Source organism: Pseudomonas sp. NY15435, from assembly GCF_048068295.1.
GTDB lineage: Bacteria > Pseudomonadota > Gammaproteobacteria > Pseudomonadales > Pseudomonadaceae > Pseudomonas.
The window spans coordinates 1-110,684 of the sequence record NZ_JBLUQA010000009.1; the positions used below are offsets into that span (position 1 = coordinate 1).

Genomic DNA, 110,684 nt, shown 5'->3' on the forward strand with positions numbered 1-110,684 from the left:
AACCACGGAGGCGCATTCGGAGAGCCCGTAGCCTTCGAAGACCGGAAGCCCCACTGCTTCGGCGCGCTCCAGCAAGCTGCTCGCGACTTTGGCACCACCTACTGCGACGAATCGCAGGGGGCCGACTTTCATCATGCCTCGCTCGATGGCGGTGACCAGGCCAAGCAGGAGCTGTGGCACCAGAATCAGGCTCTCGGCACCGCTGAGCGCAATGGTGCCGAGGAAACGTTTCCAGTCGACCTGACTGGCGCCACCGATACCCATCTGCGCTTGCGGATAGAGCGTGATGCTGGCTCCCGCCAGTAGGGCAGCATAAATGCCGAGGTTCTCCAGCAGGACGGCCAGCGGAAGCACTGCGAGGTACTTCGTGGGCTCGGTTGGACGGCTCGCTGCTTCGAGCTCCTGTGCGACGCACAGCAGCGACGCGGCGCTCAGGCATACGCCCTTGGGCGACCCAGTGCTACCGGAGGTGTAGGTGATCTTGGCAGTGCCTGCAGGTAGATCGGCGTCGACAACGGCCGGCCGCTCCCAGAAACGCTCGCCTGGTGTGAAACCAGCTGCTCGCAGATCTTCTGCGAAGGAGTCGTTGGCAACGGCAAGCGTCGCCTGGGTCTGCATCAAGCAATACAGGCGCTGTGCGGCACTGAAGAAGGGCGGGAGGATGACGCAAGGGCGCTCAGCCAAGAGCGCGGCCAGATCCCAAAAGAGCGCTTCGGGGCCGTTCTCCAGTGCGAGGGCAAACGGCCCTTCGGGTTGCTCTCGCAGCCATGCTTCGCGACGTTCAACTTCAGCCAGAAGCTGCGCATAGGTGACGTTGCCAGTGATTCCGCGTACAGCCACTTTCGACGCATGCTCCGTGGCGTGCGCCTGCAGCACCTCACGAAAGGCATTCAGTTCATGCGGCATGGCCGGCCTCCTGCAGCAGCATCGGGAAACCCATGCGCTTGTACATACCCGTGCGCTCCAGCTCGTCATGGCCGTAACCGATGTTTCCTGCGTAGACCAGTGGATGCTGCGCGTAATAGCTGCCCCAGCTGGCCAGTTCGCCATTCAGACGACGCGGATCTGCTTCGGCGATGACGGTTGGTTCCAATCCCAATCGGTGGAAGCTGTTGACCAGGGTGGAGGCGCCGGTAAAGGCGACCCACTGCAGGTCGCGCGCAGCCAGCAGCCAGGTCACGGCAGTGATGATTACACGCGCACTGCCAGCACTCAGGGCAGCAAGGTTGCCTACCTCGACCAACTGCTCACGCCCGACGGCACGACCTGCAAGACGCGACACAACGCCCTCCAGTGGCTCATCCAGGTAGTGTTCAAGAAACAGCGGCCCGTGGCTGGCCGGACGAATGCCTGCGGCTGCGATCAAGCGCCCGTGGCTGTCCTGAAGCCCGATGAGCTCCGGTAGATAGTGGTGGACGTCAGCGTGGTGGATGGACTCGAAACGCGCGTGGATGAAGGTTTCAAGCTCCTCGCGGTCGGAGTCGCCCTCGCGGCGCAAGGTCAGTCGAGCTTGTCGCTCGGCGACGGAGCCAAAGTGGAATGGAAACAGGCTGCTCCATTCGTGCTGGGTCATGGTGATCCCCCCAGGGGTCGTTCGATGAGGGGAGTATCAGCGGTGAATCTGAAAGTAGTCTGAAGTCGCTGAGAGTCAGCGGCGGTGGAAGCGAAATATCCGACATGAGTGTTTTAAGAGCATCTCCGGCCATAGAGTCTGGTCGGAGAGCCACTGGGACTAGGCGCGATGCACCCTAGTCCTTCACTCATGTGGAGGACAAATCATGGCCACACCCACAAAGAAAGCTCACGAACCTTGGAACAAGGGCAAACTGGTCGGCCAGAAAGCACCGCTGAGACTCAGGGACATTTGGGCTATCAGAGTGCGACTGGAAATCGCAAACAAGGATCGTGATCTGGCGCTGTTCAATCTCGCCATCGACAGCAAGCTACGAGCCTGCGATTTAACGAAGCTGCGCGTCAGAGACATCGCTCACGGTGATCAAGTATCGACGCGCGCAATCGTCATGCAACAGAAGACCCAGCGGCCAGTGCAGTTCGAAATCACCGCCCAGACGAGAGCGTCAGTTGAAGCTTGGATCCTTGCCGCTCGCCGTCGCAACGACGATTTCCTTTTTCCCAGCCGTGTTCGACATTCAGCGCACCTATCCACGAGGCAGTACGCCCGTATAGTGAAAGCTTGGGTAACGACAATCGGTCTCGACCCCACGCTCTATGGAACCCATACGCTTCGTAGAACCAAAGCATCGCTGATCTATCGCAGAACGAAGAACCTGCGGGCAGTTCAACTGCTGCTAGGCCATACGAAACTGGAGAGCACTGTTCGATACCTCGGGATTGAGGTGGACGACGCTTTAGAAATGGCGGAGCAGACTGAGGTTTGACCTTTTCTAAGCGGTGGCGCCGGGCTTCGAGCCGGCGCCTCCTTTAGTCAGCTAGCGACCCATAGCGGACGTTCCAACGAAACCTAATTTGGACGATTGCTGCCTTCGGCCCAAACCACTACCGACCCAAAACAACGACTGCCGACGCGAAGGTTGCTCCACGCCGGCAGTCATTTTCTCAGTTGATGTGGTTGCCCAGTACTTCAACGATACGCCGAGCAATATGTTCGGCGTGAGTCTCCAGCGCAAAGTGTCCGGTATCCAGCAACTCGACCACTGCATTCGAATTGTCCCGCTTGTAGGCTTCGGCGCCTGGCGGAATAAAGAACGGGTCGCCCTTGCCCCAGATCGCCAGCGTTGGCACTTGGGTGTCTCGGAAGAACTGCTGAAACGCCGGGTAGAGCTTCAGGTTGTTCTGATAGTCGTAGAACAGATCAAGCTGAATGTCCTTATTGCCTAGACGCTCCAGCAGTAGCGCATCCAGGTAGTACGCCTCGGGCGCTATGAGATCCGGATTGCTTACACCTTCCACGTACTGCCACCGAGTGCCTTCCAGATGCAGGATGGCATCGTTGATCACTTGACGATTGGCTGGCGACGGATCGGCCCAGTACTGACGAATTGGCGCCCAAGCGTCCCCCAAGCCTTCGAGGTAGGCATTGCCGTTCTGCGAAATGATCGCGCTCACCCGCTCCGGATATGCCAGCGCCAACCGCAGCCCGGTGGGCGCGCCGTAGTCGAAGAAGTACATCGCGTAACGCTTCAGATCCAGCACATCGACAAACTGACGGATCGTCTCTCCGATTGCGTCGAAGGTGTAGCGGTAGTTGCGCTCGGACGGAACCTCGGTGAAGCCAAAACCGGGCAGATCCGGCGCGATCAGGCGGTACTTGTCCGCCAGTAGCGGCATCAGGTCACGGAACTGGTGGGAGGAGCTGGGAAAACCGTGCAGAAGCAAGAGTACCGGTGCGTCCGGAGCACCCGCCTCACGGTAGAACACCTTGATTCCATCAGCTTCGACGGACTTATAGGCAACTTGGATGTGCTGTGATGTGATCATGGCTGAATCCTCTTGTAACTGCTTAATGTTGGTTTTGCGGGTTACTTGAGATTCATTTTGCACAGATTTTGTAACTGGTCAAATAATTTTTATAGGTTACAATCTGGCAACTGACTCGCTGGAGAAATGTCATGACCGCCGCGCTTACAGAGCTGCCAATCCCTTTGGTGCTCGCCGATCACCGGGCATTGGACTTGCTGAATACTCAGATGATGGTCGACGGACAGCGGCGCGATCTGCTCAACAGCGACGCCGACGCGACGGAGTGGCTGGATCGAATCGGTATTGAGCTACCGGGGGAAGCCGCCATAGGCGACGGGCAATTGCTTGGCCAATTGCGAGCTCTGCGTGAATGCTTTGAAGTCTTACTGGTAGCCAGGCGTGAAAATCGTGTGGCAGATCCGGCGGCGCTCAACGCGTTTCTCCTGCGCGCAGTGCCACAGCTGGTTTGGGAGGAGGCGGGCGCACCGGTATTGGATCGCTTCTGTCAGTCTGATGCCGTCAGCCAGTGCTTGGCGCGACTGGCCTTTGCTGCTGCCGAGTTGCTGGCTGACGGTGATTTCAATCTCGTGCGCAAATGCGAGAGCGCTGATTGTTCGCTGATGTTCTATGACCGCACCAAGTCCCATAAACGCCGTTGGTGCAGCATGGCGCTGTGCGGAAATCGGCATAAGGTCGCCGAGTTTCGCAAGCGGCGTCAGAGCGTGGGCGACTAACACTGCTTCCGGCCGACGTGCGAGGCGGCGCTAATCTTGAGTCGGCGTCCGCTTCTGGCCGCTAGATGCCAGCAGGTGGAATTTCCGGATGGGTCAGCGCCCGACGTCAGTCAGGGCGTGGATTTCGCATCTAACCGGAGCCTGCAACGGCTGGTATGCAAAACCCAGGGCCGAACTACCGCACCGGTTTCACTTTCCTTGGCGCCCAGCCCTGGGTGGGGGCTTCATGCCCGTAGCCTCCTTTCAACGAATCCTCAACGTGCGATCCAGCGACCAGGCCCCCGCACCACGCCCAATAAGCAGTAACAGCAGTCCGGCCCAGGACAGGTGCGTGGGCCAGGCATCGGGGTAGACGAATACTTCGATCACCGTAGTCATGCCCAGCAATGCCAGGGCCGAGAGGCGGGTGAACAGCCCCAGTACCAGCAGGACCGGGAATGCATGCTCGGCGTAGGTGGCCAGGTGCGCCGCGACGTGGGGCGGCACCAGCGGCAGCACGTATTCGGTCTGGAACAGCTCGTAGGTGCTCGGGGTGATGGTCAGGATGCCCTCGACCTTGGTCCGCCCGGAGAGGAAGAAAATCGCAGCGATGCCCAGGCGCGCCACCAGGCACAGGAGCGAGTCGCTGAGCAGGTGCTGCAGGCGCTCGGCGAGAGTGTTCCAGTGATGGCGCAGGGTCGAGTGGGAGCGGTGGGAGATGTCCATGGTGGCGTCCTCAGGTGAGGTTCAGTGGGCGCAATACCGCGGCGTCGAGCAGAGTGCGCAGCAGCGCGGTGAAGTCGAGGTTCGGTTGCGCTTCGAGCGCCAGGGCCGATGCCTGGTCGAGGTTTTGCCCGCTGGCGCAGGCGTCGAGGAAGACGCAGCCACCCAAGTCCAGGGCCTGCCAGGCAACCCCTTCGGCGTGACCGACCAAGAGGGCGCCTTCCCCGTGCCAGGGCAGGGTTTCGGGCAGCGGCAGGGCTTCGCGGTTGTAGTGCCAGATGCTGTAGATCGGCTGCGAATCGAACCAGCGCCAGCGTGCGCTGGCGCATGGTTGCAGACGGCAGGTGGCAAGGTCCGAGGCGGTCATGCCGGCCAGGCTGGATAACTGCAGGGCAGCCTCCTGCGGCGCGGTGAAGGCTTCCAGCCATAACCGGTCCAGGCGCGCCACGTCGGCCAGGTAGGGCATCGCGCGGGCGGGTTCGAAGGCGTCGAGGAAGTCGGCGAAGTGTTTGCCGTAGAAGACCAGCCGGGCATCGCTCGGCGGCGTCTCGTGGGCGTGGATGGCCGCCGCCGCGCGCAGCCAGTCGGTGCCAACCAGGCGTTCGACGCTGGGGAAGTTGTCGCACAGGGCATCGATGCAACCCTTGAGCACGGTGTTGCGATAAACGCCGAATCCCGCCTGTTCGCTGACGGCTTGCAGCTCCACGGACGGGCGCTGGTAGAGCGCTTCGACGAAGGCATCCTGGAAGGCACCGAGCGTGGTTTTCATGCGGGCACCTCCGCCAGGTTGAGAATCGCCTGGGCGATATCGCGCTCGGCCAGCAGGTCGCTGAAGGCGGGGATGTGGTCATCGCGCTCGATCAGCGTGGGGCGTGGGCCGATGCGCTGGATCAGGTGCTGGTAGAGCGCCCAGACCGACTCGTCGATGGGCGCGTCATGGGAGTCGATCAGCAGGGCCCCGCTCTCGTCGTGGCTGTGTCCGGCCAGGTGGATTTCCAGGATGGCGGCGGCGGGGAAGCGGTCGAGGTAGCGCCGGGCATCGAAGCCCAGGTTGTGGGCGCTGACGTGCACGTTGTTGATGTCCAGCAGCAGGCCGCAACCGGTGCGCAGTGCAAGCTCGGTGAGGAAGTCGATTTCGTCCCAGTCGTGGCCGTCGAGATGCAGGTAATGGCTCGGGTTCTCGATGGCGATGCGTCGGCCGAGAGCCTGCTGGGTACGCTGGATGTTCTCGGTGATGCGCGCCAGGGCGGCGTGGCTGCGCGGGAAGGGCAGCAGGTCCGGCAGGTACTGTCCGCGCCAGGCGGACCAGGCCAGGTGCTCGGAAATCAGCATTGGTTGCACGCGCTCGACCAGCTCGCGCAGGCGCAGCAGGTGTGCCTCGTTTGGTGCTGTGTCGGCTGCCAGCGACAACGACACCCCGTGCAGCGACAGCGGATGCCGTTCAGCGATCCGCTCAAGCCAGGCCAGGCGAGGGCCACCGACCATGTAGTTCTCCGGATGCACTTCGAACCAGAGTCCTCGGGCGTCGCAGCTCAGGGCTTGGGCATAGTGTTCGGCCTTGAGCCCGAGCCCGGCGCCCAGTTGCGTCGATGTGTTCATGGTCGGCGGCCTGTGCTCAGGACTTCATCGGGGTCAGCGAGCCCATGCCATGGGGCGTCTTGATCGAGGTGCAGGTGCCGGCCGGGACGTTCTTCCAGTGCATGCCGTCGTAGTCTTTCTTGGCGCTGCCGGCACAGGTGGTGCCCGCGCCCGCTTTGCAGTCGTTCTTGCCGGCCATGGCCACGCCGTAGCATTTCTCCATGGCTGCGCCGTTAGCGGCTTTGGTGTTCATGTCGTCGGCCATGGCTGCACCGGTGATGGCGGCGAGAGCGATGGCGGCGCAAGCGTGGGTCAGGGTTTTCATGGTGCGGTCTCTCCAGTTCGGTTGAAGGCCGCGGAGGACTTTCCGGCGGCTTGATGGGTAGTTCGCCGGGAGGACTGATCCGGTTACAGCCGAGCGAAAAAATTTTGAGAATTTTTTCGCTCGGCCCTAACGTATTGAACGACGGCCTGTTTTTCCGCCCGGCCGGCGGCGCGTCTGCCAGCCCCTGTGGGGGCGAGCGAGCCTGAAGAAAAATCCAGCCGCGGTGTAACCAGGACGGTCGATGCAACGAACTACCAGCCAGGAACAGTTGATCGCGCGCGAGGCCCAGTTGCAGGCGTTGCTGCTGCGTGGCATGGACGGTGACGGTGTGGCGTACCGTGAGTTTCTCAGTGCTCTGGGCACGCATCTGCGGGCCTTCCTGCGCCGGCGCCTGAACGAGCGCTCCGGCGAGGTCGAAGACCTGCTGCAGGAGGTGCTGCTGGCGGTGCACAACGCCCGCCACACCTATCGTCCCGATCAGCCGTTGACGGTCTGGGTGCAGGCCATCGCGCGCTACAAGCTGGCCGACCACTTCCGGGCTTATGCGCGCCGAGAAGCGCTGCATGATCCGCTGGAAGATGATGCCGGGGAGCTGTTCGCCGTCGAGGACGGAGAACCCGCTCAGGCCAGCCGCGATCTCGGCAAACTGCTGCTGCAGCTACCGGACAAACAGCGTCTGCCGATTGTCCACGTGAAGCTGGAGGGCCTGTCGGTGGAGGAAACCGCCAGCCTGACCGGGCTTTCCAGCTCCGCCGTGAAGGTCGGCATCCACCGCGGGCTCAAGGCCCTGGCGAATATCATCCGAGGGTTGCGAAGCGATGAAGACCAATGAACTGATCGACTTGCTGAGCGCCGGCGAAGGCGTGGTGGACCGCCACGCCCTGGGCAAGCGCTTCGCCGTCGCCCTGGCAGCCGGCGCCTTGGGCGCGCTGCTGCTGATGGCAGCCCTCTTTGGTCTGCGGCCTGACCTGGGCGAGGTGGCCCGCACACCGTTGTTCTGGGCCAAAGTCGCCTTGCCCGGCAGTCTGGCGCCGCTGGCCCTGTGGTTGAGCAGCCGTCTGGCGCGCCCGGGGGTAAGGGGCGGTCCGGCCTGGGCGCTGCTGGCGCTGCCTGTGCTGCTGGTCTGGATCGGAGGGGCCGTGGAGCTGGCCGGCGTGCCGGCCGACGCACGCGCCGGCCTGATCCTGGGCAAGACCTGGCGTACCTGTCCGCTGAACATTGCGCTGCTCAGCGTACCGACCTTCATCGGGGTGTTCTGGGCGCTGCGCGGTCTTGCGCCGACCCGCCTGCGTATCGCCGGAGCTGCCGGAGGGCTATTGGCTGGCGCCACCGCTACTCTGGCGTACTGCCTGCACTGCCCCGAGATGGGCATTCCCTTCTGGGGTGTCTGGTACCTGCTCGGCATGCTGCTGCCGACTGCATTGGGCGCTGTGCTCGGGCCGCGGTTATTGCGCTGGTAGGCGGAAACGAGGGGCTTTGCGTGGCAGCTACCGAGCCACAGAGGGGATTCCGCCGGCAACGTCCGGGTATGGGAGAGGATCACAGGGCGAGTTACCCGGCGCACCGAGTTCCAGGCGCCAATAGCCCACGTCGTGCCATTGGCCCAGCTTGAAGCCGACCTGCGGGAAGGTGCCGATGTGCCGGAATCCCAGCCGCTCGTGCAGGCCAATGCTTGCGGCATTGGGCAGAGCGATCCCGGCATAAGCCGCGTTGAAGCCCTGCTTGGCCAGGATGGGAAGCAACTCGGCATAGAGGCTGCGGCCAACCCCGGAACGGCGCTCACCCTCCGCGATGTAGACGGTGACATCCACTGCCCATCGGTAGGCGGCCCGCGCCCGGTGCTGGCTCGCGTAGGCGTAGCCAACCAAGCGCCCATCACGTACCGCGACAAGGTACGGGTAAGTCTGCAGGGTCGTAACGATGCGCTGGCGCATCTCCTCGATGGAAGGCGGTACTTCCTCGAACGAGATTGCCGTGCTGGTCACGACCGGCGCATAAATGGCCTGGACCGCAGGGGCGTCCTCGGGGCGTGCTTGTCTGACTTCGATAGGCATGGTGACCTCAGATCGAACGTTGATTCACGCGGGCGGAGAGCTGCTCGGCGCTTTCCTTGCGCTCCGAATAGCGATCCACCAGGAACTCCTGGCGATCCCGCAGCAGCAGCGTGAACTTCACCAACTCTTCCATCACATCGACCACTCGGTCGTAGTACGCCGAGGGCTTCATGCGCCCGGCGTCGTCGAACTCCAGGTAGGCCTTGGGTACCGAGGACTGGTTGGGGATGGTGAACATACGCATCCAGCGGCCAAGCACGCGCAGCTGGTTGACCACGTTGAACGACTGCGAGCCGCCGCAGACCTGCATCACTGCCAGCGTCTTGCCCTGGGTGGGGCGGACAGCGCCGAGTGCCAGGGGAATCCAGTCGATCTGCGCCTTGAAGACGGCCGATAATGCGCCGTGACGTTCCGGTGAGCACCACACCTGACCTTCCGACCACTGCACCAGATCTCGCAGCTCCTGCACCTTGGGGTGCTCTACCGGCACGTCGTCAGGCAATGGCAGGCCGGATGGATGGAAGATGCGCGTCTCGGCGCCGAAGTGTTCCAGCAGGCGCGCGGCTTCTTCCACCAGCAGGCGGCTGAAGGAGCGTTCTCGGGTCGATCCGTACAGCAGCAGAATGCGCGGTTTGTGCTCGCTGTTAAGGGTTGCTGCTGGTGGCAGATCGAACAGCGAAAGGTCGAGGTTGGGGAGTTGCTCGGACATGATTCCTCCTGGTCAGAGCGCGCCGATGCGATCCAGCTCGCGCTTGAGTTCGTCGCGGCCGAGGGTATCGAAGGGAAGGTCGAAGAAGGCCCGGCAGCGCGACTCGATGCGGGCCAGCGTGGCGCGGAAAGCGGCATCAACAGCAGCCTCATCACCCACGACATCCGAAGGGTCTTCCAGCCCCCAGTGGGACTTCAGCGCCGGGCCGAAGTACACCGGGCAGGTCTCGCCAGCGGCCTTGTCGCAGACGGTAATGACGATGTCCGGCGGGTTGCCTTCGAACGCGTCATTGCCCTTGCTGCTCAAGCCCTCGATGGATATGCCGGCCTGCTGCAGGGTGGTGAGGCTGCGCGGCAGCACCTGGCCCCTGGGGAAGCTGCCGGAGCTGATCGCCTCGAAGCCTTCCGGCGCCAGATGGTTGAACAGCGCTTCAGAGAGGATGCTGCGGCAACTGTTGGCCGTGCACATGAACAGGACTCGCATGGAAGGCTCCTTCGCTACGTGGCGGATGTCAGAGGCTCAGGCGCAGCGCCAGGGCCGAAAGGGTGATCAGCAGGACAGGCAGGGTCAGCAGGATGCCGACCTTGAAGTAGTAACCCCAGGTGATGCGCATGCCCTTGCGCTCCAGCACATGCAGCCAGAGCAGCGTGGCGAGGCTGCCGATGGGGGTGATCTTCGGGCCGAGGTCACAGCCGATCACGTTGGCGTAGATCATCGCCTCGCGCACCAGTCCTTCCGCGCCGCTGGCCTGGATCGACAAGGCGCCGACCAGCACGCTGGGCATGTTGTTCATCACCGAGGACAGCAGTGCCGAGAGCAGACCGGTGCCGATGGCGGCGCTCCACAACCCCTGTGCGGCAAGACGGTCGAGCAGGTGGGTAAGGAAGTCTGTGAGGCCGGCATTCTTCAGGCCGTACACCACCAGGTACATGCCGAGGGAGAAGATCACCACCTGCCAGGGCGCTTCGCGCAGCACACGGCGGGTGGAGATACGGTGTCCGCGTGCGGCGACGGCGAAGAGGATTGCTGCGCAGATAGCAGCCACGGCGCTGACCGGAATGCCCAGTGGCTCAAGAGCAAAAAGTCCGACCAGCAGCACCAGCAGCGTCCACCAGCCAACGATGAAGGTGGCGCGGTCGTGGATGGCGGCCTTGGGCTCCTTCAGTGCATCGAGCGCGTACTGCCTGGGGATATCGCGGCGGAAGAACAGGAACAGCACCAGCAGCGTAGCGGCCACGCTGGCGAGGTTCACCGGTACCATCACCGAGGCGTACTCGGCGAAGCCCAGGCCGAAGTAGTCGGCCGAAACGATGTTCACCAGGTTGGAGACCACCAGTGGCAGGCTTGCAGTATCGGCGATGAAGCCGGCAGCCATGACAAAGGCCAGGGTGGCGGCGGGGGAGAAGCGCAGGGCGAGCAGCATCGACATGACGATGGGCGTGAGGATCAGTGCCGCACCATCATTGGCGAACAGCGCCGAAACGGCCGCGCCGAGCAGCACGCAGAAGGCGAACAGTCGGTAGCCGTTGCCCTTTGCCCAGCGGGCCACGTGCAGTGCTGCCCATTCGAAAAATCCCGCCTCATCCAGCAGCAAGCTGATGATGATGACGGCGATGAAGGTGGCGGTGGCGTTCCAGACGATGGCCCACACGGTCGGGATGTCGTGCAGCGAAACCGCGCCGGCGGCTAGGGCGATGATCGCACCCAGGGCGGCGCTCCAGCCGACCCCTAGGCCCTTGGGTTGCCAGATGACCAGAATGAGGGTGAAGACGAAGACAGCAATGGCGACCAGCATGGAGAACTCGCTCGGAATGGATCAGCAGCAGGCGGCGTCACGAACGGGGCGGCCGTCCATGTTCTGCAGGCGGAGGGTGTTGTCGGCCAGCCATTGCGCATTGGCCTGCAGGGTGACCTGCAGCATCTCGTGTACCCAGGCGGGCAGCTCGGGATTGAGGCGGTAGTACACCCACTGGCCCTGGCGCCGGTCCAGCAGCAGGCCACTACTGCGCAACTGCGCCAGGTGGCGGCTGATCTTTGGCTGGCTGTCGTCCAGAGCGCACATCAGCTCGCAGACGCAGAGCTCGCCCAGGCTGGCGATGAGCAGGGTGGCGCGAGCGCGAGTCTCGTCGGCCAGGCCCTTGAAGACTTCAGGCGGAGTGATCATGGGGTCACCAAATATATGGAAAATCGAATATACGAATTTCCATATGTTCAGTGCAAGCTATTTGAACGTGGGCGTCTGCTTATGGCTGCGGATTCAGCCGATCGACGCAACGGCAATACGCTGCCGGACAGGGCGAAGAGAACTGCCTGCAAACAGCAGTGATAGACTGGCTTTCTTCGACCCACCGTGCCTGCCCAGGAGATTTTCCATGTTCGGAGTGACCGATTACGGTGCCTTCCTGATTGCCTTCGTGGTACTCCTGGCCATTCCCGGCCCTGGCAATTTTGCGCTGATCACGGCGACCGGCAAGGGTGGTGTGCGGGCCGGGCTGGCGGCCACGTGCGGGGTGATTCTGGGGGACCAGGTTCTGCTGTGGATGGCGGTGGCAGGGGTGGCGACGCTGCTCGCCACTTACCCGGCGGCGTTCCATGCGGTGCAGTGGCTGGGCGCGGCCTATCTGGCCTGGCTCGGGCTGCGCATGCTGATGAGCAAGCCGGGCGAGGCGCCGCGGCAGAGCCGCATGGACAACGGCCACTATCTGCGCCAGACCATGCTGATCACCTTGCTCAACCCCAAGGCCATCGTGTTCTACATGGCCTTCCTGCCGCTGTTCGTCGACCCGGTGAAACACCAGGGGCTGGTGACCTTCGCCTTCATGGCGGCGACCGTGGCGGTGGTGACCTTCCTCTACGGGCTGGTGGCCGTGCTGCTGACCCACAAGCTGGCTGAGCGCATGCGCGCCAATCCGCGCGTCGCCAATCTGCTGGAGCGCCTGGCCGGCGCCTGCCTGCTGGGCTTTGGCATCAAGCTGGCGGCGATGCGTTAGGCGCGACGTGGCATCTGTTTTACCGAAGGGCCGGCTCGAATGACCGGCCCTTTGTTTTTCGCCGCCAGCGTTGTCACGCCGGTGAGCGAACTGCTTTGATAATCTCATCCTCCCCGATTCCGATGGCGGCGAATGGAAACCATGGTCAACGAATCCCCCGTACCCCAGGCAGTCGACAGCCCGATCACCCGCAGCGCGATCTTCCTGGTCGCGACACTGACGCCAGGCAAGGACTGGAGCCCGGTGCGCGCACTTTGCGAAGACGTGGCGGCGCTGGTGCGCTCGGTCGGCAAGCGCGTGCCGACGGGCAATCTGTCCTGTGTGCTGGGTTTTGGCTCGGCGGCTTGGGATGCGCTGTTCGGCGCTCCACGCCCGGCTTCCCTGCATGCCTTCCGGGAGATTGGCAGCGGCGAGCGGGTCGCGGTTTCCACGCCAGGCGATCTGCTGCTGCACATCCGCGCCGAACAGATGGACCTCTGCTTCGAACTGGCTTCGCAACTGGTCGCGCGCCTGGGCGATGCGGTGACGGTAGTCGACGAGGTACAGGGTTTCCGCTACTTCGACATGCGCAGCATCATCGGCTTCGTCGACGGCACCGAGAACCCGGAAGGCCGCGAGGTCCCTCACTTCACCCTGATTGGCGACGAGGACGCGGACTTCGCCGGCGGCAGTTATGTGCTGGTGCAGAAGTACCTGCATGACATGACCGGCTGGAACCAGCTCTCCACCGAAGCCCAGGAACGCATCATCGGGCGTACCAAGCTGGCCGACATCGAGCTGGGGGACGACGTGAAACCGAGTTGTTCGCACAGTTCGCTGACCACCCTGGAGAAGGACGGCCAGGAAGTGAAGATCCTGCGCGATAACATGCCGTTCGGCCGGCCCGGTGCAGGGGAGTTCGGTACCTACTTCATCGGCTATGCCCGCTCGCCGGCGCCGGTGGAGGAGATGCTGGAGAACATGTTCGTCGGCCGTCCGGCCGGCAACTACGACCGCCTGCTGGACTACAGCACGGCGGTGACCGGCAGCCTGTTCTTCGTGCCGTCGGCCGATCTGCTCGAGGCTTTGGCCGACAAGCAGCCCTGAGCGCTCAACCGGCGACCCGCGTCGGGAAGCATTCCACCAACCAGTCGATGAACACCCGCAGGCGGTGGGTGACATAGCGGTTGTGCGGATAGACGACGTGGAAAGGGTAGGTCGCGGGGCGCCAGTCCGCGAGGATCTCCACCAGGGTGCCGTCGCGCAGGGCTGCACCGGCAGCATAGGAAAAGGTCTGGATGATGCCCAGGCCGGCGACGCACGCGGCCAGATGGGCGTTGCTTTCGTTGACGCCGATACGGTGCTCGAGTTTCAGCTCGCTGCGTTGTCCGTCGCGCTCAAAGCGAAAAGGCACCGCCCGGCCATTCTGCGGTGACAGGTAGCTGACCAGTCGATGGCCATTGCGCAGCTCCTCCGGGTAGGCGGGGACGCCGTTGTGGCGCAGGTACTCGGCTGATGCGCAGGTGACCATGGTTGCCTGGCCGATGCCGCGCGCCACCAGCGACGAGGCGTCCAGCGCTCCGCCACGGATCACGCAGTCGACATTGTCGCTGATCAGGTCCACCGAGCGGTCGGAGACGCCCAGGTCAATGCGGATATCCGGATAGCGCGCGAGGAAGTCCGGCAGCAGCGGCAGCAACACGTCCCGCGCGGTCGAGCCGCCGACATCGATACGCAGGTGGCCGCGTGGCTTGCTGCGGGCGATGTTGAAGGATGAATCGATGTCCTCCAGGTCGCGCAGTACGCGGCTGGCCTTGGCGTAATAGTCCTGGCCTTCCGGCGTCACCGTGACGCGCCGCGTGGTGCGCTGCAGCAGCCGCACACCCAGGTGTGCTTCCAGCTCCTGCACCAGCTTGCTCAGCGTGGCGTTGGGCATGTCCAGCGAGTCGGCGGCGCGGGTGAAGTTGCCCGCTTCCACCACGCGGGCGAAGGCGCGGATGGCCTGGAGCTGATCCATGGGAACTCCTGTGACGGGATCGTTCGATTATCCATGTGCGTGGATAGTCATTCCATTGTATGCGCTTTTTCGGTTAATCGACGAGCCCTAGAGTAGCGCCATGCCTCACCGCAAAGCCGCGCCAGATGCCGGCCTGAGAGGCAGGACCCTCAACTCGGAAAGCTCAGGAGCTCATCATGAACAAGTCCCTCACTGGTAAAGTTGCGTTGGTCACCGGCGGCAGCACCGGAATCGGCCTCGGCGCCGCACAGGAGCTCGCTGCGCAAGGCGCTCGCGTGTTCATCACCGGCCGCCGCCAGGCCGAACTGGACGCCGCCGTCGAAGCCATCGGCCCGGCTGCCACGGCGATCCGTGCCGACGCTTCGGTGCTTGCCGATCTCGACGCGGTGTACTCGCGGATCGCCGAGACCGCAGGCCGCCTGGACATCCTCTTCGCCAACGCCGGCGGCGGTGACATGCTGCCGTTGGGCGCGATTACCGAAGAACACTTCGACCGCATCTTCGGCACCAACGTGCGCGGCGTGCTGTTCACCGTGCAGAAGGCGCTGCCGCTGCTGACCGATGGCGCGTCGGTGATCCTGACCTCGTCCACCACCTCGATCCAGGGCACCGCCAACTTCAGCGTGTACAGCGCGAGCAAGGCTGCCGTGCGCAACTTCGCCCGTTCCTGGGCGCTGGACCTGAAGGACCGTGGCATCCGCGTCAACGTCGTCAGCCCCGGCCCCGTCCGCACGCCTGGTCTTGGCGACCTGGTGCCCGAGGAAGCACGCCAGGGCCTGTTCGATGCGCTGGCCAGCCAGGTGCCGCTGGGCCGCCTGGGCGAGCCGCGGGAGATTGGCAAGGCGGTTGCCTTCCTGGCCTCGGAGTCCGCCAGCTTCATCAATGGCATCGAGCTGTTCGTCGATGGCGGCATGGCGCAGGTCTGATCGCGCAAAGGCCGGGCAAGCTGCAGGCCTTGCGCCGGCCTGCGGCGCTGGTCGGCGAGCCTGCTTGCCCGGTACATTCATGCCAGGCAACCGTCAGGACAGGAGCCGTCAGCCATGAATTCCCCCTCCACCGACCTGCGTAACTGGTTCGACCAAGGCGGCCAGGCTTATGCGCGCTTCCGCCCCGAGTACCCGGCGGAGCTCTCCGCCTACCTCGCCTCGATGGCGCCGGACCGCGCGCTCGCGGTCGACGTGGGTTGCGGTAGCGGACAACTGACCCGGCAACTGGCCGAGCATTTCAGCGCGGTTGTCGGCTTTGATCCCAGCGCGGACCAGATCGCCCATGCCGCCCTCCACGAACACTTGAACTACGCCTGCGCTCCGGCCGAGGGCCTGCCGCTGCAAAGCCGCAGCGCCAGCCTGATCACCGCCGCTCAGGCCGCGCACTGGTTCGATCTGCCAAAGTTCTATGCCGAAGTCCGGCGGATCGCTGAACCCAACGCGATCCTGGCGCTGATCAGCTATGGCGTGCTGCGCCTGGAGGGCGCTTTGGGTGAGCGCTTCGAGACGTTCTACTGGCAGGAAATCGGTCCTTACTGGCCCGCCGAGCGCAAGCTGGTGGACAGCGGCTACGCCACCATTGATTTCCCTTTCGGCGAATTTCCGGGGCCGGAGATAGCCATTCGCCTGGAGTGGAACCTCGAGGAGTTCCTCGGTTACGTCTCCACCTGGTCGGCGGTGCGCAGCGCCCGCGAGGCCGGCCGCGAAGACCTGTTGCAGTCCTTCGCCACCGACATGGCTGCGCGCTGGGGCGACCCCGTTGCTCGGCATCGGGTCAGTTGGCCGATCAATATGCGGATTGGGCGGGTGTGAAGCCCCGCTCAGTCACCGGTGTGCGCGTTGCCCTGCAGCGCTTCGTTCGACGCCCGCTGGATCGAAGTGCTCGCTCGTGTCCATGCGGACATTGCGCAATTTCAGCGTCTCCAGATGCGCTGCGTAAAGGGGTTCGGCCCGGTAGCTGATTAGGATCGTGCGACGGCGCGCACCCGTGATGTTCTGGCTACCGGCATGCACGAGGTCGACGTCGAACACCAGGATGTCGCCGGCCTGGCCGCTCAGATGCACGGAACGGGACTCGTCGTTGAAGTCGAAGTTCGCCTCTGCAGCAGAGGCTCGATGGCTGCCGGGGATGATCCGGGTGGCGCCATTTTCCGCCGAGAAGTCATCGAGGAAGGCGAGGGCGCTGACCATGTCCCCCGGACGCCGGGCCGACAGATCGCGATGCAGTTGTTGATGACCACCGTCCGGCAAGGGCTCGCGCCCTTCGGCCTGGGCGAGGAAGAAGCGCTCGCCGATCAGCGTGCCCGCAGCCATCAGCATTGACGGCAGACGACATACCGCCTGGACGGCGGGCTCCAGGTCCATCTGCGCGTGGAGCCAGTCCATGCCGCGGGGCACGGGCCAGCGATCCGAAGGCACGACGTTGGCATCGAAAGCCGCGCGCAGCTCTTCCAGCATGGGGAACGGGATTGCCCGGCGCAGCAGCGCGTAACCATCGGTGTGGAATCGCTGGTGATCGAACATGCCTGCGTCCATATGCCTGTCGTCCTTGAAGTCTGTCGATGGGCCCGGCCTAGAGCGGTTGCCGCGTTGAACCAGGTTTTCGCTGGTGCTGACCGGCAGCCAAGCCTACGGAGGATTTCTGCTGCGGCCAATATCCGCCGCTTGCGGAGTACCGTAGACTCCGCCGATCTGCAGGGAGAGCTGACAATGCATAAAGGGATCTGGCTGGGTTTTGGGGTGTCGCTGTGTGTGGCGGGAGCGGCCTATGCCGCAGACCCAGCTCAGGACGACCCACTGCTGTCGAGCCCGCCTTCCTCCAGTGGTTCGGGCGATGTTCGCGGCATCCTGCGGGCGCGCGACCAGGCGATGCTGTCCAGCGAACTGGCCGGGCGCATCCTGGAGATGCCCTTCACCGAGGGGCAATCCTTCCGCAAGGGCGATGTGCTGGTGCGCTTCGACTGCTCGGCCTATCAGGCCCAACTCAATGCCGCCCAGGCGGGCGCCAAAGCGGCCAGCGAGCAACTGGGGCACAACCGCCAACTGGCATCGCTCAACTCCGTGGGACGCTTCGAGGTCGCACTGGCCGAGGCCAAGCTCTCCGAAGCCCAGGCGCAAGCTCAGGTCTACAAGGTCCAGGTCGGCCGCTGTGCGGTGGTTGCGCCCTTTGACGGCCAAGTCGTGCAGCGCAAGGCGCAGCCCTTCGAGAGCGTTTCCGGTGGCGCACCGCTGCTGGAAATCGTCGATAACCGCAGCCTGGAAATCCGCCTGCTGGTGCCCTCGCGCTGGGTCGCAAGGCTGAAGGCGGGGCAGTCCTTTACCTTCGTTCCCGATGAAACCGGCGAGCCGCTGCAGGCCGAGGTGAAGCGCCTGGGGGCGCGGATCGACGAGGGCAGCCAGATGCTGCCGCTGATCGCCACGCTGCCGGCCGAGACCAAGGGCCTGCTGGCTGGTATGAGCGGGACGGCACGCTTCGCGGAGACGCCATGAACGCACCGCAGGTCGGCCTGGCCGAGCGGGTCTTCGCGCAGTTCCTCGAGCTGGAGCGCCAGGCGCGGGCCTGTCCGACGGTGGAGCAGCTGGCGTATCACATGGTCAACGACGCCCAGTCACTGTTCGGTTACCGCCATGCGGCGCTGCTGATCGCGGGCAAGGTCAGGGCGCTCACCGGTATCAGCGTGGTGGAACCCAACGCTCCCTTCGTGGCTTTCGTCGAGCAGGCTTGCGACCAGTTGCACCAGCTCGATGCGCTGGGCAAGGCGCAGCGCGTCGACTTCCAGCAGTTGGGTGCGCAGCAGCAGGCCGATTGGCAGGAACTCTCTGCCGGCGAGGTCTTCTGGTTGCCGCTGGCTGATCGTCAGGGCGCAGTCTTCGGTGGCCTCTGGCTGGCCCGCGAGCAGTCTTGGAGCGAGGCAGAGCAGGCGTTGCTGGTGCAGTTGGGCGATGCCTATGCGCATGCCTGGACTGCCCTGCAGCCGCGCAAGCCCTGGCGGCTGCGCTGGCCGAGGAAGAAGCTGCTGGCGATTGCCGCAGCGCTCTGCCTGCTGCTGCTCGCGCCAGTGCGCCAGTCCGTGCTGGCGCCGGCCGAAGTGGTGCCGCTGGATGGCCAGGTGATTGCTGCCCCGCTGGACGGCGTGATCCAGCAGGTGCTGGTCAAACCCAACCAGGCAGTGAAGTCCGGCGAGCTGCTGGTGCGCTTCGACGCCACCACGCTGCAAGCGCAGGCTGACGTCGCGGAGCGCTCCCTCGGCGTGGCCGAAGCCGAACTCAAGGCCAACTCGCAACGCGCCTTCTCCGACGCCGAATCTGGCGCCAGGGTCGATCTGCTGGCGGCGCGAGTGGAGCAGAAACGCGCCGAGCGCGACTACGCCCGCGACCTGCTGGCGCGCGCCGAGGTGCGGGCGCCACGCGACGGCATTGCGGTATTCGCCGATGCCGAGCGCTGGACCGGCAAGCCGGTGCAGACCGGCGAGCGTTTGATGGAACTGGCGGACCCGCACCAGGCGGAGCTGCGCATCGACCTGGCGGTAGCCAACGCCATCCGCCTGGCGCCGGAGGCAGAGGTGCAGCTGTTCCTCGACAGCGATCCGCTGAACCGTTATGCCGCCCGCATGTCTCGCAGCGCCTATGAGGCCCAGCCGGTCGCCGGCGGACAGTTGGCCTATCGGCTGGACGCGCGTTTCGACGCCGCGCCGCCGCGGATAGGTCTGCGCGGCACCGCCAAGCTCTATGGCGAGCGAGCACCCATCCTGCTCTATGTGCTGCGTCGTCCTCTGGCGGCACTGCGCCAGACGGTGGGCTTCTAGATGGCGCTACCGGCGCTGCGTTCCGATCTGCAACTGTCGCCAGGCGCCCCGGCGCTGGATGGCTCGCCGCAATGGACGCTGGCTGACCCACTGCGTGGGCGCTACTTCAAGCTTGGCGTGGCGGCGATGCGCCTGTTGCGGCACTGGGCGCTGGGTGATCCGCAACAGGTGCTGCAAGCGGCCAACGCCGAAGGTGGGGTTCTCCTGGGCGAAGAAGAGTTGCAGCAGTTGCTGATGTTTCTCCGCCAGCAGGACCTGATCAGCCCGGCCGACGGCGAGCAACGCGGTAGCTACCGGCAGAAGGCCGCGCTGCAGCGCCATGGGCTGTGGAAGTCCCTGCTGCACCAGTACCTGTTCTTCCGTATCCCGCTGTGGCGCCCGGATGCCTTCCTCAATCGCGCCTGGCCCTGGCTGGCCCGCCATGGCCGGCTGCTGCTGCGAGTCGGCCTGCCCTTGACCCTCGGCATGGGCCTGCTGCTGGTGGCGCGGGACTGGGACCGCTTCCTGGCGACCTTTCCGCACCTGTTCAGCTTCGGCGGTGCGCTGGCCTTTGGCGTCGCGCTGCTGTTCGCCAAGCTGTGCCACGAGTTCGGTCACGCCTTCATGGCCAAGCGCGCCGGATGTCGGGTGCAGAGCATGGGCGTGGCCTTCATGGTGATGTTGCCGTTGTTCTATACCGATGTCAGCGACGCCTGGCGCGTCAATGACCGACGCTCGCGCCTGCTGATCGGCGCCGGAGGCGTACTGGCGGAACTGACGCTGGCCTGCGTGGCGCTGCTGGCCTGGTCGCTGCTGCCGGACGGCCCGTTGCGCACCTCGGCCTTCATGCTGGCCAGTGCGACCTGGGTCACCACCTTGCTGGTCAACCTCAACCCCTTCATGCGTTTCGACGGCTATTTCCTGCTCAGTGATCTGCTGGGCGTCGAGAATCTCCAGGGGCGCGCCTTCGCCCTGTGCCGCTGGCGCTTGCGCGAGGCGTTGTTCGGCTACGGCGACCCGATGCCCGAGCCCTGGTCCGACGGGATGCGCCGGCGCCTGCTGCTGTGGGGTTATGGCTCCTGGCTGTGGCGTGCGGCGCTGTTCCTGGGGATCGCGCTGACGGTCTACCACCTGTTCTTCAAGGTCCTGGGCATCTTCCTGATGCTGGTGGAACTGGTGTGGTTCATCGGCCTGCCGATCTGGCGCGAGCTGCGCGAATGGTGGCAACGCCGCGACCAGGCGCAGCCCTCCCGGCTGGCCTTGCTTGGCGCCGGCCTTGCGCTGGTGTTGCTGGTGCTGTTGGTGCCCTGGCGCGGCAGCGTGGAAATCCCCGCCGTGCTGGAGGCCACCCGCGCCTCGGCGCTCCATGCCCCCGTGGCGGCGCGGCTCAAGCGGGTGGCGGTGAGCGATGGGCAGAGCGTCGCCGCTGGCGAACTGCTGCTGGAACTGGAATCGCCGGACCTCGACGCGCGGCTGCGCATCACCCGTCGGGAAATCGATATCACGCAATTGCAGTTGCGGCGCCAGGCCGGTCGCAGCGAGACCGCCGCCGACGTCGGCGTGCTGGAACAACGCCTGGCCGAAGCCGTGGCCGAGTACCGCGGCCTGGCCGCGCAGCGCGAACGCCTGGACATCCGCGCGCCCCACGGCGGGGTCGTGCGCGACCTGCTGCCGGAACTGGTTCCCGGCCTCTGGCTGTCGCCGCGTCAGGCACTGGCCCGGGTAGTGGAGCCGGGCGTGCGGCTGCGCGGCTATGTCGCCGAACAGGCGGTGTGGCGCGTCGAGCCCGGTGCTCAGGGGCGCTTCGTCGCCGATGACCCGGCGCGCCCGGCACTCCCGGTACGCCTGGAGTCGGTGGATGCCACCGGCACTGCGCACCTGGACCTGGAAGCCCTGGCTTCCGACCGCCAGGGCGCCATTGCCGTGCAGCGAGACAACGAGGGGAGGGCGCTGCCGGTGCAAGGCCAATATGCCGTGCGACTGAGCGCCGAGCAGCCCGTTGAACTGCTGCAACCGGTGCGCGGCGAAGTGGTGCTGGCAGCGCGCGGCGAGTCGCCGCTCAGCAGCATCTGGCGACGGCTGGCGGCGCTGGGGGTGCGCGAAAGTGGATTCTGACACCCGCCTGCCGGCCTGCGCCCGGCTGCCGCTACGCTTCGCGACACCAGCCCTGGAGGCCGCCGTGGCGGCATTGCCCGCCAGCGCCTGGGTCACTCATTTCAATACCGCCTACCATACCGGCGGCTGGAGCGGCGTCAGCCTGCTGGCTCCGGAGGCGGCGCCCCACGCGTTGTCGGCGGGACAGGGCAGCGACACGCTTCCGCCCAGCGCAACACGCTGGCACGGCCCGACCTGGCAGGAGCTGCTGCAGTCCATCGACATGCCCATCCGTTGTGCCCGGTTGCTGCGCCTGGAGGCGGGCAGCCGCATCCGTGAACACTGCGATCCCGACCTGGGCGACCCCGAGGGCGACGTGCGCCTGCATGTGCCCATCCTCAGCGGGCCGGGCGTCGAGTTCCTGCTCGAAGGGCATGTAGTGCCGATGGCGCCGGGGGAGTGCTGGTTCCTCGACCTGGCGCGACCGCATCGGGCGGAGAATGTCGGCGAGCAGGCACGGGTGCACCTGGTGATCGACGCCCGGCGCAACGACTGGCTGCGCCGCCAGATTGCCGCAGGGCTGGAGGACACTCCGGCGTCCCGCCCGGCCAGTTCGACCCTGGCCTTCGCCGAATTCTGCCGCCAGGTAGCGTGCCGCACGGACCTCGCCGCGGCGCTGCGCGATCTCCAGGATCCCCGCGATTTCTGTGAGCGCACCGTCGCCCTTGGCGCCGGCCTGGGGCTGCGTTTCCAGGACGATGATGTCCGTGCGGCCATGCGCCGGGGAAGGCAGGCGTGGCTGGAGCAACGGAGCTACTGATGGGTGCCGGCGATGGAAGCGATGATTGGCAAGGCTGGCTGCCCATCCGGGTGTTCGCCGCAGGGGATGATTGGCGCGTCGACTGGTGCTGGTTCGGCGACGCGCCGTTGAGCGAGCCGTTCTTCAGTGACAGTGTGCGCCGCGCGCTGCGTCTGCCGTTCAACCAGGCGATGCGCCGGGAAAGCTCGCTGGAGGCCCTGAGCCAATGGCGCGAGGCAAGCCCCGGGGTAGCGCCCAGCCTGTTCATCCACCATGCCTCGCGGTGCGGCTCGACTCTGCTGGCGCAGTTGCTCGCTAGCGACGGGCGCAACATCGTCGTCTCCGAGGCGCCGGCGCTGGATGCACTGCTACGCGCGGAACTGCCGGCTACGCTGCGCAACGAAGGGTTGCGCGGCCTACTCAGCGCCTATGGGCAGCGCCGCCTGGGGCCGGAACAGGCCCTGGTGGTGAAGCTCGATGCCTGGAATATCCACCAGGCATCCCTCCTGCATCGCTTGTATCCCGCCACGCCAAGCCTCTTCGTCTACCGCGATCCGCTGGAAATCCTCGTCTCGCACCTGCGCCAACCCGGCATGCATATGGTGCCGGGATTGCTGGGGTCGCCAGCGCCTGAGCCGCCCGGGGCGCTGAGCGGGCCGGAAAGAATGGCGCGGCAGATCGGCGAAATACTGCAAGGCGGCTTGAGCCTGTGCCGGGAGTGGGGAGCCCGGCCGGTGAACTACAGCGAATTGCCTGAAGCGGCCTGGCAGCGGCTGGCGCCTCTGTTGCAGGTGGAGGAAGCGGACCGACCGCGTCTGCAGGCAGTGGCCGGGACGGATGCCAAGCAGCCGGGCATGCCCTTCAGCCCTGACGGCGAGCGCAAACGCGCGTCGGCGGACGAGAGGGCGCGGGCAGCGGTTGAGCGCTGGGCCATGGCGCCTTATGAGTCCCTCGAGGCCCTGCGCCTAGGGTAGGGCAGGGACGCGGCACTCCGGGAATAAGCGGGCGGGGGCGCCTTTGAAGTCGCGCCTGCGCAAAGACTGATTATTGGCGCCGAAATCCAGTGGCGAATTGCCTTCAGCATCAGGTAGTCTTGCGGCACATTGCGTGCGCGATTCAATAACAAAAGGGTGTAGGCGGTCTCCCAGGCTGCCGTATGAAAGGACTCACAGCACCATGACTTCACTCGCGTTGAGGTTCCGTTCCGCCGTGGACGCCGATCTGGCGTTCCTGCGCGCCCTTTATGCGAGCACCCGTTCCGCCGAGTTGGCCCAGGTAGCCTGGGAGCCGGCCGCCATCGATGCCTTCCTCGTCCAGCAATTCGACGCTCAGCACCATTACTACCAGGCGCAGTTCCCCGACGCCGAGTTCCTGGTGATCGAGGCGGACGCCCAGTCCGTCGGTCGCGTCTACCTCCATTGGGGCTCCTCCCATTTGCAGATCATCGACCTTGCCCTGTTGCCCAGCCATTGCGGCCTGGGGATCGGTAGCCGGGTGCTCGGTCAGTTGCTCGAACGCGCCGATGCCCAGGGCCTGAGCGTTGGCCTGCATGTGGAGAACTACAACCCGGCCCAGCGACTGTACGCCCGCCTGGGTTTCGCCGTGGTCGGCGAAAACGGCGTGTATCTCAAACTGCGTCGGCTGCCCGGCGCCGTGCCGCAGGCCATCGCGCCCGCCGCCCTGTCGTGAAGGAAACCCTCATGTATCCGATGCCCACCCGGCAAGGCCTGCAGCAGGCACAAGGCTCCCGCTTCCAGTTGTGGATCGCCCCGGACCAGGCCCTGGATGTCGAGCTGATCGAGGTGCTCAGCGGCAATCCGATGAGCAGCGAGTACGAGAGCTTCAGCGCGGCGTTCGCCTTGCCCGAGCAGTGGGATCTGCCCCAGGCGCTGTACCGCCTGTCGCCACCGGACGAGGAGGGCTGGCTGCTGCTGCTGACCCCGGTGCAGCCCGCCGCCGACCGCCGTGCGGTGCTCCAGGCCGTCTTCCATTCTCGCAAGGCAGCGTAGCGACCCATTCCGGCGGCTGCGAACCTGGCCGCCATATCCAGCGATTGGCATCAAGGAGAGGCAATACGTGGAACCCTTTATCGGTGAGATCAAGATGTTCGGTGGCAACTTCGCGCCGCGCGGCTACGCATTCTGCCAGGGACAGATCATGGCGATCGCGCAGAACACCGCGCTGTTCTCCCTGCTGGGCACCACCTACGGCGGGAATGGCCAGAACACCTTCGCCTTGCCTGACCTGCGTGGGCGCGCCCCGGTCGGCCAGGGGCAGGGCCCCGGCCTGTCGCCGATTACCCTGGGTGAGGTCGCGGGTGTCGAGAACACCACGCTGACCATCAACCAGATGCCACAGCACACCCACACCGTGACATTCGGCTCGCCGCTGACCGCCACCGGCCAGGCCGCGATCCCGGCTGCCTCGGCCAGCACCGCGACCCAGGCAGCTCCTGGCGCGACCACCGTGCTCGGCCCGATCGCCGCTAGCGGCCGCCCGGGCACGCTGTACTCCACCACGGCGGCGGATACCACCTTGCAGCCTTTCACCATCACCTGCAGCGGTAGCGTGCCGAACGGGACTATCACCCCTGCCGGCGGCAGCCAGCCGTTCTCGCTGCGTACCCCTTACCTGGGCATCAACTTCATCATCGCGCTGGAAGGGGTCTTCCCGTCGCGCAACTGATCGCTCGGTTTCGACCGTAACAGCAGCAAACAGTGGAGCGGGGGATTCCCCGCTCCCGACCAAGAGCAGTGGAGGTGGGTCATGTGGTGGAACAAGGCAAAGCGTGCAGTACCGGTCAAGGCCGCGGTGAAACCGGCCCTGGCGATGGCGCTGGAACCGCGCATGCTGTTCGACGGCGCCGTGGCCGCCACCGTGGCCGAGGCGGCTGACGCCAAGCCGACCACCGACACCGCCGCGAAGGACGCCCAGGCCCACCCGGCACAGGACAACAGCGGTCACGAAGGCAGTCAGGACGCGCTTTCCGCCGTGCCCGCCGGCACCTCGGACCACCGCCAGGAAGTGGTGTTCGTCGACGCTCACGTGAAGAACTACCAGCAGTTGATCACTGGGTTGAAGCCAGGTACCGAGGTGGTGGTGTTGCAGAGCGGCAAGGACGGTCTGCAGCAGATCGCCGACTACCTGCAAGGGTGCAGCGACGTGGGCAGCATCCACATTCTCAGCCATGGGGACGTTGGCAAGATCGAGTTGGGCGGAGAGTGGCTCGATGCGTCTTCTTTGGCTTCTCACCGTGATGCGCTGACCCGAATCGGGCAGGCGCTGGGCGAGCAGGGCGATATCCTGCTCTACGGTTGCAGTGTCGGCGCCCAAGGGGCTGGCCGCGACTTCATTCAGTCGCTGGCTAGCGCGACCGGCGCTGATGTTGCTGCTTCCGACGACATGACCGGCGCCGCAAGTCAGGGTGGTGACTGGATGCTGGAGCAACACGTGGGGGGCATAGAGGCTTCGGTTCTGGTGTTGAGTGACTACGACGCGTTGCTGGCCGCCCCTTCCAGCGAAAACTTCGATGGAGTTGTCACCGATAACGGCGGGCGCAGCTTCGGCACGCCGGGGCAGTCGCGGATCATCAACAACTGGACCTTCACCCTGCTCAATGCCCAGGGTACCCAGGATACCGGCCAGGACAGCTACGTCGACGTGACCCAAATGGTCGAGGACTCCAGTCTCGCCAATGGCTCCAACGACCATGCTGTCTTTCTCAACGGCACCTACCAGGGCGGTAGCACTGGCACCCAGGCAGCCGCAGTGTTCAAGGCCACTTCGGGCGAGGAGTTCGCGCTCACTTCCCTGATGGTCGAGCGCGGCCTGTCCGACTCTGGCGCCTATCGTCTGGTGGGCTACCGCGATGGTGTTGCGGTTTCCGGTGCGACGCAGAATTTCATCGCTGGCGATTACGGCTCGGGCGGTACGCTGGTGACGGTTTCGGGCACGGCATGGAAGTTCATCGATGAAGTGCGCATCGTCCGTCAGGACGGCGCGGCTGATGTGTCGGTCTATCTGGATGACATTACCGTGGGTGTGGCTGTGCCGCCTAATGTGGCGCCTACGGTGAACAATCTCAACGGCGATTCCGTCACCTTCGTCGAGAAGGCAGGTGCCGTGCTGCTCGATGCTGGCGGCAATGCCCAGGTGACCGATGCCGACTCGGCCGACTTCGCCGGGGGGACGGTGGTCGCTTCCATCACGACCAACCGCGTGGCGGGCGAGGATTTGCTGTCCATCCGCAACCAGGGGACGGGGGCAGGGCTGATTGGTGTCAGTGGCAGCAATGTGACTTATGGCGGCATCGTCATTGGCACCTTCAGCGGCGGCAGCGGTACCACTGACCTGACTATAACGCTCAATTCGGCAGCCAATCCGGCAGCCGTGTCTGCGTTGTTGGCGAACCTCATCTACAGCAACAGCAGTAGCAATCCCAGCCTGCAAGCCCGGACCATCACCATCGGCGTGAACGATGGTGACAGCAGCAGTGTTACCAACAGCCAGGTGACCGTCGCCATATCCGCGGTCAACGATGCGCCGACGCTGAGCCCCGCCAACAATACGGCCAGCTACACCGAGGGCGGCAGCGCCGCGGTGCTGATGGGTGGCCTGGTGGTGGCCGATGTCGACAGCACAACCTTCCAGGGCGCCACGGTCAGCATCAGCGATTTTCGTGCGGGTGACGTGCTGTCAGTGGTTGCTTCCGGTGGCTTCTCGGGTAGTTACAATCCCGCCACCGGTGTGCTGCAGATCAGCGGCAGCGGCTCGCTGGCCTCGCTGCAGGCCGTGCTGCGTTCGGTGACCTATTCGTCTTCTTCGGACGACCCCACCGTCGGCGGCACCGACATGACCCGCCAGGTCAACTTCACCGTGATCGACGCCGAGGGCGCCACTTCCAACCTGGCCACCGCGCAGGTAACGGTGACCGCCGTGAACGACGCTCCGACATTGTCCGGTGGGCCCTACGCATGGGCCGGCACCAGCGAAGACGCCACGTCGAGCGAGGTCAGCGTATCCTCGCTGTTGTCTGGCGTGAGCTACGCCGATGGCGATGGCCCGAACAGCGGCATTGCCATCATCGCCAGCACCGGCAACGGTATCTGGCAGTACTCCACCGATGGGGTGACCTGGACTGAGGTGGGCAGCGTCAGCGGCACCAGCGCCCTGATGCTGTCGGCCACCACCCAGTTGCGCTATGTGCCCAACGGGCAGAATGGTGAGACGGCGACGCTGTCGTTCCGGGCCTGGGACCGGAGTGTCGGCATCGCTTCCACCAACGGTGTGCGCAGCACGAGCGACACCAGCACCAATGGCGGCAGTACCGCGTTTTCCAGCGGCACAGCCCAGGCGGTGATTATCGTCAGCAGCGAAAACGATGCGCCCGTGCTGACACCGACGGCGCCCACGCTCAACGGACTGACTGACTCGGACGTCAACAACGTCGGCCAGGCCGTCTCCAGCTTCCTCGGCGGCGTCAGCGACGTCGACAACGGGGCATTGACGGGCATTGCCATCACCGGCATGGACTCGGGTGTTGGCGGTACCTGGCAATTCAGCGTGAATGGAGGCGCCAGCTGGCAGAACGTCGGAGCGGTTTCCTTCAATTCGGCGCTGCTGCTGCGCAGCAGCGACCGCGTGCGCTTCGTGCCGGACGGCGTCAATGGCACCAGCGCAAGCATCACCTACCGAGCCTGGGACCAGACTGACATCACAGCCGGCCTGCAAGGCACCAAGGCCAATGCATCCGGTGCTGGTGGCGGCTCGCCGTACTCCATCGGCAGCGACACCGCCTCCATCACCGTCACAGCGATCAACGATGCGCCGCTGGTCACCGCCAGCGGTGGCAGCGCCGCGTTCGTCGAAGGCGATGGCGTCGCTTCGACTCCAGTGGTGATCGATAGCGGCATCACGGTGACGGACGCCGACTCGCCGTTGCTGCAGAGTGCCTCAGTGCAGATCACCGGCAATTTCCAAATGATTGAGGATGCGCTGGGTTTCACCAGCAATCCGTCGACCATGGGCGACATCGTCGGCATCTACGACAGCAGCACCGGCACCCTGCACCTGACTTCCGCCGCCGGCGCCACCGCCGCGCAATGGCAGGCGGCCCTGCGCAGCGTGACCTACTCCAACAGCTCGGACACCCCGGTCACCAGTAATCGCACCGTCACGTTCGTGGTCAGCGATGGATCTGCGTACAGCAGCGCGGCCAGCCGCTCGGTGACCATCACGGCGACCAACGACGCGCCTGTGGTCACGGTGCCGGGCGGGCTGACGGTGGTCGAAGATACGCCCACCGCCATTACCGGGATCAGCTTCTCGGACGTGGACGCCGGCTCCGGCACCGTCACCGTTACGCTCTCGGTCGGCAGCGGCAGCCTGAGCGCGACCTCCGGTATCGGCGTCACCATCGGCGGCACTTCCAGCGCGATGACGCTGACCGGCGCGATCGATAACATTAACCTCTTCATTGCCAGCGCCCGGGTCACCTTCCTGACTGCTGCCAACGCCACGGCCGACGTCATCCTGACCGCCAGCATCAACGACAACGGCCAGTCCGGCGGCGCCCCCCGCAGCGACAGCGACACGCTGCTGCTCAGCGTGACGGCGGTGAACGATGCACCGAACATCAGCGCACCGGGCAGCATCGCCGTGACCGAGGATGTCTCGCAGGCGCTGACCGGCATCAGCTTCAGCGATATCGACGCCGGCTCCGGCACTGTCAACGTGGAGTTCAGCGTGCCGCCCGGTGCCGGTTCCCTCAGCGCCCTCAGTGCCTCCGGGGTCACCGTGTCGGGCTCGGGCAGCGGCACCCTTGGCCTGTCCGGGACGCTTGCCGATATCAATGCCTTCGTTGCCAGCGGCATGGTGCGCTACACCACTGCCGCCAACGCGACCAGCAACGTGGTGCTGTCGCTGCGGATCGATGACGGCGGGCATAGCGGTAGCGGAGGCAACCAGACCGCCAGCACGACCGTTACCCTGTCCGTCAGCGCCGTCAACGATGCGCCGGTGAACCAGGTGCCGGGCAACCAGAGCGTGCTTCAGGACGGCACGCTGGTGTTCGGTGTCGGCAACAGCAATGCGATATCCATCAGCGATGTAGACGCCGGTGGCGGCGCCCTGCAGGTAACCCTGACCGTGACCAACGGGCTGGTGAGCCTGGGCAGCCTCTCGGGGCTGAGCTTCCTGGTCGGCAACGGCACCGGCGATGCCACCATGACCTTCGTGGGTAACCAGGCTGACATCAACAACGCGCTGGCGGGCATGACGTTCAGCCCTACCTCCGGCTATTACGGTGCGGCCTCGCTGCAGATCACCACCAATGACCAGGGGCTCAGCGGTTCCGGCGGTGCCAGGACCGATACCGATTTCATCAGCATCGACGTTCGCCAGCCCAACCCGACCATTGTCGGCGTCAACAGTGCCACCCCCGATGGCGGCTACAAGGTCGGCGACAGCATCAGCATAACCGTGACCTTCGATCAGGCGGTGGTGGTCAGTGGCGGGACGCCGACCCTGCGGCTGGAGACCGGACTCATCGACCGCGATGCCGTCTATGTGAGTGGCAGCGGAACTTCCACCCTGGTCTTCTCCTATGTGGTGCAGGCCGGGGACCGGAGCGCCGACCTCGACTATGTCAGCAGCAGCGCGCTGTCGCTCAACGGCTCCTCGATCAGCGCTGCCAGCCTGGGCCTTCAAGCTGTTCTCACGCTGCCGGCGGCGGGAACGGCGAACAGCCTGGGCGCCAATGCCGCGCTGGTGATCGATGGCGTGGCACCGGTGATCAACTCGGTCAGCGTGCCCGCCAACGGCACCTACGTGGCGGGGCAGTACCTCGACTTCACCGTCAATTTCAGTGAGAACGTCACGGTCGACGCCACCGGCGGCATACCGCGCATCGCGGTGACCCTGGACACCGGCGGCACTGCTTTCGCCCAGTACCTGAGTGGCAGTGGCGGCAGCGCCCTCGTGTTCCGCCTGGTGGTGGCAAGCGGTCAACTGGACGCCAACGGAATCACCCTGGGCTCGTCCATCCAGGCGAATGGCGGCGCCCTGCGTGATGCGGCCGGCAACAACATCATTACCGGCCTCAACAACGTGGCGAGCACCAGTGGCGTACTGGTCGATGCCAGGGTGCCCACGGTCAGCAGCGTCAGCGTACCGGTCGGCGTTGCCTATAACGCTGGCGATACCTTGACCTTCGTGGTCAACGCCAGCGAGGCAGTTGTGGTCAACGGCGTCCCGCGCCTGGCCCTGGATATCGGCGGCCACACGGCGTTCGCCAACTACGTCGCCGGTTCCGGCACCTCGACGCTGGTGTTCCAGTACACCGTCCAGGCCGGCGACAACGACGCCGATGGCATCAGCATCGGTGCCCTCAGCGCCAACGGTGCCACGCTGCGCGATGGCGCCGGCAACGACATGAACCTGACGCTCAACAATGTTGGCGGCACCAGTGCCGTCATCGTCGACACCGTCGCACCGACCCCCAGCGCCATCGTCACCCTCGACCCGTCGCCGACCAACGCCGGCAGCGTGCGCTACACCGTGACCTTCAGCGAAGGCGTCAGCGGCGTCGACCTGAGCGACTTCACCCTGGTGGGCACCGGCACCGCCGCGGGTAGCCTGAGCGACCTGCAGCAGATCGACGCGCACACCTACCAGATCACCGTCAGCGGCGTGTCCGGCACCGGCACCCTGGGGCTGAATCTCAACGGCAGCGCCACCGGTATCGTCGACGCGGCGGGCAACGCTCTCAGCGGCGGCCTGACCGGCGCGGTTTACAGCGTCGACCGGGATGCGCCAACCGTTACCGCAGTCAGCGTGCCTTCGGGTGGCCTCAACAACGCGGGCGATACACTCGACTTCGTGGTGCAGACCAGCGAGGCCGTGCTGGTGGACGGTTCGCCGAAACTGGCGATCGACATGGGCGGACGTACCGTCTACGCCGACTACGTCAGGGGCTCGGGCAGCAACAGCCTGGTGTTCCGCTACACCGTCCAGGCCGGCGACAACGACGCTGACGGCATCCAGGTTACTGGGCTTTCCACCAATGGCGGCTCCCTGCGCGACGCCACCGGTAATGCCCTGAACCCGTCCCTGAATGGCCTCGGCGATAGTCGCGACGTGCTGGTGGACACCCGCGCGCCGACTGCAACCGGAGTCGTGCGTCTGGACCCGTCGCCCACCGGCGCAAGCACGGTGAACTTCCTGGTGACCTTCGACGAGGACGTCAGCGGCGTCGATGCCAGCGACTTCTCCCTGGTGACCAGCAACTCCGCCAGCGGCAGCATTCTCTCCGTAGTCCAGCTGGATGCGCGGATTTACCAAGTAACCGTCGGCAACGTGAGCGGGCAGGGCAGCCTGGGCCTGGCGGTCAATGCCGGTGGCATCAGTGACGCAGCGGGCAACGCGCTGGCCAACGCACTGCGTGGCGACAGCTATGTTATCGGATCTCTGTCCGATGGCGACCCGGAGTTCCGTATCACGACGCCGAGCGTACCGCCGGTCTCGTCGCAGGTTTCCTTGCAGCCCAATGTGCCGGTGGTCGTCACGCCGCAGGGCACCTCGCCGGTGCTGCCGCCGTCGCTGTTCCCGAGCGAAGGAGCGGGCGGCCTGCCGCCGCTGGGCAATATCTTCATCCAGAACGGCGCGCCGTCGCAGAGCTTCATCGCCCAGGTGTTCGGCGATTCGGCCTTCGGTGACGGCAGTGGCCACGGCTTCCTCGGCTTCGGCGGCGGTGATGGCGGGGTGTTCGGCAGCAGCACGCTGTCGAGCGTTTTCAGCCGTGACGGCTCCGATCAGAGCCAGCCGTTGAAGGCTTTCGACCGCCGCAGCGGTGATATCGACCAGGGCATCCGCGGCATCTTCGGCGCGCCGAGCCTGGCGCAGCAGCTGCAGCAGATCCACGAATCCGAACAACTACCCGTGCGTGAGCTGGCCTGGGCGCTGGGGCAAGTTGCCCAGGGCCGCGACGCATCCTGATCAGCACATTACCAAGTAGAACAAACACAAGAACGAAGCCGTAACGAGGGGGACGGCCAGGGATGAAAAAACACACGACCTTGCTAGGGATCAGCTTGTTGGCGCTTGCCGTGTCCGGCTGCGCTGTTACCACGCAACCCATCGACCGCAGCGTCAGCGAGCAACGCGCCCGCGACGACCTGCAGTCGATGTTCAAGGATCAGGAACCGCTCAGCGGCCCGCTGACCCTGCACGAGGCCATGGCCCGCGCCGTGAAGTACAACCTCGAGTCGCGCCTGAAGGTGATGGAGGAGGCGCTGTCACGCCGCCAGCTCGATCTCGCCACCTTCGACATGCTGCCGCGCATGGCGCTCGAGGCGGGTTACGCCGGGCGTAACAACCAGAGCGCCTCCAGCAGCCAGAGCGTGCTGACCAATACCCAGTCGCTGGAACCTTCCACCTCGCAGGACCGTGACCGCGACGTCGCCGACCTGACCATGGTGTGGAACGTGCTGGACTTCGGTGTCAGCTACGTCAGCGCCAAACAGCAGGCAGACCAGCGTCTGATCGTCCAGGAACGTCGGCGCAAGGTGGTGCAGACCATCATCCAGGACGTGCGCTCGGCCTACTGGCGCGCGGTCGCCGCGCAACGCCTTCTCGACCGCATCGACGCCCTGATGGCGCGGGTCGACGGCGCGCGCAAGGACAGCCAGCAGATGAGCCAGCAGCGCATCGGCGACCCGGTCCAGGCACTGGGCTACCAGCGTGCTCTGATCGAGGCCAGCCGCCAGCTGGAAGAACAGCGCCGCGCGCTGTCGCTGGCCAAGACCGAACTGGCCACGCTGATCAACCTGCCGCTGGGCACCGAGCTGACCCTGGCCGCGCCGGAGGGTTACGACGTGCCGGAGCTGAAGGTGGGTATCGAGCAACTGGAGCAGCAGGCCCTGGCCTCCCGCCCGGAACTGCGCGAGCAGGACTACCAGGCGCGTATCAGTGCCGCGGAAACCCGCAAGGCCATGCTGCGCCTGCTGCCGGGCCTGGAATTCTCCGCCGGCGGGCATTACGACTCCAACAGCTTCCTGGTCAACAACCGCTGGGCCGACTACGGCGTGAAGGTCACCTGGAACCTGTTCAACGTCCTTTCCGCACCGGCGGCCATCGACGTGGCCAAGGCTGGCGAGAACGTCAACGTGGCGCGTCGCCAGGCCATGTCGATGGCAGTCCTGGCGCAGCTCTATGTGGCCAACGCCAACTACAACGAGGCGCGCCGCCAGTTCGTCACCACCCAGGAACTGGCCAGCTTGGACAACCAGATCGTGGGACAGCTGCGCAACCGTCATCAGGCGCAGGGCATCGGGGAGCTGGACCTGATCCAGGGTGAACTCAATGCCCTGCAGGCTGACCTGCGCCGCGACCTGGCCTATGCCGAACTGCGCAACAGCTACGGCCAGGTGTTCGCCTCGGCCGGCGTCGACCCGCTGCCCAGCAATGCTCCGGACACGAAGCTGAGCACGCTGGCCAATGGTCTGGCTGAGAAGGAACGCCAGCTCGACAGCGGTAACGTGCAGTAGCCGCCGGTGCACCAGTGCCGGAGCGGCACTGGCGCACCCTTCGAGTGACAGTCTTCAGCCAGCAGTCTTGCAATCCTCGGCCTGCTCCTTCGGCGCAGCCCGCGCCGCCGCAGGCTTGGCGCCGGACAGTCGCGATACCCCGAACAACACCAGCGCCAGGCCGGCCACCTGGTAGATCGAGATCGCCTCGCCCAGCAGCGCCCACGAGGCGAACACGGTGAGCACTGGGCCCAGATTGCCGAACGCCGCTGCATGGGTGGCGCCCATGCGTTGTATGGCCAGCGCCATCCAGTAGATCGGTAGCACGGTGGAGATCAGTGCCATCAAGGCGCCGTAGGTCCACACCGAACCGGGCAGGCTCGCCAGTTGTTGCGCATCGCCGGTTACCGCGTAGTGCATCAGCACCATTACCGATGAGGCGAGACCGGCCAGCGCGGCCAGGCGCATCGAGCCGACGCGCTGGATCACCGCGGCGGTGCCGATGTAATACACCGCGTAGGTCACGGCGCTGGCGAAGACCCAGATGGCGCCCAGCAGGATCTGCCCGTCGCTGCCTTCCACCTTGATGTCATGGACCAGCGCGATGCCCAGGCCCAGGTAGCACAGCGCCATGGCCGCGAGGGTGCGCGAGCTCGGCCGTTCGTGGGTGATGGCCATCTGCAGGAGCAGGACCAGGGTCGGGTAGGTGAACAGGATCAGCCGTTCCAGGCCTGCGCTGATGTACTCCAGGCCGTAGAAGTCGAACAGGCTCGACAGGTAATAGCCGACCAGACCGAGCATCAGGATGCGCATGCCATCGGCCAACGAAAGCCGTTCCTGCTGCGGCCCCTTGCTGAACCATAGCAGCCAGAGGAACAGCGGCAGTGCCAGGCCCATGCGGATGGCCAGCACGGTCACCGCATCCACGGAGGCGGCCGCGTAGGACAGTTTCACGAAAACGGCCTTGAGGCTGAAACCGGTGGCGGATAACACGGCGTAGAACACGCCATTGTTCAGGCTGCGCTGGTACAGGGAGCTCAGATTGTTCATGTCGGCAGGAAGGCAGGGCCAGAAATGGCCTTATTCTAAGGCGAAGGCTGTGGCGCTAGAATCTCATCTTGGCGAACATTGCTTTCACTTCTGGAGAATGCTGCGTGCATTTCGATCTTGCCGATCTGCGCCTGATTGCCGCTATTGCCAGCACCGGCAGCCTGAGCAAGGCGGCGGCCTCGATACCGGTGGCGGTTTCGGCGGCGAGCAATCGCCTGCGCCTGTTCGAGGAGCGCTGCGGCCTGGCCCTGTTCGCCCGCCACAGCGACGGCATGTCGCTGACGCCCACCGGCCGCCTGGTGCTGGAGGCCAGCCAGCGCGTGCTCAAGGAAGCGCGGCAGCTCAGGGACACCCTGCAGGAACTGCGCGGCGAGCGGCGTATCACCTTGCGCCTCGCGGCGTCCACCGTTGCCAATAGCACCTTCCTGCCGACTGCGCTGGGTCCATTCCTGGCCGACTATCCGGAAGTGGACTTGCAACTGATCGAGCAGAACAGCAAGGACGTGCTGCGCGCCGTACAGGATGGCGCAATCGACATTGGCGTCTACGACGGCAACCTGCCCACCGCCGGGCTGCTGTCGCTGCCGTTCCGCAACGACAAGCTGGTGCTGCTGGTGCCGCAGGATCACCCGCTGGCGAGCCAGCATCTACCGAGCCTGCGCGACGCACTGAGCTACCCCTTCGTCTGCCTGCCCGCCGAGCGCGCCATGCAGCGCTTCGTCGAGGCGATGGCGGTACGCAATGCGATGCCGCTCAAGGTGCGGGTACGCGCGCCGAGCTTCGATGCCATCGCCCAGTTGGTCGCCCAGCGGGTGGGCGTGGCCATGCTCCCGGAGGCCGCCGCCACGCGCCTGGCGCAGGAGCTGCCGGCGACCGTGGTGGCGCTGGATGACGCCTGGGCCACCCGTGAACTGCGCCTCTGCGTGGCGGACTGGGATGCTCTGTCGTCCCATGCGCGACAGTTGGTGACCTACCTGATGAACGAGGGGGCAACCGCGCGTTAGATCGGAGCAGTGATGACCGATTGCGCCGCAGCCCCTTGCGAAACTGCACGGTGACATTGCCTGGCCGCCAATATCCCCGGCCAGTGCGCTGGCGTATAGTCGCGCCCCCCAGCGAAACCGCCAGGGCTGGCCAGGCCTGCCCTTGGCGACGCAACCACGAGGCGCGAGGAGCACGCCAGCAATGAAAACAGAACAGGGTATCCTGTGGCTTTCCATCATCGTGACTGTGCTATTGGCCGGTTTCGGTATTGTCGTCGGCCTGCTTTCGGGATCCTTTTCCATCGTCTTCGATGGTGTCTACTCGCTGGCCGATGCCAGCATGAGCGGCCTGGCGCTGGTGGTGGCGACACTGATCCGCCGCCACACCACCGAAGGCGACGCCAGCCGACGTCTGGCCGAGCGCTTCAACATGGGCTTCTGGCACCTGGAGCCGATGGTGCTGGCACTCAATGGCACGCTGCTCTGCGGCGTGACGCTCTACGCGCTGATCAACGCCATCGGCCGGCTGCTCAGCGGCGGCCACGCGCTGGAGTTCGGCTTCGCCATTCTTTACGCGGCGGTCGCCACGCTGGTCTGCTTCGCCCTGGCGGCGGTGCAGTTCCGTGCCAACCGGCGCATCGGCTCGGACTTCGTCGCCCTCGACGCCAAGTCCTGGGTGATGTCCGGCAGCATTTCCCTGGCGCTGTTGATCGCCTTCCTGGTCGGCGACCTGGCCACCGTGAGCGGCTATGCGCAGATCGGCCCGTACGTCGACCCGGCGGTACTGGCGCTGATCTGCCTGGTGATCCTGCCGATTCCGTTCCTTACCATTCGCCAGGCGCTCAAGGACATCCTGCTGGTCACCCCGCCGGAGCTGAAGCAGCACGTCGACGAAGTGGCCGCGCAGATTGTCGCGCAGCACGGCTTCCTGGCGTTCCAGGCCTACGTCGCCAAGGTTGGCCGGGCCCAGCAGATCGAGCTGTACTTCATCGTCCCGCCGGCCTGGCCGGCGCAGACTCTGGACGAGTGGGACCGCCTGCGTGACGAGATCGGCGAGGCCATTGGTGGCGAAGGCCCCAACCGCTGGCTGACCATCGCTTTCACCACCGATCCGCTCTGGACCCGCTGAGCCTGCCCGGCGCGCACTAGCGTGCCGGCTTCTCAGACCGTGGTGTTCACCGAGGTGCCGCTGGTGCTGCTGCCGGAGTCGGTCAGCGCTTCGGAATAGGCGGCGGTAGCAGCCGCTACCGCTGCGGACGCCGCCGAGACCCGTGCCTGCGCCGATTGCGCGGCGATCTGCCTGGCCTGCTGGTCCTCCTCAGTCTGGCCGCTGCCCTGGTTGGCCTTGGCCAATTCCTGTTCGGCCTCTTCCAGTTCCTTCTGCGCCTGTTCCATGGCCTGCTTGAGCTTGTCCAGCGTGGTATCGGAGCTGCTGTCCGAACTGCCGCTCGCGCCAGCAGCGCCGCCACCCGCTGCTCCGTTCGCCGACTGCGCCGACGAGCTGGCCGTGGTCTGAGAGGTGCCGGTGGCATCGCCGGTGGTGCTGTCTTCGCTGCTCACGGAGGCGGTGGAGGTGGCCGAAGTCGAGGCGGCGGTATAGCGAACGTTGGTGGCGCTGACGGCGCTGATGGTAGTCATGGGCAGGCTTCCGTTGAGGATGGGTATCCGCAATGGCGGCTGCCGGGGAGCGAAATTTAGAGCGGCTTGTTATCGACTTGGTATCGGGCTTGGTACTTCGGGTGCTCGGCCTCAGTTCTGCTCCACCAGCCGGGGCGTCTGCGAACCTTCCAGGGCCAGGTGGATCACCCCGGCGCGGCTGGGGAAGTTCGGCGAATCGTCGTCGGTGTTCTCCATTACCGGGATGTCGATCAGGGTCCGCTTGCCGGAAGGATCGGTAACCAGCCGGGCGTCCAGCTTCTCGACCGAGCGCCAGCCACCGCCGCCGATCTGCATCGCATCCAGCAGGCTGTAGTGCTCCTGGCCTTCCTCATTGGGTGTGGAGGTGAAGACCGCGAGGTACTGGCTGTAGTTGTTGCCCATGTCGAAGCCTTCGATGGTGAACACCGCCAGGGTGATCTCGCTGTTCTGGCCGGTCTTCAAAGTCTGCACACGGGTGGCTTCGGGGTAGCCGGTGGCGAAGCTGTCCTTGTACAGCTCCACCAGGCGGCCGACCTGTTCCTCCAGAGGCTTGGGAACGGGCGGCTGGTCGGCGGCGTGGGCGAGGGTGCAGGCCAACAGCAGGCTGGCGGCCAGCAGGGGCAGTTTCATAAAAGGTCGTCCTTGACGGTATTGAGCGAGCGGCCCGGTCAGCACCCTGGATGCTGATCGTCGCCGTGATCAGTGCCCGTAGGCAGGAGTCGCTCAGTTCTTTGGCACCCAGTCCCCGACCTGCGAGCAGGAGTAGGTATTGGAGTAGTCGTAATAGCGCTGCAGCGGCGCGCCGCTTTCGTAGGTCCCGCACTGGTAGACCGACGTGCTTTTCTGCAGGATCAGGAAGTGGATCTGGGTGACTCGTCCTGGCGCCACGTAGGCGGCCTTCACTTCATAGCCGCTGCGCAGCAGTTCCGTCACCTTGACCTCTTCGGCTAAGGCTTGCGAACTGATGGCCGCGAGGCCGAGCAACGGGAATACGGCTTTCGCCAGGTAGCTCATGTTTGCCATGGTTACGTCTCCTCCTTGATGAGGAAGCCTGTGCTCAGGCTTCCGGCTTCAGCGAGATGCCGCCGCAATTGCCGCGGGTCAGCAGATAGTCCACCTGCCGGGCGCGGTTGATGGCGACGCGGATTTCGCAGCTCGCCGAGTGGACCACATCGCCCCAGTACTCGGTATGCACCAACTGGCCGTTCTGCGGGCCGGTGTAGGTCCCGAGCGCTTCACGCGAGACATAGGAAGTGTCGCGGCGGTAGATCAGCACGACCCAGTCGTTCTCCGGCGCCAGGGCGATATCGCTGGGCGCGCCGAAGTGGTCGATCGCGTCGCCCGCCGGGTGGCCTTTCCAGTAGCTGCGGGCCTGCGCCTCGGGCAGGGTGGGAATGGCGGAACAGCCGCCGAGCAGGATGGCGATCATTCCGAGTGCGAATAGGCCTCTCATTGTACGCCCTCCTTGGCAGGTGCGTTCTTGGCGGGCATCTGCTCGAAGCCCTTGTCGACCATCTGCAGGATCAGGTCCTTGGCGTGCTCGCGGTTGCGCAACTGGAACAGGCCTGGGGCGGCGGAGACCAGCTGCGTCATGGGCATCTTGCCCAGCGGGTACATCTTCTGCTCGACGTGTGCATCCGGCTTGCAGAGGAAGTCGCGGCTCTGGGCGATCCACGCCTCAGGCTTCTTCTGCCACTCCTTGGAGACCTTCTTCGGACGGATGTCGTTGTAGAACTTGTCGTAGTTCTGCGCGCCGTTGAGGCGCACGCGGTTCTTCGCGCAGTCGACCTCGACGTCATAGGCGGTGAAGGTCGGCTTGGCGCCTTCCTCGTAGAATTGATAGACGCCCAGCGAGCGCACGCCGTTCTTGCGGTCGTAGATGTTGGCGGGGTCGCCATCGACGACGAAGATTTCGTTCTTGTAGAGGCTGCCCTGCTGGTGAATCAGCCAGAAATCGCCAGAGGGGCCTTCCGCTTGCGCGTCGAACGGGCTGCAAAGCAGCAGGGTAGGCAGCCAGGGCCTGAGGGGCTTGAGCATGACGGACATTCCTTTGCCGTTGTGATCGCCAGGGCACAGCGCACCCCGGAGAAAGAAGGGTAGGAATCTAGTGGTGCAGTAGGGGAGGGTCAACCTTGCTATCGGATTTCTGTGACGAGCGGCAGCGAACTTTCTTTGTTGACCATACGCTGATGGAGAGGGCGTCGGGCCGCTGAAACGTCCGGCATCAGGCGCCTGATGCCGGCCCCTTCACCGCATGGAGTTCAACGCGAGATGAATTTTCGAATCGCCTGGATCGTCTGCGCCGGTGCCTCTTCCATCAGCCAGTGCCCAGCCCCTGGCACCACCACTTCGGTGACGTTGTCGGCGGCATTGCGCATGACGATGGCTTCGTTGGCGCCGAAGGACTTCTCACCGCCAACGGCGAGCACCGGCATGGTCAGGCGAGTCTTGTTCGATGCCTCGTTGTCCACGGCATCCTGGCGAATGCTGCGGAACTGGGAGAAGGCGGCGTGCATGGCGCCGGGGCGGGCGTACAGCTTCGCGTAGTGTTCGCGGGTGGCCTCGTCGACCTTGTGCGGATCGCCGGCGAAGTCGTTCCAGAAGCGGTCCAGGTAGATGCGCTCGCGCCCGGCCACCAGCCGCTCCATGTCGGCGCCGCCGAAATCGAAGTGCCAGAGCAGCGGCGAGCGGACGATGTCATTCCACGGCGCGATACCGGGAACCGGAGCGTCCATGACCACCAGGCGCTCGGTCTGCTGCGGATATCGCGCCGCATAGGCGTAGGCCACCATGGTGCCGATGTCATGGCCGATGACCACCGAATGTTCGATACCCAGCGAGGCCAGTACCGCTCGCACGTCGCCTGCCTGGGTCTTCTTGTCGTAACCGCCGGCCGGAATCGATGACAAGCCCATGCCGCGCAGGTCCGGCACCACCACGGTGTGATCCTTGGCCAGGTCTGCGGCCAGCGGCGCCCACATGTCGCCGGTATCGCCGAACCCGTGCAACAGCACCACCGCCGGCCCGTTTCCACCGACGCGCACATGGATGCTCGCACCCTCTACGGCGACCTCCTGGGTGCGAAAGGAGGAGGGGAAGGCGACGACTCCGGCCTCGGCCGAAACGCTCAGGCTCAACAGCAGGGACGCGGTCAGCAGGGTGCGGATCATCGTGATCTCTCCAGGAGTGTCGACTGGAGGAGCGTAGTTCGGTTTGCGATTGCCACACGGGCCAGCGATGTTGCCGCCCGGCAGATCGACGGCATCTGTGTGCCCAAGACCGGCGTCGATCTGCAGGGTGCCTAGGCCGCCGCTGAGCTGCCGAGTGCCCTGCAGGAACTGGAGAAATGCACTCAGGACGATAGTGACCTTACAACTCGGAAGCGCTGCAGCCAGGCAGCTATCGGCGAGAAGCGGACGTTCAACTCAACAATATTGCCGACAGAAAAGGGCTGCGCGTCTGAGCGGCTGTTGTGGAGATTGCGGGTTGCCGATCACTTAAAATCCATCTTGTTGATGCTGGCAATGTACGCACCCTGCTTGAAAAGCCGAGCATCGCCGAGTTCCATCACGCGCGACGCCAAGGTGACGTACTCGTGAAACAGCTCAGGTTTGCTCTGGGCAAGTTTGTCGCACTGCTCCGAGCGCAGATTTCTCAGAAGGCCACCTTGGGTTCTTATCTTCACGACCAGGCTCGAAGCGACGCTACGCGCCTTGGAAGGCGGCATTCGCGCCAGCGAACCCTCGTGATAACGGAGCAAGCTCGACTCCAAGCCGATAGGGCAAGCCCGTATCTTGTCCAGGCGATCCGGAACGCTCGATAGCAAGTTCAGAGCCGAATCCAGTTCGCCGCTATCGACCAATAGATTGGCAATCGACAGATCATTCAAAACACAGCGCGCCTCCGCGCTGCTGCATTTTTGTGCGCCCACATATTCCAAAAGCCCTTCCTTACGGTAGGCCCCTTTTTTCAGGCTCATGATGTTGATCGCCTCGTCCTCACTCACTCTGCCTTTGGATCGATTGAAGTAGTCTGCTCTCCACATCTCCTCGACGATCCAACGAGACTCGGTTCGTGCGCTATCTCCAACTTTGTAGCCGATCACCGCCCCTGCCACGGCGAGGCAGAGAGTGAAAAGTACAAATACAGTCAGCCATTTCGCCGCATTGCTCACCTAGATCTCCTTTCCCTGGTGGCCCTGTCGACCGTCATGGCTCAGCGCCAATGAAGCCAACGTCAAACTCTCGGGTGCGGAACAGATAACCTATTAGTGATGAGTGACGCCAGAAGTGCAGAGCGGCTGAGCGACAGCTGTCTCATCCTGCGGGCAGGGTGGGTGTAACAGATCAATTCCGCCGCTGCACTGACCAGCATCCGGCGTCCGCTATGGGGCGGTAGTTGCCCCACGTCACAGGCAGAAATCGGCCAGAAGCGGAAGTTTGGGCGAAAGAGGCTCAGTTCCCTCGACAGTGCCGCATTATTCTTTTCAGCTCGCTTAGCGCATCGCTGAAGTCGCTCACAGCGAAACTTACTGGCTTGCTGTCGGCGATCCAGTATGTTGATACCCCTACCTCCAAACCGCCCGACGCGCTCCAGCCAAAGCGGCGCCAGTGAAGTATTCCTCCCTCGATAACCTGCTCTGTCATCAGCACAGTGCAATCAAAATCCATATCGTCGCTGCATACCAGCAGCGGTACTAAGGTGGATGTACCATCCTCGCCTGGGGCAAAACGGCGCTCAGCGAGGGCGTCCTCCTCTTCGTCCAGTAGCCACATTAGCGACAATCCGAGCTTCGAGACCTCTGGGTCATCGATATGGCTCGCCATCCATTGCTCGATTGGTACCTCATCGATAGCAAGCCAGGCGCAAGGGCCTTTGGAAAAGCCTGCTTTGTGGCAGATGGCCCGAATTTGATGAAGCATTGAACACTCCCTGGTTCTGTCCTGATCACACGGCAGGATTTAACACTACTCGCGATGTCTAAACACTGTTTTGAGAATGTCCGCTATGGGTCGGTAGCTGCCGCTATCAGAAACGAGCGAATCGCTGTCGATATTCAGTCGGAGTGAGCCCGGTCAATTCCCGGAACATGCGCCGGAGATTGGAGTCACTGCTGAAACCCAACTCTTCGCAGATGGATTTGATCGACGCGGACGTCAGCGTCAGTCGTTCGCCTACCTGGCTAAGTTTGATGCGGCGCACGTAGGTTGCTGTGGCCAACCCTGTTTCAGCCCTTACCTTTCGCGCGAGCGTCCTTTGCGACATGCACAGGGCATCCGCAAGTTTCTGCACGGTGATCTGTTCGGCAGGTAGCGAATGCACAAGCGTATGCACCCGCCGCAAAAACTCGCCGGGCTGCTCGATCAGGCTCACCGACTGAAACACATCATGGGTCTGTGTGGGGCGCGGTAGCACCATCAGCCGTATCAAGTCGTGCAATGCTGTCTGGCTGACATGCGTCTCCAGCAATGCCTGGGCAATTGGCAGGTAGCCATTGACGCCGCTGGCCGTCGCGGTGCGCTCGTTGAAGACGCAGTGCTTTTCCATCTGCCACCGAGTGTCGGAGTACCGCTTGATCAGCGTGTCGGCGAGCCACCAGGTTGCCGTTGCCTCTTCGCCAGTCAATCGCCCCGAAGCGGCTGCAAGCAAGACGCCCGTGCAGTAGCTCCAGACTCTGCAGCGCCTGCCAATCCGGGCGAGGGCGCCAATCAGCTCTGTATTGGCAGCCAGGGCGGCCTCCGCCTCGCTGACTGACTCGGCCCAAAAGCCAGGGATCAGGATTGCGTCGAGTGTCAACTCGGAAATGGAGTGGCTAGCCGTGAGTTGCAAGCCATGAGCGCACTCGACTCCCCCCTTTCGAGTGCCGACGTATTGCGTCTCGAATAGCGCCGCTCCTGAGCGCCGGTTGGCAGCATGAAGCAGGTCATTGAAAGCCAGAAGGCCTGCGGGCATGCAGTTGGGAAACAGGGCAAGACCGATTCGAAGGGTTCTGGGCATGGCAGAAAATGAATGAATTGTGGCTGAAGCTGCCATTATGGACACTTCATCTGGCGAGCACCATGAACCCATCCTTTGGAAGAGGTGCACGATGAAGATTCAGCAGATACGCAACGCAACCATCATTCTGGAACTGGACGAAAAGCGAATCCTGGTCGATCCGATGCTCGCTGGCAAAGGTAGCCTTCCGTCGTTGAGGCTGTTTTCTTCCCGGCAGAGGAACCCGACCGTCGAGTTGCCGGATTCGGCGGAACAGGCTCTGAACTCGGTCACACACTGCCTGATCACCCACTGCCAGAAGGGCCACTTTGACCATCTTGACCGGGCAGCCATCAACTGGTTGGTTTCACGAAATATCCCGGTTATCTGCACGCCCCATGACGCTGCCTACCTGGCCAGGCGAAAGCTGAACGTTCAGCCGTTGGCGGAGGGCCACAGTGACCCTGTCGCGTTTCTGGGCGGCCTGATTCGCACCGTGCGTTGCACCCATGGCGGTGGGTTGGTCGGGCGCATGATGGAGCACGGAGTTGGCTATCTGATCGAGTATCCGGGCGAACCCAGCATCTATCTGGCCGGGGATACTGTACTGACGCAAACCGTTCGGGAGTTCGTAATCCAGCATCAACCGCAGGTCTGCGTCATTCCAGCCGGAGGCGCGCGCTTCGATGTTGGCGGAGACATCATCATGGGGCTGGAGGATGTCCTGGAATTCGCCTCCCTCAGCGAAGGCACTGTCGTTGCAAACCACCTGGAAGCTATCAACCATTGCCCTGTCACTCGACAGGAGCTCAGGCAGGCAGCCATCGAGACGGGGGTGGCCCACAGGTTGCTCATTCCCGCCGATGGCCAGCTCCTGGAGATTGGGTAGTCCAGAGGATGTCCACTTCCGGGCAGAAGCAGTCGCTCGTGGAGGAGGATTCCGTGCTTACGAATCGCGGGCGGTGATGGCCTTCTGGCGCAATGCAGGGTTCTGAACTGCCAGAGCTGCCTAGCGCTGACACGGCCCGTTCCCGTGCAAGGAAGCAATAGCCGGGCGCGGGGGCATTTGTATAATCCCTTTCCACAAGAGGCAGGCCAGGCTCGATGTCGCGCGAGCGCACCTGCCAACAAGAATTCGCAAAGGTACGCAGCAGTGGAAAGAAGGCAGTTCAGCGAGTCGATGCAGGGGCAGAACCTGCGCTTTGTCGATGACCGCAAAGGCGAGCCGCAGCGTCAACGCAAAGTCGGTTTCGTGCTGCTGGAGAACTTCTCGCTGCCGGCCTTCACCCAGGCGCTGGACACCCTGGTCACCGCCAACCTGATCCGTGAAGGCGCCTTCGCCACGCGCACCTACAGCCTCGATGGCGAGTCGGTGACCAGCGACCTTGGATTGGTGATCTGTCCGGCGGCCGCGCTGGAAGGCAGGTACCTGGATATGGACCTGCTGGTAGTCTGCGGCGGCCTGCGCACGCCGCTCAAGGAAATGCCCGGCCTCAGCCGCCTGCTGCAGCTTGCCGATGAGCGCGGCATTGCGCTGGCGGGTTTGTGGAATGGTGCCTGGTTCCTCGGCAAGGCCGGCCTGCTGGATGGCCACAAATGCGCTGTGCATCCGGAGAATCGCGCTTCGCTGGCGGAGGTGGCGCGCAACTGCGTGGTGACTGCCGAGAGCTACATCCTCGATCGCAACCGCCTGACCGCCGGCAGCCCCACGGGCGCCTTCAACCTGGTGCTGGAGTGGATTCACAACCTGCACGGCCGCGAACTGGTGGAGGGCATCGTCGACATCCTCGCCTTCGAGGAATCGCGCTACCGCCGCACCCGCCCGGCGCTGCACGAGAAGATGACGCAGCCGCTGCGCGATGTGCTCAACCTGATGAGCGCGAACATCGAGGAGCCGCTGAGCACCGATCAGCTGTCGGAGTGCGTGGGGCGCTCCAAGCGCCAGCTGGAGCGGCTGTTCCAGGAGCAATTGGGCACCTCGCCGGTGCGCTATTACCTGGAGCTGCGCATCACCGAAAGCCGGCGCCTGCTGCAGCATTCCGAGCTGTCGCTGGTGGAGGTGGCGCTGGCCTGTGGTTTCGTTTCGCCCAGCCATTTCAGCAAGTGCTACACCTCGTTCTTCGGCCACTCGCCGTCGAAGGAAGTGCGCCTGGGCTGCGTGCGCTCGGCCAAGTAGCCGAGGCCGGCCTGGGCGAGTCGGTCTGCGGGCCCGCAGTTTCTCGCCGGAGGTGTTCCTCGCATTGAGCGGCTGGTTAACTGGCCGGACGTGCGAAGAACAAGAGCGAGGAACAGGACGTGATCTTTCTTTACAACGCCGAACCCGAACACGCGGACCAGTGGCGAACCCTGCTGGCCGCCCAGGTGCCGGACCTGGAGTTCGTCGAAGGCTTCGAGGCGGTCGATCCGGCGCGCGTTACCTATCTGCTGACCTGGAAGGCCGTCGCCGATATCCAGCGCTATACCGGCCTGCGCGTACTGTTCGCGGCCGGGGCCGGGGTGGATCAGTTCGACCTGTCGAAGATCCCCGAATCGGTAGCGCTGGTGCGCATGGTCGATGACTCCCTGGCGGACATCATGGCCGAGTTCGTGGTGATGTCCGCGCTGGCGTTGCACCGCGAAATGCCGGCTTACCGCGTGGCCCAGGCTGCCCAGGTGTGGGAGCCGCTGAGCATTCTGCCGGCTTCGACCAGCCGCGTCGGCGTGATGGGCCTTGGCCAACTGGGCCAGGCGTGCCTCGCGCAGCTACGCCATCTGAAATTCCAGCTGCTGGGCTGGAACCGCTCCGAACGGCATATCGACGGAGTGAAGACCTACACCGGTCCCGAGGAACTGGCGAGCTTCCTGTCCCAGTGCGACATCCTGGTCAACCTGCTGCCGCTCACCGACAGCACCCGCGCCATCCTCAACCGCGAGACGCTGGCGCAACTGCCTAGAGGCGCGGGGCTGATCAACGTCGGCCGTGGCGAGCACGTGGTGGAAGCCGAGCTGGTCGCTGCGCTGGATGCCGGGCAGGTCGGCGCGGCGATCCTCGATGTGTTCCACGAAGAACCGCTGCCCGAGGGCCATCCGCTGTGGTCGCATCCGCAGGTCTGGGTCACTCCGCACATTGCCAGCACCATGCAGGTGGAAGGCGGCGCGGCGGTGGTGGCGAAGAATATCCTGCGTGACCTGGATGGCGCCGAGCTGCTGCATACGGTGAATCGCCAGACCGGTTACTGATGCGTTTCGCTTATCACTGAAATAGCCGGCGCAAGCTGTTTGTCCGGAGCGGCACTTTCGATACTGGCGGCTACCAACCACCGCTCAGGAAGTGCCGTTCATGGACCACGAACCGATCGAAGCCCGCGACTTCGCCTTCATCCACTTTGCCGCTGTCGCCTTGTGCGGCACGCTGATCGGCGCGCTGGCGTTGTTCCTGGCGCGCCTGGGCGTGCTCCTGCACTGAGGCTCAGGCGGCGATGGCCTGGCTCAGCGTGCTGATCAGGGCGCGGGTCTGGGCGTCGCGATGGGCGCTGTAGAGCACCACGTCGCGGGGCGGAAGCTCGGGTAGATCGAAGCGTTCGCGCACATCCGTGCAGCCCGCCGGCGCCATGCGTTCGACCATGGCGCCAATGCCGATACCGGCCGACACCGCTGCGCCGATAGCCAGGATTCCCGAGCCGACGAAGGCTTCGCTCCAGCTGCGGTTCTGCGTCTGCAGCGCGCTGGCGACCATGCTGCGCATGCCGCACGGTGCCGGCTGGATCGCCAGTGGCAGCGGCGCGCCATCTTCCAGCTCGAAGGACTCGGCGGCCATCCAGCCGAAGCGCTCGCGGCCGATCACCTCGCCGTCCTGGCGACGGTTGTCGTGGCGCAGAATCAGCGCGATATCCAGCGCACCTCCCTCGTAGCTCTCCAGCATGTCCCGCGAAGTGCCGAGGCTGAAGGCGACTATCACTTGCGGATCGGCCTGCGCCAGGCGCCTGAGCCAGTGGCTCAGGTCCGCACCGAGGATGTGGTGGCTCACGCCAATACGCAGGGTGCGGCGGGGCGCGTCGAAGCAGCGCAACGTTTCGTCGTAGCTCTGCAGCAGGCGGCGGGCGCTGGCGAGGAAGACTGAACCTTGTGCTGACAGGGTGACGCGGCGCGGCGTGCGTTCCAGCAGCGGGCGGCCCAGGGATTCCTCCAGGCGTTTGATCTTCAGGCTGATGGCCGCCTGGGTGGTGCCGGTGACCTCGGCAGCGCGAGTGAAACTCTTCAGGTCGGCGACCAGCAGGAAGGCGCGGATGGCTTCGATATCGGGGTTTTTCATGGCAGCGAATCGTCCTTGGGGCTGTCGCCAGTCTGGCAGCTGGGACGGCGCAACCCAAGTGCCGGATGCGCTACAGTGCCGCTTTCGCCATCAATGGTCGCCAAGAAGGAATTGCGATGCTGACCCAGGCCTTCGCCTATAAATGCTGGTCGGACCGCCGCGCGCTGGATGCCATCGCCCAGATCGACGCCGAGCGCTTTCCCGAGCAGCACGCTTTCGCGCTCCAGCAACTCAACCACATGGCCATCGTCGAGGACCTGTTCCGCGCGCGCCTGAGCGGCGAGGCGGACCCGCATCCGGCGACCAATACCCAGGCAGTTCCCGGTTACGACGAGCTGCGCGAACGTCTGCTGACTTCCGGCCAGTGGTACGTCGAGCGGCTCGCCGCGTTGACTCCGGCGCAGGCGTGTGAAGTCATTCGCTTCCGCTTCACCGACGGCCGCAGCGGCAGCCTGACTCGCGGGGAGATGTTCTTCCACATCCTCAACCACGCGACCTACCACCGCGGCTCCATCGCCCGCGCGCTGGACCAGGCCGGCGTGGCCCACCCGGCCGATACCTACACGGTGTTCGTGCACGCCACCGAGCCGCAGCGCCGCGAAGGCTGAAGGCTCAGCAGGCCACTTCGTCGATGATGATCTGTAGTGTCTGCCGCGAGCAGCGTTCCACCCGAGCCTGCACGCCATAGACGTCGCCGAACAGCTGCGGCGTGAGGATGCTTTCGGCGTCGCCGGCGGCCACCAGCCGACCCTGGTGCAGCACCGCCAACTGATCGGCGTACCGCGCGGCGAGGCCAATGTCGTGCAGCACGGCGATGGCGATCAGATCGTGGCGGCGCACTTCTTCCTGCACGCACTGCATGACCCGCAGCTGGTAGTTCAGATCCAGCGCGCTGGTGGGTTCGTCCAGCAGCAGTACCTGCGGGCGTTGCGCCAGCAACTGGGCCAGGCTGACCATCTGCCGCTGGCCGCCGGAGAGACGGTCCAGGCGCTGGTCGCGCAGGTGCAGGATGCCGACCCGGTGCAACGCTTCGAGGGCGGCGGCCAGCGGGTCGGCGCGGCGCAATTCGCTGTCGAACGGGTTGACCCGCAGGCTGGCGAGCAGGGCGTCGAGTACGCTCAGGGCGATGCCGCCTGGCAAGTGCTGCGGCATGTAGGCGATGCGCCGGCTACGTTCGCCGGCCGCCAGCGAGGCGAGCGGCTGGGCGTCCAGGCTCAAGTCGCCACGCACGCGCTCAAGGCCCGCCAGACCGCGCAGCAGGGTGGACTTGCCCGCGCCGTTGGGGCCGATCAACGCGGTGAGGGTGCCACGTTTGAGTTCCGGCAGCGTCACGTCGTGGACCACGGCGTGGCGGCGATAGGCGACCGTCAGATTCTGCGCAAGCAGGCTCATGCGTGGCGTCCTCCCCGGCAGACCAGCACGACGAATACTGGTACGCCGACCAGCGCCGTGACGATGCCCACCGGCACGATCAGCCCTGGCATCAGCAACTTGCTGGCCACCGATGACATCGACAGCAGCAGTGCGCCGACCAGGGCACTGGCGGGCAGGTAGAAGCGCTGGTCCTCGCCGATCAGCAGCCGCGCGATGTGCGGGCCGACCAGGCCGATGAAGCCGATAGTGCCGACAAAGGCTACCGCACACGCCGACAGCAGGCAGATGCGCAGCAGGGCGAAGCGGCGCAGGCGGCGCACGTCCACGCCCAGGCTGCGGGCGCGGTCCTCGCCCATGCGCAGCACGGTGAGCTTCGAGGCCGCGGCCTGGGAGAAGGGCAGGCAGAGCGCAAGTACCAGCGCCAGCGCGCCGGCCTTGTGCCAGTCGGCGCGGGCGAGGCTGCCGAGGGTCCAGAACACCAGCTGTTGCAGCACGTCCTCGCTGGCCATCATCTGCAGCAGCGCCACCGCCGCGTTGCAACTGAACACCAGGGCGATGCCGAACAGCACCAGGCTTTCCACGCCGCCGCCGCGCAGGCGCGAGAGCAGTTGCAGCAGTACCAGCGACAGGCAGGCGAAGAGGAAGGCCGCCAGCGACACGGCTGCGTTGGCCGAGAGCCAGGCGTTGCCCAGGTGGAAGAAGATCGCCAGGGAGGCGCCGAGGGCGGCCGACGACGACACACCGAGGGTGAAAGGACTGGCCAGCGGGTTGTCGAGGATGGTCTGCATCTCCGCGCCGGCCAGCGCCAGCGCGCCGCCCACCAGCAGCGCCATCACCGCGTAGGGCAGGCGTACGTTCCAGATGATCACCCGCTGGCTCGGCTCCAGCTCGCCTGGATGAAGCAGGCCGTGGAGCAAGGCGGAAGGCGTCAGCCCGGACGGCCCGCTGAGCAGGTCCCAGGCCAAGGAGCCCAGCAGCAGGGCCAGCAGGACGATCAGCACCGCACCGCGGCGGCGCAGCTGCAGCCGGCGCTCACGACGCGCCAGCTGCAGGTCGAAGTTTTCAGTGGCGGCGTTCATTGCTGTTTGTCGGCATCGATCCAATAGGTGCCGTCCAGGCCGATGCGCAGAAAGTTCTGGTTGATCTGCGCCTGCGTCTGCGCCGGGTCGAGACCGGCGAAGCGTTCCGGATGGACCCAGCGGGCCATGGCCTCGACGGCGAGGATGTTGAACGGCGAGTTGTAGAAGTCATGCCAGAGACCGTGGGCCTTGCCGTTGCGGATGGCGTCGAGGCTGGCGAACTCCGGGCGTTGCAGGACTTTGCCCAGGCTCTCGCGGGCCTGCTGCTGGCTGACGCCGGCGCCCAGGATCAGCCCCGGCTGGCGGTTGCCGGTGGCGATGTAGATATCCGGTTTTGCCGACAGCGCGTACTCCACGCTGATGTCACCCAGCGCTCCGGGCACCACGCCGGTCGCGATGTTGCGCCCACCCACCGCCTCGATCACGCTGCCCAGCCCGCTCTTGCCGGTGGTGTGGCCCGGCGCCTGCCAGACGCCGGCCAGCAGTTCGAGGAACGCGCTCGGCTTGTGCGCGTCATCCAGGCCGGCTACGCCATCGCGAATGCGCTGCAGGTGGGCGTCGTAGAACTTCAAGTACTGGTCTGCCTCGGCCTGTCGACCGAGCGCCGCGCCCAGTGCGGTGAGGCTGGTGCGCACGCCCTCGATGGGATGCACGCGGAAGTCGACGAATACCACCGGCACGCCGGCGGCGGCGAGGATATCGGCGACCGGGCTGTGCTGGGTCGGGCCTTCGCCGGCGATGCTGAACACGGCGAGGTCCGGCTTCAGCGCGAGTATCTGTTCGGCGCTCACGCTCTGCTCCGAAGCCTGGCCGATCAGCGGGATCTGCTTCACCTGGGGGAAGCGCTGGGCGTAGACGTCGAAGGTGTGCGGGTCGAGCAGGCGTACGTCGTTCTGCCAGCCAACCACACGCTGGAACGGGTTGTCGCGGTCGAGCAGGGCCAGGGCGAAGAACAGCCGGCCTTCGCCCAGCACCACGCGCTGGGCGTTGCCGTTGACCTCGACCTTGCGCCCGAGCACGTCGGTGACGGTGAGCGCCTGGGCGGGCAGAGCGAGGCCGAACCAGCCGAGGCAGAGCAGGGCGAGGGTGGCGAGGGAATGGCTCAGACGGGAGCGGGAAGCGCGGAACGACAGGAAGGGCATGCGGAACGACCTGGGCATGAAGTAGAATTAATCGCATTTGCAAAACCACTCTACCGCTGCCGCTGCGGGCGATCTGGACGGCTTTGTATTGGATCGGCGTGAAATCCCGCGCCACAACATTCCATTACATTTGCGCCATGCAGCCCGCGTCGACAGCCGGAACGATAGCGACCCGCCGCGAGTTTCCCGATGTCCAGGCCAGACCACATCCTCGTCGTCGACGACGACCCCGAGATCCGCCAGCTGCTGGCCGATTACCTCAAGGGCATGGGCTACCAGGTGTCCGCCGCCGCCGATGGCCGCGAGATGCAGCGCCAGCTGGAAGTCCAGCCGGTGGACCTGGTGGTGCTCGACCTGATGCTCCCCGGCGAGGACGGCCTGACCCTGTGCCGCGACCTGCGCGCGCGCAGCGACGTGCCGGTGATCATGCTCACCGCGCGCGGCACGCTGATCGACCGCATCATCGGCCTGGAGATGGGCGCCGACGACTACCTGCCCAAGCCCTTCGACCCGCGCGAGCTGCTGGCGCGGATCAAGGTGGTGCTGCGCCGGGTGCAGAGCTTCCCGCAGCGCGCCCAGGTGGACGAAGCGGCGACCCTGCGCTTCGCCGGCTGGGAGCTGGATACCCGCGCCCGTCACCTGCGCTCGCCGGCCGGCTTGAGCATTGCGCTGGCTGGATCGGATTTCCGCCTGCTGCGCCTGCTGCTGCAGCATCCCAATCGGCCGCTCGGTCGGGACTTTCTGTTGCGTCAGGTGTTCGACAAGGAGCGCCTGCCCTTCGACCGCGCCATCGACGTCTGTGTGAGCCGCCTGCGCCAGCACCTGGAAGATGATCCGAAGTCGCCGAGGCTGATCCGCACCGTGCGCAACCAGGGCTACATGCTCACCGCCGAAGACGTGGTCAGCGCCTGATGCGCCTGTGGCCGCGCACGCTGTTCGGGCGGCTGGTGGTGATCCTGGTAGGCGGGATGATCGCCGCCCAGGTGCTCACCGGCAGCATCTGGTACGACGTGCGCCACACCCAGGCGCTGGAGATTCCCCTGCGCCTGGCGGCGGCGCGACTGACCGATCTGCAGCATCTGCACCAGCGTCAGCCGGCGGATTTTGCGCAGGCGCTGGGTGCGCTTGACCGGCCGGGGTTCGAGGCGCGCCTGGTGGATTCGATGGAGGAGTCGGAGGGAGCTTTCGACCCCGCGGCTGAGCGCCTGCTGCGTCGCGCCGTGCATGACCAGGGCGGCGATGCCCAGGGCTTGCGCTTGTTGAGCGTAGAGTTGCGCGATGGTGCCGGCGAGCGCAGCGGGCTGGCAGGGCTGTTCACCGGCAGTGGCAGCAAGGCGCACTTGTTGCTGGAAGCGCCGCTGGGCGATGGTCAATGGCTACGCCTGGAGATGCTCGAAGGGCAGGGCTGGAGCAGCCAGTCGACCCTCGATGTAGCCCTGGACTATCTGCTGCGCCTGTACCTGCTGCGCATCATCGTCGTCGTGCTCCTGGCGTTGCTGGCGGTACGTCTGGCCATCGGCCCGCTGGACAAGTTGGCGCGCGCGGCCGAAGCCCTGGGCCAGGACATCCAGCGCCCGCCGCTGGCCGAAGAAGGTCCGCTGGAAGTGCGCCGCGCCGCCCGCGCCTTCAATGCCATGCAGCAGCGCCTGATCCATAACCTCGGCGAGCGCATGCGCTTCCTCGCCGCCGTCTCCCATGACCTGCGCTCGCCGATCACCCGGCTGCGCCTGCGCACGGAAATGCTCGACGACGAGACTGCGCGGCAGAAGCTGCGCAAGGACCTCGACGACATGGAAGGCATGGTCACCGCGACCCTGGACTTCATCAGCGGCAGCGATCTCGACGAGGCGCGACAGAACCTCGACGTGAACGCGCTGCTGCAGAGCCTGCAGGCGGATTTCGAGGAGCAGGGCGAGCGGGTTTCACTGTCCGGGCGCGCGCTGCAACCGCTTCCGGGGTATCCACTGAGCCTGCAGCGGGCGTTGCTCAATCTGCTGGAGAACGCCATCCGTTATGCCGGTGGCGCCGAAGTCGAGGTCGAAGACAGCGCCCAGGCGCTGTGCATCCGTGTGCTGGATCGCGGGCCGGGGATTGCGCCAGAGCAGCTGGAGCGGGTGACCGAACCGTTCTATCGCCTGGAACAATCGCGCAACCGCTCCACCGGCGGCTACGGATTGGGCCTGAGCATCGCCCAGACCATTGCCGCGGCGCACCATGGCCGGCTGGAGCTGCGTAACCGCGAGGGTGGCGGTCTTCAAGCAACACTGCTGTTCGACCGCGACGCCTGAGCGCCAGGTCTCCGTGTAGGAGCGAGCTTGCTCGCGAAGCGCTTGGCTCCGTGCCGTACCGGTTCGCGAGCAAGCTCGCTCCTACAAGGAAACAGTGCAGCGGGGATCGGGTCGCGAGCCTGCCCACCCGGTTTCCGGGGAGGGAGTCCTGTTGGTGGACAGGTTCGCGGTTGAACGTGTCGCGCCACCGCTCGGAAGCATGCAGCGCCTGTAGGAGCGAGCTTGCTCGCGAAGCGCTTGGCTCCGTGCCGTACCGGTTCGCGAGCAAGCTCGCTCCTACAAGGAAACAGTGCAGCGGGGATTGGGTCGCGAACCTGCCCACCCGGTTTCCGGGGAGGGAGTCCAGTTGGTGGACAGGTTCGCGGTTGAAGTGAGCAGCGGAGCAGATTGACCTGCGTAGGAGCGGACTCTGTCCGCGATGCTGTCCGGCGCGATGCGGGCCTATCGCGGACGGAGTCCGCTCCTACGAAAAACGGATCGGTGCGTCGTCAGCCGCGCTGATCAATGCTCAGAACGAATAATCCGCACTCAGCACCGCACCGCGGCTTGCGCCCGGCACGCCGTAGCCGCGGCCGTTGTACTGGCTCCAGTAGTGCTTGTCGAACAGGTTGTTGACGTTCAACCGAAGTTGCACGTCCTGGGTCGCCTGCCAACTGAGCATGGCGTCGTGCACCACGTAGCCGGGCACGGTGCTCTGGCCCGCGCGGGTCATGGTCGAGCCGAGGCCCGGATAGATCTTCACGTCGTCCACATATTGCACGCCGTAGCTCAGGGCCAGATCGTCCGGCACCTGCCAGGTGCTCCACAGGCTCAGGGCGTTCTGCGGGGTGTTGGCCAGTTGCACGCCCTTGTCCGAGCCGTTGTAGGGCTTCACCAGCCTGCTGTGCTGGTGCACGTAGGCGGCGTACAGCGACCAGTTGCGCGTGATGTTGCCGCTGGCGGACAGCTCGATGCCGCGCACCCGCTCCTCGCCGCCGGTGTAGGCGGAAAGCTCCTCGTCGTCGATGTAGGTCAACTGGCGTTTGGTCTCGAACACGTCGCCGTTGAGTGCCAGTTGGCCGTCGAGGAATTCCCACTTGCTGCCCACTTCGTAGGTCTTGCCGCGGTCGCCCTTGGTCGAGGCAATGCTGCCGGTCTGCGCTACGGCCAGCACGCCCGAAGGTTGCCTGGCGTTGGCGTAGCTGACGTAGAGGCTGCCGTTCTCCACCGGCTTGTAGGTCAGTGCGGTGTGCACGCTGGTGAGCTTCTCGTTCTGCGAGGAGCTGCCCTTGTCGACCCAGGCGGCGCTCTGGCTGGCGCGGGTCTCGCTGTCCAGCACGCGGGTGTCGAAGTGGTCCTGGCGGGCGGCCAGGTGGAGTTGCCAGTGCTCGTCGAACTTCAGGGTGTCGAGCAGGTAGAATGCCTTGTCGAGCTGCTCCACCGACTGCTTGGCGGAGGTGTAGGTGTCCAGCGCATAGGGGTATTTCGACCAGTCGTTGCTGGCTACCGGCAGGTTGCCCATGGTGGTCCGGCTGGCGGCGGTGAGCGCGCCGGTCTTCGAGTCCAGCGTCTGCTTGCTCAGGTCGAAGCCGCCGACCAGGGTATGGCCGATGCCGAAGGTGTCGACGCGCCAGGTCAGGTTGGTCTGGTTGCTGTAGGTCTCGTTGGTCTGCTCGCGCAGCGGCGTGTTGATGTTGCGCCGGTAGATGCCCTTGCCGGCCTGGATGCCCGGCGCGCCGGCGTTCGCATCGCCACCGGGGGTGGTGACGAAGAAGTCGTGGTCCAGGTGGAACCAGGTGAAGCGGCTGTCCAGGCTCAGGTCATCGTTGAAGTCATGGGCGAACTTCAGGTTCACGCGGTGCGATTCGTTGTTCTCGTAGTCGAGGTTGCGCCAGCCCCAGTAGCTGCTCCAGCTGGCGCCGCCAGCGCGGTGCGGCGAGCTGCCGTTGCTGCCGTTGACGGTCGGGATGCCGTAGTCCGGCGTGGCGTTGTCATGCAGGTATTCGTAGGCCAGGGTGACACGGGTGTCGGTGCCCAGGCCCAGTGCCAGGGAGGGGGCGAAGCCGTAGCGTTCGTCGCCGACCCAGTCGCGGCCGTCGGTGCCGGTGTTGGCGCCCATCACGTTGACGCGGAAGGCCGCGCCTTCGCCGAGGCCGTCGATGCGGTGGTTCACGTCCAGCGTGCCGCGCTTGAAGTTGGCCGTACCGACGCCGCCGCTGAGCAGGTTGAAGTCATCCAGTTGCGGGGTCTTGGTCACCAGGTTGACCGCGCCGCCAACGGCGCCGACGCCCCAGGCCGCAGTGCTGGAGCCCTTGAAGACCTCCACGCCCTCGGTATTGAAGAAGTCGTCGCGGGAGTACTTGGCGGGGTCGCGAACGCCATCGCGGTAGATGTTGCCGTCGGCGTTGAAGCCGCGGATGGTCAGGCTGTCGCCCACGCCACCGCCGCCCTCGCCGGAGTTGAAGGTGATGCCCGGCACGTTGCGCAGGGCGTCCTTCAGGCTCTGGGCATTCTGCTCCTTGAGCAGTGTCTCGGAGAGAACCGTGACGCTCTGTGGGGTATCGCGCAGCGGTTCGCTGTACTTCGCCGAGCTGGCGTGGTCGACCTTGTAGGGCGACTCCCGGGTGGCCTGCACGGTACTGTCGGGCAGGGCCAGGGCGTCCTGATCATCGGCGGTGGGAGGTTGATCGGCCCAGGCGCTCAGCGGGATCGCCATGAAGGTGGCGAGGCCGACGATGGGGGCAAGGGTGAGAGGTGCATCGGAACGGGTAACGGGAGTGAGGTTCAAGCGGGACGACATGGACGGAAAGCTCTCCGGCAAATGCGAGTTATTTGCATTGCGGAAAGGCTAGCAGTGATGGCCCGAGGCCCAGGCAGCGCAAATGTATCGCCGGCGACGCTCAGGGCGCTTTACAACAATCCATTACATTTGCCCGCGCACGAATGGCCGGGCGAAGGGTCTGCCGCCGGCTCGGGGCCGGCGGCAGGGGGGTTACGCTTTCTTCTTCGTGGACGGCAGCAGAATCGTCAGGCAGCCCAGCAGCGGCAGGTAGGAGCACAGCGTGTAGACGTACTCGATGCCATGGATGTCGGCCAGGTGGCCGAGGAAGGCCGCGCCGATGCCGCCGAAGCCGAACATCAGGCCGAAGAACACCCCGGCGATCATGCCGACGTTACCGGGCACCAGTTCCTGGGCGTAGACCACGATGGCGGAGAAGGCCGAGGCGAGGATGAAGCCGATCACCAGGCTCAGCACGCTGGTCCAGAACAGGTCGACGTAGGGCAGCGCCAGGGTGAAGGGCGTGACACCGAGGATGGAGAACCAGATCACCGCCTTGCGCCCGATACGGTCGCCCACCGGGCCGCCGAAGAAGGTGCCGGCCGCTACCGCACCGAGGAAGCCGAAGAGGTAGAGCTGCGAGCTGGCCACCGAGAGGTCGAACTTCTCGATCAGGTAGAAGGTGTAGTAGCTGGTGAAGCTCGCCATGTAGAAGTACTTGGAGAACACCAGCAGCGCCAGCACCACCAGGGACGCCGTCACCCGGCCCTTGGACAGCCCGTGGGTGGCCACGCCGCCGGCCTTGAGCTTGAACAGGTTGAGGTGGTGGCTGTACCAGCGGCTCAGGCCCCAGAGCACGCCGACGAGGAACACCGCGAACAGGCCGAAGTACGCCACGTTGCCTTGGCCGTACGGAATGATGATGGCTGCCGCCAATAGCGGGCCGAAGGCGCTGCCGGCGTTGCCGCCGACCTGGAAGGTGGACTGCGCCAGCCCATAGCGCCCGCCGGAGGCCAGCCGCGCGATGCGCGAGGTTTCCGGGTGGAAGGTCGAGGAGCCGATGCCCACCAGCGCCGAGGCCAGCAGGATGGCGTGGAAGCTGCCGACGAAGGCCAGCATGAGGATGCCGATCAGCGTGCAGACGCTGCCCAGCGGCGCCAGCCAGGGTTTGGGATGGCGGTCGGTGTGATAGCCCACCCAGGGCTGCAGCAGCGAGGCGGTCAGCTGGAAGGTCAGGGTGATCAGGCCGACCTGGGTGAAGCTCAGGCCATAGTTGGCCTTGAGTACCGGATAGATCGACGGCAGCACGGCCTGGATCAGGTCGTTGGTCAGGTGGGCGAGGGCGCACGCGCCGATCACGCGCATGACCAGCGGGCTGGCCTGGCTGGCCACGGACGGCGTGGCCAGGGAAGAAGCGGTGGTAGACATGGGACTCCGGGGCAGCAAGGTGTGGCGCGCGGGCAGGGCGCGCCGGGGTTTTTCGTATTTGGGTGGCCTATGCTAGGCGCGGCCAAGGCGGCTGTCTCACGCGATCCGGACGACGAATATCGCGAAACGGCCAAATCGGCCTCCCACCTTGCGGATCAGCTATGCTCGCAGGCCTTCAAGAAGCCCATCCCGCCAGGTCTACCGCATGTCGTCCGCTGTCACTTTCCGCGTGCCTTTCGATGGGCGCGAACTCCACGCCGACACCCTGAAGGGCGACTCGTCGCTGCACCTGTTCGGCATTCATGGTGGCGGTGCCAGCAATCGCTCGGTGTGGGATGGCTTGCGTCGGTCGTTGTGGCAGCGCGGCGTGGGGTCGACGGCTTTGGACTGCATCGGCCACGGCCAGACTGGCGGCGTGTTCGCTGATTCCTCGCTGCAGCGCCGCAGCCAGCAGGCGCAGTCGGTGATCGAGCAGGTGGGCGTGCGTCCGACCGCGCTGGCCGGTATCAGCATGGGCGCCTACAACGCGCTGCGGTTGAGCGAAGAACTGGAGGCGCAGGCGCTGATCCTTATCGTGCCCGGCATCTATACCCCCGAAGCCCACGAGGTGCCGTTCGGGCCGGACTTCTCGGCGATCATCCGTCGTCCGCGCAGCTGGGCCGACAGCGACGCCTGGGACATCCTCGGGCGCTTCCGTGGCCGCTTGCTGGTGGTGGCCGGCGAGCAGGACAGCGTGATCCCGCTGGAAATCCCCGAGCGCCTGCATGCCGCCGCGACCCGCGCGAGCCAGCGTGAGTTGCTGGTGGTGCCCGGTGCCGGCCACAAGGGGTTGCTGCCACGGCTGCTGGACAACCCGCAATGGCATGCCGCCGTACTGGCCTGCGTCGGTCTGGAAGACTGAACATCGACAGACCGGGCGGGTCATCATCACTCCTGCCCAATGAAGAGGTGCAACATGGACAAGGTCACCGGCAGCTGCCTGTGCGGCAGCCTGCGCATCGAAGCCACCGGCCAGCCGTACCGGGTCGGTATCTGCCATTGCCTGGATTGCCGCAAGCACCATGGCGCGCTGTTCAATTCATCGGCGATCTTCCCCGAGAGCGCCGTGCAGATCGAGGGTGAGTCCCACGAGTACAAGGGGAGAAGCTTCTGCCCGCGCTGCGGTTCCTCGGTGTTCGGCCGCAGCCCCGGCGAGATCGAGGTGGCGCTCGGTGCGCTGGATGCGCCGGACCAGTTCCAGCCCACCTATGAGCTGTGGACCTGTCGCCGCGAAGCGTGGCTGCCGGCGTTTCCGATGCGCCACCGTTACGAGCGCGACCGCGAGTCCAGCGGGCACCGCGACGATTAGCTTCACGGACAGAAAACGCACCCCACGGACAGATCGCGCCGGCATTTCCCGATGCCGCGCGATTGTCATATTCGCGCCTGAAAACCCTGCCGATAGTAGCCACGCCAACAAGCTCAAAGAGGCTACATCGTGTTTCATCGTGCTCTGCTTTCCGCTTCCACCGTCGGCCTGTCCCTGCTCAGCTTGTCCATCGCCTGCGCCAACGCAGCCGAGACCTACGCCCTGGACACGCCGCACCTGGCCGGTATCGACAACTTCCGCGACATCGCCGGAACCACCACTGCCTACACGACCAGCAACGACGGCGTGATGCGCTCCGGGGTGTTCTACCGCTCCAACGCGCTGACGCCCAAGGGCACGGACCTCGCGGTGCTGGGCAGCCTGGGCATCAGCGACGTGTTCGACCTGCGCACGCCCAGCGAGATCGCCGGCACGCCTGACACCCTGCCGGCCGGGGCGGCCTACCACAACATCGACATCATCGGCAGCACCACCTCCGGCGCCAACATCACCAACATCTCCTTCACCAGCGCGGCCCAGGCCGTGCAGATGATGGAAGAGACCAACCGCGCCTTCGTCAACGACGCCGGCATGCGCGGCCAGTTCACCACGCTGTTCAACGAACTGGCTGCCGCCGACGGCGCTGCCTTGTTCCACTGCACCGCCGGCAAGGACCGCACCGGTTGGACCGCCGCCGTGTTGCTGAGCATCGCCGGGGTAGACAGCCAGACCATCATGGACAACTACCTGGCCACCAACGACTACACCGCCGCGCGGATCAAGGCGACCCTGGCGATGATGCCGGCGAGCATGGCGGCGATCTACGAGCCGCTGATCGGCGTGCAGGCCAGCTACCTGCAGGCCGGCCTGGACGAGGTGACTGCCGAGTACGGCACGATGGACAACTACCTGAAGGAAGGTCTCGGCCTGTCCCAGGAGACCATCTACGTGCTGCGCGGCAAGATGGTTTACTACGGCACCCTGCCGGGTACCGCCGGGCTTTCCGGCAACGCTGCCGCCGGTGCTCAGTTGCTGACCCAGCTGCAGAACAGCAGCCTCTCCGGTGCCTACACCGCATACAACTACTACCTGCAGTCGGCCATCGACGCCGGCACCCTTGGCGGCGTCGAATCCACCGTCGGCGGGCAGGTGCATGCCGACGCGGCCAGCTACCTGCTGCGCCAGGATGCGCTGATCGATCGCGCTGCCGCGCCCTATGCCAGCGGCGTCGATCTGAAGACCGGGCAGACCCGCCTGTGGACCACCGCGCTGGCCGGCTACCAGGGCAACTCCGCCACCTCTGATGCGCAAAGCAGCAACGAACACACCCAGGGCATGATGGTCGGTGTGACCCAGCGCTTCTCCGAACAGCTCAGCGGCAACGCCGGTTTCGGCTACAGCAAGGGCAGCGTCGGCGGTGCCGGCGGCGAAGTGGATACCGACCTGACCTTCGTCCGTGGCGGTGCGCGCTTGGCCCTCGACAACCTGGAGCAGGGCCTGTTCGTCGATGCCGACCTCAGCTACGGCTGGCTCGACTACGACAGCAAGCGCGAAATCGGCGGCGGCCTGGGCAAGGCCAAGGGCGACACCAGCGGCAACCTGAGTGGCGCCAGTGTCGCCCTGGGTTACCGCGCGGCGGTCTCCACCGTGACCCTGGAGCCGAGCATCGGCCTGCGCTACAGCCACCTGGATCTGGACGGCTTCCAGGAGAAGGGCAGCGAACTGGCGCTGGACGTCGACGACATCAGCGAAAACCGCCGTAGCGCCTACGCCAACCTGAAGGCGTCCTTCGCTCCAGTGGTACTGGGCAGCGGATGGCAGATGGTGCCGGGCCTGGAAGTAGGCTACGACCACGCGCTGGGCGACTACAAAGTCGACAGCGAAGGCCAGCTGCTGGGCCTGGATGTCTCCCAGCGCGCCGCCTTCGACAACCGCGACCAGTTCAGCGGTGCGTTCAGCCTGACCGCCAGCCAGGGCGACTTCAGCGTCGGCGCCGAAGTCGGTGCCCTGGGCGGCAGCGGCAGCCACGGTGCCAGTGGCAGCCTGAAGGCCAGCTACCAGTTCTGATCGCATCGCGCTGTCCAAGCGGCCCGTCGCGTCATACGCGGCGGGCCGCCTTGCTTTCCAGCGAGTAGGACGGGTAATTCGTTCCGGGTTATGCGCCCTAGGCGGCTGATCTACATTGCCACGTTGATGGCGATGTTCGCGAGCAAGCTCGCTCCTACGAAGAGCTCGAAACCCTGTAGGAGCGAGCTTGCTCGCGAACCGAGCTGGCTGGAGCCTAGCCGGCGAGCGTTGAGAGCAGGGTGAGGTTGCTTCCCTGGGCAGGCGTCGACAGATTCCTGCGCAGGTCTGCCGGGCTCATGCCGTAGGCGTTCTGGAAGTACTGGCAGAAGCGCCCGACGTTGCTGAAGCCCAGGGCCAGGGATATCTCGCTGACCGACTGCGTGCTGTCCTGTTGCAGCGCAGCATAGGCGCGCTGCAGGCGCACCTCGCGCTGATAGGCGACGATAGAGCTGCCGACGAAGCGACGGAAGCCTTCCTGCAACGCGCGCAGGCTGACGTTGGTCAGTTCGGCCAGGTCGCTGCCGCTGACCATGGCGTCGGGATGCTCCTGGATATAGTCCATGGCCAGCTTCACATGGCGCGGAGCGATCTGCGGGGCGGGGCGCTTGAGCGCATCGCTGTAGTTGTGCGGCCAGATTTCCAGCACCGAATCCACCAGCATTTCCTGCAGGCGCGCCGGCATCAGCGCGCTGGAGTTGATCAGCAGGTCGAACTCGTTGCCGGTAGCCATCGCGACGATGGCCTTGATGCCCTGGAAAGCGTCGTTGCTCAGGTCCACCCGCGGCTGGAAGCGCACCTTGTGGGTGATCGGCCGGCCGAGCAGGGTGGCCAGGCGGCGGGCGAACAGCGAGCGGCGCACCGACAGCCCATGGTGCGCGTGGCCGTCGATGAAACCGACCGAACGCACCGAAGCCTTCTCCATGGCCAGCCCGACGCTGGGCAGGCCGACGCTGTCGCTGCACTGGTTGAAGACGACGCGGCCGGCGCTGGGGAAGATGAAGGTGATCTCGTCGTCGAGGTCCGGCATCTCGGCCAGCAGGTCGCCGCGAAAGCTCAGGCGGCGGAAGCTCACTCCCTCGTAGCGGCCGTAGACCCCGCCGATGGCGATGGGCTTTTCCGGCCTGGGCATCCCCGAATAGAGGTTGCCGAACATTTGCGTGTAGAGCTCGCCGAAATCGTCGGCGGTCATGTTCTCGGAACGGATCAGGAACTGCTTGCGCGAGGTGCTCGTGTCTACCGTCATGGTCCGTCTTCTGGCAGCGCCGGGGGGGCCGCGCCGACCATGGGGGGCGGCGTGCGGAATGTGGGCGAGCACGTTAGCGGCCGAGGGTTACAAATCCGTGATGGCCGTAGGGCGTATGACCGTTCGCGGTCATACGCCGCTTCTGTGTGCCGGCCGCCTGCGCCTTGCTCAATCCGGGCGCATTCATCACGGCACTGCCCGCAAGCAGCTCCCCAGGTCGCACGGCGCCGGCAGCGAGCGCTGGGCGGCCAGGCGCACCTGTTGTGCCGAGCGTTCGTGGATATCCAGCATCAGGTGGGCGGTGAACAGGCAGCTGCAGAAGATCAGCGCCACGAACAGCGGAATCAGTCTGGACATGCTGGCGACCTCGTCGACCAACTGGGGGTGTCCCACGTTAGTCGCCGAGGCCGGCGGGCAAATCGTCCGCTCGGACTAGCCCAGGGTCGCCACACTGCGCAGGATCAGGCGCACCAGCATGGTCTGGCGGGTCACCCCGGTCTTGGAGAAGGTCGAGCGCAGGTGGGCGCGCGCGGTGTTGCGGCTGATGTTCAATTCTTCCGAGGCCTCGTCCAGGGTCAGGCCGTTGGCCAGCAGCATGGCCAACTGCGCTTCGGCCGGGGTCAGGTCGAACAGCGCCTTGACGATTTCCTGCGGCGCGCGGGACTCCTGTTCCGGGTCGCTGACGAAGATCACCACCGACGGGCAGTGCTTGCCCTCGTTCCATTCGCTCAGCGGCACCGAGCGCACGATGATGCCCAGGTCCGCGCGGCCGGACGGGCGCTGCACGCGCATGGCCTCCACCACCGAGGGTTGCGCGCCTTTCTGCGACTGCAGCGCCTGTTTCACCAACCGGCGAAACTCCTGGCAGTCGCGCGGAGTGCCGACCTGCAGGCTGTCGGCGCTGATCTTCAGGCCATCCTTCTCGCGCAGCAGGTTTTCCGCCACCTGGTTGGTCTGCAGGATCTTGCCGGCTTCGTCGAGGATGATGGTGCCGACGGCGAACTGGTCCACCGCGCCGGCGTAGAGATTGCGTTCGGTCTCGATGCGGTTGATCTGCGTGTGCAGCGCCACCGAGCGCTCCAGGTGCGGGACGAAATAGGCCAGCAGGGCCTTGTCGTTGTCGGTGAAGCCGGGCGATTCCACGCCGCGGCTGACGCGGATGCGGCACAGGGCGCCGTCGCTGGTGCGGATGTCGGCGCCGAGGATGTGGAATACCCCGACCGGCTCGAGGAAGTTGCGGTAGAACTCCGACGCCAGCCACTGTTCCTTGGAGACGAACTCCTCGAGGATCACCACCTGGCCGCTGGGCAGGTCGACGAAGGGGTCGAGGTTGAAATAGTACTGGTTGTACGACGCCACGACCTCGGCCGAGCTGCCGTTGGTGTTGACCATCAGGCCTTCGCTCTGGTCACTGGGCGGACGCAGGATGAAGGTGACGTACTTGGCCTCGAGGAACTGGTTGAGCTGGTTGAGGAAGGATTGCCACGGCGTGGGCTCCAGGGGGCCCTGGTAGAGATTGCCGAGCATCCCGCTGAACTGGTCGAGATCGAGCGACTGTGCCATCGGTAGAACCATTTTTTATTGTTGTTGTAGGAAAGCGCCGACGAGATTAATCGGCGCATTCCGCAAAAGGCAATCGGTCCCGCAAGGCAGGGGACCGGTGGCTCAGGCCGGTTCCGCCTGTGCTGCCCGCACCACGAAGCTCTTGCGTTCGGCGAGGCCCGTCGGCAGCTCGGCGATGTTGGTGTAGAACTGCTCGTACCACTTGCGCAGCTGGTACACCGGGCCGTCGCCGTCGCACAGCAGCGGGTTGTCGACGCGGGTCTTGCTGTGCCAGATGGCTACGTCCTCGTAGAAGGCGGCGCGCGCCTGCTCCACGTAGGCCAGGGCCATGGCGCGGTTGTCCTCGGCGGACAGGCCCGGCACCTTTTTCACCAGTACGCCGTAGCGCAGGGTGAAGCTGTTCTGGTCGATGGGCACGTGGCAGTTGAGCAGGATCGACTCGATCGGCTGGCCGCCCATGGCGCCGGTCATCCAGGTGATCTGGTAGGCCGGGCCGTAGTAGGTGGCTACGGTGCGCAGCTCGCTGTCGCCGGACAGTCGCGCGCTGCGGCCGCGCATCACCTGGGTGGCCATGTGGCTTTCGAAGTGGTTGCTGAATTCGTCGATGGGCGCTTTGTGCACGCTGTCGAAATGCGCCATGTCGGAGACGTTGTCCACCAGCTCGCGGCAGTTGGTATCGATCTTCAGTTCCGCCACTTCCCACTCGGCCCACTCGGCGTCGTAACAGGCGTCGATGCGTGGGATGGCCTGCTCGGCGATGGGCGGGTTGCCTTCGGGATCGTTCCAGACGAACAGCAGGTGGTTCTGCTCCATGACCGGCCAGGACTTGATTTTCGCCCTTGGCGGGATGCGCTTGGCATAGGGGATGTCATCGCACACGCCGTCGGCGCCCCAGCGCCATTCGTGGAAGGGGCAGCGCAGGCTGTTGCCTTCCACGCAGCCGTCGCTGAGGTCCGCGCCCATGTGCGGGCAGTAGCCGTCAAGAATGTGCAGTTGGCCATCCTCGCCCTGGAAGGCCACCAGGCGGGTGCCGAATACATCCAGGCGATGGGCCTTGCCGTCGCGATACTGGCTGGCCAGACCCAGGCAGTGCCAGCCGCGCGCGTAGCGCTCTTCTACCGGGCGCGCTTCGATACGGTGCAGCGTACTCATCTTGTTGTTCTCCCATCAGGTTGCCGCAGGCAGAAGGGCGGCACGAGCCTGGTTGGGATTCTGCAAGCCAGAGCGTCCGCGGCATCGTCTGAACGGACGAGGGCGCGCCCTAGTCCGGGTGGACGATGCCGCCAGCCCCCTGGCCGGCGATAACACCGCCATCGACCGACAACAACGACAAACGGTGGAAAGATGAGCGAGCAGCAAGCTGGCCGCGTGGCCGTCATCACTGGCGCCGCCAGCGGCATTGGCCGTGGCCTGGCGCAGCACGCGGCAGGGTTGGGGATGCGCCTGGCCCTGGCCGACCGCGACCGCGCGGGGCTGGACGAACTGGCCAGCGAGTTGGCCGCGACCGGCTGCGAGGTGCTAGCGCAGGTTACGGATGTGAGCTGCGAGCTGGACCTTTTCGCCCTGCGCGATGCCACCCTGGCGCGCTTCGGCGGCGTCGACCTGCTGTTCAACAATGCCGGTGTCATGCAGACCGGCGCCAGTTGGGAGCTGAGCGAAGCGCAGTGGCGGCGCATGCTCGACATCAACCTGCTGGGCGTCACCCACGGCCTGCGCGCCTTCGTGCCGGTGCTGCTGGCGCAGGGCAGACCTGCGCACATCATCAACACTGCGTCCCTGGCCGGGCTGCTCGCCAGCCCATTCCTGGCTGCCTACACGGTCACCAAGCAGGCGCTGGTGGCGCTCTCCGAAGTGCTGCACCACGAGCTGGTGGCCATCGGCGCCCCGGTCGGCGTCTCGGTACTCTGCCCGGGGCCGGTGGCCAGTCGCATCATGGCCTCGGATCAGGTCGGCCAAGGCGCCGGTCCCGCACTCGGTGCGCAACTGGAGCAGAGCATCCGCGAAGGCATGCCGGCCGATCTCCTGGCCGCCCAGGTGTTCGCCGCCATCCACCAGAAGCGCTTCTGGATTCTCCCGCACCCTGATTTCAAGCCCGCGCTGCAGGCGCGTACGCAAAGCATCCTCGACGAGACTAACCCGGTCTTCCTGATGGCCGACGTATAAGGAGTGAACATGGCCCTCGATCCTCACATGCAGGCCCTGCTGGAACAGTTCGCCGGGGCCTTTGCCCTGGACTTCCAGCAACTCGACGCCGTGACCTACCGCAGCTTCGCCGACCAGGGGCTGGCCGCCGGCGAGCAGCCGACGCTGGCAGAGGTACGCGAGCTGCGCGTGGTCGGCGAACTGCCGGCGCGCCTCTATCGCCCGAGCGACGAGTCCGGTCTGCCGCTGCTGGTGTTCTTCCACGGCGGCGGCTTCGTCGCCGGCACCCTCGACACCCACGATGACCTCTGCCGGCGTATCGCGCTGGGCAGCGGCGCAGTGGTGGTGTCGGTGGGCTATCGGCTGGCGCCGGAAGCACCGTTCCCGGCCGCACCCAATGACTGCTGCCAGGCCGTGGCGGAACTCGTGGCGCGCGCCGCCGAACTGGATGTGGACGCCACCCGCCTGGCCCTGGCCGGCGACAGTGCCGGTGGTAACCTGGCCATCGCCGCCGCGCGCCTGCTCAACCTGCGCGGCGGGCCGCTGCCCAGTGCGTTGTGCCTGCTCTACCCGGTGACCGATCAGAGCTGCGGCAGCGCCTCGTACCGCGAGTTCGCCAGCGGCTACTTCCTCGAAGCGTCGATGATGCACTGGTTCTGGCGCCAGTACCTGGGTAGCTGGCCGGCGCCGCTGGATGTGCTGGCCTCGCCGTTGCACGCCGCCGACCTTGGCGCGCTGCCGCGCACATTGCTGGTGAGCGCCGAATGCGACCCGCTGCGCGACGAAGGCGAAGCCTTTGCCGAGCGCGCGCGCGCAGTCGGTGCCGATGTCGAATTGGTACGCGCCGAAGGCATGCTGCACGGCTTTGCCAGCTTCGCGCCCTTCGTGCCGCGCGCGCAGGCCTATCTCGACGACGCTGCGGCCTGGCTGCGCGACGTGTTGCGCTGAGGAGCCGGACATGACGCTGGACAGTCCGTTGCACCTGATCGAAGCGCTGCGCCAGGGCCGGCCGGTCATCCTGGTCGATGGCGAGGAAGAGGGCGGTGACGGCATGCTGGTGCAGGCCGCCGAATTCATCGATGACGCGGCGCTGAACTTTTTCGCGGTGCAAGCGCGCGGGCTGGTCTGCCTGGCGCTGACCGACGAACGCTGCACGACCCTTGGCCTGCGGCCGATGACGGACAACCCGCGTGGCGACAGCCTCGGCTTCATGGTCTCCATCGAGGCCGCGCAGGGCATCAGCACTGGCATTTCCGCAGCCGACCGCGCGCGCACCGTGCAGGTAGCCGTTGACCCCGCCAGCAAGCCTGCCGACCTGGTCAGCCCCGGCCATATCTTCCCGCTGCGCGCATTGCCCGGCGGTGTGATGAGCCGTGCCGGACATGCCGAAGCGGCCTGCGACCTGGCGCGGCTGGCCGGCTTGCAACCGGCCGCGCTGGTCGCCGGCATCCTCGACGAGGAAGGCGAGAACGCGCGTGGCGAGGTCCTGCATGCTTTCGCTCAGCGCCACGGCCTGGCCATCGGTGGCATCGCCGAGCTGATCCATCACCGCATCCTTCATGAAGGCACCATCGCCCGTGGCACGGAACATCGCATCGATACCCGCCACGGGCCGTTCCGCGTGTGCACCTACCACGATGCCTTCAAGGACGTGGTGCACCTCGCCCTGGTGCGTGGCCAGGTCGATTCGGCCCAGCCAGTGCTGGTGCGTGTGCAGGCGGTGGAAACCCTGCGTGATCTCCTCGCCGGCGAACCGCCGCGTGGGCCGCAGCAGTGGAACCTTGACCGCTCCCTGGCGCGTATCGCCGCTGAGGGCAGCGGCGTGCTGGTGTTATTGGCCCAGCAGGAAAGCGCTGGCACTATCCTCGATCAACTCGCGCGCGGGCCGGGGTTGCAGGCACCAAAGTTTCCCCAGCGCACGCTGGGTGTTGGCGCGCAGATCCTGCGTGACCAGGGCGTGCGCAAGATGCGCCTGATGAGCTTCCCGGTGCCGTACAAGGCGGTCTCGGGTTTCGAGCTGGAAGTCGCCGAATTCGTCCCCTTCACCCAGCCCGAGGAGGCTTGAGATGACCCCGCAGGAAGCATTGGACAAGGTCCTGGCTCCCACTCGCCTGGCCGGCCTCGCGCTGCGCAACCGGGTGATCAAGACCGCCACCTTCGAGAGCATGTGCCCCGGTGGAGTGCCTGGCGCCGATCTGGCCGCGCACCATGCGCGGATGGCGCGCGGTGGCGTTGGCCTGACTACCGTGGCTTACTGCGGCGTGTCGCCGGACGGCCTGACCTTTGCCGACCAGATGTGGATGCACGAAGGTATTTTCGATCAGTTGCGCGCGCTCGCCGAGGCAGTGCACCGCGAGGGCGGCGCCATCTCCGCTCAGCTCGCGCACTGCGGCTTCTTCAGCCGTACGCGGCCGCAGAACATTCCGCGCCCGCGTGGGCCCAGTGCCGGCATCAACCAGTACGGGCTGTTCAGCGGCGTACCGTTCGCCGGGGCAATGGGCCCGGCGGACATCCGCAAGACCTTGGCCGAGTACCGCGATGCGGCGGCGCTGGTGAAGCGCGCCGGCTTCGACGCCGTGGAAATCCACATGGGCCACGGCTACCTGCTCAGCCAGTTCCTTTCGCCGGCCACCAACCGCCGCAGCGATGCCTATGGCGGCAGCCTGGACAACCGCCTGCGCCTGCCCCTGGAAGTCCTGGCGGCGGTGCGCGCAGCGGTGGGGGAGGACTTCCCGATCCTCGCCAAGCTGAACCTCAGCGATGGCTTTGCCGGTGGGCTGGAGATCGACGATTCCTGCCATATCGCCACGCGCCTGGCCGAACACGGGCTGAATGCGCTGGTGATGAGCGGCGGCTTCACCAGCCGTTCACCGATGTACCTGTTCCGCGGCGAGAGCCCGCTGGCGCAGATGATCCCGCTGGAACCCAACCCACTGCAGCGCACGGCGATGAAATGGTTTGGCGGGCGGCTGTTCGCCAGCCTGCCGTACGCCGAGATGTACTTCCTCGACCAGGCCCGGCGGGTGCGCCAGGCCACCGACATGCCGCTGGTGTACCTGGGCGGCGTCAGCCAGCGCGACAGCCTGCAGCGCGCCATGGCCGAGGGCTTCGATTTCGTCGCCCTGGGCCGTGCGCTGTTGCGCGATCCGGACCTAGTCAAGCAGGTGCGCAGCCAGGGCGAGGCTTACGAAAACGGCTGCAATCACTGCAACCAGTGTGTGGCGAGCATGGCCCTGCCGGGCGGCATCCGTTGCGTGCTGAACCAGCCCGATAGCTTCGCCCGCCTGTAGGTGTGCGCTGACGCGCAAACTGACGCAGCGCGGGGTCCCTTGTTCGCGAGCAAGCTCGCTCCTACAGGAATCGAGGCGGTGCGGACCACCATCACATAGGTCGCCCGCTGGTGTAGGAGCGAGCTTGCTCGCGAACCCGCCTGCCCCGGGCGCGCAGCCCACTAATCGGACGGAGCCCGCTCCCACGCCGTCTTCAGGGTTTCATCCCCCTACGAAGGTCCGCCGACAGATGTAGGAGCGAGCTTGCTCGCGAACCCGCCTGCCCCGGTCGCGCAGCCTACTAATCGGACGGAGCGTGCTCCCACGCCGTCTTCAGGGTTTCATCCCCCTACAAAGGTCCGCCGACAGATGTAGGAGCGAGCTTGCTCGCGAACCCGCCTGCCCCGGACGTGCAGCCTACTAATCGGACGAAGCCTGCTCCCACGCCGTCTACAGGGTTTCATCCCCCTACGAAGGTCCGCCGACAGATGTAGGAGCGAGCTTGCTCGCGAACCCGCCTGCCCCGGTCGCGCAGCCTACTAATCGGACGAAGCCTGCTCCCACGCCGTGTTCAGGGTTTTATCCCCCTACAAAGGTCCGTCGGCAGATGTAGGAGCGAGCTTGCTCGCGAACCCGTCTGCCCAGGACGTGCAGCCCACTAATCGTACGAAGCCTGCTCCCACGCCGTCTTCAGGGCTTCATTCCCTTCAACAATTCCCGCGCCCGCCGCTCGCCCTCGTGGTCTCCATTGAGGTCCGTCCCGACCACGCTGAGCACCGCATACCCCTGGGTCAGGAGGTAGGCATCCTCCCGGCGCTGTCGTTCGTTCGGTGCTTTCGCTGCGCCGAGATTCACGCGCGCGCCACCGTCCGCGTCCGCTTGCACGGCGAAGACGATGGGCGACCAGTCACTCACCGGCGCATACACCAGCCCGCGCACCTGTGCCGCCTGGCGTGCCGGGTAGTTGAGGTTCAGGCCCTGGCCGACGGGCAGGCCGAGCAGGTTGAATGCGCATTCGCCTTGGCTTTTCCCGCATGCCTTCTGCGCCGACCGGCCGGCCACGAGCGCTCGATCGAGCACGCGCACGGCGAGGCGCGCGCTGTCGCCCAGGGCGTCACGGGTCAGTTGCATTCCGGCTTGCGGATTGCGCTGCACCAGCGGCAGGTCGATGGCGGTGGATACGGCCATCGCCGGCACGCCGCGGCGCATGGCCCAGAGCGCGGCGTTGAGGGTGCCGGACATCTGGATCAAGGGACCTGCGTTGTCGCCGAAGTTGCTGCCGGAAACTACCAGGTCCGGCGGGCTGTCCCTGAGCAACAGGTCGAGGCCAGTATTCACCGCATCCACCGGCGTGCCGACAGCCATGTTCTTGCCCGCAGGCAGGGTGAACCCGGCGGGTGCACCGACGCAGTATTGCTGATCGGCGAGGCGGGTAATGGTCAGCGCCTGGCCGGGAGCGACCACGCTGGCGGCGCCGATGCCGCTGTTGTCGGTATCCGGCGCCACCAGCGTCACGCGATGTCCGGCGGCACTCAGCTCGCGGTACAGCGCCTGGATGCCCGGCGCGCGGCAGCCGTCGTCGTTGGTGAGCAGGATGGTCAGCGCGCTGGCCTGGGTGGCGAGGCTCAAGCCGGCAGTGGCGATGGCAGCGCGGAGGAGGTTGTGCATGGGGCATTCCTTGGTCGGCGAAACAAAACACAAAGCCCGCGCGGTATCCCGCGCGGGCTTTCGAAGGGGGCCTTACTGGCCGAGTTTGCGCATGTTGGCGGCGGTGAAGTAGTTGGCGTCGTAGTCGGCGCTGTTCAGCTTGGGCGCCGGTTGTTCGTTGGCCATGCGGTCGGCCAGGTAGGAGCCGGCGATGAGGTCATGGAACAGCGCCACGCGGGCCTGGTTCACCTGGATGTCGTAGGCGTACACGGTGGTCTGCATGTTGGTGCGCCACAGCTGGCCGCGCGAATCGTAGTTGTCGGCCAGGGCGGCGGACCAGCTGTCCTCGTCGAGGTACAGGGTGCGCTTGCCGTAGATGTGTCTGGCGCTCGGCTTCAGCGTGGCTTCCACTACCCACACGCGGTGCAGCTCGTAGCGCATGAAGTCCGGGTTGACGTGGTTGGGCGTGAGGATCTGCGAGTATTTCAGCGCCGGGTCGTCGAGCTTGTAGTTGTTGTAGGGGATGTAGATTTCGCGCTTGCCGAGCATCTTCCAGTCGTAGCGATCCGGCGCGCCGTTGAACAGGCGGTCTTCGTCGATGGTGCGGAAGCCGCCGGCTCCGGTGGGCGTGTCATAGCCGACGGTGGGCGCGCGCCGCACGCGGCGGGTGCCGGGCAGGTACTGCCAGCTCTGCCGCGGGCTGGCGACCGGGTCGAAGAACTCATTGCCGCCGATGATTTCGCCCTTGGAGCGCACGGGCTTGAGGGTGGTGATCATGAAGTGGCTCATCACGCCGCCGTCATAGTTCTGCAGCGAGCCGGTCGGCGAGCACCAGGGTGCGAGAATCTGGTAGTGCACGGTCTGCAGCGCCTGGTTGCCGTTGGAGTAGATCACCGCCTGGTCATAGACGGCTTCCTCGCTGTTGGCGCGGGCCTGCAGGGCGTGGTTCCACATCAGCTCGTAGCCATCCTTGGGGATGGGGAAGGGCGAGGCGCCGAAGGCGTTGCGTACGGCGTTGCCGCCATCCACCAGTTCCGCGCTGGTGGCGTTGGCCTTGATGTTGGCTTCGATCTTCTCGCTGAAACGGAAGTCGCGGTGCGAGGGGTAGATCGGCATCTTGAAGGTGTCAGGGTAGCGCTTGAACAGGGCGCGCTGGCCGTCGGTGAGGTGCTTGGAGTACTGATCCATGTTCTGCGCGGTGATGACGAACAGCGGCTTCTCGTCGGCGTACGGATCGGCGTAGCGGCTGCCGGGGCCGTCGTATTTCACCTGGGGCGGCGCGCCGCGCCACTTGCCGGTCCACGCGGGGATCGTCCCTTCGGCATTGCCGGCTTTCTCGGCGCCCATGGGCGTGAGCTCCTGGCCGAGGCGCGCGGCCTCTTCGGGGCTGACCTTGGCCTGGGCCTGGCCGATCAGGCAGGTGAGTGTCGCGGACAGCAGCAGGGCGGGCAGGTTGGGTTTGCGATTCATGATCTGGCTCCTTGGGCTGGGTCAGAAGCTGTATTTCGCGGTGAGCGAAAGGTTGTCGCGGTCCGCCAGGGTGGTTTCGCTCGGGTTGCCGAGGAACATGTTGTAGCGGGCTTCGATACTGAAGTTGTTCAGGTAGCGCCAGGTGGTGCCGACGGCGAAGCGGTCGTCGCCTTCGCCCAGGCCGAAGCTGCCCGGCATGGAGGAATTACCGTTGACCGCCTGGCTGTAGATGATGGGTACGCTCAGGTCCCAGCCGTTGAACACGTTGTTGTAGTCCAGCGTCAGGTTGACGGTGTAACCCCAGGCGGAACGGTCGTAGTAGAGCTTGTCGGTGTTGGGCGTGCGGATCTGCGCGTAGCCGGCGCCGGTGGGAACGAAGACGTCGAAGCTGGGCGCCTTGTCGTTGTTCATCACGCGGTTGTAGCCGACCTCGCCGGTCAGCGTGGTGTTGTCGGCAAAGGGCAGGGCGCCGTACGAGTGGATGAAGGACACCAGCGCCTGGGCGACGTCGGCGCGCACCGGTTGCGGCGTCAGCCCGGTATCGACCAGCACCGGCTGGCCATCGCGGTAGCTGATCTCGCCGCTGACGTTGGTCTCGCCGAGCATGCTGGAGAAGCTCGCGCCATAGAGCTTGATGTCGTCGTAGAAGATCGCCCGGTAGTTGCCGGTGTTCCAGTCGCTGAGGAAGTCCAGCTGCGGGCTGTGGTCGCTGAAACGCAGGTAGTACAGGCCGAACTCGGTGTTGTTGAGCTGCTCCACCGTGTAGGTCAGCGCTGCGCCGTACTGGCCGCTGTTGCCCGGCGTATCGTCGCCCAGGCGGCGCTGCTGGCCGGTGGAGTCGTTGAAGCCGCCTTCGTCGATGTAGTCGGTGGTGGAGAAGAAGTGCCCGACCGGGGTCAGCTCGTTGCGCTTCCACTGGTACTGGTAATACAGCTGCACGCCCAGGTTGTCGGTCAGGCTGTACTGGGTGAACACCTGGCCCACCGGCAGGAACAGCTCCTTGATCTCGATGCCGGGCGTGTTGGCCTTGGTGGCGTCCACCGGGCTCATCGCACCGGAAATGCCGAAGCCGTTGAACAGGCTCTCGCCCCAGGCCACCACCTGGTTGCCGGCGCGGGCGTTGAGGGTGTGGCCGTTCAGATCCCAGGTGCCGTAGGCGTAGGTGTCGAGCAGGCGCAGGTCGTCGCCGGCCTGGTCCTCGGTCTCGCCGGAGAAGTGGTCCGGCTTGGAGCAACGGCCGCCGGCGAAGCAGTTCGAGGTGCCGAAGTCGTTGTCGTTGCCGCGCTGGTAAACGTCGTCGTAGAAGCCGGTGGCGCGGACGAACAGGCCGTAGTCCTGGCGGAACTTGAAGTCCGCCTCGGTGAGGAAGCTGGCGCGGTTGTTGATCAGCGCGCCGCGGTCGAAGGCGTTGTCGCCGTCGTCGCCGTTGGCAATGGCGGGATTGCTGCCGCCGTTGGACAGCGCATGGGCACGCTTCTCGGTGCGCCAGGCGAGGCTGTAGCTCAGGGTGGTATCCCAGTTGACCTGCAGGTCGTCGTTGAACTGGTAGGACAGCGCCTGCGCCTGGCTGGCGAGGAACAGGCTGCTGGCGCTGATCGCAAGGGCAAGGGGCAACGGCGGGAAGGCGATTCTTATTCTTGTCATCTCGTCCTCTGCTCGGGCGGCGCTGTCGGCCAGACCCGGAAACGGTGTTGGCGGGAAGGTGGCGGGGCTGACTATGTGGTCACCCGAGTGCGCCAACATCGTCCAAAAAGACTAAGCCGGCGGGACGGGGACGGGCCGCTCTGGCGCTAGTCCCATCGGACGATGCCGGGGCTTTGCGCGGGCGCGAACAATCGCCGGGCGAGCGTGGTTTTCCGCCACGCCAGATCCCGGAGAACAAGCGCATGAACGCAAGGGCGAGCGGCCAGCGAAGCCGTGAGTGGGACATGGAATGTGACGTCCTGGTGGTGGGCAGCGGTGCGGGTGGCATGACCGCCGCGCTGCGCGCCCGTGACCTCGGCCTGGACGTCCTGCTGGTGGAAAAGAGTGACCGCTACGGCGGCACCACGGCAGTGTCCGGCGGCGGCATCTGGATACCCTGCAACCATCGGATCGCCGCCCTCGGCGGCCAGGATTCGGCGCAGGAAGCGATCCGCTACATCCGCACGGTCAGCGACAACCTCGTGGATGACGGCCGCGTCGAGGCCTACGTCGAGCACGGCCGGCGCATGGTCGAGTACCTGGAAGGCAATAGCCGCGTGCGCTTCGAAGCCCAGGCCGAATACGCCGACTATTACCCGGAAGTCCCCGGCGGCAAACCGGGTTACCGCTCCATGGACCCGCTGCCCTTCGATGCCCGCGAACTGGGCGAGGAGTTCTCGCGGATGCGCGAGCCGTCCCCCGGCACCCTGATGATGGGGCGTGTGGCCATGACCATGAAGGAAGCCCGCGTGCTGCTCTGTCGTGGCACCGGCTGGGTCGGGCTGACGCTGCGCATTCTGTGGCGCTACTGGCGCGACCTGCCCGCGCGTCTGCGCTCGCCGCGCGACCGCTTCCTGACCCTGGGCAACGCGCTGATCGCCGCGCTACGTCGCTCGCTGCTGGACCGCCAGGTACCGCTGTGGCTGAACACCTCGCTGCAGGAACTGATCGAGGAGCAGGGGCGTGTCATCGGCGCCGTGCTGCAGCGCGACGGCCAGACACTGAGGCTTCACGCGCGGCGCGGCGTGGTCATCGCTGCCGGCGGCTTCGAGCGCAACCAGGCCATGCGCAGTCAGTATCATCCGCAGCCTTCCAGCACCCAGTGGACTGCCACGCCACCGTACAACACCGGCGACGGCATCCGCGCCGGACAGCAGCTGGGTGCGGCCACCGCGCTGATGGAGCACAGCTGGTGGGCACCCAGCGCCCACGTGGCCGGAGAGGAAAAAGCGCGTGTGCTGTTCGTCGAGCGCAACCTGCCCGGCTGCGTGCTGGTGGACTCCGCGGGCCAGCGGTTCGTCAACGAAGGCGCGCCCTACACTGACATCGTCTACGCCATGTACGCCCACGACAGCGAGCAGGCGCGCAGCGTGCCCTGCTGGATGATCTTCGACGCCGAGTTCCGCCGCAAATACCCCTGCGGCGCCTTGCTGCCGGGCTACGCCCAGCCGGACAGTCGCCTGCCCAAGCACCTGCAGGGTTTCTACCACAAGGCTGACAGCATCCAGGCGCTGGCCGGTGAGATCGGAGTCGACGGCGCCGGGCTCGCGCGCACGCTGGAGCGCTTCAACCGCTATGCCGTGCTCGGCCAGGACCCGGACTTCCACAAGGGCGAGTCGCTGTTCGACCGCTACTACGGCGATCCGCACGTGCAGCCCAACCCGTGCCTGGCGCCGCTACTGAAAGCGCCGTTCTACGCCGTGAAGATCGACGCCGGCGACATTGGCACCAAGGGCGGCCTGCTCACCGATGTGCATGCCCGCGTGCTGCGCGAGGATGGCAACGCCATCGAGGGTCTCTACGCCATCGGCAACTCCGCCGCCTCGATGATGGGCGCGACCTACCCCGGCGCCGGCTCGACCATCGGCCCGGCGATGACCTTCGGCTTCCTCGCTGCTGAGCACATCCAGCAGCAGGCCGTTCCCGCCCGCGCCCATCCGGAGGTACCGCAGAATGCCTGAATCCACTTCCCGCATCGCCCTGGTCACCGGCGCCAGCCGTGGCGTCGGCAAGGGCATCGCCGAGGCGCTGGGCGCCGCCGGCATGACCGTCTACCTCACCGGGCGCTCCGTCGAATCAGGCAACGCCAGGCTGCGCGGCCAGGTGATGCATGGCAGCATCCACGAAACCGCCGCGGCCATCGATGCCGCCGGCGGTCGTGGCATTGCCGTGCAGTGCGACCACGCTGATGACGAGCAGGTGCGCGCGTTGTTCCAGCGCATCGAGGCCGAGCATGGCCGGCTGGATCTACTGGTGAACAACGTTGCCTTCATCCACGAGCAACTGATCGATCCCGGCCCGTTCTGGGAGAAACCGCTGGAGCTGGTGGACATCCTCGACATCGGCCTGCGCTCGGCCTATGTCGCCAGCTACCACGCCGCCCCCTTGCTGCTGCGCGCACCCAGGGCGCTGGTGGCGTTCACCTCGTCCTTCGGTGCCGGGTGCTACATGCATGGTCCGGCTTACGGTGCGCAGAAGGCCGGCGTGGACAAGCTGGCGGCGGACATGGCCATCGACTTCGAAGGCACGGGCGTGGCGGCGCTGTCCCTCTGGCTCGGCCCGCAGCTCACCGAGCGCACCGCCATTGCCGGCCAGGCCCGCGCCGAGCAGTACGAAGCCTTCCTCGCCATGGCCGAGACGCCGCAGTTCAACGGGCGGATCATTCATGCGCTGCTGGATGATCCAGAACTGCCGCAGCTCTCCGGGCAGACGCTGGTCAGCGCCGAACTGGCGCTGCGCTACGGCATCCAGGAAGCCGACGGCCGCCAGCCACCGTCCTGGCGCGAGCAACTGGGTGCACCGCGGGTGCAGCATCCGGCGCGGGTGATCTGAGCCGAGTGGCTGCGCGGCGGTAGAACACGCGCAGGAGTAGTGCGCCCCACGCCGGGATCCGGCGTGGGGCGTTTGCGTTCAGCGGTGGGTACATGCGTTCGCGAGCAAGCTCGCTCCTACAGTGACCACTTGCATCAGGCGCTGCTCTTTGTAGGAGCGAGCTTGCCCGCGAACAGAACCCGCTCGATGCCGATCCCAGGTGGGGATTCGCTGCTTGAGGCGGCGTACAACCGCGAGCGGTTGTACGCCCCACGCCGGGATCCGGTGTGGGGCGTTTGCGTTCAGCGGTGGGTACATGCGTTCGCGAGCAAGCTCGCTCCTACAGTGGCCACTTGCATCAGGAGCTGCTCTTTGTAGGAGCGAGCTTGCTCGCGAACAGAACCCGCTCGATGCCAATCCCAGGTGCGGATTCGCTGCTTGAGGCGGCGTACAACCGCGAACGGTTGTACGCCCTACGCCGGGATCCGGTGTGGGGCGTTTGCGTTCGGTGGGTACGTGCGTTCGCGAGCAAGCTCGCTCCTACAGTGGCCATTTGCATCAGGCGCTGCTCTTTGTAGGAGCGAGCTTGCTCGCGAACAGAACCTGCTCGATGCCGATCCCAGGTGCGGATTCGCTGCTTGAGGCGGCGTACAACCGCTCGACGTTGTACACCGCCTATCCGCTGCTGATTCCGGCGATGATTTGCCTGCCTGATTCTGCACGAGAAAACAGAACGGGCCCCGAAGGGCCCGTCCTGGTGGTTCAGCGTTCGTTTCAGGCGATCTGCAGCTTGTCGCGGAAGTAGGGGATGACCTTCTCGCCGATGTTCTTCAGCGTCTCGATCTGCGCCCACTGCGGCACGGTGCCCATCTGGCAGATGAAGAGGATTTCATCGGCGCCGGCGTCGATCAGGCGCTGCACGTAGCCGATGCAGTCATTCACCGTGCCGTAGGCGTGGTTGGGGTTCATCATCGCCATGGTCGGGTCGGAGAAGTCCACCGTCACTTCCTCGGAGGCGAAGCGCGAGCGGATCACCGCCTGGCCGTTGCCGTCGACGAAGGTGTCGTCCTGCCATTTGGCCGGGTCCGGGCGCTCGCCGCCGGCGTACCAGTAGGCCAGGGATTCCATGAAGTAGCGCTGGCCGCGCACACCGATGGCGCGGGCCTTCTCGTTGTCGTCCAGGACGATGGCCGGGCACAGCGCGGCGATGTGGCGGTTCGGCCGGAAACCAACCTGGTTGGCCTCGTCACGGTTGTCCCAGGCCTCGTGGTAGACGGCGACCTTCTTGGCGATTTCCTCCGGGCCGCCGAAGCCCAGCACCAGCGCGCCCATGCCGCGGCCACCGGCGTTCTTCAGCGACTCGGTATTGGTGCAGGCCAGGTACATCGGCGGGTGCGGGTCCTGGTAGGGCTTGGGATGAATGGGACGCTTGGGAATCTTCACGTATACGCCGTCGTGCTCGATCTCGTCCTGCACGAACATCTTCGGGATCAGGTACATGGCCTCGTCGATCTGCGGCTGCAGGGTCGCCAGGTCATAGCCGAAGGTGCCGGCCTCCTGCTGGGTGCCGCCCTTGCCCACGCCAAAGTGCACGCGGCCGCCGGACAGCAGGTCGAGAGTGGCGATGCGCTCGGCGACCTTCACCGGGTGGTTCATCGCCGGCGGCAGGCAGACCACGCCGTGGCCGATGCCGATACGCTGGGTCTTGCCGGCGACGAAGGCCAGCATGGTCTCCGGCGCGGACATGTGCGAGTAGTTGGTCAGCGCGGTGTGCTCCACGCACCAGAAGGTGTCGAAGCCGAGCTGGTCGGCCAGCACGGCCTGTTCGACGGTTTCCTCGAAGATACGGCGGTCGCCTTCGCGGGTGCTGTCCAGCGTCTGCGCTTCGTAGATCAGAGAGAATTTCATGGGATGCGTCCCTTGTTGTAGTGGCGGCCGACGGGCTCAGCCTCATGGGCCATGTTCTGTGTTCGCCGGCGCCTCGGAATCGCCCGAACGGACTACGCCGAAGTGCCGGGGTGGCAGGTGCTGCGGCTTAGAGGAAGAAGTCCGTGGAGTCCGCGCCCATGTTCACGCCGCCGAGGTTACAGGCGTACTTCGCCGGGCTGTTGGCGACGTGCGCGCGACCGGTGTGGATGTCGCGGAAGGCCCGGTTGATCGGGTGTTCGCGGAAGATGGTGGAGGCGCCGCTGTTGAACATCAGGGTGCCGGCGGCGCGCGCACACTTGTCCGCCACCAGGGCCGAGTCGTAGCGCATCTTCACCCGCTCGGGCATGCTCAGCGGCTCGCCGTCGCGGGCGCGCTGCATCATCAGCTCGAAGTTGCGCAGCAGCACGGTGCGGCATTCGTCGGCCGCCACCATGGCATCGGCCAGCGCCTGCTGGGCGGCAGGGTCCTGGCCCATCTTGCGGCCGTCATTGACGCCAACGCGGGCGCGGTTGTGCTCGATGAACAGGTTCACCGCGCCCTGCAGCGCACCAATGGCCGCCGAGGACACCGCGCGCACGAAAATCTGCCCGAACGGCAGGCGGAACAACGGCGCACTGTTCACCGCGTTGCCCGGGCTGTTCTGCATGAAACCGTCGAGGGCGCGGTGGGTGCGGTATTCGGGGACGAAGGCGTCTTCCACCAGCACATCGTGGGAGCCTGTGGCCTCCAGGCCCATGACGTTCCAGTTGTCGAGCACCTGGTAGTCGCTGCGCGGCACCAGGAAGGTGCGGTAGTCCGGCATGCCGCCCGGTTCGCTCGGCGGCACCAGGGCGCCAAGGAACGCCCACTGACAGTGCTTGCTGCCGCTGGAGAAGCCCCAGCGCCCGGACAGGCGGAAGCCGCCGTCCACCGGCGTCACCTTGCCTACCGGCATGTAGGAGGAGGAGATCAGTACGCTGGAGTCCTCGCCCCATACATCCTGCGCGGCGCGGTCGTCGAACAACGCCAGCTGCCAGTTGTGGATGGCCACCACGCCCAGCACCCAGGCCGACGACATGCAGCCTTCGGCGAGGGTCATCTGCACTTCGAAGAAGTCCTTGGGCTCCAGCTCGTAGCCTTCCCAGCGGGCCGGCTGGAGAATGCGGAAGAAGCCGGCTTCGTGGAAATCACGGAGGGTTTCCTCCGGCAGCCGGCCTTCACGGGCAGCGTCGGCGGCGCGTTCGCGCAGCACCGGCACCAGCTCGCGGGCGCGCTGGCGCAGGCGCTGACGGATCAGGTCGTGGTCGAGCATCTTGTTGTTCTCCTGTGGTCGCCCCGTGGGGCGGTGCTCGGTCTCCCGCGTCGGATCGCAGGGGCCTTTGCGGGCATTTGAACAACGCGTGGAAATGCCCACATCCCACAAACGGACCATATGCGCGCAGCGCTTCGAGAGCGGGCACGACTAGTCCCCTCGGACGATGTTGCACACCCGCCGCGACCACAGAATCCATCGCACTACACCTCAGCCCAACACGCCCAGCGAGGCCCGTGCGATGAACCAGGACACTCTGAAAGCCGACATGCTCCAGGCCATGCGCCGGCTCGCCAAATCGGTGACCATCATCACCACCAGCGATGGCCGCGAGCGTTACGCCATGTCCGCCACGGCGGTGGACTCGCTGTCCACCGAGCCGCCGTCGCTGCTGATCTGCGTGAACCAGACTGCCTCGCTGCACCGCGTGCTGGACGCCGGCGCGGACTTCTGCGTGAACATCCTCGGCCAGGACCAGGAGCATCTGTCGCACCTGTGCAGCGGCCCGGTGAAAGGCGAGGGGCGTTTTGCCAGCGGCGACTGGCGTGCCACCGAGTGCGGCGTGCCGTACCTGGCAGACGCCCAGTCGAGCGTGGTCTGCGAGCAGGACGGGCGCTTCACCTACGGCACCCACACGGTGTTCATCGGGCGCATCCGCGAGATTCGCAACACCCCGCGCATCACTCCGCTGATCTACGTGAACGGCACCTACACCACCGCCGTCGCCGTGCAGGCGCCGAGCGTGGCAGCGGCGGGCTGACTGCCATGGCCGGTGCACTGCCGATCCCGCCGCTGCGCCTGGGCGCAGGCGAGCGACTGAACTGGCAAGCAACGACCGACCTGCTGGTGGTCGGCTTCGGCGGTGCCGGTGCCTGCGCTGCCCTGGAAGCCCGCGAGCGTGGCCTCGAAGTGCTGGCGCTGGATCGCTTCGCCGGCGGTGGAGCGACCGCGCGCAGCGGCGGCGTCGTGTATGCCGGCGGCGGTACGCCGTACCAGCGTCAGGCCGGTTACAGCGACAATGCCGAGGCAATGTTCCGCTACCTGCAGGGTGAGGTCGGCGACGCGGTTCGGGGCGAAACCCTGCGTGACTTCTGCGAGCGCAGCGTGGACCAGCTGGCCTGGCTAGAGCGCCAGGGCGCACGTTATGAAGCCAGCGTGCCGCCGCACAAGACGTCCTACCCCAGCGACCGTTTCTACCTCTACTACTCGGGCAACGAAGCCGTGCCGGCCTACGCCAGCCTGGCGCAGCCTGCGCCGCGCGGGCACCGCACCAAGGGAAGTGGTATGTCCGGTGCGGCGTTGTTCGCCGCGCTGCGCGCCTCGGCGCGGGAGAACGGCGTACAGCTCTACAGCCAGTGCGAAGTACGCCGGCTGGTGCAGGATGCCAACGGCGCGGTGATCGGCGTCGAGGCCTGGCGCCTGCCGCCGGGCAGCTTTGCCGCGCGTCGCCACGCCTGGCTGAGCCGCACCGCTACCGCGCTGCATCCCTATGCGCCGCCCCTGGCCGAGCGCCTGATCGCGGCCTTGCGTCGAATCGAACAACGACACGCGCGGCCCTTGCTGATCCGTGCGCGCAAGGGTGTGCTGCTCAGTGCCGGCGGCTTCATCTTCAATCGCGAGATGCTTGCCGAGCACGCGCCGCAGTACTTGCCGGGCCTGCCACTGGGCACGCCGGGCTGCGATGGCAGCGGTATCCGCCTTGGCCTTGGCGTGGGTGCCGCTGCCCAGCGCCTGGACAAGGTCAGTGCCTGGCGCTTCATCAATCCACCGCTGGCCTGGGCTCGCGGCGTGATCGTCAATGCCCGCGGCGAGCGCTACTGCAACGAAGAGGTCTACGGCGCCACCCTCGGCCACGCCATGGTGGAAGAGCAGGGCGGCCGCGCCATCCTCATCCTCGATCGCGCGCTGCTCAGGGAATCCCTGCGCCAGGTCGGGCCGGGCAAGGTCTGGTCGTTCCAGCGCCTGCCGGTGCTGCTCAACCTGCTGTTCAATCGCCGCCGGGGCGATACCCCCGAAGCGCTGGCCCGTGCCATCGGCGTACCGCCGCAGAACCTGCAGCACACCCTGGAGGAGTACAGCCGGGCCGCGCGGGGCGAGCACACCGACGCCTTCGGCAAGTCGCCGGCGATGCTCGCCGATCTCGACGATGGTCCCTGGTACGCCCTGGACCTGTCCTTCGACAGCAAGCTGTTCCCCTGCCCGGCGATCACCCTCGGCGGGCTGCGCGTCTGCGAGCGCAGCGGCCGCGTGCTGGATGCCGGCGGAGAACCCATCGCCGGGCTCTACAGCGCCGGTCGCAATGCCGTGGGTGTCGCTTCCAATCTCTACGTATCCGGCCTGTCCATCGCCGACTGCGTGTATTCCGGTCGCCGCGCCGCCGCCCACGCGGCGTCCCGCGCGGCAGCCGTCATCCCCGAAACCGCCTGAAGGAAAACAAGCATGAATCGAGTACAAGGCAAGGTCTGCATCGTCACCGGCGCCGCCAGCGGTATTGGCCGCGAGGACGCGCTGCTGCTGGCCGGCGAGGGCGCCCGCGTGGTCCTCACCGACCTCAACGAGGAAGCCGGCCGTGCGCTGGCGGAGCAGATCGGCGGCGATGCGCTGTTCATCCGCCACGACATTGCCAGCGAGAGCGACTGGCAGCACGTGGTGAAAACCACCCTGGAGCGTTTCGGTCGCCTCGATGTGCTGGTCAACAACGCCGCCATCCTCGCCCTGGGCAGCATCGAGGACACCAGCCTGGAGCTGTGGCGCAAGGTGCAGACCATCAACGGCGAGGGCTACTTCCTCGGTTGCAAGTACGCCATCGCGGCGATGAAGGAAAGCGGCGGCGGCTCCATCGTCAATATGTCCTCGGTGGCGGCGCTGGGCGGCATGCCGGCGTTCTGCGCCTACTCGGCGTCCAAGGGCGCGGTGGCCGCCATGACCCGTTCCATCGCGCTGCACTGCAAGCAGCAGGGCTATCGCATCCGCTGCAACAGCGTGCACCCCGACGGCGTCAACACGCCGATGACCCAGGCCCTGGCGGGCGGCCAGCCGATTCCGCAGGAGGCGCTGGATGCCGACCCGATGAACCGCATGTGCGCGCCGCAGGATATTGCCAACGTGGTGCTGTTCCTCGCTTCGGACGAATCGCGCTTCATCAACGGCGCCGAGATCCGCGTGGACAACGCCCAACTGATCAGCGGGATCTGATATGGGCAGCGCGCAGTCCCTGGCGCCCCAGGCGCCGAGCGTGGCCGGCAGCTTCCAGCTGGAGGTGGCGCAGGTCATCGAGGAAACCGCCGACGCCCGCTCGCTGGTGCTGCGCGTACCGCAGGAGCTGGCCGCACGCTTCGCCTACCAGGCCGGGCAGTTCCTCGGTTTCCGCGTCAGCGTGGCGGGCAAGCGCCTGCTGCGCTGCTACTCGATGTCCAGCGCACCGGGGCTGGATACGCAGCTGCGGGTGACGATCAAGCGCGTCGAAGGTGGACGCGTATCGAACTGGATGAATGACAGCGTACGCGCCGGCGACCACCTGGAGGTGCTGCCGCCGGCCGGGCACTTCCACCTGGGCGCCGAGACCCGTGACCTGCTGCTGTTCGGCGGCGGTTCGGGCATCACGCCGGTGTTTTCCATCCTGCGCGAGGCGCTGGCGAGTCGCGATTGCCGCATCCGCCTGGTGTATGCCAACCGTGACGCCGAGTCGGTGATCTTCCGCGACGAGCTGCGCAGCCTGCTGCGTGAACACGGTGAGCGCCTGCAGGTGATCCATGTGCTGGACAGTGTGCAGGGCTTTCTCGCTGGCAGCGATGTGCGTCATCTGCTGCGCGGCTGGGAGGAGGCGGAATGCTTCATCTGTGGCCCCGGGCCGTTCATGGATACCGTGGAGGCCGGCCTGCTGGCGGCGGGCGTGCCGCCAGCGCGGGTTCACGTCGAACGCTTCGTCTCGCCGGCCGATCCGGACGAGCTGGAAGCGGCCGATGAGCAGGCTCGCCAAGCTGTCGCCGGCATCGAGGTGGAACGCCTGAGCGTGACTCTCGACGGTGCCGAGCATGAGGTTGCCTGCGTACCCGGCGAAACCCTGCTGGAAAGCTGCCGCCGCGCCGGGCTGGCGCCGCCCGCGTCCTGCGAAGAAGGCTTCTGCGGCGCCTGCATGTGCCAGGTGGAGCAGGGCGAGGTGCTGTTGCCGCGCAACGACGTGCTCAGTGCGGCCGAGCTGGCCGACGGCTGGACCCTGGCCTGCCAGGGCCGCGCCGGCAGCCGCGAGGTACGCGTTCGCTTTCCTGATTGAAGCTGGACAGAAGTCCGGACCGAAAGATTGCTCTCGAGTGAGGGGCGGTGCCTGCCCCCTTTTTCGCCCGGCCTAGTGCCGGGCTTTTTTATCTTGCTGTAGGAGCGAGCTTGCTCGCGAACGCACTCTGCCGCTTGCCCCTATGTGTGCGGGGTTCGCGAGCAAGCTCGCTCCTACAAAAAACGGTACTGGCTGAATCTCGTATGCACGCCAGCGTCATCTGCTGTGCCGGTGCCGGCGGATCACCTATTCCGGCCTATGCGCTCTGCGGCGCCGTAGGAGCGAGCTTGCTCGCGAACGCACTCTGCCGCTTGCCCCGGTGTGTGCGGGGGTCGCGAGCAAGCTCGCTCCTACACAAATCGGTGCTTGCGCAGCGGCTAGTCCCAATGGACGATTTGCCACCGCCGCCGGCTCGCTAGTCTGCGGCGCAGAGCAAACCGACAACAACAAACAGAGGTGTGCGAATGAATCGACTGCAAGGCAAGGTTGCCGTGGTCACGGGTGCTGCATCGGGTATCGGGCTGGCCTGCGCCCGCTGTTTCGCCGAAGAGGGCGCCCAGGTCGTCGGCCTGGACGTGGGTAATGCGCCGGCGGATTTCCCTGGCCTGTTCATGGCCCTGGACGTGCGCGACGAGAACAACGTGCAGCAGGTGATGGGCGAGGTGGTCTCGCGCCACGGCCGCATCGATGTGCTGGTCAACGCTGCCGGCGTCGCCAGCCAGGGCAACGTCACCAGTTCGCCAACCAGCGAATGGCAGCGCGTGCTGGACATCAACCTCACCGGCAGCATGCTCACCAGCAAGCACGCGGTGGCGCAGATGGTGCAGCAGCGCAGCGGCTCGATCATCAACATCGGCTCGATCTTCGGCCTGCAGGGCTGCGACGGCAACACCGCGTACAACGTCGCCAAGGGTGGTATCAACCAGCTGACGCGCTCCATGGCCATCGACTACGGTCACGCCAACGTGCGGGTCAACGGCCTCTGCCCGGGCCTGATCGAAACCCCGATGACGCAGATGGTCCGCGAGCAGGAGGCCTTCCACGCCTTCTTCGCCTCGCAGCACATGCTGTGCCGCGCCGGGCAGCCGGAAGAGGTGGCCAAGGCCGCGCTGTTCCTCGCTTCCGACGATGCCTCCTTCGTCAGCGGGCAGATGATCGCCGTCGACGGCGGCTTCTCAGCCGGCCGCCGCTTCGCGCCGCCTCAGGCCTGAGTCCGGCCTTGTCTGCGGGCCGGCCTGGCGCCGGCCCACTTTCGATACCTGTTCGACTTGAGCTGCCCGCCATGAACTGCCTGCCGTCTGCCCTGACCATCCCCCAACTGCTCGCCGCAACGGCCTCAACCTACGGCGACCTGTCGGCCATCGAAGATGGCGACGTCCGTCTCAGTTACCGCCAGCTCGATGCAACCCGCCGCCGCGCCGCGCGAGCGCTGCTGGCCCTGGGCGTGGCTCACGGCGAGCGGGTGGCGGTATGGGCCCCGAACCTCTGGGAGTGGATTGTCGCGGCCACCGCGCTGCAAAGCGTCGGTGCCTTCCTGGTACCGCTCAACACCCGGATGAAGGGCGCTGAGGCGGCACTGGTGCTGCGCGAAAGCGGGGCTAGCCTGCTGTTCGTGATGAGCGAATTCCTCGGCATCGATTACCCGGCGCTGCTGGACGGCGAGAGTCTCCCAGCGTTGCGCCAGCGGGTGATCCTGCGCGGCTCGCGAGAGGGGGCGCTCGATTGGGCAAGCTTCCTGGCGCTGGCCGATGGCGTCGAGGAAGGCGCGCTGGATGCGCGCGAAGGCGCGCTTGGCGCCGATGACCTGTGCGACCTGCTGTTCACCTCGGGCACCACCGGCAAGCCCAAGGGCGTGATGACCGCCCACGGGCAGAACCTGCAGCTGGTGCGCGACTGGAGCGAAATGGTCGGCCTGCGCGAGGGCGATCGTTACCTGATCGTCAACCCGTTCTTCCATAGCTTCGGCTACAAGGCCGGCTGGCTGGCAGCGCTGATGCGCGGTTGCTGCGTGCTGCCGCAGGCGGTGTTCGACGTGCCGCTGTTGCTGCAGCGCGTGGCTGCCGAGCGCGTGACGGTACTCCCAGGGCCGCCGACGCTGTATCAATCGCTGCTGGCGCATCCGTGTCGCGACGAGTTCGACCTGTCCTCCCTGCGCGTGGCAGTGACCGGCGCGGCTTCGGTACCGGTGGAGATGGTCCGGCGCATGCGCAGCGAGCTGGGCTTTGAAACCATCGTCACCGCCTACGGCCTTACCGAGACCTGCGGCTTCGTCACCATCTGCCGGCCCGGCGACGATGCCGAGACCATCGCCACCACCAGCGGCCGCGCCTTCCCCCATGTGGAAGTGCGTTGCGTGGACAGTCAGGGCGGCAGCGTGCCCACCGGCGAACCGGGCGAAGTCGTGGTGCGCGGCTACAACCTGATGCGCGGCTACTTCAATAATCCCGAAGCCACTGCCGAGGCCATCGACAGCGAAGGCTGGCTGCACACCGGCGATATCGGCGTGCTGGATGAGCGGGGCTACCTGCGCATCACCGACCGGCTCAAGGACATGTTCATCAACGGCGGCTTCAACGTGTACCCCGCCGAGGTGGAGCAGGCCATTCTTGGCTATCCTGGCGTCGCTCAGGCGGCGGTGATCGGCATCCCCGACGAACGCCTGGGGGAGGTCGCCATGGCCTTTCTGCTGCCAGCCGCCGGCCAGGCCATCGACCTGGACGCCTTCCTCGCCTGGTGCCGCGAGCGCATGGCCAACTACAAGGCGCCGCGCCGGGCCATGCTGCTCGATGCACTGCCGCTCAACGCGGCCGGCAAGGTTACCAAGGCGGCGTTGCGGGAGCTGGCGGCGAGTTGCTGATAATCGCAGCGCTATTGATTGGTGTAGAGGCTGCTCGGTTGCTGGGTGGCCCTTGCTCCGTGCTCCCCCTCCCTAACCCTCTCCCTGAAGGGAGAGGGGACTGTTCGGCACTACCCGATATCCAGAGTATTTCTGATACTGCAGGATGAACCTGGGACCTTGATGTGGCGGGGGGAGCTTCCTCTCCCTGAAGGGAGAGGGGACTGTTCGGCAGTGACCCGATATCCGGGGTGTTTCTGATACCACAGGATGAACCTGGGACCTTGATGTGGCAGAGGGTAGCTCCCTCTCCCTTCAGGGAGAGGGCTGGGGAGAGGGGCTCCGTTTGCGCCGAGACTTCATCATCAGGATCGCGATCTGGACTTAATCCGATGCGTGCTGCCGCGCTCCTCATCGCACGGCAGAGCGGTTCCGGGCTGGACTGCAATCCGGACCTTCTACATTTCTATCCTTTCCTTCGTTGCACTGGCTCTAGCCGATGGCCAGGTGCTGGACCAGCATCGAGATGTTCTTGCATCAATCCATCTTCGTCCAGGGGTGAGCTCCAGGGGGCAGTAGACTGTCACATTCCGCGCAACCCACGTCCCACGGCCCTTTTGCGCTAGTCCCATTGGACGATGTTGGGCGCCCCCCGCGCTGTTTGAATCCTCATCACCAGCCGATCCGTACGACGCATCGGCGATGACGATGAGGAGAACACCATGGATATCCGCGGACTGGGCTACGTGACCGTCCTGGCCAGCGATCTTGCGCGCTGGAGCAGCTACGCCAGCGACGTGCTGGGCATGATGGTGGACGCCGCCGCCCCCGAAGGCGCGCTGTACCTGAAGATGGACGAGCGCCACTACCGCGTGCTGGTGCTGCGCGATGAGCGGGACGGCTACGGCGCCAGTGGCTGGGAAGTGGCCGGCAAGGCCGCCTTCGAGCAGGCCATCGCCGAACTGGCCCAGGCCGATGTCGAGGTTGTCCGTGGCAGCGCCGCCGACTGCGCGCTGCGCAAGGTCCAGGAGCTGGCACTGTTCCGCGATCCCGACGGCAACCGCCATGAGCTGTTCTGGGGGCCGTGCCAGGACTTTCGCCCGTTCGTCTCGCCGGTGGGTGTCAGCGGCTTCGTCACCGGTGCCATGGGCATGGGCCATGTGGTGCTGCCGGCGCCGACCTTCGAGCGCTGCCGTGACTTCTACGAACAGGTGATGGGCTTCGGCCTCTCCGACCTGATGAAGGTGCGTTTCACCCCCGATCCGCAGGAGCCGGAGAAACGTATCCACTTCCTCCATTGCAACAACACGCGCCATCACTCGCTGGCGATCTTCGAGTGCCCGATCCCCAGCGGCTGTGTGCACATGATGCTGGAGACCGCCGCCCTCGATGACGTGGGCCGCGCATTGGACCGCATGCACGCCAACGGCGTGAAGCTCTCGGCGACCCTGGGCAAGCACACCAACGATAACATGGTGTCGTTCTACATGCAGAGCCCTGGCGGGTTCGACATCGAGTACGGCCATGGCGGGTTGGAAGTGGACTGGGCGGAGCACACCCCGTTCGAAAGCACCGTGGTCAGCCACTGGGGCCACGACTTCAGTGTCGGCCGCCAGTAAGGAGCGCAACATGGACAAACGCATGACGGCCACCGAGGTGGTCGCCCAGCTGCGCGACGGCATGACCCTCGGCATCGGCGGTTGGGGCCCGCGGCGCAAGCCCATGGCGCTGATCCGCGAGATCCTGCGCTCGGACCTCAAGGATCTGACCATCGTCGCCTATGGCGGCGCCGACGTCGGCATGCTCTGCGCCGCCGGCAAGGTCAGGAAGCTGGTATTCGCTTTCGTCTCGCTGGACTTCATCCCGCTCGAACCCTATTTCCGCAAGGCCCGCCAGGCCGGTGAGCTGGAGGTGATGGAGATCGACGAGGGCATGCTGCTGCTGGGCCTGCGCGCGGCGGCCATGAAGGTGCCGTTCCTGCCCACGGCCGTGGGCCTGGGCACCGATGTGCTCAAGCACAACCCGCAGATCAAGCTGATCGCCTCGCCCTACGCCGATGGCCGCGACTGGGTCGCCATGCCAGCGCTGGAGCTGGATGCGGCGCTGGTCCACGTCGACCGTGCCGACGCCCGCGGTGTCTGCCAGATCGACGGGCCGGACCACTATATGGATGACCTGTTCGTCCGCGCCGCCAGACAGACCTTCGTCAGTTGTGACGAACTGGTGGAGTCCGCGCACTTCCACGCCAACCCGCAGGCGGCACGCACGGTGTTCTGGGAGCGCAACCTCACCGATGGCGTGGTGCACGTTGCGGGCGGTGCCCACCCCAGTTCCTGCGCGCCGCTGTACGGCTTCGACGTGGCGCACTTCCAGCGCTACAACGCCTCGGTCCAGGAAGAGGACGGCTGGCAGCGCTACTACGACGAATTCATCCGCGACGGCGAAGCCGCCTACCTGGAAAAGGTCGGTGGGCTCGAGTCGCTCCGCAAGCTGCCACTGCCGGTGTTCTGACCATGACTGACGCTAACGCTTCCTGCAGCCTCGCCGAGCTGTTGATCTGCGCCGCCAGCGAATGCTGGCGTGACGACGGCGAAGTGCTCGCCACCGGCATCGGCGTGGTCCCGCGCCTGGCCGCTTCCCTGGCCATGCTGAGCAGCAACCCGGACCTGCTGATGACCGACTCCGAGGCCTTCATGGTCGCCGAGCCGGTGCCGCTGGGCGCGCGCAACGGCTACGTGCCGAAGTTCGACAGCTGGATGGGCTTCTCGCGCATCTTCGACAACGTCTGGGGCGGCCGCCGCCACGCGCTCGTCGGCCCGACCCAGATCGACCGTTTCGGCCAGGCCAACATTTCCTGCATCGGCGACTACGCCAAGCCCAAGGCGCAGATGCTCGGCGTGCGCGGCTTCCCCGGCAATTCCATCAGCCATGCCAACTCCTTCTTCGTGCCGGCGCACAGCCGCCGGGTGTTCGTCGAAGGCGAGGTCGACATGGTCGCCTCGGTCGGCTACAACCCGGCGCGCCTGGCGCGTGGCTGGTCGCTGGACGATATCGACATCCGCCTGATCGTCACCGACCTCTGTGTGCTCGATTTCGCGGGGCAGCAGAAGCAGATGCGCGTACGCTCTCTGCATCCGGGCGTGGAACTGGCGCAGGTGCTGGACAACACCAGCTTCGACCTGGCGCTGCCGGCGCAGATTCCGACCACCGTCATGCCCACCGCCGCGCAGCTGGAAATCCTCCAGCGCCTGGACCCGCACAACCTGCGCAGCCGCCAGCTCAAGGACAACCCGCCGGCCGTGCGCGCTGCCGAAGGAGCACGGCCATGAGCGAAGAGGTCGTCCTCTACGAAGTCCAGGGCCCGGTGGCCCTGGTCAGCATGAATCGCCCCGAGTTCCACAACGCGCAGAACTCGAAGATGACCTACGCGCTGGACGCAGCCTTCCGTCGTGCCTGCGACGATGATGCGGTCAAGGTCATCGTCCTGCGTGGCGAGGGCAAGCACTTCTCCGCCGGCCACGACATCGGTACGCCGGGCCGCGACGTCAACGAAAGCTTCGAGCGCGCCAGCCTGTGGTACGACCACGTGAACAAGCCGGGTGGCGAGTTTCTCTATGCCCGCGAGCAGGAGGTCTACCTGGGCATGTGTCGGCGCTGGCGGGAGATGCCCAAGCCGACCGTGGCCATGGTGCAGGGCGCCTGCATCGCCGGCGGACTGATGCTGGCCTGGGTCTGCGACCTGATCGTCGCCAGCGACGATGCCTACTTCCGCGACCCGGTGGTGCGCATGGGTATTCCCGGCGTCGAGTACTTCGCTCATGTGCATGAACTGAGCTCGCGCATCGCCAAGGAATTCCTCTTCCTCGGCGAGCGCCTGCCGGCCGAGCGCGCCTGGCAGCTGGGCATGGTCAACAGGGTGGTGCCGCGCGACGTGCTGCTGGACGTGACCCTGGACATGGCGCGCCGCATGGCCGAGATGCCGCGCCTGGGCCTGCAGCTGGCCAAGCAGGCGGTGAACAACGCCGAGGACCTGATGGGCAAGCGCGCCACCATGGACATGGTGTTTGGCCTGCACCACTTCGCCCACGCCCACAACGAACTGGTCAGCGGCGATCGCCTCGGCGGCTACGATGCCCGCGCCATGGCCAGCTCGCAGCGCGAGCCAGTGGAGGGCGGCCGATGAGTGCGGACCTGAGCACCCGCGTCACCCAGTTGCTCGGCTGCCGCTTCCCGATCATCCAGACCGCCATGGGCTGGGTAGCCGATCCGCGCCTGGTGGCGGCCACCAGCAATGCCGGGGCGTTCGGCTTTCTCGCCGGCGCAACCATCGAGCCTCACCAGATGGAAGCGGCGATCCTGGAAACCCGGTCGCTGACCTCGGCGCCCTTCGGTGTCAACTTCCACATGTATCAGCCCAACGCCGGCGAGATCGTCGAGCTGGTGCTGCGCCACGGCGTGAAAGCAGTGAGCTACAGCCGCTCGCCGGGCAAGCAGATGGTCGCCCGGCTGAAAGAGGCCGGGGTGATCTGCATGCCCACGGTCGGTGCGCTCAAGCACGCGCAGAAGGCCGTGGAGCTTGGCGCTGATATCGTCACTGTGCAGGGCGGCGAGGGCGGCGGCCACACCGGTTCCGTGCCCACTTCGCTGTTGCTGGCGCAGGTGCGCGAGGCCGTGCAGGTGCCGGTGGTGGCCGCTGGTGGCTTCCACGACGGCGCCGGCCTGGTGGCTGCGCTCGCCTTGGGCGCCGAGGGCGTGGCCATGGGTACGCGCTTTCTGATGAGTCGCGAAAGCCCGGTGCCGGACGCCACCCTGGCGCGCTACCTGGGCGTGAAGGACCCGGCGCAAGTGATCGTCAGCCGCGCCCTCGATGGCCTGCCGCAGCGGATGCTCCGCAACGAACTGCTCGACGCCCTGGAGGCCGCCGGCCGCTGGCGGCGCCTGGCACTCGCCGCGCAGTGTGCGCTGGCCTACCGGCGTCACTCCGGCATCAGCCTCACGCAGATGCTCCAGGCGCTGCGCAACCGGGGCGAACTGACCCTGTCCCAGGCGCTGCTGGCGGCCAATGCGCCCATGGTGATCCAGAAGGCCATGGTCGATGGCCAGCCCGAAGACGGCGTGCTGCCGGCCGGGCAGGTCGCCGCATTGCTCGGCAGTCGCCTGCCGTGCGCCGAGATCATCCAGAACATCGTCAACCAGGCCGAAGTCCAGCTCACCGGGCTGGCCCGCCGGGTCGACCCGCAACCCATCCAGGAGAGCCTCCATGCAGCCGTTTCGCGTTGAGATCCACGACCATATCGCCGAGATGGTGTTCGACCGTCCGCCGGTGAATGCCTTCGACTGCGCCGGCTGGGCCGCCATCGCCGCCGAGCTGGAACGCCTGGGCCGCGACGACGCGGTGCGGGTCATCGTCATTCGCGCCGAGGGCCGGGGCTTCTGCGCCGGCGTCGACATCAAGGAGCTGGCCGCCGATGGCAATCTGATCGTTGCGGTGAACAAGGGCAACTACGACAGCTTCAAGGCCGTGCACCGCAATCCCAAGCCGGTGATCGCCGCCGTGCATGGCTTCGTCCTGGGCGGCGGCATCGGCCTGTGCGGTGCGGCGGACATCGTCGTCGCCAGCGAATGCGCGACCTTCGGCGTGCCCGAGGTGGACCGTGGCGCCATGGGCGGCGGCGCGCACCTGCAGCGCCTGTTCCCGGTGCAGAAGGTGCGCCACATGTACTTCACCGGCGAGCCCATAGACGCCTATGAGGCCTACCGGCTGGGCGCGGTGGAGCGCGTGGTGCCGCGTGACAGGCTGCGCGACGCGGCGCTGGACCTGGCCCGCCGGATCGCTGCCAAGAGCCCGGCCATGATCACGCTCGCCAAGGAAGCGTTGACCGGTATCGAGGACGGCAACCTCGAAGACAAGTATCGCTGGGAGCAGGGCTTCACCCTCGAAGCCTATCGCTCGCTGGATTCCCAGGAAGCGCGTGACTCCTTCGTCGAGAAGCGCGAAGCGCAATTCAACTGATCAACCACAGGCAGCAGCCCATGGACCTCAACTACAACAAAGAGCAACAGGCCTTCCGCGAGGAAGTCCGCGCCTGGCTGGCGGCCAACGTGCCGAAGAACCCCTTGCCCTCGTACGACACCGAAGAAGGTTTCCGCCTGCACCGCGAGTGGGAAGCGCGCCTGCATGACGGCCACTGGGGCATGGTGACCTGGCCGCAAATCTACGGCGGCCGTGGCTGCGACCTGATCCAGTGGCTGATCTTCGAAGAAGAGTACTACCGCGCCGGCGCCCCCGGCCGGGTCAACCAGAACGGTATCTTCCTGCTCGGCCCGACCCTCATGGAGTTTGGCAGCGAGGAGCAGAAGGCGCGCTTCCTGCCGCGCATGGCGCGTGGCCAGGACGTCTGGGCCCAGGGCTGGTCCGAGCCGGGCGCAGGGTCGGACATGGCCGCCATCCGCTCGCGTGCCGAGCGCGTCGGCGACCACTACGTGATCAACGGCCAGAAGACCTGGTCGACCCGCGCGGTCTGGGCCGACTGGCTGTTCGGCATGTTCCGCACGGACCCTGCGTCCAGCCGTCACCATGGGCTGACCTTCATCCTGGTGCCGCTGGACTCGCCGGGCATCACTGTGCGCCCGATTGCCCAGCTCGACGGCCTGCCGGGCTTCGCGGAAATCTTCTTCGATGACGTCAAGGTGCCGGTGGAGAACGTGCTGGGTGGCGAAGGGCAGGGCTGGCACGTGGCAATGTCCACCGCCGGCTTCGAGCGCGGGTTGATGCTGCGTTCGCCCGCGCGCTTCCAGGAAACTGCGCGGCGCCTGCTGCAGCTGTATCAGGAAAACCGCGCGGCAGCCGACCGCGACCCGACCATCGGCGAAGCGGTGATGCGCGCCTGGCTCGACGCCGAGGCCTACACCCTGAGCACCTACATGACCGCCTCGCGCCTGCAGCAGGGCGGCCGTATCGGCCCGGAATCCTCCACCAACAAGATCTTCTGGTCGGAGCTGGACCAGCGCATGCACGACACTGCCCTGAGCATCCTCGGCGCCCGCGCCGAACTGTTGCCGGGCGAGCCGCTGGCCGATGAAGTCGGGCGTTGGCTGGACGGCTTCCTGTTCTCCCTGGCCGGCCCGATCTACGCCGGCACCAACGAAATCCAGCGCAACATTATCGCCGAGCGCATGCTCGGCATGCCGCGCGCCTGAGGAGCCGGGACATGGACTTCACTTTCAACGACGACCAGCTGAGCTTCCACGACAGCGTGCGCGCCTTCCTCACCAACCAGGTGACCCCGGAGCGCCAGCGCGAACTCTGGGCCAGCGAGACCGGGCGCAGTGACGAACTCTGGGCGCAGCTCGCCGAACTGGGCCTGACCGCCCTGAACCTTCCCGAAGCCCATGGCGGGCTGGGCCTGGATGAAACCGACTGGGTGCTGCCGGCGCAGGAGTGCGGCTATGCCGCGCTGGCCGAGCCGCTGCTCGACACCGTTCTGGTCAGTGCGCCGCTGCTAGCTGCAACGGGCGACGAGCACGAAGCGCTGAAGGCCGACTGGCTGGGGCGCATCGCCGCCGGCCAGGCGCGGCTTGCGCTCGGCCATCCGGACAACCTGCTGGTAGCCGACGCCCACGTCGCCGACCTGCTGATCCTCGGTCACCACGACGACATCCACGCCGTCCCGCGCGAGGCCGTGCAGTTGACCCGCAGCCTGGCGCTCGACCCGGCACGCCGCCTGTTCAGCGTGGCCTGGACGCCCAGCGAGGCCACCCGTGTTGCCCGTGGCGAGCAGGCCCGCACCTTGTGGGCAGCGGCCTTCGAGCGCGGTGCGCTGGCTTGCGCCGCCCAACAACTGGGCCTGGCCCGGCGCATGGTCGACCTGGCGGTGGACTACAGCTTCGAGCGCAAGCAGTTCGGCAAGCCGATCGGCAGCTTCCAGGCGGTCAAGCACCTGATGGCCGATGTCGCGGTGCTCATCGAATTCGCCAAGGCGCCGCTGTACCGCGCCGCGCAGTCCCTTGCCGAGGGTCATCCGCAGGCCGCGCTGCACGTCTCCCAGGCGCGCCTGGCCTGCTCGGAAGCTGCGCAACTGGCGGCGAAGAACGCCATCCAGGTACACGGCGCCATGGGTTACACCTGGGAGGTCGACCTGCAGCTGTACATGAAGCGCGCCTGGGCCCTGGACAAGGTCTGGGGCGACCGCAGCCTGCACAAGGCGCGGCTGTGCCAGGCGCTGTTCGGCGGGGCGATCAGCGCCGGCGCCGGCCACACCTTTGCCCGTTGAGGACATACCCATGGCAGAAGCCTACATAGTCGACGCCCTGCGCACGCCCACCGGCAAGCGCAAGGGCGGCCTGGCGCAGATCCACGCCGCTGATCTGGGCGCCCACGTGCTGCGCGAACTGGTGCAGCGCAACGGTATCCCGGATGCGGACTATGACGACGTCATCTTCGGCTGCGTCGACACCATCGGCCCGCTGGCCGGCGATATCGCCCGCACCGCCTGGCTGGCCGCCGGCCTCGACCAGGGCGTGCCCGGCACCACCGTGGACCGCCAGTGCGGTTCCTCGCAGCAGGCCGTGCACTTCGCCGCGCAGGCAGTGATGAGCGGCACCCAGGACGTGGTGATCGCCGGCGGCGTGCAGACCATGACGCAGATTCCGATTTCCTCGGCCATGACTGCCGCCGAGCCGCTGGGCTTCAGTGATCCCTTCAGCGGTTCGATAGGCTGGGTGAAGCGCTACGGTGCCACGCCGCCGAGCCAGTTCCGCTCCGCGCAGATGATCGCCGAGAAGTGGGACATCAGCCGCGAAGCGCTGGAAGCCTATTCGCTGGAATCTCATCGCCGCGCCTTGCGCGCCATCGAAGCGGGCCGCTTCGCCCGCGAAATCGTCCCGCTGGCCGGCCTGCAGCACGACGAGACGCCGCGCCAGACCAGCCTGGCGAAGATGGCCGAGCTGGAAACCCTGTTCGGCTGCGACCGTGTCACGGCGGGCGTTTCCAGCCAGACCTGTGATGCTGCCAGTGCGCTGCTCATCGTCTCCGAGCGCGCACTCAAGCGCTACAACCTGACGCCGCGGGCGCGCATCCACCACCTCAGCGTGCGTGCCGCCGACCCGGTGTGGATGCTCACCGCGCCGATCCCGGCTACCGAGTACGCGCTTAAAAAAGCCGGCATGCGCCTGGACGACATCGACCGGGTAGAGATCAACGAAGCCTTCGCTTCGGTGGTCATGGCCTGGCTGCAGGAAACCGGCTACCCGCATGAGCGCACCAACGTCAACGGCGGCGCCATCGCCCTCGGGCACCCGCTGGGCGCCACCGGCGCGCGGCTGATGACCACGCTGCTCCACGAGCTGGAACGCAGCGGCGGCCGCTATGGCCTGCAGACCATGTGCGAGGGCGGGGGTCAAGCCAACGTCACCATCATCGAACGGCTGTAACGCGACCATTTCCCTGGCCACGAAGCAAGCAGGCCGAACCTCAGGCCACCTCCGCTGCACGGACGGCCCCTATCCCTTCGGAGCGGGGCGCGTAGCCAGGGTTGGGGAGAGGGTGCTCGCTCTGGTACTAAGCTTTCAGGAGAACCCCATGCAAATCTGCAAAGACCGCGTCGTCATCATCACCGGCGCAGGTGGCGGCCTTGGCCGCGCCTACGCCCTGGCCCTGGCGGCCGAGGGCGCTAAAGTGGTGGTCAACGACATCAATCGCGAAGCCGTGACCGGGGTGGTCGCGCTGATCCGCGACCAGGGTGGCGAGGCCATCGGCGACTGCCACGACATCACCGACTACACGGAGGCCGGCGAGATCGTTCGCGCCGCCATCGACGCCTTTGGTGAGCTGCACGCGGTGGTGAACAACGCCGGCATCTGCCGCGACCGGATGTTCGCCAGCCTCACCGAGGCCGACTGGGACGCGGTGATGAGCGTGCACCTCAAGGGGCACTTCTGCATCGCCAGCCACGCCGTCCACCACTGGCGCGACCAGGCCAAGGCGGGCGCGACGGTGCGCGCGCGGATCATCAACACCAGCTCGGGTGCCGGGCTGCAGGGCTCCATTGGCCAATCCAATTACTCGGCGGCCAAGGGCGGCATCGCATCCTTGACCCTGGTGCAGGCCGCCGAGCTGGCGCGCTATGGCATCACCGCCAACGCCCTGGCCCCGGCCGCACGTACCGGCATGACCGAACAGGTGTTCGCCGACGTGATGAAGAAACCGCAGGAGGGCTTCGACCACTTCGCCCCGGAAAACGTCGCGCCGCTGGTGGCCTGGCTGGTCAGCGAGGACTCCCAACAGGTCACCGGCCGCCTGTTCGAAGTGGAAGGCGGCAAGCTGTCCCTTGGCGACGGCTGGCGCCGTGGCCCGGAACGCGACAAGGGCGCGCGCTGGCTGCCGGCGGAGATCGGTGGCGTGGTCAGCGAACTGATCGAGCTCGCCGTGCCGGCGCAGAAGGTGTACGGCACTTGATCGTCTGCTCTTCGTAGGAGCGAGCTTGCTCGCGAACCAGGCTCCGCTGCAGGGGCCATTCGCGAGCAAGCTCGCTCCTACAGGTTCCCAGCCGCTTGATGCCTCACAGGGCAGGATTGCTCCGCTACAGCTGACAGGTCTTTCTCCGTGGAAGAACTGATCGCGCTCGCCGTGCCGGCGCAGAAGGTGTACGGCACTTGATCGCCTGCTCTTCGTAGGAGCGAGCAAGCTCGCTCCTACAGGTTCCCAGCCGCTTAATGCCCCACTGGGCAGGATTGCTCCGCTACAGCTGACAGGTCTTTCTCCGTGGAAGAACTGATCGCGCTCGCCGTGCCGGCGCAGAAGGTGTACGGCACTGAATCGTCTGCTCTTCGTAGGAGCGAGCTTGCTCGCGAACCGGGCCCCGCTGCAGGGCCATTCGCGAGCAAGCTCGCTCCTACAGGTACCCTGGCTCCTCGCGTTTCCTTCCCACGTCCATTCGGACGATTCCCGCCCGAGCATCTCCCGCCAGACTGCGCCCATCCGACACCACAGGGCCGCTTCCCATGGAATTCGCCTTCACCGACGAGCAGCTGATGATCCGCGACAGTGCGGAAGGCTTTCTCGCCGATGCTTTACCCTCCAGTGCCGTACGCGCGGCGATGGCTGCCGGCTGCCATGACCGGGCGCTCTGGCAGCGTATTCGCGATGAGCTTGGCTGGCAGGCGTTGCTGGTACCCGAGGCCCACGGTGGCCTGGGGCTGGGCTTCGTCGAGCTGGCTATCGTCCAGGAGCAACTGGGGCGCCGCCTGGCGTCGTTGCCGTTCTTCGCCAGCACCCTGGCCGTGTGTGCCTTGCGCGTGCTCGGCAACGCGGAGCAGCAGGCCCGCTGGCTGCCCGGCCTGGCCGAAGGCAGCCTCACCGCCGCCCTGGCGCTGGGCGCTGAAGGTGCCCCGGAGGTGAGCGCGGTGCAAATCCAGGCGCGCAAGGAAGGCGAAGGCTTTGTGCTGGAAGGCCGTCTGCGCCCGGTGCTCGATGGCCACAGTGCCGATCTGCTGCTGATCCCCGCGCGCCTCGCCGGTAGCGGGGGCGAGGAGGGCATCTGCCTGTTCGCCGTTCCCGCGATCAGCAGCGGATTGCAGCGCTGCGCCTTGCCGACCCTGGACCAGACCCGGCAGCTCGCGGAGATCGAGCTGCAGCACCTCTATCTCCCCGCCGATGCGTTGCTCGGAACAGCGGGCGCCGCCTGGCCGAAGCTGCAAACCGTTGTGCAATTGGCCGCCATTGCCCTCGCCGCCGAGCAGGTCGGCGGTGCCCAGCAGGCGCTGGACCTGAGCGTCGCCTACACCCGCGAACGCCAGCAGTTCGGTCGCCCGGTGGGCAGCTTCCAGGCGCTCAAGCACCGCATGGCGGACATGATGCTGCAGGTCGAGTGCGCGCGCTCCGCGCTCTACTACGCCGCCTGTGTCGCCCAGCAAGCGCTGGACCTCGAGGGCGATCTGGCACTCGCCGCCGAACTGCCGCTGGCCGCCGCGCTGGCCAAGTCCGGCGCCTCGGAAGCCTTCTTCCATTGCGCTGCCGAGGCGATCCAGCTGCACGGCGGAGTCGGCTTCACCTGGGAGTACGACCCGCACCTGTATTTCAAACGCGCCCGTGCCGGCGAAAGCTTGTTCGGCACGCCGGCCTGGCACCGCGAGCGCATCGCTGCCGCCATCCTGGAGGACCGCCCATGAAGATCGGATTCGACGCCGCCGACGAGGCCTTCCGCGCCGAAGCCGCCCAGTGGCTGGCGGACAACCTGCATGGCGAGTTCGAGTCGCTGCGTTTCCGTGGCGGCCCGGGCGACGAACACAGCTTCCCCGAGGAGCGCAAAGCCTGGGAGCGCAAGCTCGCCGAGGGCGGCTGGACCTGCGTGGGCTGGACGAAGGAGCACGGTGGACGCGGCCTGTCGATCAACCAGCAGGTGATCTTCCACGAGGAATATGCCCGTGCCGGCGGCCCCGGCCGCATGGGGCACATCGGCGAGGGCCTGGCTGGCCCGACCATCGCCGCCTTCGGCACCGACGAGCAAAAACGCCGGTTGCTGCCGGGCATCGTCAACGGCCGGGAGTTCTGGTGCCAGGGCTACTCCGAGCCGGGCGCCGGCTCCGACCTGGCGGCGGTCAAGACCCGCGCCACCTTCGACACCGAGCGCGGCGTCTGGCGCATCAACGGGCAGAAGGTCTGGACCTCGCTGGCCCACGAATCCGACTGGTGCTTCGTCATCGCCCGCAGTGAGCCGGGCAGTGTCGGCCACCACGGCCTTTGCTTCCTGCTGGTGCCGATGCACCAGCCGGGCATCAGCGTAAGGCCGATCGAGCAGCTCACCGGAACTTCCGAATTCAACGAGGTGTTCTTCGACGACGCCGAGACGGCTGCCGAGAACCTGCTCGGCGCACCCGGCGACGGTTGGAGGATCGCCATGGCGCTGCTCGGCTTCGAGCGCGGCGTGTCCACCCTCGGCCAGCAGATGCAGTTCCACAACGAACTGAACGAGATCATCCGCATTGCCCGTGCCAACGGCGCCGCCCGCGACCCGCTGTTGCGCCAGCGTCTGGCTGAGGCCTGGGGCGGGCTCAAGGTGCTGCGCTACAACTCGCTGCGCATGCTCTCCGGCGCGCAGGACGGCAGCCTGCGGCCCGAGGCGCTGATCTACAAGCTGTGCTGGTCCGAGTGGCATGCGCGCCTGGGCAAGCTGGCGATGGACGTGCTCGGCGCCGAGGCGGAAATCCTCGACGGCTCGCCGTATCAGCTCAGCCGACTGCAGGGCCTGTTCCTGTTCAGTCGCTCCGACACCATTTACGGCGGCAGCAACGAGATCCAGCGCAACCTGATCGCCGAGCGTGCGCTCGGCCTGCCCAGAGAACCCAAGGTGCCTCGCTAGGAGATCGCACTCATGCTCAAACCCGAATACGTATCCGGCCGTGGCCTGCTGCGCGGCAAGTCGGTGCTGATCACCGCTGCCGCCGGCGCTGGCATCGGCTTTTCCGCCGCCTTGCGTGCCGCCGAGGAAGGCTGCCGGGCGCTGATGATCAGCGACATCCATGAAGGGCGCCTGAACGAAGCGGTGGAGCGCATCCGCCAGGCCTGCGGACTGCAGGCGGTGTACGGGCAGGTCTGCAACGTCACCAACGAGGAGCAGGTGCGTGCCCTGGTGGCCGCCGCCGAGGAACGTATGGGTGGCGTCGACGTGCTGATCAATAACGCCGGCCTGGGCGGCTCGCGCTCGCTGGTGGAGATGACCGACGAAGAATGGAATCGCGTCCTCGACGTGACGCTCACCGGCACCATGCGCATGACCCGCGCCATGCTGCCGTACATGATGGAGCGCCGCGCCGGCGCCATCGTCAACAACGCCTCGGTGCTCGGCTGGCGTGCGCAGAAGGAGCAGAGCCACTACGCCGCCGCCAAGGCCGGGGTGATGGCGCTGACTCGCTGCGCCGCGCTGGAGGCGGCGGAGCACGGCGTGCGCATCAACGCGGTGAGCCCGAGCATCGCGCTGCACGATTTCCTGCGCAAATCCGCTCCCCAGGAACTGCTGGAAAAGCTCGCGTCCACAGAGGCTTTTGGCCGTGCGGCGGAGGTCTGGGAAATCGCCAATGTGATGATGTTCCTGGCCAGCGACTACAGCTCCTACATGACCGGCGAAGTGCTGTCGGTCTCCAGCCAGAGGGCCTGACATGACGCGTGTCTTCGAGCACCCCGAGCAACTGTTGGCCTGCATTGGCGAAGCCCTCGGCGAGAGCGACTGGATCACTGTCGAGCAGTCGCGCATCGACCAGTTCGCCGAGGCCACCGGCGACCACCAGTGGATTCACGTCGACCCCGTGCGCGCAGCCAGCGGCCCCTACGGCACCTGCATTGCCCACGGTTACCTGACGCTGTCGTTGGTCAACCTGTTCCTGCCGCAGATCATCGAGGTGCGCGGCATTGCCATGGGCGTCAATTACGGCTGCGACCGTGTGCGCTTCCCCAGCGTGGTCAAGGCCGGCGTCCGCGTGCGCGGCCGTGCCGAGCTGGTCGCCGCCGAGGCGGTGAAGGGCGCGGTGCAGGCCACCGTGCGCATCAGCGTCGAGATCGAGGGCGAAGACCGCCCCGGCTGCGTGGTGGACACCATCAGCCGTTACTACCCCGTTTGAAGGACTACCCGGCCTAACCGGCTCTTGTAGGAGCGAGCTTGCTCGCGAACCGGCGTCGCAGCGGGGCTGTTCGCGAGCAAGCTCGCTCCTACAGGGTGCCAACCCAGTACTTCCGAAGGAACCCATCATGAGAGAAGCCGTCATCGTCTCCACCGCCCGCACCGCCATCGGCAAGGCCTTCCGTGGCGCCTTCAACGACACCGAGGCGCCCGCCATGGGCGGCGCAGTGGTGGCCGAAGTGGTGCGCCGCGCCGGCGTCGAGCCGGGCGAGGTGGAGGACGTCATCATCGGCGCCGCCGCGCAGCAGGGCACCCAGGCCTACAACCTTGGCCGTCTCTGCGCCATCGCCGGCGGCCTGCCCTCGAGCGTGGCCGGCATGGCGGTGGAGCGCCAGTGCGCCTCCGGTCTGATGAGCATCGCCATCGCTGCAAAGTCCATCGCCTGTAACGAACTGGACATCGCCGTGGCGGGTGGCCTGGAGTCCATCTCACTGGTGCAGAACAAGCACAAGAACGCCTACCGCAATCAGTCGCAGGCCGTGCTGGCGCGCGACCCGGCGGCCTACATCCCGATGATCGAAACAGCCGAAATCGTGGCGGCGCGCTACGGCATCAGCCGCGAGGCCCAGGACGCCTATTCGCTGCGCAGCCAGCAGCGCACGGCGGCGGCGCAACGCGACGGGCTGTTTGCCAACGAGATTATGCCGATGCGCGCGCAACGCCTGGTGGTGGACAAGGCCACCGGCGAAAGCCGCCACGAAGCCGTGCTGATCGAACGCGACGAATGCAACCGCGTCGACACCAGTCTGGCCAGCCTCGCCGCTCTGGAGCCGGTGTGGCAGGGTGGCCAGTGGAGCGAAGCGGGTAGATTCATCACCGCCGGCAACGCATCCCAACTCTCCGACGGCGCCTCGGCCTCGCTGCTGATGGAGGCCCGCGAGGCCGAGCGCCGCGGTCTACAACCGCTGGGCATCTACCGTGGCCTGGCGGTGGCCGGCTGCAACGCCGACGAGATGGGCATCGGCCCGGTCTTTGCGGTACCCAGGCTGCTCAAGCGTCATGGACTGAAGGTGGACGATATCGGTCTGTGGGAACTCAACGAAGCCTTCGCCTGCCAGGTGCTGTTCTGCCAGGACAAGCTGGGCATCCCCGACGAACGCCTGAACGTCAACGGCGGCGCCATCGCCATCGGCCATCCGTTCGGCATGTCCGGGGCGCGCATGGCTGGCCACGCGCTGCTGGAGGGGCGTCGTCGGGGCGTGCGCTACGTGGTGGTGAGCATGTGCATCGGCGGCGGCATGGGCGCGGCCGCGCTGTTCGAGGTGGCCTGATGGATGCCCAGCTGATCCGCCGGCGCATGGCGCGCTACGTGGAACTGGTGGATGCCGGCGACATCGACGGCATCCTCTCGCTCTACGCCGATGACGCGGTGGTCGAGGACCCGGTGGGCGCCGGGCCTCAGGTGGGAATCGAGGCCATCGCTCGCTTCTACCGCGAGGGGCTCGGCCGCGCCGAAGTCAGCGCCCAGCTCACCGGGCCGGTTCGGGTCACCGGCAACGGTTGCGGCGCCATGCCGTTCCGCATCGACCTGAACTGGAACGGCGCGCCGTGCAGCCTGCATGTGATCGACGTGATGGAGTTCGACGAGCGTGGCCTTATTCGCAGCATGAAGGCGTACTGGGGCGATCTCAACCTGGAGCAGAGGCCGGAGTGAAGGCGGCGTATAACGCGGAGCGTTATACGCCCTACGGTAGGGCGTACAACCGTTTGCGGTTGTACGCCGATGGAGTGAAGCAGGCGACTAGCGTGGAATGTGCGCGCCCTGCGGTGAGGCTCTTCGTAGGAGCGAGCTTGCTCGCGAACAGACTCCGCTGAGGGGCCCAGGTTCGCGAGCAAGCTCGCTCCTACTGGGGGGCGGTTTATCTGCCGGTGAAGTCTGCGTTCTGCGTCTTGCCGGTTTCGTAGAAGGCCTTGAGGTTCACCGCGATCTTCGCCACGGTCCGCCGCAGCGCGCCGGCCAGCAGCCATTCACCCAGGCGCCCGCCACGCAGATCGCCGTCCAGGCTCAGGACCAGTCGGGTGTGCGCATTACCTTCGGGGAGCAGCGCATAGCGGAAACTGGCCTGGCGGAACGGGAAGGGCGGTCCCTGCTCGGCGCGGTGCAGGCGCAGCACCAGGCCCTGGCCTTCGCGCCAATCGACCACGCTTTCATCGAGGAAACCGCGTTTCATGTGTACCCGGCGGCTGGCGCCGAGACCTTCACGCGGGCCGGGGTGGAAGTCGCAGCCGGTCAGGCCCGGCACGTAGTGTGGTGCCAGGCTCAGGTCGCGCAGGCGCGCCCAGGCGGCATCGTGGGGCAGGTCGATGATCAATTCGTGTCGAGCGCTGAGCATGGCGTCATCCCTGTGCCGCGTCGAGGAAGGCGGGGCGTTCGCCGCCGCCGTGCAAGGCAATTTCGGCGCCACTGACATAGGCGGCCAACGGGGAAGCAAGATACAGGCAGGCATCGCCGATATCACCCGGCTCGGCGAGGCGTCCCAGCGGAACCGTGGCGGCTACCCGTTGCAGGCCGTCTTCGTTGCCGTAATGCAGGTGGCTTTGCTCGGTGCGGATCAGCCCGCCGATCACTGCGTTCACCCGGACCTTCGGTGCCCATTCCACCGCCAGCGAGCGACCCAGGTTGAGCAGCCCTGCCTTGGCCGCGCCATAAGCGGCAGTGCCGGGCGATGGGCGGGTAGCGCTGACGCTGCAGATGTTGATGATCGAGCCTCCGTCGGCCTGCTGCTGCATGCGCTGATTGGCCAGCTGACAGAGGTTCAGCGGCGCCAGCAGGTTGAGCCGGACAATGGCTTCGAAGAAACGCGGCGAGGCGTCGGCAGCGTCGGCGTGGGGCGCGCCGCCGGCGTTGTTGACCAGTACGTCCAGCCGACCGTGGCGCTCGTCGATGGCCGCGATCAAGGCTTGCAACTGCTCGAAGTCGCGTACGTCACAAGGGATGAACCAGGCTTCGCGTCCGTCGTGACTAGGCAACTGCTCAGGCGCTTCACGCCCGCAGATCACCACCTCGGCACCCTGTTCCAGGAACCGCTGGCTGATGCCCCGGCCCACGCCCTTGCCGCCGCCAGTGACCAGCACCACCTGGCCGCTGAAATCCATTGCTCTCGTCATGTCCACTCCTCGATGGGGAAGGCTTGCAGCCTAGGCGCGCCGGTCTCTGGCGCCCACGTCCGAAGGGACTAGGGGAGAGCGGACAATATCCAGCACATGTACGGGGCGGCTCTTTTGTAGGAGCGAGCTTGCTCGCGAACCCGCCCAGCGCCGGAGCTGCCGGGAACAGCTGTTCGCGAGCAAGAACTAGGCGTCCCACTCGCTCCTACGAAATGCTCCGGCGGGACCCGTAGTCCTCTCGGACGATGTGTCGCCCGGCCAGGCGCCGAAATAATCCCGGCACATTCCCCCTGGAGCGATGCCATGGCCGTCTTGCCGCAAGGACACTTCGTCACCCTCAACGACGGACTCCGATTGCATTACCTGGACAGCGGCAGCGGCGATGCCGTGCTGTTCATCCATGGCAGCGGCCCCGGCGCCAGCGGCCACAGCAACTTCAAGCTGAACTACCCGGAGTTCGCTACCGCCGGCCACCGCGTGCTGGTGCCGGACCTGCCCGGCTACGGCGCCAGTGACAAGCCAGAAACCGACTACACCCTGGACTTCTTCGTCGATGCCCTGTTCGGCCTGCTCGACGCGCTGGGCATTGCCCGCTGCACCCTGGTGGGCAACTCCCTGGGCGGCGCCATCGCCATCAAGATGGCCCTCGACCATCCGCAACGCATTGCGCGCCTGGTGCTGATGGCGCCCGGCGGGTTGATGGAGAAGGAGCAGTACTACCTGCAGATGGAAGGCATCCAGAAGATGGGCGCCGCCTTCGCCAACGGCGAGCTGAACGATGCCGACGGCATGCGCCGCCTGCTCTCGCTGCAGCTCTTCGATCCCGCGCAGATCAGCGACGAGACGGTCAACGAGCGCGTCGCCGTGGTGCTGGAACAGCCGCGCTGCGTGCTGACCCGCATGCAGGTGCCGAACCTGGCCGGGCGCGTGGCCGAACTGTCCTGCCCGATCCTTGGCTTCTGGGGCATGAACGACAAGTTCTGCCCCGCCAGCGGCGCACAGACACTGATGGACGCCTGCCGCAACATCCGCTTCGTGCTGCTCAGCGAGTGCGGGCACTGGGTGATGGTCGAGCACCGCGCGCTGTTCAATCGCGAAGTGCTGGCCTTCCTCGAGGAGACCGCGGCATGAGCGAGGCTCTCCAGCGGCAGCACGCCGACGAACTCTACGCCGCCCTGGTCGAGGGCCGCACCCTGGCGCCGCTGACCGAGCGCTGGGCGCAGATCGGCATCGAGGACGCCTACCGCATCTCCCAGCACATGCTGCAACGGCGCCTGGCCGACGGCGACGAACTGGTCGGCAAGAAGATCGGCGTCACCTCCGAGGCCGTGCAGCGCATGCTCAACGTGCACCAACCGGACTTCGGCTTCATCACCCGCAGGATGTGGTTCGCCAACGGCGCCGACCTTTCGCTGTCGGAGAACCGCCTGATCCAGCCGCGCGCCGAGGGTGAGATTGCCTTCCGCCTCAAGCGCGACCTCAAGGGGCCGGGCGTCACCGAGGCCGACGTCCTGGAGGCCACCGAATGCGTGATGGCCTGCTTCGAGATCGTCGACTCGCGCATCCACGACTGGAAGATCCGCATCCAGGACACCGTGGCCGACAACGCCTCCTGCGGCGTGTTCGTGCTCGGCGAGGTGGAGCGTGATCCGCGTGAGCTGGACCTGCCCAACCTGCGCATGCGCGTGCGCAAGAACGGCGTGCAGATCAGCGAGGGCCTGGGCTCGGCGGTACAGGGCAACCCGCTCACCGCCGTGGCCTGGCTGGCCAACACCCTGGGCGCCTTCGGCATCCCCTTCAAGGCCGGCGAAATCATCCTTTCCGGATCGCTGGTGCCGCTGGAGCCGGCCAAGGCGGGCGACCGTTTCGAACTGGACATCGACGGCCTGGGCAGCGCCCAGGTGTCCTTCCGTGCATAGGAGTCACCCATGAGCAAGAAACTACGGGCCGCGATTATCGGCCCCGGCAACATCGGCACCGACCTGCTGATGAAGATGCGCCGCTCCGACTGGATCGAACCGGTCTGGATGGTCGGCGTCGACCCATCTTCCGACGGCCTGGCGCGCGCCCGTGACTTCGGCCTGAAGACCACTGCCGACGGCGTCGACGGCCTGCTGCCGCACGTGCTGGACGACGACATCCGCATCGCCTTCGATGCCACCTCCGCCTACGTCCACGCCGAGAACAGCCGCAAGCTCAACGCGCTGGGCGTGATCATGGTCGACCTGACCCCGGCCGCCATCGGCCCATTCTGCGTGCCGCCGGTGAACCTCGCCGAGCACGCCGGCAACCTGGCGATGAACGTCAACATGGTCACCTGCGGCGGCCAGGCCACCATCCCGATGGTGGCGGCGGTCTCGCGGGTACAGCCGGTGGACTATGCCGAGATCGTCGCTACTGTGTCGTCCCGTTCGGTGGGACCGGGCACGCGCAAGAACATCGACGAGTTCACCCGCACCACGTCAGGCGCCATCGAGCAGGTCGGCGGGGCGAAGCAGGGCAAGGCGATCATCGTGATCAACCCGGCCGAGCCGCCGCTGATGATGCGCGACACCATCCACTGCCTGACGGCTGGCACGCCGGACCAGGGCGCCATCCGCGCCTCGGTGCACGAGATGATCCGCGAGGTGCAGCGCTACGTGCCGGGCTACAAGCTGATCAACGGCCCGGTGTTCGAGGGCAACCGCGTCTCGGTGTACCTGGAAGTGGAGGGCCTGGGCGATTACCTGCCCAAGTCCGCCGGCAACCTCGACATCATGACCGCCGCCGGCCTGCGCACCGCCGAGATGTTCGCCGAACAAGCCCACCAGGGCGCCCTGCAATTGCCGGCCCGCTAAGGAGAATGACCATGAACCTGCAAGGTAAGAAGGTCCGCCTGCACGACATGAGCCTGCGCGACGGCATGCATGCCAAGCGCCACCAGATCAGCCTGGAGCAGATGGTGTCCGTGGCCACCGGCCTGGACGAAGCCGGCGTGCCGCTGATCGAGATCACCCACGGCGACGGCCTGGGCGGCGCCTCGGTGAACTACGGCTTCCCGGCCCACACCGACCGCGAGTATTTCGAGGCGGTGATTCCCAGGCTCAAGCAAGCCAAGGTCTCGGCGCTGCTGCTGCCGGGCATCGGCACCGTCGAGCACCTGAAGATGGCGCACGGCTGTGGCGTCTCCACCATCCGTGTGGCGACCCATTGCACCGAAGCGGACGTCTCCGAGCAGCACATCGGCATGTCCCGCGAGATGGGCCTGGACACCGTGGGCTTCCTGATGATGGCGCACATGGTCAGCGCCGAGCAGCTGCTGGAGCAGGCGCGGCTGATGGAAAGCTTCGGCGCCAACTGCATCTACTGCACCGACTCGGCCGGCTACATGCTGCCCGCCGAGGTCAGCCAGAAGATCGGCCTGCTGCGCGCCGAGCTGAAGCCGCAGACCGAGGTCGGTTTCCACGGCCACCACAACCTGGGCATGGCCATCGCCAACTCCCTGGCTGCCATCGAGGCCGGTGCCGCGCGCATCGATGGCTCGGTGGCCGGTCTGGGCGCGGGCGCCGGCAATACGCCGCTGGAAGTCTTCGTCGCCGTGCTCAAACGCATGGGGGTGGATTGCGGGGTCGACCTCTACGGCATCATGGATGTCGCCGAGGACCGTGTGGTGCCGATGATGGACCAGCCGATCCGCCTCGATCGCGACGCGCTGACCCTGGGTTACGCCGGCGTGTACAGCTCCTTCCTGCTGTTCGCCAAGCGCGCCGAGGCCCGTTATGCCATCTCCGCCCGTGACCTGCTGGTGGAACTGGGGCGACGTGGCACCGTGGGCGGCCAGGAAGACATGATCGAGGACCTGGCCCTGACCATGGCGGCAAAGGCCGGGCTACTGCCGACCTGAGGCGAGCCGCGCCGGCTGCCGTGAGGGCGGCTGGCGCGTACTCAGTCGGGCAGGCCGGCCTTGCGGAAGCCTTCGACGAAGTGTTCGCGCACGGCTGCATCGCGCAGCGGCTCGGTCTCTACCCAGTGGCGGATGGTGAAGTTCGGGTTGGTGACCAGGAAGAACTCGGTTTCCGCGCGGGCTTCGTCCAGCCGGCCCAACTGGGCAAGGCTGGCGGCGAGGAAGCGCCGCGAGCTGCTGCGGTAGGTTTCGTTGCGGCGCAGGGTCTGGATCGCGCCCAGGTAATCGCGCGCCGCGTACTGCGCCTGGCCCAGCGTCAGGTAGTACCAGCCAGCGGGGAAGGGGTTGAGGCGAAAGGCCCGGCGGATGTGCGCCAGGCCTTCAGCGGTGCGCCCGGCCAGCACCATGACGTCGGACAGCGCCGTCCAGGCGTCGGCGTCGTTGGGGTCCAGCTCGATTGCCTGCTGGAACTGCGCGTCGGCTTCGCTGTACTGGCGTTCGTAGGTCAGCAGGTACGCCAGGCTCCAGCGACAGCCCGAATCGTTGGGGTCGATGCTCACCGCTTCGCGCGCCTGTGCCACGGCGGTTTCGCGCTCCAGCGCGGTCGGGCCGCCGCTGTGTATCCAGCCCATCCAGTGGTTCATCGCCAGCCAGCGCCGCGCCTCGGCGTACTGCGGGTCGAGGGCAATGGCTCGGCTCAGCATCAGGTGCGCTTCGCGCGCGGCCAGCGGCGAATCGTCCATCAACTGGCGGGCGCGTACGCAGAGTTCATAGGCTTCCAGGTTCTTCGGCCGGTTGCGCGGCAGTGGTGTACGCAGGTGGCCGAGCAGGGCCTGGACGATCTGCCCGGTGACCTGGTCCTGCAGGTCGAAGAGGTCTTCCATGCGGCTCTCGAATCGTTCGGCCCAGACATGTTCGCCAGTGCTGGCGTCCACCAGCTGGGCGTTGATCCGCACGCGCGCATCGGCACGCCGGGCGCTGCCTTCGAGGAGATAGCGGACGCCCAGCTCGCGGGCGATCTCGCGTACATCCATGGCCTTGCCCTTGTAGGCGAAGGCCGAGGTGCGGGCGATGACAAACAGCCCGCCGACGCGCGACAGCTCGGTGGTCAGGTCTTCGCTGAGGCCGTCGGCGAAGACGGCCTGCTGCGGGTCGTCGCCGAGGTTGACGAAGGGCAGCACGGCGATGGAGGGCTCTTCCGGTAGAGCCGGTGTCACGCGCGGCGCATCGGCCAGACGCTGAACGGCGCCGCTGAAGCGGTAGCCGATGCGGGGCACGGTGGTGATCCACGGGGTGCCGTCCGGCGTTTCGCCGAGCACCTTGCGCAACTGGGCGATCTGCACCGTGAGGTTGCCTTCCTCGACCACCAGGCCCGGCCAGGTGGCATCCATCAGTTCGGCTTTGGTGCGGATTTCACCGGGCCGCTCCAGCAGCGTCTGCAGCAGGTTCAGTGCGCGAAAACCGATGGCGACGGGCTCCTCGTCGCGCTTGAGAATGCCGGTAGGGCCATCGAGCACGAAGGGGCCGAAAGCCAGACGCGATTGCAGCATGACGCCCCCTTTGCAAGTTTTTGGAAGTGTTTGGCGCCGCTTGAGGACGGCGCTGTGAGCGACCGCCATGCTCGGCCCCATGAGGCACGAGTCGAATGGAGGTTGCCATGAACGATACTCCCCGCCTGCTGCTGTCGGAAGCTTCATTCAGGCCGTTCAGCCTGCCGGCCTTGCTGG

Annotated in this window: 105 protein-coding genes (1 of these 105 running past the window's edge); 63 read left to right on the forward strand and 42 right to left on the reverse strand. The window is 66.1% G+C overall.

What is annotated here, in order from left to right:
* Positions 1-906, reverse strand: a 906-nt coding sequence (locus ACNFH5_RS20770) for an AMP-binding protein (RefSeq protein ID WP_416749155.1), incomplete at its 3' end; no start/stop codon positions are given.
* Complete coding sequence (locus tag ACNFH5_RS20775; protein WP_416749157.1) at positions 896-1,573, reverse strand: thermostable hemolysin; 678 nt, start codon at positions 1,571-1,573, stop codon at positions 896-898. The genes ACNFH5_RS20775 and ACNFH5_RS20770, both read right to left, overlap by 11 nt.
* Before the next feature lie 205 nt (positions 1,574-1,778).
* Here ACNFH5_RS20775 and ACNFH5_RS20780 point away from each other — a divergent pair, with 205 nt between their 5' ends.
* A complete protein-coding gene (locus ACNFH5_RS20780) occupies positions 1,779-2,399 on the forward strand; it encodes a tyrosine-type recombinase/integrase (protein ID WP_416749159.1) in 621 nt (206 codons plus the stop codon).
* Between the two features lie 178 nt (positions 2,400-2,577).
* On the opposite strand, the gene ACNFH5_RS20785 is transcribed toward ACNFH5_RS20780, so the two are convergent.
* Positions 2,578-3,459 (reverse strand): alpha/beta fold hydrolase, encoded by an 882-nt coding sequence (locus ACNFH5_RS20785; protein ID WP_416749161.1) that lies wholly within the window; start codon positions 3,457-3,459, stop codon positions 2,578-2,580.
* Positions 3,460-3,590: 131 nt separating this feature from the next.
* Here ACNFH5_RS20785 and ACNFH5_RS20790 point away from each other — a divergent pair, with 131 nt between their 5' ends.
* The gene (locus ACNFH5_RS20790; RefSeq protein ID WP_416749163.1) at positions 3,591-4,175 is read left to right on the forward strand and encodes a CGNR zinc finger domain-containing protein; all 585 of its coding nucleotides are present in this window, start codon (positions 3,591-3,593) and stop codon (positions 4,173-4,175) included.
* Positions 4,176-4,418: 243 nt separating this feature from the next.
* Here ACNFH5_RS20790 and ACNFH5_RS20795 read toward each other — a convergent pair whose 3' ends face one another.
* The 4 genes from ACNFH5_RS20795 to ACNFH5_RS20810 are packed head-to-tail and all read right to left on the reverse strand — an operon-like array spanning position 4,419 to position 6,780.
* Entirely contained in the window at positions 4,419-4,880 is a 462-nt protein-coding gene (locus tag ACNFH5_RS20795) for a DoxX family protein (protein WP_416749165.1), read from the reverse strand.
* Between the two features lie 10 nt (positions 4,881-4,890).
* Complete coding sequence (locus ACNFH5_RS20800; RefSeq protein WP_416749167.1) at positions 4,891-5,646, reverse strand: putative DNA-binding domain-containing protein; 756 nt, start codon at positions 5,644-5,646, stop codon at positions 4,891-4,893.
* A complete protein-coding gene (locus ACNFH5_RS20805) occupies positions 5,643-6,476 on the reverse strand; it encodes a DUF692 domain-containing protein (protein ID WP_416749169.1) in 834 nt (277 codons plus the stop codon). Before ACNFH5_RS20805 ends, ACNFH5_RS20800 begins: the two co-directional genes overlap by 4 nt.
* A gap of 16 nt (positions 6,477-6,492) precedes the next feature.
* Positions 6,493-6,780 (reverse strand): DUF2282 domain-containing protein, encoded by a 288-nt coding sequence (locus ACNFH5_RS20810; RefSeq protein WP_416749171.1) that lies wholly within the window; start codon positions 6,778-6,780, stop codon positions 6,493-6,495.
* A gap of 241 nt (positions 6,781-7,021) precedes the next feature.
* Between ACNFH5_RS20810 and ACNFH5_RS20815 the strand changes: the two genes are divergently transcribed.
* Entirely contained in the window at positions 7,022-7,612 is a 591-nt protein-coding gene (locus ACNFH5_RS20815) for a sigma-70 family RNA polymerase sigma factor (RefSeq protein WP_416749173.1), read from the forward strand.
* On the forward strand, positions 7,599-8,240 hold the full coding sequence (locus ACNFH5_RS20820) for a DUF1109 domain-containing protein (protein WP_416749175.1): 642 nt from the start codon (positions 7,599-7,601) through the stop codon (positions 8,238-8,240). The genes ACNFH5_RS20815 and ACNFH5_RS20820 overlap by 14 nt, the downstream gene beginning before the upstream one ends.
* 27 nt (positions 8,241-8,267) lie before the next feature.
* Here ACNFH5_RS20820 and ACNFH5_RS20825 read toward each other — a convergent pair whose 3' ends face one another.
* Genes ACNFH5_RS20825 through ACNFH5_RS20845 form a run of 5 tightly spaced genes read right to left on the reverse strand, consistent with a single transcriptional unit; the run spans position 8,268 to position 11,707 of the window.
* A complete protein-coding gene (locus ACNFH5_RS20825; protein ID WP_416749177.1) occupies positions 8,268-8,834 on the reverse strand; it encodes an arsinothricin resistance N-acetyltransferase ArsN1 family B in 567 nt (188 codons plus the stop codon).
* Positions 8,835-8,841: 7 nt separating this feature from the next.
* The gene (gene arsH, locus ACNFH5_RS20830; protein WP_416749179.1) at positions 8,842-9,543 is read right to left on the reverse strand and encodes an arsenical resistance protein ArsH; all 702 of its coding nucleotides are present in this window, start codon (positions 9,541-9,543) and stop codon (positions 8,842-8,844) included.
* A gap of 12 nt (positions 9,544-9,555) precedes the next feature.
* On the reverse strand, positions 9,556-10,026 hold the full coding sequence (locus tag ACNFH5_RS20835; RefSeq protein ID WP_416749182.1) for an arsenate reductase ArsC: 471 nt from the start codon (positions 10,024-10,026) through the stop codon (positions 9,556-9,558).
* A gap of 28 nt (positions 10,027-10,054) precedes the next feature.
* Positions 10,055-11,338, reverse strand: coding sequence for an arsenic transporter (locus ACNFH5_RS20840; RefSeq protein WP_416749184.1), 1,284 nt, complete (start codon positions 11,336-11,338; stop codon positions 10,055-10,057).
* A 21-nt stretch (positions 11,339-11,359) separates the two neighbouring features.
* Positions 11,360-11,707, reverse strand: a complete 348-nt coding sequence (locus ACNFH5_RS20845) for a metalloregulator ArsR/SmtB family transcription factor (protein ID WP_416749186.1) — start codon at positions 11,705-11,707, stop codon at positions 11,360-11,362.
* A 208-nt stretch (positions 11,708-11,915) separates the two neighbouring features.
* On the opposite strand from ACNFH5_RS20845, the gene ACNFH5_RS20850 reads away from it, so the two are divergent.
* Complete coding sequence (locus ACNFH5_RS20850) at positions 11,916-12,533, forward strand: LysE family transporter (RefSeq protein ID WP_416749188.1); 618 nt, start codon at positions 11,916-11,918, stop codon at positions 12,531-12,533.
* A gap of 141 nt (positions 12,534-12,674) precedes the next feature.
* Positions 12,675-13,619 (forward strand): Dyp-type peroxidase, encoded by a 945-nt coding sequence (locus ACNFH5_RS20855; protein WP_416749643.1) that lies wholly within the window; start codon positions 12,675-12,677, stop codon positions 13,617-13,619.
* Positions 13,620-13,623: 4 nt separating this feature from the next.
* Here the strand turns inward: ACNFH5_RS20855 and ACNFH5_RS20860 are convergent, their stop codons facing one another.
* Positions 13,624-14,529 (reverse strand): LysR family transcriptional regulator, encoded by a 906-nt coding sequence (locus tag ACNFH5_RS20860; protein ID WP_416749190.1) that lies wholly within the window; start codon positions 14,527-14,529, stop codon positions 13,624-13,626.
* A 176-nt stretch (positions 14,530-14,705) separates the two neighbouring features.
* Between ACNFH5_RS20860 and ACNFH5_RS20865 the strand changes: the two genes are divergently transcribed.
* Both ACNFH5_RS20865 and ACNFH5_RS20870 read left to right on the forward strand, forming a co-directional pair.
* Positions 14,706-15,455: an SDR family NAD(P)-dependent oxidoreductase gene (locus tag ACNFH5_RS20865; protein WP_416749192.1), complete on the forward strand. Its 750-nt coding sequence runs from the start codon at positions 14,706-14,708 to the stop codon at positions 15,453-15,455.
* Between the two features lie 114 nt (positions 15,456-15,569).
* On the forward strand, positions 15,570-16,328 hold the full coding sequence (locus tag ACNFH5_RS20870; protein WP_416749194.1) for a class I SAM-dependent methyltransferase: 759 nt from the start codon (positions 15,570-15,572) through the stop codon (positions 16,326-16,328).
* Between the two features lie 12 nt (positions 16,329-16,340).
* Here ACNFH5_RS20870 and ACNFH5_RS20875 read toward each other — a convergent pair whose 3' ends face one another.
* Positions 16,341-17,039, reverse strand: coding sequence for a phytanoyl-CoA dioxygenase family protein (locus tag ACNFH5_RS20875; protein ID WP_416749196.1), 699 nt, complete (start codon positions 17,037-17,039; stop codon positions 16,341-16,343).
* A 186-nt stretch (positions 17,040-17,225) separates the two neighbouring features.
* On the opposite strand from ACNFH5_RS20875, the gene ACNFH5_RS20880 reads away from it, so the two are divergent.
* The 10 genes from ACNFH5_RS20880 to ACNFH5_RS20925 all read left to right on the forward strand — a co-directional run bounded on the left by ACNFH5_RS20880 (position 17,226) and on the right by ACNFH5_RS20925 (position 33,736).
* A complete protein-coding gene (locus tag ACNFH5_RS20880) occupies positions 17,226-18,005 on the forward strand; it encodes an efflux RND transporter periplasmic adaptor subunit (protein WP_416749198.1) in 780 nt (259 codons plus the stop codon).
* Positions 18,002-19,321: an efflux RND transporter periplasmic adaptor subunit gene (locus tag ACNFH5_RS20885; RefSeq protein ID WP_416749200.1), complete on the forward strand. Its 1,320-nt coding sequence runs from the start codon at positions 18,002-18,004 to the stop codon at positions 19,319-19,321. The genes ACNFH5_RS20880 and ACNFH5_RS20885 overlap by 4 nt, the downstream gene beginning before the upstream one ends.
* Entirely contained in the window at positions 19,322-21,415 is a 2,094-nt protein-coding gene (locus ACNFH5_RS20890) for an HlyD family efflux transporter periplasmic adaptor subunit (RefSeq protein ID WP_416749202.1), read from the forward strand.
* Positions 21,405-22,214: an aspartyl/asparaginyl beta-hydroxylase domain-containing protein gene (locus ACNFH5_RS20895; protein ID WP_416749204.1), complete on the forward strand. Its 810-nt coding sequence runs from the start codon at positions 21,405-21,407 to the stop codon at positions 22,212-22,214. The genes ACNFH5_RS20890 and ACNFH5_RS20895 overlap by 11 nt, the downstream gene beginning before the upstream one ends.
* Entirely contained in the window at positions 22,214-23,167 is a 954-nt protein-coding gene (locus ACNFH5_RS20900) for a sulfotransferase family protein (protein WP_416749206.1), read from the forward strand. The genes ACNFH5_RS20895 and ACNFH5_RS20900 overlap by 1 nt, the downstream gene beginning before the upstream one ends.
* A gap of 202 nt (positions 23,168-23,369) precedes the next feature.
* Positions 23,370-23,882 (forward strand): GNAT family N-acetyltransferase, encoded by a 513-nt coding sequence (locus ACNFH5_RS20905; protein ID WP_416749208.1) that lies wholly within the window; start codon positions 23,370-23,372, stop codon positions 23,880-23,882.
* A gap of 11 nt (positions 23,883-23,893) precedes the next feature.
* On the forward strand, positions 23,894-24,202 hold the full coding sequence (locus tag ACNFH5_RS20910) for a DUF6916 family protein (RefSeq protein WP_416749210.1): 309 nt from the start codon (positions 23,894-23,896) through the stop codon (positions 24,200-24,202).
* Positions 24,203-24,269: 67 nt separating this feature from the next.
* Entirely contained in the window at positions 24,270-24,878 is a 609-nt protein-coding gene (locus ACNFH5_RS20915; RefSeq protein WP_416749212.1) for a phage tail protein, read from the forward strand.
* 81 nt (positions 24,879-24,959) lie between these two features.
* Positions 24,960-32,186 (forward strand): DUF4347 domain-containing protein, encoded by a 7,227-nt coding sequence (locus tag ACNFH5_RS20920; protein ID WP_416749214.1) that lies wholly within the window; start codon positions 24,960-24,962, stop codon positions 32,184-32,186.
* Positions 32,187-32,248: 62 nt separating this feature from the next.
* Positions 32,249-33,736 carry a TolC family protein gene (locus tag ACNFH5_RS20925; protein ID WP_416749216.1) on the forward strand — a complete coding sequence of 496 codons (1,488 nt, stop codon included), beginning with the start codon at positions 32,249-32,251 and terminating at the stop codon, positions 33,734-33,736.
* A 54-nt stretch (positions 33,737-33,790) separates the two neighbouring features.
* Here ACNFH5_RS20925 and ACNFH5_RS20930 read toward each other — a convergent pair whose 3' ends face one another.
* On the reverse strand, positions 33,791-34,765 hold the full coding sequence (locus tag ACNFH5_RS20930) for a DMT family transporter (RefSeq protein WP_416749218.1): 975 nt from the start codon (positions 34,763-34,765) through the stop codon (positions 33,791-33,793).
* Positions 34,766-34,869: 104 nt separating this feature from the next.
* On the opposite strand from ACNFH5_RS20930, the gene ACNFH5_RS20935 reads away from it, so the two are divergent.
* Entirely contained in the window at positions 34,870-35,769 is a 900-nt protein-coding gene (locus ACNFH5_RS20935) for a LysR family transcriptional regulator (RefSeq protein ID WP_416749220.1), read from the forward strand.
* A 181-nt stretch (positions 35,770-35,950) separates the two neighbouring features.
* Entirely contained in the window at positions 35,951-36,877 is a 927-nt protein-coding gene (locus ACNFH5_RS20940) for a cation diffusion facilitator family transporter (protein ID WP_416749222.1), read from the forward strand.
* 32 nt (positions 36,878-36,909) lie between these two features.
* On the opposite strand, the gene ACNFH5_RS20945 is transcribed toward ACNFH5_RS20940, so the two are convergent.
* The 9 genes from ACNFH5_RS20945 to ACNFH5_RS20985 form a co-directional block, all read right to left on the reverse strand.
* A complete protein-coding gene (locus ACNFH5_RS20945) occupies positions 36,910-37,386 on the reverse strand; it encodes a hypothetical protein (protein WP_416749224.1) in 477 nt (158 codons plus the stop codon).
* 111 nt (positions 37,387-37,497) lie between these two features.
* Complete coding sequence (locus ACNFH5_RS20950; RefSeq protein WP_416749226.1) at positions 37,498-38,016, reverse strand: hypothetical protein; 519 nt, start codon at positions 38,014-38,016, stop codon at positions 37,498-37,500.
* 93 nt (positions 38,017-38,109) lie between these two features.
* The gene (locus ACNFH5_RS20955) at positions 38,110-38,409 is read right to left on the reverse strand and encodes a hypothetical protein (protein ID WP_416749228.1); all 300 of its coding nucleotides are present in this window, start codon (positions 38,407-38,409) and stop codon (positions 38,110-38,112) included.
* Between the two features lie 34 nt (positions 38,410-38,443).
* Positions 38,444-38,839: a hypothetical protein gene (locus ACNFH5_RS20960; protein ID WP_416749230.1), complete on the reverse strand. Its 396-nt coding sequence runs from the start codon at positions 38,837-38,839 to the stop codon at positions 38,444-38,446.
* Positions 38,836-39,423 (reverse strand): hypothetical protein, encoded by a 588-nt coding sequence (locus tag ACNFH5_RS20965; protein ID WP_416749232.1) that lies wholly within the window; start codon positions 39,421-39,423, stop codon positions 38,836-38,838. The genes ACNFH5_RS20960 and ACNFH5_RS20965 overlap by 4 nt, the downstream gene beginning before the upstream one ends.
* Positions 39,424-39,647: 224 nt before the next feature.
* Positions 39,648-40,556, reverse strand: coding sequence for an alpha/beta hydrolase (locus ACNFH5_RS20970; RefSeq protein WP_416749234.1), 909 nt, complete (start codon positions 40,554-40,556; stop codon positions 39,648-39,650).
* Positions 40,557-40,879: 323 nt separating this feature from the next.
* Positions 40,880-41,560: a hypothetical protein gene (locus ACNFH5_RS20975; protein ID WP_416749236.1), complete on the reverse strand. Its 681-nt coding sequence runs from the start codon at positions 41,558-41,560 to the stop codon at positions 40,880-40,882.
* Between the two features lie 280 nt (positions 41,561-41,840).
* Positions 41,841-42,308, reverse strand: coding sequence for a hypothetical protein (locus tag ACNFH5_RS20980; protein ID WP_416749238.1), 468 nt, complete (start codon positions 42,306-42,308; stop codon positions 41,841-41,843).
* Positions 42,309-42,414: 106 nt separating this feature from the next.
* Positions 42,415-43,419 (reverse strand): GlxA family transcriptional regulator, encoded by a 1,005-nt coding sequence (locus tag ACNFH5_RS20985; protein ID WP_416749240.1) that lies wholly within the window; start codon positions 43,417-43,419, stop codon positions 42,415-42,417.
* Positions 43,420-43,474: 55 nt separating this feature from the next.
* Between ACNFH5_RS20985 and ACNFH5_RS20990 the strand changes: the two genes are divergently transcribed.
* The 4 genes from ACNFH5_RS20990 to ACNFH5_RS21005 all read left to right on the forward strand — a co-directional run bounded on the left by ACNFH5_RS20990 (position 43,475) and on the right by ACNFH5_RS21005 (position 46,807).
* Positions 43,475-44,251 carry an MBL fold metallo-hydrolase gene (locus ACNFH5_RS20990; RefSeq protein ID WP_416749242.1) on the forward strand — a complete coding sequence of 259 codons (777 nt, stop codon included), beginning with the start codon at positions 43,475-43,477 and terminating at the stop codon, positions 44,249-44,251.
* 264 nt (positions 44,252-44,515) lie between these two features.
* On the forward strand, positions 44,516-45,538 hold the full coding sequence (locus ACNFH5_RS20995; protein WP_416749244.1) for a GlxA family transcriptional regulator: 1,023 nt from the start codon (positions 44,516-44,518) through the stop codon (positions 45,536-45,538).
* A gap of 119 nt (positions 45,539-45,657) precedes the next feature.
* Complete coding sequence (locus ACNFH5_RS21000) at positions 45,658-46,581, forward strand: 2-hydroxyacid dehydrogenase (protein WP_416749246.1); 924 nt, start codon at positions 45,658-45,660, stop codon at positions 46,579-46,581.
* Between the two features lie 100 nt (positions 46,582-46,681).
* Positions 46,682-46,807 carry a hypothetical protein gene (locus tag ACNFH5_RS21005; protein ID WP_416749248.1) on the forward strand — a complete coding sequence of 42 codons (126 nt, stop codon included), beginning with the start codon at positions 46,682-46,684 and terminating at the stop codon, positions 46,805-46,807.
* A gap of 3 nt (positions 46,808-46,810) precedes the next feature.
* On the opposite strand, the gene ACNFH5_RS21010 is transcribed toward ACNFH5_RS21005, so the two are convergent.
* Positions 46,811-47,653, reverse strand: coding sequence for a LysR family transcriptional regulator (locus ACNFH5_RS21010; RefSeq protein WP_416749249.1), 843 nt, complete (start codon positions 47,651-47,653; stop codon positions 46,811-46,813).
* 116 nt (positions 47,654-47,769) lie between these two features.
* Here ACNFH5_RS21010 and ACNFH5_RS21015 point away from each other — a divergent pair, with 116 nt between their 5' ends.
* Complete coding sequence (locus ACNFH5_RS21015) at positions 47,770-48,261, forward strand: DinB family protein (RefSeq protein WP_416749251.1); 492 nt, start codon at positions 47,770-47,772, stop codon at positions 48,259-48,261.
* 4 nt (positions 48,262-48,265) lie between these two features.
* On the opposite strand, the gene ACNFH5_RS21020 is transcribed toward ACNFH5_RS21015, so the two are convergent.
* The 3 genes from ACNFH5_RS21020 to ACNFH5_RS21030 are packed head-to-tail and all read right to left on the reverse strand — an operon-like array spanning position 48,266 to position 51,248.
* Positions 48,266-49,045 (reverse strand): ABC transporter ATP-binding protein, encoded by a 780-nt coding sequence (locus ACNFH5_RS21020; RefSeq protein WP_416749253.1) that lies wholly within the window; start codon positions 49,043-49,045, stop codon positions 48,266-48,268.
* Positions 49,042-50,106 carry a FecCD family ABC transporter permease gene (locus ACNFH5_RS21025; RefSeq protein ID WP_416749255.1) on the reverse strand — a complete coding sequence of 355 codons (1,065 nt, stop codon included), beginning with the start codon at positions 50,104-50,106 and terminating at the stop codon, positions 49,042-49,044. Before ACNFH5_RS21025 ends, ACNFH5_RS21020 begins: the two co-directional genes overlap by 4 nt.
* The gene (locus ACNFH5_RS21030) at positions 50,103-51,248 is read right to left on the reverse strand and encodes an ABC transporter substrate-binding protein (RefSeq protein WP_416749257.1); all 1,146 of its coding nucleotides are present in this window, start codon (positions 51,246-51,248) and stop codon (positions 50,103-50,105) included. Before ACNFH5_RS21030 ends, ACNFH5_RS21025 begins: the two co-directional genes overlap by 4 nt.
* Positions 51,249-51,437: 189 nt before the next feature.
* Between ACNFH5_RS21030 and ACNFH5_RS21035 the strand changes: the two genes are divergently transcribed.
* Together ACNFH5_RS21035 and ACNFH5_RS21040 are read left to right on the forward strand one after the other, a co-directional pair.
* Positions 51,438-52,160: a response regulator gene (locus ACNFH5_RS21035; protein WP_416749259.1), complete on the forward strand. Its 723-nt coding sequence runs from the start codon at positions 51,438-51,440 to the stop codon at positions 52,158-52,160.
* Positions 52,160-53,536, forward strand: coding sequence for an ATP-binding protein (locus tag ACNFH5_RS21040; RefSeq protein WP_416749261.1), 1,377 nt, complete (start codon positions 52,160-52,162; stop codon positions 53,534-53,536). Before ACNFH5_RS21035 ends, ACNFH5_RS21040 begins: the two co-directional genes overlap by 1 nt.
* 508 nt (positions 53,537-54,044) lie before the next feature.
* On the opposite strand, the gene ACNFH5_RS21045 is transcribed toward ACNFH5_RS21040, so the two are convergent.
* Entirely contained in the window at positions 54,045-56,315 is a 2,271-nt protein-coding gene (locus ACNFH5_RS21045; protein WP_416749263.1) for a TonB-dependent receptor, read from the reverse strand.
* 192 nt (positions 56,316-56,507) lie between these two features.
* Positions 56,508-57,722, reverse strand: coding sequence for an MFS transporter (locus ACNFH5_RS21050; protein ID WP_416749265.1), 1,215 nt, complete (start codon positions 57,720-57,722; stop codon positions 56,508-56,510).
* Positions 57,723-57,927: 205 nt separating this feature from the next.
* On the opposite strand from ACNFH5_RS21050, the gene ACNFH5_RS21055 reads away from it, so the two are divergent.
* From ACNFH5_RS21055 to ACNFH5_RS21065, 3 genes are all read left to right on the forward strand, one after another.
* Positions 57,928-58,623 (forward strand): alpha/beta fold hydrolase, encoded by a 696-nt coding sequence (locus tag ACNFH5_RS21055; RefSeq protein ID WP_416749267.1) that lies wholly within the window; start codon positions 57,928-57,930, stop codon positions 58,621-58,623.
* Between the two features lie 54 nt (positions 58,624-58,677).
* Positions 58,678-59,070 (forward strand): GFA family protein, encoded by a 393-nt coding sequence (locus ACNFH5_RS21060; protein ID WP_416749269.1) that lies wholly within the window; start codon positions 58,678-58,680, stop codon positions 59,068-59,070.
* A gap of 129 nt (positions 59,071-59,199) precedes the next feature.
* Positions 59,200-61,137: a tyrosine-protein phosphatase gene (locus ACNFH5_RS21065; protein ID WP_416749270.1), complete on the forward strand. Its 1,938-nt coding sequence runs from the start codon at positions 59,200-59,202 to the stop codon at positions 61,135-61,137.
* Positions 61,138-61,351: 214 nt separating this feature from the next.
* Here ACNFH5_RS21065 and ACNFH5_RS21070 read toward each other — a convergent pair whose 3' ends face one another.
* The 4 genes from ACNFH5_RS21070 to ACNFH5_RS21085 form a co-directional block, all read right to left on the reverse strand.
* On the reverse strand, positions 61,352-62,380 hold the full coding sequence (locus tag ACNFH5_RS21070) for an AraC family transcriptional regulator (protein WP_416749272.1): 1,029 nt from the start codon (positions 62,378-62,380) through the stop codon (positions 61,352-61,354).
* A 186-nt stretch (positions 62,381-62,566) separates the two neighbouring features.
* Complete coding sequence (locus tag ACNFH5_RS21075; RefSeq protein ID WP_416749274.1) at positions 62,567-62,737, reverse strand: hypothetical protein; 171 nt, start codon at positions 62,735-62,737, stop codon at positions 62,567-62,569.
* 75 nt (positions 62,738-62,812) lie between these two features.
* Complete coding sequence (locus tag ACNFH5_RS21080) at positions 62,813-63,943, reverse strand: helix-turn-helix transcriptional regulator (protein WP_416749276.1); 1,131 nt, start codon at positions 63,941-63,943, stop codon at positions 62,813-62,815.
* A gap of 102 nt (positions 63,944-64,045) precedes the next feature.
* Positions 64,046-65,095 (reverse strand): Rieske 2Fe-2S domain-containing protein, encoded by a 1,050-nt coding sequence (locus ACNFH5_RS21085; protein WP_416749279.1) that lies wholly within the window; start codon positions 65,093-65,095, stop codon positions 64,046-64,048.
* A gap of 192 nt (positions 65,096-65,287) precedes the next feature.
* Between ACNFH5_RS21085 and ACNFH5_RS21090 the strand changes: the two genes are divergently transcribed.
* From ACNFH5_RS21090 to ACNFH5_RS21105, 4 genes are read left to right on the forward strand one after another with little or no spacing between them, the layout of a single operon-like run.
* A complete protein-coding gene (locus ACNFH5_RS21090) occupies positions 65,288-66,106 on the forward strand; it encodes an SDR family NAD(P)-dependent oxidoreductase (protein ID WP_416749281.1) in 819 nt (272 codons plus the stop codon).
* A gap of 9 nt (positions 66,107-66,115) precedes the next feature.
* The gene (locus ACNFH5_RS21095; RefSeq protein WP_416749283.1) at positions 66,116-67,033 is read left to right on the forward strand and encodes an alpha/beta hydrolase; all 918 of its coding nucleotides are present in this window, start codon (positions 66,116-66,118) and stop codon (positions 67,031-67,033) included.
* A gap of 10 nt (positions 67,034-67,043) precedes the next feature.
* On the forward strand, positions 67,044-68,150 hold the full coding sequence (locus tag ACNFH5_RS21100) for a 3,4-dihydroxy-2-butanone-4-phosphate synthase (RefSeq protein ID WP_416749285.1): 1,107 nt from the start codon (positions 67,044-67,046) through the stop codon (positions 68,148-68,150).
* Between the two features lies 1 nt (position 68,151).
* Entirely contained in the window at positions 68,152-69,375 is a 1,224-nt protein-coding gene (locus tag ACNFH5_RS21105; protein WP_416749287.1) for an NADH:flavin oxidoreductase, read from the forward strand.
* A gap of 669 nt (positions 69,376-70,044) precedes the next feature.
* Here the strand turns inward: ACNFH5_RS21105 and surE are convergent.
* The 3 genes from surE to ACNFH5_RS21120 all read right to left on the reverse strand — a co-directional run bounded on the left by surE (position 70,045) and on the right by ACNFH5_RS21120 (position 74,115).
* On the reverse strand, positions 70,045-71,022 hold the full coding sequence (gene surE, locus ACNFH5_RS21110) for a 5'/3'-nucleotidase SurE (RefSeq protein ID WP_416749289.1): 978 nt from the start codon (positions 71,020-71,022) through the stop codon (positions 70,045-70,047).
* A 72-nt stretch (positions 71,023-71,094) separates the two neighbouring features.
* Positions 71,095-72,471, reverse strand: a complete 1,377-nt coding sequence (locus ACNFH5_RS21115) for a DUF1329 domain-containing protein (RefSeq protein ID WP_416749291.1) — start codon at positions 72,469-72,471, stop codon at positions 71,095-71,097.
* A gap of 21 nt (positions 72,472-72,492) precedes the next feature.
* A complete protein-coding gene (locus ACNFH5_RS21120) occupies positions 72,493-74,115 on the reverse strand; it encodes a DUF1302 domain-containing protein (protein ID WP_416749293.1) in 1,623 nt (540 codons plus the stop codon).
* 284 nt (positions 74,116-74,399) lie between these two features.
* On the opposite strand from ACNFH5_RS21120, the gene ACNFH5_RS21125 reads away from it, so the two are divergent.
* Together ACNFH5_RS21125 and ACNFH5_RS21130 are read left to right on the forward strand one after the other, a co-directional pair.
* On the forward strand, positions 74,400-76,115 hold the full coding sequence (locus tag ACNFH5_RS21125) for an FAD-dependent oxidoreductase (protein WP_416749295.1): 1,716 nt from the start codon (positions 74,400-74,402) through the stop codon (positions 76,113-76,115).
* A complete protein-coding gene (locus ACNFH5_RS21130; protein WP_416749297.1) occupies positions 76,108-76,986 on the forward strand; it encodes an SDR family NAD(P)-dependent oxidoreductase in 879 nt (292 codons plus the stop codon). Before ACNFH5_RS21125 ends, ACNFH5_RS21130 begins: the two co-directional genes overlap by 8 nt.
* A gap of 753 nt (positions 76,987-77,739) precedes the next feature.
* Here ACNFH5_RS21130 and ACNFH5_RS21135 read toward each other — a convergent pair.
* Together ACNFH5_RS21135 and ACNFH5_RS21140 are read right to left on the reverse strand one after the other, a co-directional pair.
* Complete coding sequence (locus ACNFH5_RS21135) at positions 77,740-78,873, reverse strand: LLM class flavin-dependent oxidoreductase (RefSeq protein ID WP_416749298.1); 1,134 nt, start codon at positions 78,871-78,873, stop codon at positions 77,740-77,742.
* A gap of 127 nt (positions 78,874-79,000) precedes the next feature.
* Positions 79,001-80,185, reverse strand: a complete 1,185-nt coding sequence (locus ACNFH5_RS21140) for a flavin-dependent monooxygenase (RefSeq protein WP_416749300.1) — start codon at positions 80,183-80,185, stop codon at positions 79,001-79,003.
* 241 nt (positions 80,186-80,426) lie between these two features.
* Between ACNFH5_RS21140 and ACNFH5_RS21145 the strand changes: the two genes are divergently transcribed.
* From ACNFH5_RS21145 to ACNFH5_RS21250, 22 genes are all read left to right on the forward strand, one after another.
* Positions 80,427-80,945 carry a flavin reductase family protein gene (locus ACNFH5_RS21145; protein ID WP_416749302.1) on the forward strand — a complete coding sequence of 173 codons (519 nt, stop codon included), beginning with the start codon at positions 80,427-80,429 and terminating at the stop codon, positions 80,943-80,945.
* A 5-nt stretch (positions 80,946-80,950) separates the two neighbouring features.
* Positions 80,951-82,612, forward strand: a complete 1,662-nt coding sequence (locus ACNFH5_RS21150; RefSeq protein ID WP_416749304.1) for an FAD-binding protein — start codon at positions 80,951-80,953, stop codon at positions 82,610-82,612.
* A 12-nt stretch (positions 82,613-82,624) separates the two neighbouring features.
* The gene (locus ACNFH5_RS21155) at positions 82,625-83,380 is read left to right on the forward strand and encodes a glucose 1-dehydrogenase (RefSeq protein ID WP_205335196.1); all 756 of its coding nucleotides are present in this window, start codon (positions 82,625-82,627) and stop codon (positions 83,378-83,380) included.
* Between the two features lies 1 nt (position 83,381).
* Positions 83,382-84,458: a 2Fe-2S iron-sulfur cluster-binding protein gene (locus ACNFH5_RS21160; protein ID WP_416749307.1), complete on the forward strand. Its 1,077-nt coding sequence runs from the start codon at positions 83,382-83,384 to the stop codon at positions 84,456-84,458.
* Between the two features lie 464 nt (positions 84,459-84,922).
* The gene (locus ACNFH5_RS21165) at positions 84,923-85,669 is read left to right on the forward strand and encodes an SDR family NAD(P)-dependent oxidoreductase (RefSeq protein ID WP_416749309.1); all 747 of its coding nucleotides are present in this window, start codon (positions 84,923-84,925) and stop codon (positions 85,667-85,669) included.
* Between the two features lie 71 nt (positions 85,670-85,740).
* On the forward strand, positions 85,741-87,315 hold the full coding sequence (locus tag ACNFH5_RS21170; RefSeq protein WP_416749311.1) for a FadD3 family acyl-CoA ligase: 1,575 nt from the start codon (positions 85,741-85,743) through the stop codon (positions 87,313-87,315).
* Positions 87,316-88,016: 701 nt separating this feature from the next.
* Positions 88,017-88,913: a VOC family protein gene (locus ACNFH5_RS21175; RefSeq protein ID WP_416749313.1), complete on the forward strand. Its 897-nt coding sequence runs from the start codon at positions 88,017-88,019 to the stop codon at positions 88,911-88,913.
* A 10-nt stretch (positions 88,914-88,923) separates the two neighbouring features.
* A complete protein-coding gene (locus tag ACNFH5_RS21180) occupies positions 88,924-89,805 on the forward strand; it encodes a CoA transferase subunit A (protein WP_416749315.1) in 882 nt (293 codons plus the stop codon).
* Between the two features lie 2 nt (positions 89,806-89,807).
* Positions 89,808-90,623 (forward strand): CoA-transferase subunit beta, encoded by an 816-nt coding sequence (locus tag ACNFH5_RS21185; RefSeq protein WP_416749317.1) that lies wholly within the window; start codon positions 89,808-89,810, stop codon positions 90,621-90,623.
* Positions 90,620-91,477, forward strand: a complete 858-nt coding sequence (locus tag ACNFH5_RS21190) for an enoyl-CoA hydratase (protein ID WP_416749319.1) — start codon at positions 90,620-90,622, stop codon at positions 91,475-91,477. Before ACNFH5_RS21185 ends, ACNFH5_RS21190 begins: the two co-directional genes overlap by 4 nt.
* Positions 91,474-92,574 carry an NAD(P)H-dependent flavin oxidoreductase gene (locus tag ACNFH5_RS21195; protein WP_416749321.1) on the forward strand — a complete coding sequence of 367 codons (1,101 nt, stop codon included), beginning with the start codon at positions 91,474-91,476 and terminating at the stop codon, positions 92,572-92,574. The genes ACNFH5_RS21190 and ACNFH5_RS21195 overlap by 4 nt, the downstream gene beginning before the upstream one ends.
* Positions 92,555-93,307: an enoyl-CoA hydratase family protein gene (locus ACNFH5_RS21200; protein ID WP_416749325.1), complete on the forward strand. Its 753-nt coding sequence runs from the start codon at positions 92,555-92,557 to the stop codon at positions 93,305-93,307. The genes ACNFH5_RS21195 and ACNFH5_RS21200 overlap by 20 nt, the downstream gene beginning before the upstream one ends.
* 20 nt (positions 93,308-93,327) lie before the next feature.
* Positions 93,328-94,494: an acyl-CoA dehydrogenase gene (locus ACNFH5_RS21205; RefSeq protein ID WP_416749327.1), complete on the forward strand. Its 1,167-nt coding sequence runs from the start codon at positions 93,328-93,330 to the stop codon at positions 94,492-94,494.
* An 11-nt stretch (positions 94,495-94,505) separates the two neighbouring features.
* Entirely contained in the window at positions 94,506-95,567 is a 1,062-nt protein-coding gene (locus ACNFH5_RS21210) for an acyl-CoA dehydrogenase family protein (RefSeq protein ID WP_416749332.1), read from the forward strand.
* A gap of 10 nt (positions 95,568-95,577) precedes the next feature.
* Positions 95,578-96,726 carry an acetyl-CoA C-acetyltransferase gene (locus tag ACNFH5_RS21215; protein WP_416749334.1) on the forward strand — a complete coding sequence of 383 codons (1,149 nt, stop codon included), beginning with the start codon at positions 95,578-95,580 and terminating at the stop codon, positions 96,724-96,726.
* A 148-nt stretch (positions 96,727-96,874) separates the two neighbouring features.
* Positions 96,875-97,750, forward strand: a complete 876-nt coding sequence (locus tag ACNFH5_RS21220; RefSeq protein ID WP_416749336.1) for an SDR family oxidoreductase — start codon at positions 96,875-96,877, stop codon at positions 97,748-97,750.
* A 545-nt stretch (positions 97,751-98,295) separates the two neighbouring features.
* A complete protein-coding gene (locus tag ACNFH5_RS21225) occupies positions 98,296-99,462 on the forward strand; it encodes an acyl-CoA dehydrogenase family protein (RefSeq protein ID WP_416749338.1) in 1,167 nt (388 codons plus the stop codon).
* Positions 99,459-100,652: an acyl-CoA dehydrogenase family protein gene (locus ACNFH5_RS21230; RefSeq protein ID WP_416749340.1), complete on the forward strand. Its 1,194-nt coding sequence runs from the start codon at positions 99,459-99,461 to the stop codon at positions 100,650-100,652. Before ACNFH5_RS21225 ends, ACNFH5_RS21230 begins: the two co-directional genes overlap by 4 nt.
* A 12-nt stretch (positions 100,653-100,664) precedes the next feature.
* Positions 100,665-101,447, forward strand: coding sequence for an SDR family oxidoreductase (locus ACNFH5_RS21235; RefSeq protein ID WP_416749342.1), 783 nt, complete (start codon positions 100,665-100,667; stop codon positions 101,445-101,447).
* 1 nt (position 101,448) lies between these two features.
* On the forward strand, positions 101,449-101,907 hold the full coding sequence (locus ACNFH5_RS21240; protein ID WP_416749344.1) for a MaoC family dehydratase: 459 nt from the start codon (positions 101,449-101,451) through the stop codon (positions 101,905-101,907).
* 127 nt (positions 101,908-102,034) lie between these two features.
* Positions 102,035-103,237, forward strand: a complete 1,203-nt coding sequence (locus tag ACNFH5_RS21245) for an acetyl-CoA C-acyltransferase (protein ID WP_416749346.1) — start codon at positions 102,035-102,037, stop codon at positions 103,235-103,237.
* Positions 103,237-103,620: a nuclear transport factor 2 family protein gene (locus tag ACNFH5_RS21250; protein ID WP_416749348.1), complete on the forward strand. Its 384-nt coding sequence runs from the start codon at positions 103,237-103,239 to the stop codon at positions 103,618-103,620. The genes ACNFH5_RS21245 and ACNFH5_RS21250 overlap by 1 nt, the downstream gene beginning before the upstream one ends.
* 205 nt (positions 103,621-103,825) lie before the next feature.
* On the opposite strand, the gene ACNFH5_RS21255 is transcribed toward ACNFH5_RS21250, so the two are convergent.
* Positions 103,826-104,299 (reverse strand): SRPBCC family protein, encoded by a 474-nt coding sequence (locus ACNFH5_RS21255; protein WP_416749349.1) that lies wholly within the window; start codon positions 104,297-104,299, stop codon positions 103,826-103,828.
* Between the two features lie 4 nt (positions 104,300-104,303).
* Positions 104,304-105,074 carry an SDR family oxidoreductase gene (locus tag ACNFH5_RS21260; protein ID WP_416749351.1) on the reverse strand — a complete coding sequence of 257 codons (771 nt, stop codon included), beginning with the start codon at positions 105,072-105,074 and terminating at the stop codon, positions 104,304-104,306.
* 303 nt (positions 105,075-105,377) lie between these two features.
* On the opposite strand from ACNFH5_RS21260, the gene ACNFH5_RS21265 reads away from it, so the two are divergent.
* Genes ACNFH5_RS21265 through dmpG form a run of 4 tightly spaced genes read left to right on the forward strand, consistent with a single transcriptional unit; the run spans position 105,378 to position 108,957 of the window.
* On the forward strand, positions 105,378-106,205 hold the full coding sequence (locus ACNFH5_RS21265) for an alpha/beta fold hydrolase (protein ID WP_416749353.1): 828 nt from the start codon (positions 105,378-105,380) through the stop codon (positions 106,203-106,205).
* Positions 106,202-106,993 (forward strand): fumarylacetoacetate hydrolase family protein, encoded by a 792-nt coding sequence (locus tag ACNFH5_RS21270; protein WP_416749355.1) that lies wholly within the window; start codon positions 106,202-106,204, stop codon positions 106,991-106,993. The genes ACNFH5_RS21265 and ACNFH5_RS21270 overlap by 4 nt, the downstream gene beginning before the upstream one ends.
* A gap of 9 nt (positions 106,994-107,002) precedes the next feature.
* Positions 107,003-107,911, forward strand: a complete 909-nt coding sequence (locus ACNFH5_RS21275; protein ID WP_416749357.1) for an acetaldehyde dehydrogenase (acetylating) — start codon at positions 107,003-107,005, stop codon at positions 107,909-107,911.
* 11 nt (positions 107,912-107,922) lie between these two features.
* The gene (gene dmpG, locus ACNFH5_RS21280) at positions 107,923-108,957 is read left to right on the forward strand and encodes a 4-hydroxy-2-oxovalerate aldolase (RefSeq protein WP_325438151.1); all 1,035 of its coding nucleotides are present in this window, start codon (positions 107,923-107,925) and stop codon (positions 108,955-108,957) included.
* Positions 108,958-108,998: 41 nt separating this feature from the next.
* Here dmpG and ACNFH5_RS21285 read toward each other — a convergent pair whose 3' ends face one another.
* On the reverse strand, positions 108,999-110,507 hold the full coding sequence (locus ACNFH5_RS21285; RefSeq protein ID WP_416749360.1) for a winged helix-turn-helix domain-containing tetratricopeptide repeat protein: 1,509 nt from the start codon (positions 110,505-110,507) through the stop codon (positions 108,999-109,001).
* A gap of 107 nt (positions 110,508-110,614) precedes the next feature.
* Between ACNFH5_RS21285 and ACNFH5_RS21290 the strand changes: the two genes are divergently transcribed.
* Positions 110,615-110,684 carry the beginning of a DUF1127 domain-containing protein gene (locus tag ACNFH5_RS21290; RefSeq protein ID WP_416749362.1) on the forward strand. The gene runs 146 nt beyond the window's last position, so the window shows 70 of its 216 coding nt (coding positions 1-70); its start codon is at positions 110,615-110,617; its stop codon lies off the right edge, out of view.

Excerpts from the sequence above, each read along its gene's own strand:
- ACNFH5_RS20860 (WP_416749190.1), bottom strand. The coding sequence starts at position 14,529 with ATGGATCAGCTCCAGGCCATCCGCGCCTTCGCCCGCGTGGTGGAAGCG.
- ACNFH5_RS21100 (WP_416749285.1), top strand. The coding sequence starts at position 67,044 with ATGACGCTGGACAGTCCGTTGCACCTGATCGAAGCGCTGCGCCAGGGC.
- arsH (WP_416749179.1), bottom strand. The coding sequence starts at position 9,543 with ATGTCCGAGCAACTCCCCAACCTCGACCTTTCGCTGTTCGATCTGCCA.
- ACNFH5_RS21255 (WP_416749349.1), bottom strand. The coding sequence starts at position 104,299 with ATGCTCAGCGCTCGACACGAATTGATCATCGACCTGCCCCACGATGCC.
- ACNFH5_RS21115 (WP_416749291.1), bottom strand. The coding sequence starts at position 72,471 with ATGAATCGCAAACCCAACCTGCCCGCCCTGCTGCTGTCCGCGACACTC.
- ACNFH5_RS21265 (WP_416749353.1), top strand. The coding sequence starts at position 105,378 with ATGGCCGTCTTGCCGCAAGGACACTTCGTCACCCTCAACGACGGACTC.
- ACNFH5_RS20835 (WP_416749182.1), bottom strand. The coding sequence starts at position 10,026 with ATGCGAGTCCTGTTCATGTGCACGGCCAACAGTTGCCGCAGCATCCTC.
- ACNFH5_RS20940 (WP_416749222.1), top strand. The coding sequence starts at position 35,951 with ATGAAAACAGAACAGGGTATCCTGTGGCTTTCCATCATCGTGACTGTG.
- ACNFH5_RS20920 (WP_416749214.1), top strand. The coding sequence starts at position 24,960 with ATGTGGTGGAACAAGGCAAAGCGTGCAGTACCGGTCAAGGCCGCGGTG.
- ACNFH5_RS21005 (WP_416749248.1), top strand. The coding sequence starts at position 46,682 with ATGGACCACGAACCGATCGAAGCCCGCGACTTCGCCTTCATCCACTTT.
- ACNFH5_RS21150 (WP_416749304.1), top strand. The coding sequence starts at position 80,951 with ATGGCCGGTGCACTGCCGATCCCGCCGCTGCGCCTGGGCGCAGGCGAG.
- ACNFH5_RS21195 (WP_416749321.1), top strand. The coding sequence starts at position 91,474 with ATGAGTGCGGACCTGAGCACCCGCGTCACCCAGTTGCTCGGCTGCCGC.
- ACNFH5_RS21160 (WP_416749307.1), top strand. The coding sequence starts at position 83,382 with ATGGGCAGCGCGCAGTCCCTGGCGCCCCAGGCGCCGAGCGTGGCCGGC.
- ACNFH5_RS20945 (WP_416749224.1), bottom strand. The coding sequence starts at position 37,386 with ATGACTACCATCAGCGCCGTCAGCGCCACCAACGTTCGCTATACCGCC.
- ACNFH5_RS21200 (WP_416749325.1), top strand. The coding sequence starts at position 92,555 with ATGCAGCCGTTTCGCGTTGAGATCCACGACCATATCGCCGAGATGGTG.
- ACNFH5_RS20910 (WP_416749210.1), top strand. The coding sequence starts at position 23,894 with ATGTATCCGATGCCCACCCGGCAAGGCCTGCAGCAGGCACAAGGCTCC.
- ACNFH5_RS20845 (WP_416749186.1), bottom strand. The coding sequence starts at position 11,707 with ATGATCACTCCGCCTGAAGTCTTCAAGGGCCTGGCCGACGAGACTCGC.
- ACNFH5_RS21130 (WP_416749297.1), top strand. The coding sequence starts at position 76,108 with ATGCCTGAATCCACTTCCCGCATCGCCCTGGTCACCGGCGCCAGCCGT.
- ACNFH5_RS20850 (WP_416749188.1), top strand. The coding sequence starts at position 11,916 with ATGTTCGGAGTGACCGATTACGGTGCCTTCCTGATTGCCTTCGTGGTA.
- ACNFH5_RS20825 (WP_416749177.1), bottom strand. The coding sequence starts at position 8,834 with ATGCCTATCGAAGTCAGACAAGCACGCCCCGAGGACGCCCCTGCGGTC.
- ACNFH5_RS21175 (WP_416749313.1), top strand. The coding sequence starts at position 88,017 with ATGGATATCCGCGGACTGGGCTACGTGACCGTCCTGGCCAGCGATCTT.
- ACNFH5_RS20980 (WP_416749238.1), bottom strand. The coding sequence starts at position 42,308 with ATGCTTCATCAAATTCGGGCCATCTGCCACAAAGCAGGCTTTTCCAAA.
- ACNFH5_RS21180 (WP_416749315.1), top strand. The coding sequence starts at position 88,924 with ATGGACAAACGCATGACGGCCACCGAGGTGGTCGCCCAGCTGCGCGAC.
- ACNFH5_RS20890 (WP_416749202.1), top strand. The coding sequence starts at position 19,322 with ATGGCGCTACCGGCGCTGCGTTCCGATCTGCAACTGTCGCCAGGCGCC.
- ACNFH5_RS20925 (WP_416749216.1), top strand. The coding sequence starts at position 32,249 with ATGAAAAAACACACGACCTTGCTAGGGATCAGCTTGTTGGCGCTTGCC.
- ACNFH5_RS21285 (WP_416749360.1), bottom strand. The coding sequence starts at position 110,507 with ATGCTGCAATCGCGTCTGGCTTTCGGCCCCTTCGTGCTCGATGGCCCT.
- ACNFH5_RS21205 (WP_416749327.1), top strand. The coding sequence starts at position 93,328 with ATGGACCTCAACTACAACAAAGAGCAACAGGCCTTCCGCGAGGAAGTC.
- ACNFH5_RS21250 (WP_416749348.1), top strand. The coding sequence starts at position 103,237 with ATGGATGCCCAGCTGATCCGCCGGCGCATGGCGCGCTACGTGGAACTG.
- ACNFH5_RS21125 (WP_416749295.1), top strand. The coding sequence starts at position 74,400 with ATGGAATGTGACGTCCTGGTGGTGGGCAGCGGTGCGGGTGGCATGACC.
- ACNFH5_RS21010 (WP_416749249.1), bottom strand. The coding sequence starts at position 47,653 with ATGAAAAACCCCGATATCGAAGCCATCCGCGCCTTCCTGCTGGTCGCC.
- ACNFH5_RS21135 (WP_416749298.1), bottom strand. The coding sequence starts at position 78,873 with ATGAAATTCTCTCTGATCTACGAAGCGCAGACGCTGGACAGCACCCGC.
- ACNFH5_RS21225 (WP_416749338.1), top strand. The coding sequence starts at position 98,296 with ATGGAATTCGCCTTCACCGACGAGCAGCTGATGATCCGCGACAGTGCG.
- dmpG (WP_325438151.1), top strand. The coding sequence starts at position 107,923 with ATGAACCTGCAAGGTAAGAAGGTCCGCCTGCACGACATGAGCCTGCGC.
- ACNFH5_RS20780 (WP_416749159.1), top strand. The coding sequence starts at position 1,779 with ATGGCCACACCCACAAAGAAAGCTCACGAACCTTGGAACAAGGGCAAA.
- ACNFH5_RS21145 (WP_416749302.1), top strand. The coding sequence starts at position 80,427 with ATGAACCAGGACACTCTGAAAGCCGACATGCTCCAGGCCATGCGCCGG.
- ACNFH5_RS21215 (WP_416749334.1), top strand. The coding sequence starts at position 95,578 with ATGGCAGAAGCCTACATAGTCGACGCCCTGCGCACGCCCACCGGCAAG.
- surE (WP_416749289.1), bottom strand. The coding sequence starts at position 71,022 with ATGCACAACCTCCTCCGCGCTGCCATCGCCACTGCCGGCTTGAGCCTC.
- ACNFH5_RS21085 (WP_416749279.1), bottom strand. The coding sequence starts at position 65,095 with ATGAGTACGCTGCACCGTATCGAAGCGCGCCCGGTAGAAGAGCGCTAC.
- ACNFH5_RS21140 (WP_416749300.1), bottom strand. The coding sequence starts at position 80,185 with ATGCTCGACCACGACCTGATCCGTCAGCGCCTGCGCCAGCGCGCCCGC.
- ACNFH5_RS21120 (WP_416749293.1), bottom strand. The coding sequence starts at position 74,115 with ATGACAAGAATAAGAATCGCCTTCCCGCCGTTGCCCCTTGCCCTTGCG.
- ACNFH5_RS20810 (WP_416749171.1), bottom strand. The coding sequence starts at position 6,780 with ATGAAAACCCTGACCCACGCTTGCGCCGCCATCGCTCTCGCCGCCATC.
- ACNFH5_RS21095 (WP_416749283.1), top strand. The coding sequence starts at position 66,116 with ATGGCCCTCGATCCTCACATGCAGGCCCTGCTGGAACAGTTCGCCGGG.
- ACNFH5_RS20865 (WP_416749192.1), top strand. The coding sequence starts at position 14,706 with ATGAACAAGTCCCTCACTGGTAAAGTTGCGTTGGTCACCGGCGGCAGC.
- ACNFH5_RS21170 (WP_416749311.1), top strand. The coding sequence starts at position 85,741 with ATGAACTGCCTGCCGTCTGCCCTGACCATCCCCCAACTGCTCGCCGCA.
- ACNFH5_RS21045 (WP_416749263.1), bottom strand. The coding sequence starts at position 56,315 with ATGTCGTCCCGCTTGAACCTCACTCCCGTTACCCGTTCCGATGCACCT.
- ACNFH5_RS21260 (WP_416749351.1), bottom strand. The coding sequence starts at position 105,074 with ATGACGAGAGCAATGGATTTCAGCGGCCAGGTGGTGCTGGTCACTGGC.
- ACNFH5_RS21090 (WP_416749281.1), top strand. The coding sequence starts at position 65,288 with ATGAGCGAGCAGCAAGCTGGCCGCGTGGCCGTCATCACTGGCGCCGCC.
- ACNFH5_RS20900 (WP_416749206.1), top strand. The coding sequence starts at position 22,214 with ATGGGTGCCGGCGATGGAAGCGATGATTGGCAAGGCTGGCTGCCCATC.
- ACNFH5_RS20840 (WP_416749184.1), bottom strand. The coding sequence starts at position 11,338 with ATGCTGGTCGCCATTGCTGTCTTCGTCTTCACCCTCATTCTGGTCATC.
- ACNFH5_RS20820 (WP_416749175.1), top strand. The coding sequence starts at position 7,599 with ATGAAGACCAATGAACTGATCGACTTGCTGAGCGCCGGCGAAGGCGTG.
- ACNFH5_RS21015 (WP_416749251.1), top strand. The coding sequence starts at position 47,770 with ATGCTGACCCAGGCCTTCGCCTATAAATGCTGGTCGGACCGCCGCGCG.
- ACNFH5_RS21210 (WP_416749332.1), top strand. The coding sequence starts at position 94,506 with ATGGACTTCACTTTCAACGACGACCAGCTGAGCTTCCACGACAGCGTG.
- ACNFH5_RS20785 (WP_416749161.1), bottom strand. The coding sequence starts at position 3,459 with ATGATCACATCACAGCACATCCAAGTTGCCTATAAGTCCGTCGAAGCT.
- ACNFH5_RS20875 (WP_416749196.1), bottom strand. The coding sequence starts at position 17,039 with ATGTTCGATCACCAGCGATTCCACACCGATGGTTACGCGCTGCTGCGC.
- ACNFH5_RS21155 (WP_205335196.1), top strand. The coding sequence starts at position 82,625 with ATGAATCGAGTACAAGGCAAGGTCTGCATCGTCACCGGCGCCGCCAGC.
- ACNFH5_RS20800 (WP_416749167.1), bottom strand. The coding sequence starts at position 5,646 with ATGAAAACCACGCTCGGTGCCTTCCAGGATGCCTTCGTCGAAGCGCTC.
- ACNFH5_RS20855 (WP_416749643.1), top strand. The coding sequence starts at position 12,675 with ATGGTCAACGAATCCCCCGTACCCCAGGCAGTCGACAGCCCGATCACC.
- ACNFH5_RS21030 (WP_416749257.1), bottom strand. The coding sequence starts at position 51,248 with ATGCCCTTCCTGTCGTTCCGCGCTTCCCGCTCCCGTCTGAGCCATTCC.
- ACNFH5_RS20970 (WP_416749234.1), bottom strand. The coding sequence starts at position 40,556 with ATGATCCGCACCCTGCTGACCGCGTCCCTGCTGTTGAGCCTGAGCGTT.
- ACNFH5_RS20790 (WP_416749163.1), top strand. The coding sequence starts at position 3,591 with ATGACCGCCGCGCTTACAGAGCTGCCAATCCCTTTGGTGCTCGCCGAT.
- ACNFH5_RS20905 (WP_416749208.1), top strand. The coding sequence starts at position 23,370 with ATGACTTCACTCGCGTTGAGGTTCCGTTCCGCCGTGGACGCCGATCTG.
- ACNFH5_RS21050 (WP_416749265.1), bottom strand. The coding sequence starts at position 57,722 with ATGTCTACCACCGCTTCTTCCCTGGCCACGCCGTCCGTGGCCAGCCAG.
- ACNFH5_RS21190 (WP_416749319.1), top strand. The coding sequence starts at position 90,620 with ATGAGCGAAGAGGTCGTCCTCTACGAAGTCCAGGGCCCGGTGGCCCTG.
- ACNFH5_RS20795 (WP_416749165.1), bottom strand. The coding sequence starts at position 4,880 with ATGGACATCTCCCACCGCTCCCACTCGACCCTGCGCCATCACTGGAAC.
- ACNFH5_RS21230 (WP_416749340.1), top strand. The coding sequence starts at position 99,459 with ATGAAGATCGGATTCGACGCCGCCGACGAGGCCTTCCGCGCCGAAGCC.
- ACNFH5_RS20960 (WP_416749230.1), bottom strand. The coding sequence starts at position 38,839 with ATGAGAGGCCTATTCGCACTCGGAATGATCGCCATCCTGCTCGGCGGC.
- ACNFH5_RS21235 (WP_416749342.1), top strand. The coding sequence starts at position 100,665 with ATGCTCAAACCCGAATACGTATCCGGCCGTGGCCTGCTGCGCGGCAAG.
- ACNFH5_RS20930 (WP_416749218.1), bottom strand. The coding sequence starts at position 34,765 with ATGAACAATCTGAGCTCCCTGTACCAGCGCAGCCTGAACAATGGCGTG.
- ACNFH5_RS21035 (WP_416749259.1), top strand. The coding sequence starts at position 51,438 with ATGTCCAGGCCAGACCACATCCTCGTCGTCGACGACGACCCCGAGATC.
- ACNFH5_RS21240 (WP_416749344.1), top strand. The coding sequence starts at position 101,449 with ATGACGCGTGTCTTCGAGCACCCCGAGCAACTGTTGGCCTGCATTGGC.
- ACNFH5_RS20950 (WP_416749226.1), bottom strand. The coding sequence starts at position 38,016 with ATGAAACTGCCCCTGCTGGCCGCCAGCCTGCTGTTGGCCTGCACCCTC.
- ACNFH5_RS21105 (WP_416749287.1), top strand. The coding sequence starts at position 68,152 with ATGACCCCGCAGGAAGCATTGGACAAGGTCCTGGCTCCCACTCGCCTG.
- ACNFH5_RS21060 (WP_416749269.1), top strand. The coding sequence starts at position 58,678 with ATGGACAAGGTCACCGGCAGCTGCCTGTGCGGCAGCCTGCGCATCGAA.
- ACNFH5_RS20775 (WP_416749157.1), bottom strand. The coding sequence starts at position 1,573 with ATGACCCAGCACGAATGGAGCAGCCTGTTTCCATTCCACTTTGGCTCC.
- ACNFH5_RS20880 (WP_416749198.1), top strand. The coding sequence starts at position 17,226 with ATGCATAAAGGGATCTGGCTGGGTTTTGGGGTGTCGCTGTGTGTGGCG.
- ACNFH5_RS21070 (WP_416749272.1), bottom strand. The coding sequence starts at position 62,380 with ATGACGGTAGACACGAGCACCTCGCGCAAGCAGTTCCTGATCCGTTCC.
- ACNFH5_RS20990 (WP_416749242.1), top strand. The coding sequence starts at position 43,475 with ATGAAGATTCAGCAGATACGCAACGCAACCATCATTCTGGAACTGGAC.
- ACNFH5_RS21040 (WP_416749261.1), top strand. The coding sequence starts at position 52,160 with ATGCGCCTGTGGCCGCGCACGCTGTTCGGGCGGCTGGTGGTGATCCTG.
- ACNFH5_RS21075 (WP_416749274.1), bottom strand. The coding sequence starts at position 62,737 with ATGTCCAGACTGATTCCGCTGTTCGTGGCGCTGATCTTCTGCAGCTGC.
- ACNFH5_RS20815 (WP_416749173.1), top strand. The coding sequence starts at position 7,022 with ATGCAACGAACTACCAGCCAGGAACAGTTGATCGCGCGCGAGGCCCAG.
- ACNFH5_RS21275 (WP_416749357.1), top strand. The coding sequence starts at position 107,003 with ATGAGCAAGAAACTACGGGCCGCGATTATCGGCCCCGGCAACATCGGC.
- ACNFH5_RS21055 (WP_416749267.1), top strand. The coding sequence starts at position 57,928 with ATGTCGTCCGCTGTCACTTTCCGCGTGCCTTTCGATGGGCGCGAACTC.
- ACNFH5_RS21165 (WP_416749309.1), top strand. The coding sequence starts at position 84,923 with ATGAATCGACTGCAAGGCAAGGTTGCCGTGGTCACGGGTGCTGCATCG.
- ACNFH5_RS21080 (WP_416749276.1), bottom strand. The coding sequence starts at position 63,943 with ATGGCACAGTCGCTCGATCTCGACCAGTTCAGCGGGATGCTCGGCAAT.
- ACNFH5_RS20965 (WP_416749232.1), bottom strand. The coding sequence starts at position 39,423 with ATGCTCAAGCCCCTCAGGCCCTGGCTGCCTACCCTGCTGCTTTGCAGC.
- ACNFH5_RS21025 (WP_416749255.1), bottom strand. The coding sequence starts at position 50,106 with ATGAACGCCGCCACTGAAAACTTCGACCTGCAGCTGGCGCGTCGTGAG.
- ACNFH5_RS20985 (WP_416749240.1), bottom strand. The coding sequence starts at position 43,419 with ATGGCAGCTTCAGCCACAATTCATTCATTTTCTGCCATGCCCAGAACC.
- ACNFH5_RS21245 (WP_416749346.1), top strand. The coding sequence starts at position 102,035 with ATGAGAGAAGCCGTCATCGTCTCCACCGCCCGCACCGCCATCGGCAAG.
- ACNFH5_RS21020 (WP_416749253.1), bottom strand. The coding sequence starts at position 49,045 with ATGAGCCTGCTTGCGCAGAATCTGACGGTCGCCTATCGCCGCCACGCC.
- ACNFH5_RS20885 (WP_416749200.1), top strand. The coding sequence starts at position 18,002 with ATGAACGCACCGCAGGTCGGCCTGGCCGAGCGGGTCTTCGCGCAGTTC.
- ACNFH5_RS20870 (WP_416749194.1), top strand. The coding sequence starts at position 15,570 with ATGAATTCCCCCTCCACCGACCTGCGTAACTGGTTCGACCAAGGCGGC.
- ACNFH5_RS21270 (WP_416749355.1), top strand. The coding sequence starts at position 106,202 with ATGAGCGAGGCTCTCCAGCGGCAGCACGCCGACGAACTCTACGCCGCC.
- ACNFH5_RS21185 (WP_416749317.1), top strand. The coding sequence starts at position 89,808 with ATGACTGACGCTAACGCTTCCTGCAGCCTCGCCGAGCTGTTGATCTGC.
- ACNFH5_RS21220 (WP_416749336.1), top strand. The coding sequence starts at position 96,875 with ATGCAAATCTGCAAAGACCGCGTCGTCATCATCACCGGCGCAGGTGGC.
- ACNFH5_RS20805 (WP_416749169.1), bottom strand. The coding sequence starts at position 6,476 with ATGAACACATCGACGCAACTGGGCGCCGGGCTCGGGCTCAAGGCCGAA.
- ACNFH5_RS20955 (WP_416749228.1), bottom strand. The coding sequence starts at position 38,409 with ATGGCAAACATGAGCTACCTGGCGAAAGCCGTATTCCCGTTGCTCGGC.